General features: G+C 59.1%; 117 protein-coding genes and 2 tRNA genes (2 of these 119 running past the window's edge). 65 read left to right on the forward strand and 54 right to left on the reverse strand.

All coding sequences use genetic code 11. The annotated features are described in order from the left end of the window. The 3 genes from VWY75_RS09870 to VWY75_RS09880 all read left to right on the forward strand — a co-directional run. Positions 1–19, forward strand: partial view of an aspartate-semialdehyde dehydrogenase gene (locus VWY75_RS09870; RefSeq protein WP_340546442.1) — the 3' portion only. 1,004 nt of this gene lie to the left of the window's left edge; 19 of the gene's 1,023 nt are visible here — the last part of the coding sequence; its start codon lies beyond the left edge, outside the window; its stop codon occupies positions 17–19. A 130-nt stretch (positions 20–149) separates the two neighbouring features. Further along, a complete protein-coding gene (locus VWY75_RS09875) occupies positions 150–494 on the forward strand; it encodes a hypothetical protein (RefSeq protein WP_340546443.1) in 345 nt (114 codons plus the stop codon). A gap of 118 nt (positions 495–612) precedes the next feature. Next, entirely contained in the window at positions 613–2,286 is a 1,674-nt protein-coding gene (locus VWY75_RS09880) for a mucoidy inhibitor MuiA family protein (protein ID WP_416538287.1), read from the forward strand. Positions 2,287–2,310: 24 nt separating this feature from the next. Here VWY75_RS09880 and VWY75_RS09885 read toward each other — a convergent pair whose 3' ends face one another. From VWY75_RS09885 to VWY75_RS09915, 7 genes are all read right to left on the reverse strand, one after another. After that, positions 2,311–3,381: a branched-chain amino acid ABC transporter permease gene (locus VWY75_RS09885; protein WP_416538288.1), complete on the reverse strand. Its 1,071-nt coding sequence runs from the start codon at positions 3,379–3,381 to the stop codon at positions 2,311–2,313. Continuing rightward, complete coding sequence (locus VWY75_RS09890; protein ID WP_416534541.1) at positions 3,378–4,409, reverse strand: branched-chain amino acid ABC transporter permease; 1,032 nt, start codon at positions 4,407–4,409, stop codon at positions 3,378–3,380. The genes VWY75_RS09885 and VWY75_RS09890 overlap by 4 nt, the downstream gene beginning before the upstream one ends. A gap of 58 nt (positions 4,410–4,467) precedes the next feature. After that, a complete protein-coding gene (locus VWY75_RS09895) occupies positions 4,468–5,211 on the reverse strand; it encodes an ABC transporter ATP-binding protein (protein ID WP_416538289.1) in 744 nt (247 codons plus the stop codon). After that, positions 5,204–5,980: an ABC transporter ATP-binding protein gene (locus tag VWY75_RS09900; protein WP_416538290.1), complete on the reverse strand. Its 777-nt coding sequence runs from the start codon at positions 5,978–5,980 to the stop codon at positions 5,204–5,206. Before VWY75_RS09900 ends, VWY75_RS09895 begins: the two co-directional genes overlap by 8 nt. A gap of 114 nt (positions 5,981–6,094) precedes the next feature. Continuing rightward, entirely contained in the window at positions 6,095–7,279 is a 1,185-nt protein-coding gene (locus tag VWY75_RS09905; protein ID WP_340546449.1) for a substrate-binding domain-containing protein, read from the reverse strand. A gap of 142 nt (positions 7,280–7,421) precedes the next feature. Then, entirely contained in the window at positions 7,422–8,192 is a 771-nt protein-coding gene (locus VWY75_RS09910) for an aldolase/citrate lyase family protein (protein ID WP_416538291.1), read from the reverse strand. Positions 8,193–8,236: 44 nt separating this feature from the next. After that, positions 8,237–9,655 carry a pyridoxal phosphate-dependent decarboxylase family protein gene (locus tag VWY75_RS09915; protein ID WP_416538292.1) on the reverse strand — a complete coding sequence of 473 codons (1,419 nt, stop codon included), beginning with the start codon at positions 9,653–9,655 and terminating at the stop codon, positions 8,237–8,239. Positions 9,656–9,884: 229 nt separating this feature from the next. On the opposite strand from VWY75_RS09915, the gene hpaR reads away from it, so the two are divergent. After that, the gene (hpaR, locus tag VWY75_RS09920) at positions 9,885–10,319 is read left to right on the forward strand and encodes a homoprotocatechuate degradation operon regulator HpaR (RefSeq protein ID WP_340546452.1); all 435 of its coding nucleotides are present in this window, start codon (positions 9,885–9,887) and stop codon (positions 10,317–10,319) included. A gap of 15 nt (positions 10,320–10,334) precedes the next feature. Here hpaR and VWY75_RS09925 read toward each other — a convergent pair whose 3' ends face one another. Both VWY75_RS09925 and VWY75_RS09930 read right to left on the reverse strand, forming a co-directional pair. Next, positions 10,335–11,609: a glycerate kinase type-2 family protein gene (locus VWY75_RS09925; RefSeq protein WP_416538293.1), complete on the reverse strand. Its 1,275-nt coding sequence runs from the start codon at positions 11,607–11,609 to the stop codon at positions 10,335–10,337. Next, a complete protein-coding gene (locus VWY75_RS09930; RefSeq protein WP_416534536.1) occupies positions 11,602–13,179 on the reverse strand; it encodes a sulfatase-like hydrolase/transferase in 1,578 nt (525 codons plus the stop codon). Before VWY75_RS09930 ends, VWY75_RS09925 begins: the two co-directional genes overlap by 8 nt. Positions 13,180–13,365: 186 nt before the next feature. Here VWY75_RS09930 and VWY75_RS09935 point away from each other — a divergent pair, with 186 nt between their 5' ends. The 7 genes from VWY75_RS09935 (at position 13,366) to VWY75_RS09965 (ending at position 21,800) form a co-directional block, all read left to right on the forward strand. Next, entirely contained in the window at positions 13,366–14,193 is an 828-nt protein-coding gene (locus VWY75_RS09935) for a DeoR/GlpR family DNA-binding transcription regulator (protein ID WP_416538294.1), read from the forward strand. A 110-nt stretch (positions 14,194–14,303) separates the two neighbouring features. Then, positions 14,304–15,980, forward strand: a complete 1,677-nt coding sequence (locus tag VWY75_RS09940) for a Na/Pi cotransporter family protein (protein WP_340546456.1) — start codon at positions 14,304–14,306, stop codon at positions 15,978–15,980. Between the two features lie 38 nt (positions 15,981–16,018). Then, entirely contained in the window at positions 16,019–16,858 is an 840-nt protein-coding gene (locus tag VWY75_RS09945; protein ID WP_416534534.1) for a hypothetical protein, read from the forward strand. A gap of 305 nt (positions 16,859–17,163) precedes the next feature. After that, on the forward strand, positions 17,164–18,288 hold the full coding sequence (locus VWY75_RS09950; protein WP_340546458.1) for an extracellular solute-binding protein: 1,125 nt from the start codon (positions 17,164–17,166) through the stop codon (positions 18,286–18,288). A gap of 152 nt (positions 18,289–18,440) precedes the next feature. Continuing rightward, positions 18,441–19,553 carry an ABC transporter ATP-binding protein gene (locus VWY75_RS09955; RefSeq protein ID WP_340546459.1) on the forward strand — a complete coding sequence of 371 codons (1,113 nt, stop codon included), beginning with the start codon at positions 18,441–18,443 and terminating at the stop codon, positions 19,551–19,553. Between the two features lie 13 nt (positions 19,554–19,566). Then, positions 19,567–20,487 carry an ABC transporter permease gene (locus tag VWY75_RS09960; RefSeq protein ID WP_340546460.1) on the forward strand — a complete coding sequence of 307 codons (921 nt, stop codon included), beginning with the start codon at positions 19,567–19,569 and terminating at the stop codon, positions 20,485–20,487. Beyond that, positions 20,484–21,800 (forward strand): ABC transporter permease, encoded by a 1,317-nt coding sequence (locus tag VWY75_RS09965; protein WP_416538295.1) that lies wholly within the window; start codon positions 20,484–20,486, stop codon positions 21,798–21,800. The genes VWY75_RS09960 and VWY75_RS09965 overlap by 4 nt, the downstream gene beginning before the upstream one ends. A gap of 174 nt (positions 21,801–21,974) precedes the next feature. Here the strand turns inward: VWY75_RS09965 and VWY75_RS09970 are convergent, their stop codons facing one another. Next, positions 21,975–25,385, reverse strand: coding sequence for a glycosyltransferase (locus VWY75_RS09970; RefSeq protein WP_416538296.1), 3,411 nt, complete (start codon positions 25,383–25,385; stop codon positions 21,975–21,977). A gap of 329 nt (positions 25,386–25,714) precedes the next feature. Here VWY75_RS09970 and VWY75_RS09975 point away from each other — a divergent pair, with 329 nt between their 5' ends. Continuing rightward, complete coding sequence (locus tag VWY75_RS09975) at positions 25,715–28,108, forward strand: DUF3131 domain-containing protein (RefSeq protein ID WP_416538297.1); 2,394 nt, start codon at positions 25,715–25,717, stop codon at positions 28,106–28,108. A gap of 27 nt (positions 28,109–28,135) precedes the next feature. Here VWY75_RS09975 and VWY75_RS09980 read toward each other — a convergent pair whose 3' ends face one another. Together VWY75_RS09980 and VWY75_RS09985 are read right to left on the reverse strand one after the other, a co-directional pair. Next, a complete protein-coding gene (locus tag VWY75_RS09980; protein WP_416538298.1) occupies positions 28,136–28,756 on the reverse strand; it encodes a hypothetical protein in 621 nt (206 codons plus the stop codon). A 1,111-nt stretch (positions 28,757–29,867) separates the two neighbouring features. Continuing rightward, positions 29,868–29,942: transfer RNA gene (locus VWY75_RS09985), tRNA-Thr, on the reverse strand. A gap of 85 nt (positions 29,943–30,027) precedes the next feature. Between VWY75_RS09985 and VWY75_RS09990 the strand changes: the two genes are divergently transcribed. The 15 genes from VWY75_RS09990 (at position 30,028) to VWY75_RS10060 (ending at position 39,305) form a co-directional block, all read left to right on the forward strand. Then, positions 30,028–30,207, forward strand: coding sequence for a hypothetical protein (locus tag VWY75_RS09990; protein ID WP_340546465.1), 180 nt, complete (start codon positions 30,028–30,030; stop codon positions 30,205–30,207). A gap of 6 nt (positions 30,208–30,213) precedes the next feature. Next, positions 30,214–31,485, forward strand: a complete 1,272-nt coding sequence (murA, locus tag VWY75_RS09995; RefSeq protein WP_416538299.1) for a UDP-N-acetylglucosamine 1-carboxyvinyltransferase — start codon at positions 30,214–30,216, stop codon at positions 31,483–31,485. Further along, on the forward strand, positions 31,485–31,961 hold the full coding sequence (locus tag VWY75_RS10000; protein ID WP_416538300.1) for a DUF2948 family protein: 477 nt from the start codon (positions 31,485–31,487) through the stop codon (positions 31,959–31,961). Before murA ends, VWY75_RS10000 begins: the two co-directional genes overlap by 1 nt. Beyond that, positions 31,958–32,500 (forward strand): GNAT family N-acetyltransferase, encoded by a 543-nt coding sequence (locus VWY75_RS10005; protein WP_416538301.1) that lies wholly within the window; start codon positions 31,958–31,960, stop codon positions 32,498–32,500. Before VWY75_RS10000 ends, VWY75_RS10005 begins: the two co-directional genes overlap by 4 nt. A gap of 69 nt (positions 32,501–32,569) precedes the next feature. Next, entirely contained in the window at positions 32,570–33,871 is a 1,302-nt protein-coding gene (gene hisD, locus VWY75_RS10010; RefSeq protein WP_416538302.1) for a histidinol dehydrogenase, read from the forward strand. A gap of 158 nt (positions 33,872–34,029) precedes the next feature. Continuing rightward, complete coding sequence (locus tag VWY75_RS10015; RefSeq protein ID WP_340546470.1) at positions 34,030–34,509, forward strand: UPF0262 family protein; 480 nt, start codon at positions 34,030–34,032, stop codon at positions 34,507–34,509. Positions 34,510–34,512: 3 nt separating this feature from the next. Then, a complete protein-coding gene (locus VWY75_RS10020; RefSeq protein WP_340546471.1) occupies positions 34,513–34,971 on the forward strand; it encodes a low molecular weight phosphatase family protein in 459 nt (152 codons plus the stop codon). After that, positions 34,968–35,363 (forward strand): ketosteroid isomerase-related protein, encoded by a 396-nt coding sequence (locus VWY75_RS10025; RefSeq protein ID WP_340546472.1) that lies wholly within the window; start codon positions 34,968–34,970, stop codon positions 35,361–35,363. The genes VWY75_RS10020 and VWY75_RS10025 overlap by 4 nt, the downstream gene beginning before the upstream one ends. Beyond that, positions 35,363–35,953: a GNAT family N-acetyltransferase gene (locus tag VWY75_RS10030; protein WP_416538303.1), complete on the forward strand. Its 591-nt coding sequence runs from the start codon at positions 35,363–35,365 to the stop codon at positions 35,951–35,953. Before VWY75_RS10025 ends, VWY75_RS10030 begins: the two co-directional genes overlap by 1 nt. A gap of 59 nt (positions 35,954–36,012) precedes the next feature. Beyond that, a complete protein-coding gene (locus VWY75_RS10035) occupies positions 36,013–36,891 on the forward strand; it encodes a carbon-nitrogen hydrolase family protein (RefSeq protein ID WP_416538304.1) in 879 nt (292 codons plus the stop codon). Between the two features lie 84 nt (positions 36,892–36,975). Then, entirely contained in the window at positions 36,976–37,194 is a 219-nt protein-coding gene (gene infA / locus VWY75_RS10040) for a translation initiation factor IF-1 (protein ID WP_005978431.1), read from the forward strand. A 175-nt stretch (positions 37,195–37,369) separates the two neighbouring features. Then, on the forward strand, positions 37,370–37,951 hold the full coding sequence (locus VWY75_RS10045) for a Maf family protein (protein WP_416538305.1): 582 nt from the start codon (positions 37,370–37,372) through the stop codon (positions 37,949–37,951). Further along, on the forward strand, positions 37,948–38,970 hold the full coding sequence (locus VWY75_RS10050) for a ribonuclease E/G (protein ID WP_416534524.1): 1,023 nt from the start codon (positions 37,948–37,950) through the stop codon (positions 38,968–38,970). Before VWY75_RS10045 ends, VWY75_RS10050 begins: the two co-directional genes overlap by 4 nt. Continuing rightward, positions 38,967–39,149 (forward strand): DNA gyrase inhibitor YacG, encoded by a 183-nt coding sequence (locus tag VWY75_RS10055; RefSeq protein ID WP_340546477.1) that lies wholly within the window; start codon positions 38,967–38,969, stop codon positions 39,147–39,149. Before VWY75_RS10050 ends, VWY75_RS10055 begins: the two co-directional genes overlap by 4 nt. 81 nt (positions 39,150–39,230) lie before the next feature. Next, a tRNA-Phe gene (locus VWY75_RS10060) sits at positions 39,231–39,305 on the forward strand. 403 nt (positions 39,306–39,708) lie between these two features. Here VWY75_RS10060 and VWY75_RS10065 read toward each other — a convergent pair. The 13 genes from VWY75_RS10065 to hmgA form a co-directional block, all read right to left on the reverse strand. Continuing rightward, positions 39,709–43,092, reverse strand: a complete 3,384-nt coding sequence (locus tag VWY75_RS10065; protein WP_416538306.1) for an error-prone DNA polymerase — start codon at positions 43,090–43,092, stop codon at positions 39,709–39,711. Next, positions 43,089–44,567 carry a Y-family DNA polymerase gene (locus VWY75_RS10070; protein ID WP_416534680.1) on the reverse strand — a complete coding sequence of 493 codons (1,479 nt, stop codon included), beginning with the start codon at positions 44,565–44,567 and terminating at the stop codon, positions 43,089–43,091. Before VWY75_RS10070 ends, VWY75_RS10065 begins: the two co-directional genes overlap by 4 nt. Continuing rightward, a complete protein-coding gene (locus VWY75_RS10075) occupies positions 44,509–45,063 on the reverse strand; it encodes an ImuA family protein (RefSeq protein ID WP_416538307.1) in 555 nt (184 codons plus the stop codon). The genes VWY75_RS10070 and VWY75_RS10075 overlap by 59 nt, the downstream gene beginning before the upstream one ends. Before the next feature lie 172 nt (positions 45,064–45,235). Then, a complete protein-coding gene (locus VWY75_RS10080) occupies positions 45,236–46,786 on the reverse strand; it encodes a cryptochrome/photolyase family protein (RefSeq protein WP_416538308.1) in 1,551 nt (516 codons plus the stop codon). Positions 46,787–46,932: 146 nt separating this feature from the next. Next, positions 46,933–48,288, reverse strand: coding sequence for an oxygen-independent coproporphyrinogen III oxidase (gene hemN, locus VWY75_RS10085; RefSeq protein ID WP_416534677.1), 1,356 nt, complete (start codon positions 48,286–48,288; stop codon positions 46,933–46,935). Positions 48,289–48,340: 52 nt separating this feature from the next. After that, on the reverse strand, positions 48,341–49,036 hold the full coding sequence (locus tag VWY75_RS10090) for an NnrU family protein (protein ID WP_416538309.1): 696 nt from the start codon (positions 49,034–49,036) through the stop codon (positions 48,341–48,343). 44 nt (positions 49,037–49,080) lie between these two features. Then, positions 49,081–49,767 (reverse strand): maleylacetoacetate isomerase, encoded by a 687-nt coding sequence (gene maiA / locus VWY75_RS10095; RefSeq protein ID WP_416538310.1) that lies wholly within the window; start codon positions 49,765–49,767, stop codon positions 49,081–49,083. Positions 49,768–49,825: 58 nt separating this feature from the next. After that, complete coding sequence (locus tag VWY75_RS10100) at positions 49,826–50,368, reverse strand: VOC family protein (RefSeq protein WP_416538311.1); 543 nt, start codon at positions 50,366–50,368, stop codon at positions 49,826–49,828. Beyond that, the gene (locus tag VWY75_RS10105; RefSeq protein ID WP_271907643.1) at positions 50,365–50,580 is read right to left on the reverse strand and encodes a DUF2783 domain-containing protein; all 216 of its coding nucleotides are present in this window, start codon (positions 50,578–50,580) and stop codon (positions 50,365–50,367) included. Before VWY75_RS10105 ends, VWY75_RS10100 begins: the two co-directional genes overlap by 4 nt. A gap of 5 nt (positions 50,581–50,585) precedes the next feature. Continuing rightward, positions 50,586–52,196, reverse strand: a complete 1,611-nt coding sequence (locus tag VWY75_RS10110) for an FAD-dependent oxidoreductase (protein WP_416538312.1) — start codon at positions 52,194–52,196, stop codon at positions 50,586–50,588. Between the two features lie 150 nt (positions 52,197–52,346). Next, positions 52,347–53,297, reverse strand: coding sequence for an MBL fold metallo-hydrolase (locus VWY75_RS10115; protein ID WP_416534672.1), 951 nt, complete (start codon positions 53,295–53,297; stop codon positions 52,347–52,349). A gap of 11 nt (positions 53,298–53,308) precedes the next feature. After that, positions 53,309–54,565 carry a fumarylacetoacetase gene (fahA, locus tag VWY75_RS10120; protein WP_416538313.1) on the reverse strand — a complete coding sequence of 419 codons (1,257 nt, stop codon included), beginning with the start codon at positions 54,563–54,565 and terminating at the stop codon, positions 53,309–53,311. Between the two features lie 106 nt (positions 54,566–54,671). After that, positions 54,672–56,027 (reverse strand): homogentisate 1,2-dioxygenase, encoded by a 1,356-nt coding sequence (gene hmgA, locus VWY75_RS10125; protein WP_416538314.1) that lies wholly within the window; start codon positions 56,025–56,027, stop codon positions 54,672–54,674. Positions 56,028–56,100: 73 nt separating this feature from the next. Here hmgA and VWY75_RS10130 point away from each other — a divergent pair, with 73 nt between their 5' ends. From VWY75_RS10130 to VWY75_RS10140, 3 genes are all read left to right on the forward strand, one after another. After that, complete coding sequence (locus VWY75_RS10130; protein WP_340546491.1) at positions 56,101–56,541, forward strand: MarR family winged helix-turn-helix transcriptional regulator; 441 nt, start codon at positions 56,101–56,103, stop codon at positions 56,539–56,541. Positions 56,542–56,598: 57 nt separating this feature from the next. After that, on the forward strand, positions 56,599–57,858 hold the full coding sequence (locus VWY75_RS10135; protein WP_416538315.1) for an adenylate/guanylate cyclase domain-containing protein: 1,260 nt from the start codon (positions 56,599–56,601) through the stop codon (positions 57,856–57,858). Positions 57,859–57,997: 139 nt separating this feature from the next. Next, a complete protein-coding gene (locus tag VWY75_RS10140) occupies positions 57,998–58,291 on the forward strand; it encodes a VPEID-CTERM sorting domain-containing protein (RefSeq protein WP_340546493.1) in 294 nt (97 codons plus the stop codon). A 44-nt stretch (positions 58,292–58,335) separates the two neighbouring features. On the opposite strand, the gene xrtE is transcribed toward VWY75_RS10140, so the two are convergent. The 5 genes from xrtE to trmD form a co-directional block, all read right to left on the reverse strand. Next, positions 58,336–59,967 carry an exosortase E/protease, VPEID-CTERM system gene (gene xrtE / locus VWY75_RS10145; protein ID WP_416538317.1) on the reverse strand — a complete coding sequence of 544 codons (1,632 nt, stop codon included), beginning with the start codon at positions 59,965–59,967 and terminating at the stop codon, positions 58,336–58,338. Further along, positions 59,954–60,763 carry a division plane positioning ATPase MipZ gene (locus VWY75_RS10150; protein ID WP_340546495.1) on the reverse strand — a complete coding sequence of 270 codons (810 nt, stop codon included), beginning with the start codon at positions 60,761–60,763 and terminating at the stop codon, positions 59,954–59,956. Before VWY75_RS10150 ends, xrtE begins: the two co-directional genes overlap by 14 nt. A 225-nt stretch (positions 60,764–60,988) precedes the next feature. Continuing rightward, positions 60,989–61,210: a 50S ribosomal protein L31 gene (gene rpmE, locus VWY75_RS10155; RefSeq protein WP_340546496.1), complete on the reverse strand. Its 222-nt coding sequence runs from the start codon at positions 61,208–61,210 to the stop codon at positions 60,989–60,991. Positions 61,211–61,221: 11 nt separating this feature from the next. Next, a complete protein-coding gene (gene rplS / locus VWY75_RS10160) occupies positions 61,222–61,593 on the reverse strand; it encodes a 50S ribosomal protein L19 (RefSeq protein WP_014876109.1) in 372 nt (123 codons plus the stop codon). A gap of 298 nt (positions 61,594–61,891) precedes the next feature. Continuing rightward, a complete protein-coding gene (gene trmD / locus VWY75_RS10165) occupies positions 61,892–62,692 on the reverse strand; it encodes a tRNA (guanosine(37)-N1)-methyltransferase TrmD (RefSeq protein ID WP_416538318.1) in 801 nt (266 codons plus the stop codon). On the opposite strand from trmD, the gene VWY75_RS10170 reads away from it, so the two are divergent. After that, the gene (locus VWY75_RS10170; RefSeq protein WP_416538319.1) at positions 62,676–63,788 is read left to right on the forward strand and encodes a phosphotransferase family protein; all 1,113 of its coding nucleotides are present in this window, start codon (positions 62,676–62,678) and stop codon (positions 63,786–63,788) included. The two genes, trmD and VWY75_RS10170, sit on opposite strands and share 17 nt — an antisense overlap. A 5-nt stretch (positions 63,789–63,793) precedes the next feature. Here VWY75_RS10170 and rimM read toward each other — a convergent pair whose 3' ends face one another. The 8 genes from rimM to ffh all read right to left on the reverse strand — a co-directional run bounded on the left by rimM (position 63,794) and on the right by ffh (position 69,365). Further along, positions 63,794–64,297, reverse strand: coding sequence for a ribosome maturation factor RimM (gene rimM / locus VWY75_RS10175; RefSeq protein WP_416538320.1), 504 nt, complete (start codon positions 64,295–64,297; stop codon positions 63,794–63,796). A gap of 150 nt (positions 64,298–64,447) precedes the next feature. After that, positions 64,448–65,089 (reverse strand): 5,6-dimethylbenzimidazole synthase, encoded by a 642-nt coding sequence (gene bluB, locus VWY75_RS10180; protein ID WP_416538321.1) that lies wholly within the window; start codon positions 65,087–65,089, stop codon positions 64,448–64,450. Positions 65,090–65,093: 4 nt separating this feature from the next. After that, a complete protein-coding gene (gene rpsP / locus VWY75_RS10185; RefSeq protein WP_340546501.1) occupies positions 65,094–65,453 on the reverse strand; it encodes a 30S ribosomal protein S16 in 360 nt (119 codons plus the stop codon). 41 nt (positions 65,454–65,494) lie between these two features. Further along, positions 65,495–65,803 carry a chorismate mutase gene (locus tag VWY75_RS10190; RefSeq protein WP_416534663.1) on the reverse strand — a complete coding sequence of 103 codons (309 nt, stop codon included), beginning with the start codon at positions 65,801–65,803 and terminating at the stop codon, positions 65,495–65,497. Positions 65,804–65,860: 57 nt separating this feature from the next. Further along, positions 65,861–66,463: a GNAT family N-acetyltransferase gene (locus VWY75_RS10195; RefSeq protein ID WP_340546503.1), complete on the reverse strand. Its 603-nt coding sequence runs from the start codon at positions 66,461–66,463 to the stop codon at positions 65,861–65,863. 37 nt (positions 66,464–66,500) lie between these two features. Next, on the reverse strand, positions 66,501–67,247 hold the full coding sequence (locus VWY75_RS10200; RefSeq protein WP_340546504.1) for a GNAT family N-acetyltransferase: 747 nt from the start codon (positions 67,245–67,247) through the stop codon (positions 66,501–66,503). Positions 67,248–67,314: 67 nt separating this feature from the next. Beyond that, a complete protein-coding gene (locus VWY75_RS10205; RefSeq protein ID WP_416538322.1) occupies positions 67,315–67,830 on the reverse strand; it encodes a GNAT family N-acetyltransferase in 516 nt (171 codons plus the stop codon). Between the two features lie 5 nt (positions 67,831–67,835). Continuing rightward, positions 67,836–69,365, reverse strand: coding sequence for a signal recognition particle protein (gene ffh, locus VWY75_RS10210; protein WP_416538323.1), 1,530 nt, complete (start codon positions 69,363–69,365; stop codon positions 67,836–67,838). Between the two features lie 463 nt (positions 69,366–69,828). On the opposite strand from ffh, the gene VWY75_RS10215 reads away from it, so the two are divergent. From VWY75_RS10215 to VWY75_RS10230, 4 genes are all read left to right on the forward strand, one after another. Beyond that, positions 69,829–71,799, forward strand: a complete 1,971-nt coding sequence (locus VWY75_RS10215; protein ID WP_416538324.1) for an elongation factor G — start codon at positions 69,829–69,831, stop codon at positions 71,797–71,799. Between the two features lie 134 nt (positions 71,800–71,933). Next, the gene (locus tag VWY75_RS10220) at positions 71,934–72,461 is read left to right on the forward strand and encodes a prolyl-tRNA synthetase associated domain-containing protein (RefSeq protein WP_340546508.1); all 528 of its coding nucleotides are present in this window, start codon (positions 71,934–71,936) and stop codon (positions 72,459–72,461) included. Between the two features lie 107 nt (positions 72,462–72,568). Continuing rightward, on the forward strand, positions 72,569–73,447 hold the full coding sequence (locus tag VWY75_RS10225; protein WP_416538325.1) for a LysR family transcriptional regulator: 879 nt from the start codon (positions 72,569–72,571) through the stop codon (positions 73,445–73,447). Continuing rightward, positions 73,444–74,370, forward strand: coding sequence for a DMT family transporter (locus tag VWY75_RS10230; RefSeq protein ID WP_340546510.1), 927 nt, complete (start codon positions 73,444–73,446; stop codon positions 74,368–74,370). The genes VWY75_RS10225 and VWY75_RS10230 overlap by 4 nt, the downstream gene beginning before the upstream one ends. Here VWY75_RS10230 and VWY75_RS10235 read toward each other — a convergent pair. Next, positions 74,359–74,706, reverse strand: a complete 348-nt coding sequence (locus VWY75_RS10235; protein ID WP_340546511.1) for an ArsR/SmtB family transcription factor — start codon at positions 74,704–74,706, stop codon at positions 74,359–74,361. The genes VWY75_RS10230 and VWY75_RS10235 overlap by 12 nt on opposite strands. Positions 74,707–74,802: 96 nt before the next feature. On the opposite strand from VWY75_RS10235, the gene VWY75_RS10240 reads away from it, so the two are divergent. The 7 genes from VWY75_RS10240 to VWY75_RS10270 all read left to right on the forward strand — a co-directional run bounded on the left by VWY75_RS10240 (position 74,803) and on the right by VWY75_RS10270 (position 79,492). Next, entirely contained in the window at positions 74,803–75,696 is an 894-nt protein-coding gene (locus VWY75_RS10240) for a DMT family transporter (protein ID WP_416538326.1), read from the forward strand. A gap of 197 nt (positions 75,697–75,893) precedes the next feature. Next, the gene (locus tag VWY75_RS10245) at positions 75,894–76,238 is read left to right on the forward strand and encodes an AtpZ/AtpI family protein (RefSeq protein ID WP_416538351.1); all 345 of its coding nucleotides are present in this window, start codon (positions 75,894–75,896) and stop codon (positions 76,236–76,238) included. Between the two features lie 27 nt (positions 76,239–76,265). Further along, the gene (locus VWY75_RS10250; protein ID WP_340546514.1) at positions 76,266–77,069 is read left to right on the forward strand and encodes a F0F1 ATP synthase subunit A; all 804 of its coding nucleotides are present in this window, start codon (positions 76,266–76,268) and stop codon (positions 77,067–77,069) included. 57 nt (positions 77,070–77,126) lie between these two features. After that, positions 77,127–77,351 (forward strand): F0F1 ATP synthase subunit C, encoded by a 225-nt coding sequence (locus VWY75_RS10255; protein ID WP_008562443.1) that lies wholly within the window; start codon positions 77,127–77,129, stop codon positions 77,349–77,351. An 86-nt stretch (positions 77,352–77,437) separates the two neighbouring features. Then, positions 77,438–77,983 (forward strand): F0F1 ATP synthase subunit B', encoded by a 546-nt coding sequence (locus VWY75_RS10260; RefSeq protein WP_260112726.1) that lies wholly within the window; start codon positions 77,438–77,440, stop codon positions 77,981–77,983. 4 nt (positions 77,984–77,987) lie between these two features. Further along, a complete protein-coding gene (locus tag VWY75_RS10265; RefSeq protein WP_260082157.1) occupies positions 77,988–78,548 on the forward strand; it encodes a F0F1 ATP synthase subunit B in 561 nt (186 codons plus the stop codon). Positions 78,549–78,742: 194 nt separating this feature from the next. Then, positions 78,743–79,492: an N-acetyltransferase gene (locus VWY75_RS10270; protein WP_416538327.1), complete on the forward strand. Its 750-nt coding sequence runs from the start codon at positions 78,743–78,745 to the stop codon at positions 79,490–79,492. A gap of 33 nt (positions 79,493–79,525) precedes the next feature. On the opposite strand, the gene VWY75_RS10275 is transcribed toward VWY75_RS10270, so the two are convergent. Beyond that, a complete protein-coding gene (locus VWY75_RS10275) occupies positions 79,526–80,296 on the reverse strand; it encodes a FadR/GntR family transcriptional regulator (RefSeq protein WP_340546517.1) in 771 nt (256 codons plus the stop codon). A 159-nt stretch (positions 80,297–80,455) separates the two neighbouring features. Here VWY75_RS10275 and VWY75_RS10280 point away from each other — a divergent pair, with 159 nt between their 5' ends. The 4 genes from VWY75_RS10280 to VWY75_RS10295 all read left to right on the forward strand — a co-directional run bounded on the left by VWY75_RS10280 (position 80,456) and on the right by VWY75_RS10295 (position 85,345). Further along, the gene (locus VWY75_RS10280; protein ID WP_416538328.1) at positions 80,456–80,782 is read left to right on the forward strand and encodes a hypothetical protein; all 327 of its coding nucleotides are present in this window, start codon (positions 80,456–80,458) and stop codon (positions 80,780–80,782) included. A gap of 134 nt (positions 80,783–80,916) precedes the next feature. After that, entirely contained in the window at positions 80,917–84,372 is a 3,456-nt protein-coding gene (locus VWY75_RS10285) for a chromosome segregation SMC family protein (protein ID WP_416538329.1), read from the forward strand. A gap of 58 nt (positions 84,373–84,430) precedes the next feature. After that, on the forward strand, positions 84,431–84,898 hold the full coding sequence (locus VWY75_RS10290) for a YbjN domain-containing protein (RefSeq protein WP_416534658.1): 468 nt from the start codon (positions 84,431–84,433) through the stop codon (positions 84,896–84,898). Between the two features lie 75 nt (positions 84,899–84,973). After that, entirely contained in the window at positions 84,974–85,345 is a 372-nt protein-coding gene (locus tag VWY75_RS10295) for a hypothetical protein (RefSeq protein ID WP_340546520.1), read from the forward strand. Positions 85,346–85,370: 25 nt separating this feature from the next. On the opposite strand, the gene VWY75_RS10300 is transcribed toward VWY75_RS10295, so the two are convergent. From VWY75_RS10300 to VWY75_RS10315, 4 genes are all read right to left on the reverse strand, one after another. Then, positions 85,371–86,543, reverse strand: a complete 1,173-nt coding sequence (locus VWY75_RS10300) for a lytic murein transglycosylase (protein ID WP_340546521.1) — start codon at positions 86,541–86,543, stop codon at positions 85,371–85,373. Positions 86,544–86,582: 39 nt separating this feature from the next. Then, positions 86,583–87,494, reverse strand: coding sequence for an adenosylcobinamide-phosphate synthase CbiB (cbiB, locus tag VWY75_RS10305; protein WP_416538330.1), 912 nt, complete (start codon positions 87,492–87,494; stop codon positions 86,583–86,585). Beyond that, positions 87,491–88,444, reverse strand: coding sequence for a threonine-phosphate decarboxylase (locus tag VWY75_RS10310; RefSeq protein ID WP_416538331.1), 954 nt, complete (start codon positions 88,442–88,444; stop codon positions 87,491–87,493). Before VWY75_RS10310 ends, cbiB begins: the two co-directional genes overlap by 4 nt. A gap of 408 nt (positions 88,445–88,852) precedes the next feature. Next, complete coding sequence (locus VWY75_RS10315) at positions 88,853–89,827, reverse strand: glutathione S-transferase family protein (protein ID WP_416534655.1); 975 nt, start codon at positions 89,825–89,827, stop codon at positions 88,853–88,855. A gap of 311 nt (positions 89,828–90,138) precedes the next feature. On the opposite strand from VWY75_RS10315, the gene VWY75_RS10320 reads away from it, so the two are divergent. Further along, positions 90,139–90,501 carry a hypothetical protein gene (locus tag VWY75_RS10320; protein WP_340546525.1) on the forward strand — a complete coding sequence of 121 codons (363 nt, stop codon included), beginning with the start codon at positions 90,139–90,141 and terminating at the stop codon, positions 90,499–90,501. 119 nt (positions 90,502–90,620) lie between these two features. Here VWY75_RS10320 and VWY75_RS10325 read toward each other — a convergent pair whose 3' ends face one another. Next, a complete protein-coding gene (locus VWY75_RS10325; RefSeq protein ID WP_416538332.1) occupies positions 90,621–91,793 on the reverse strand; it encodes a MalY/PatB family protein in 1,173 nt (390 codons plus the stop codon). Positions 91,794–91,890: 97 nt separating this feature from the next. Between VWY75_RS10325 and def (VWY75_RS10330) the strand changes: the two genes are divergently transcribed. From def (VWY75_RS10330) to VWY75_RS10350, 5 genes are all read left to right on the forward strand, one after another. Then, on the forward strand, positions 91,891–92,412 hold the full coding sequence (gene def / locus VWY75_RS10330) for a peptide deformylase (RefSeq protein ID WP_416534653.1): 522 nt from the start codon (positions 91,891–91,893) through the stop codon (positions 92,410–92,412). 72 nt (positions 92,413–92,484) lie between these two features. Continuing rightward, entirely contained in the window at positions 92,485–92,994 is a 510-nt protein-coding gene (gene def, locus VWY75_RS10335) for a peptide deformylase (RefSeq protein WP_416538333.1), read from the forward strand. Beyond that, the gene (gene def / locus VWY75_RS10340) at positions 92,991–93,488 is read left to right on the forward strand and encodes a peptide deformylase (RefSeq protein WP_340546529.1); all 498 of its coding nucleotides are present in this window, start codon (positions 92,991–92,993) and stop codon (positions 93,486–93,488) included. The genes def (VWY75_RS10335) and def (VWY75_RS10340) overlap by 4 nt, the downstream gene beginning before the upstream one ends. Positions 93,489–93,559: 71 nt before the next feature. Further along, complete coding sequence (gene fmt, locus VWY75_RS10345; protein ID WP_416538334.1) at positions 93,560–94,465, forward strand: methionyl-tRNA formyltransferase; 906 nt, start codon at positions 93,560–93,562, stop codon at positions 94,463–94,465. An 11-nt stretch (positions 94,466–94,476) separates the two neighbouring features. Beyond that, entirely contained in the window at positions 94,477–94,713 is a 237-nt protein-coding gene (locus tag VWY75_RS10350) for a hypothetical protein (RefSeq protein ID WP_416534650.1), read from the forward strand. A 20-nt stretch (positions 94,714–94,733) separates the two neighbouring features. Here VWY75_RS10350 and VWY75_RS10355 read toward each other — a convergent pair whose 3' ends face one another. The 7 genes from VWY75_RS10355 to VWY75_RS10385 all read right to left on the reverse strand — a co-directional run bounded on the left by VWY75_RS10355 (position 94,734) and on the right by VWY75_RS10385 (position 99,316). Further along, a complete protein-coding gene (locus VWY75_RS10355) occupies positions 94,734–95,357 on the reverse strand; it encodes a trimeric intracellular cation channel family protein (RefSeq protein WP_340546532.1) in 624 nt (207 codons plus the stop codon). Beyond that, the gene (rnhA, locus tag VWY75_RS10360; protein WP_340546533.1) at positions 95,354–95,821 is read right to left on the reverse strand and encodes a ribonuclease HI; all 468 of its coding nucleotides are present in this window, start codon (positions 95,819–95,821) and stop codon (positions 95,354–95,356) included. The genes VWY75_RS10355 and rnhA overlap by 4 nt, the downstream gene beginning before the upstream one ends. Continuing rightward, positions 95,814–96,413, reverse strand: coding sequence for a class I SAM-dependent methyltransferase (locus VWY75_RS10365; protein WP_416538335.1), 600 nt, complete (start codon positions 96,411–96,413; stop codon positions 95,814–95,816). The genes rnhA and VWY75_RS10365 overlap by 8 nt, the downstream gene beginning before the upstream one ends. After that, a complete protein-coding gene (locus tag VWY75_RS10370) occupies positions 96,410–96,862 on the reverse strand; it encodes a DUF3429 domain-containing protein (protein ID WP_340546535.1) in 453 nt (150 codons plus the stop codon). The genes VWY75_RS10365 and VWY75_RS10370 overlap by 4 nt, the downstream gene beginning before the upstream one ends. Continuing rightward, positions 96,859–97,476 (reverse strand): LysE family translocator, encoded by a 618-nt coding sequence (locus VWY75_RS10375; protein WP_416538336.1) that lies wholly within the window; start codon positions 97,474–97,476, stop codon positions 96,859–96,861. The genes VWY75_RS10370 and VWY75_RS10375 overlap by 4 nt, the downstream gene beginning before the upstream one ends. Before the next feature lie 131 nt (positions 97,477–97,607). Further along, the gene (gene ispH / locus VWY75_RS10380; protein WP_340546537.1) at positions 97,608–98,558 is read right to left on the reverse strand and encodes a 4-hydroxy-3-methylbut-2-enyl diphosphate reductase; all 951 of its coding nucleotides are present in this window, start codon (positions 98,556–98,558) and stop codon (positions 97,608–97,610) included. A 188-nt stretch (positions 98,559–98,746) separates the two neighbouring features. Continuing rightward, the gene (locus VWY75_RS10385; RefSeq protein ID WP_340546538.1) at positions 98,747–99,316 is read right to left on the reverse strand and encodes an NYN domain-containing protein; all 570 of its coding nucleotides are present in this window, start codon (positions 99,314–99,316) and stop codon (positions 98,747–98,749) included. A gap of 139 nt (positions 99,317–99,455) precedes the next feature. Between VWY75_RS10385 and folK the strand changes: the two genes are divergently transcribed. The 11 genes from folK to recO all read left to right on the forward strand — a co-directional run bounded on the left by folK (position 99,456) and on the right by recO (position 108,233). Further along, complete coding sequence (gene folK, locus VWY75_RS10390) at positions 99,456–100,025, forward strand: 2-amino-4-hydroxy-6-hydroxymethyldihydropteridine diphosphokinase (protein WP_416538337.1); 570 nt, start codon at positions 99,456–99,458, stop codon at positions 100,023–100,025. A 93-nt stretch (positions 100,026–100,118) separates the two neighbouring features. Continuing rightward, a complete protein-coding gene (gene rpoZ, locus VWY75_RS10395) occupies positions 100,119–100,472 on the forward strand; it encodes a DNA-directed RNA polymerase subunit omega (RefSeq protein WP_061049565.1) in 354 nt (117 codons plus the stop codon). A gap of 40 nt (positions 100,473–100,512) precedes the next feature. Then, positions 100,513–102,645: a RelA/SpoT family protein gene (locus VWY75_RS10400; RefSeq protein ID WP_340546540.1), complete on the forward strand. Its 2,133-nt coding sequence runs from the start codon at positions 100,513–100,515 to the stop codon at positions 102,643–102,645. 33 nt (positions 102,646–102,678) lie between these two features. Next, positions 102,679–103,332 (forward strand): DUF2062 domain-containing protein, encoded by a 654-nt coding sequence (locus tag VWY75_RS10405; RefSeq protein WP_340546541.1) that lies wholly within the window; start codon positions 102,679–102,681, stop codon positions 103,330–103,332. A gap of 99 nt (positions 103,333–103,431) precedes the next feature. Beyond that, on the forward strand, positions 103,432–104,193 hold the full coding sequence (locus VWY75_RS10410; RefSeq protein ID WP_416538338.1) for a pyridoxine 5'-phosphate synthase: 762 nt from the start codon (positions 103,432–103,434) through the stop codon (positions 104,191–104,193). A gap of 59 nt (positions 104,194–104,252) precedes the next feature. Continuing rightward, positions 104,253–104,684, forward strand: a complete 432-nt coding sequence (gene acpS, locus VWY75_RS10415; protein WP_340546543.1) for a holo-ACP synthase — start codon at positions 104,253–104,255, stop codon at positions 104,682–104,684. A 63-nt stretch (positions 104,685–104,747) separates the two neighbouring features. Next, entirely contained in the window at positions 104,748–105,584 is an 837-nt protein-coding gene (gene lepB / locus VWY75_RS10420; protein WP_416534641.1) for a signal peptidase I, read from the forward strand. After that, positions 105,581–106,267 carry a ribonuclease III gene (gene rnc, locus VWY75_RS10425; protein ID WP_340546545.1) on the forward strand — a complete coding sequence of 229 codons (687 nt, stop codon included), beginning with the start codon at positions 105,581–105,583 and terminating at the stop codon, positions 106,265–106,267. The genes lepB and rnc overlap by 4 nt, the downstream gene beginning before the upstream one ends. Further along, positions 106,264–107,169, forward strand: a complete 906-nt coding sequence (gene era, locus VWY75_RS10430; protein ID WP_340546546.1) for a GTPase Era — start codon at positions 106,264–106,266, stop codon at positions 107,167–107,169. The genes rnc and era overlap by 4 nt, the downstream gene beginning before the upstream one ends. Positions 107,170–107,175: 6 nt before the next feature. After that, entirely contained in the window at positions 107,176–107,505 is a 330-nt protein-coding gene (locus tag VWY75_RS10435; RefSeq protein WP_416534640.1) for a DUF1491 family protein, read from the forward strand. Between the two features lie 2 nt (positions 107,506–107,507). Continuing rightward, positions 107,508–108,233, forward strand: coding sequence for a DNA repair protein RecO (gene recO / locus VWY75_RS10440; RefSeq protein ID WP_416538339.1), 726 nt, complete (start codon positions 107,508–107,510; stop codon positions 108,231–108,233). On the opposite strand, the gene VWY75_RS10445 is transcribed toward recO, so the two are convergent. Next, entirely contained in the window at positions 108,217–108,621 is a 405-nt protein-coding gene (locus VWY75_RS10445; protein WP_416538340.1) for an META domain-containing protein, read from the reverse strand. The two genes, recO and VWY75_RS10445, sit on opposite strands and share 17 nt — an antisense overlap. Before the next feature lie 119 nt (positions 108,622–108,740). Then, positions 108,741–110,426: an acyl-CoA dehydrogenase family protein gene (locus VWY75_RS10450; protein ID WP_416538341.1), complete on the reverse strand. Its 1,686-nt coding sequence runs from the start codon at positions 110,424–110,426 to the stop codon at positions 108,741–108,743. A 146-nt stretch (positions 110,427–110,572) separates the two neighbouring features. On the opposite strand from VWY75_RS10450, the gene VWY75_RS10455 reads away from it, so the two are divergent. Both VWY75_RS10455 and VWY75_RS10460 read left to right on the forward strand, forming a co-directional pair. Next, positions 110,573–111,361: a sulfite exporter TauE/SafE family protein gene (locus VWY75_RS10455; protein WP_416538342.1), complete on the forward strand. Its 789-nt coding sequence runs from the start codon at positions 110,573–110,575 to the stop codon at positions 111,359–111,361. Positions 111,362–111,418: 57 nt separating this feature from the next. After that, on the forward strand, positions 111,419–112,209 hold the 5' portion of the coding sequence (locus tag VWY75_RS10460; RefSeq protein WP_416538343.1) for a cation diffusion facilitator family transporter. The gene runs 109 nt beyond the window's last position; the window shows 791 of its 900 coding nt (coding positions 1–791); its start codon is at positions 111,419–111,421; the stop codon falls past the right edge of the window.

The following is a 112,209-nucleotide window of genomic DNA, read 5'->3' on the forward strand; positions in this document are numbered from 1 at the left end:
AGTTCTGAAAAAAGGTTAAAAACCTATCCATTCAGAGAGGGGGCTGTCTCGAAAGAGACGGCCCCTTTACCGTTTGTACAACTGTTCTTGCCAGCCTTTATTCCACTAGTCTGATGGGAGTTGGATGAAGGTAACTTGGGGGTAAGACCATGATGGGAAAAACGCCGACGCAGGCGCAGACACATGAGACTGTAATCAGCTCGGGGGAAACGGCTTGGGCCACCGCACGCAACGGTTCGCGCCTAGATGCCGAAATGGCGGCGCAGCTGCGGATGGTTCTGAGCGAGAGCTTTCGCACAGCAAAGAACTGGCTGGATCTGATCCGAGCTCTGCGCAGCAAGGGATTTTATCTGGAGCGCAGTGACGGGCGGACCCGTCTTCGCGATGCGCATAGCCACGTCGAAATCTGTACCTGCCGGTTTCTTGGGTTTCCTGGGAAAGAGTTGGAGGCGCGATTTGGGGCTCCATTGCCGGACAACATAAGCCAAGCCTGAGCAAGCACTGGCAGTTTGCGTCATGATGGGATGCAACGGCTGGTAACATCTCGCAACGATACGTAGATTTGATCACAGGCGGGCCGCTTGTCCGCGATTTGATCAATCGAGAGATATCATGCGACCTGTTCATTCAGTTTTTGCCATTCTTGCGGCTACCACCGGCACAATCAGCATTGCCAAATCCGCAGTTGCGGAGGTGTTCCCTGTTTCTAGCCAGGTTTCCGCGGTAACGCTTTATCCGGGGCTTGCCCAAATCACCCGCACTGCGGCGGTGGACCTGCCTGCCGGGCGGCACCAGCTGATCCTGCAAAACGTGCCACAAAGCGCGCAGACCGCCAGCCTGCAGGTGCAGATCGCGGGCGGGCGCCGTATCAGCACCCTAATGCGAGAGGAGTCCGTGCCCCCTCAGGACGTGGCGACACCTGAGATTGACGCTGCTGAGGCACGTATCCGTCAGATCGAAGAACAGATCGCAGCCGTGACGGATGAAGCGGAACGTGCCCGAGCCACGGGCCGAGCCGCGCAGAGTTCAATCCAATTCCTTGAACAACTTGGCGGTAATGATGGTCTGGCGGGGGCGGATGCCTCAGCGCTGGCGGATATCGCGGTGATGATCTCAAACCGGGCTACTGCAAGCCATCGTGAGATTATTGATGCAGAGGCCGAGGCCCGCGCCAAGGAACAAGCTCTGACAGCACTCCAGGACGAATTGAAGGAGGCCCACGCAGCACTCGCCGCCATCGCGCTGGAGGATGAGGACCGGCTCTTCATTGAGGTGGAAGTCGACGTTGCGGAGGCTGGGGGTGCCGAGGTTACACTCACCTATCTGACAGCTGGAGCGGGACATATAGGGTGGTCTCCCCATTATGAGCTGCATCTTGCGACAGGTGATGTGGCGGAGCTGACTCTGGCGCGCAGCGTGATGCTGGCGCAGGATACGGGCGAGAGCTGGCAGGACATTGCGCTGACGCTGTCGACGGCGGAACCGCTGGGGCAATCAGCGCCATCGCGCCTGTTCCCACAGCTGCGTCGGATCGAGAAACCGATGCCTGTCCCAACGCCTAAGCAGCGGCTGTCATCTGATATGGAATTGCAGCTTGCCAACGAACCGATAATCGAAGCGGCTGTGTTGGTTGATGAGCTACTTCCGCAATGGAGCGTCGACACGGGCGGCGTTGCGGCTGTCTATGGGTTTGGTGAGCCGGTCTCCATTGCCTCGGGTGTGGATGCGTTGCGGCTAGAAATGGACAGTGTCACCGCAAGCGCCGAGTTGAGAGCACAGGCGGTGCCACTGCGCAATGAGGTCGCTTATCGCGTGGTGCGTTTCGCAAACGAATTTGGCGAGCAGTTGCTGCCTGCAACGGAGGCTGCGCATTTCGTGGACGGGAAGCTGGTCGCCGTTGCAGAGTTTCCGGGCCTGGCACCTGGGGCAGAGGCAGACATCGGGTTTGGGCCGATCAAGGGGCTAACCCTGCGCCGCGATGTTCTGGATCAGAGCGAAGGTGAACAGGGGCTGATTTCGCGCAATGCGGAACAGTTTAGCCGGGTTGAGATCGAGATCGAGAACCTGACTGACCAGCCCTGGCCTTTGCGGGTTCTTGACCGTGTTCCATACTCCCAGCAGGACGACCTTAAGATACGCTGGTCTGCGCGCCCTGCGCCGACGGAAGAAAACGTCGAGAAACAGCGCGGGATATTGGCCTGGGACATGGAGATCGCTCAGGGCGCGCGTGAAATGATCCAGATCGAGACTGATCTGAGCTGGCCTGAAGATCAAATTCTGCGCTAGCCCTGCCGCCTGCCGGTCTCGGCGCTAGCGTTGCCCGCGCAGGCGGCCCACCACGCCGCTAGGGAAGAAGTAGACGCTAAGAATGAAAAGGACACCCAGCCACAATAGCCACCTGTCCGGGCTCAGGAGTTCGGGCAGCAACGGCAACCCCTCGGTCATGCCGGAAAGCACGCCCATCAGGTTTTGCAGGTAATTCTGCGCAAGTACAAAAACGGTCGCACCAACCACCGCACCGTAGATCGTTCCCATACCACCGATGACGACCATCAGCAGGATATCAATCATGATGGTCATCGACAGGGTGGTGTCTGGTCCCACGTAACGTAGCCAGATCGCATAGAGAGAGCCGGACAGCGCGGCAATCGCCGCCGAGAGACAGGTGGCCGTAACGCGGTAGTAAACAACGCGGTAGCCGATCGCCTCCGCCCGGAAATCGTTCTCGCGGACGGCCTGCAAAACGCGACCGAACGGTGAGTTCACAATGCGCAGCAGGGCCAGAAACAGCAGCGCGCTGCCTGCGAAAATCAGGTAGTAGGTGAGCAGTCTTCCGTTGAGTTTGACGCCGAACAGTTCACCGCCAAACAGCTCCGTGCCAAATTTGAACGCAGGTCCCAACTCGCGCGGGGTCTTGAACGTCAGACCGTCTTCGCCGCCGGTCAGACCAGAGAGCTGGCTGACAAGGACGGCAACGGCGGAGGCAACCGCAAGCGTGATCATCGCAAAAAAGATGGCCCGCACCCGCAATGAAAACAGGCCAATCAACAGCGCCAGCCCAGCGGCGAGACCAGCACCGGTGAGAGAGCCGACCAGAAGCGCATCGAATCCGCGCCCCATGTGGGTGGAGGCCAGTGCCACACCATAGGCGCCCATGCCAAAGAACATCGTGTGGGCAAAGCTGACGATGCCGCCGTAGCCCAGCAGCAGATCATAGCTCGCCACCAGCACCACGAATATGCAGATGCGTGCAGCCGTATCCACTGTCCGCACGCCCGGAAACAGGAAGGGTGCGAAGGCAAGGCAAATCAGAATGACAGCCAGCAACAGGGCCAGAATGCGGGAGCGGGGCAGGTCGCCAGACAGAAGGATGTGCATCATTTTGCCTTTACCACCGGGATCATGCCCATCGGGCGCCACATCAGGATTGCGACCATCAGGGCGATATTGGAAACAAGGGCCAGTTTCGGCTCTACGAAGGCGACATAGTTCTGCAACAGCCCGACCAGCAGCGCACCGATGAAGCAGCCTTCAACCGATCCGAGACCGCCGATGATCACCACAATGAAGATCAGGATCATCGCCTGATTGCCCATATGGGCGGTGATAACTTCCTGATAGAGGCCCCACATCACACCTCCCAGGCCCGCAAGGGCTGAACCTGCGATGAACACGCCGACGAAGACGAGGCGCAGGCGATATCCGAGCGCGGCGACCATCTCGCCGTTCTGTACGCCTGCGCGGACGATCAACCCGATCTTGGTCCGGCGCAGCACGAAGCGCATGGCAGCAAAGACCGCAAGGCCGACGGCGACGGTAACAAGACGGTACTTCTCGATAGCGGCGTCGCCGAGGGTCAGCGCCCCCTTCAGCGCCTCGGGACGTGTGAAGTAGATTTCTTCCGGCCCCCAAAGGACGATGATCAGCTGTTCGGCAATGATCAGGCCACCCATGGTGACCAGGATCTGGCTCAGATGATTGCCATAGACGGGTTTGACGATCACCCGTTCGAATGCCCAGCCCATGAGGGCGGTCGCCGCCATTGCGGCAAGAACGGCGGCGAGAATGGCCAGCAGGTTCAATGCCAGCGACGGCGCATTGGTCAGCTGGCCCAGTGTCAGCAAAACCGAAATTCCGATGAAGGCTCCAACAGAAACGAAGGCGCCATGGCCGAAGTTGATGACATCCATCAGCCCGAAAACAAGCGTCAGCCCGGAGGCCATGAGGAAGATCATCATTCCCATGGCCAGCCCGGAAACCGTCAGGGTCATCCAGCTTGCAGGGTTCTGCACGGCGATAAAACCGGCGATAGCCAACAGTGGAACCAGCAGCAGCGGTGCGTAGGGGGCCAGTCGGTCGCGGAGCGACGATTGAGCCATCGTTGGCGCGTGTTCGGGGGCAGCGGTCATCTGTTGATCTCCTGCCGGATAAGGCAATGGCGGGGTCTGTCTTGAACATCGGGCATGTTCAATGCGCCTCCATGCTGAGGCCCATCAGCCGCTCCTGCAAAGCGGTGTCGCCTGCCAATTCAGCCATTGCGCCTGACCAGATGACACGGCCGTCGTCCATAACGCTGGCGGTGTCGCCAAGCGCCTTGGCGACTGCAAAATTCTGTTCGACCATCAGGATCGATGCACCCTGATCTTTCAGGTCCTTGATCGCGCGTGCCATGGTGGAGATGATCGCCGGGGCCAGGCCTTTTGTCGGTTCGTCGATCAGGTATAGCTTGCGTTCTTCGATCATGGCGCGGGCAATTGACAGCATCTGTTTTTGCCCGCCGGAGAGATTTCCGGCTTCGGATTTCCAAAAGGTCTTCAGCGGCGGAAAGGCCTGAAAGATCCAGTCGAGCCGCGCCGTATCAATCGGGCCGGAAACCGCGGCGAGGACCATGTTTTCTTCAACAGTCAGATCGGCAAAGATCCCCATATCCTCGGGGACGAAGCCGATGCCCGCGCGTGCAATGCTGGCGGTGGGCGTCTGGGTGATGTCGGCTCCATCGAACAGGATGCGGCCACGATGGGTTCGCCAATGGCCGATAATGCTGCGTAGGGTCGTTGTTTTGCCGACACCGTTGCGCCCCAGCAGCATGGTGACACCGCCGCGCGGAACATCGAGGTCGACCCCCTGAAGAATATGGTACTGGGCGATCTTGGTATGGATCTCCTCAATCCGCAGAAGAGGAGGGGGGGCGGTCCGGTCGAAGTCAGACATGATCCAGGATCCCCTCTAGCCCACGGCCCATATAGGCCTCCTGCACCACGTCGGAGGCCATCACCTCCGTCGGCAGGCCATCGGCAGCCAGCGCGCCATTGTGCAGAACGATAATGCGGTCGGCTAGGGTTCGGATCACATCCATCTTATGCTCGACCAACAAGATGGTGCGGTCGGTCTGGCTTTTCAGATCCGCGATGAGATCCAGCACGACCGGCGCTTCGTCCACGCTCATCCCGGCTGTCGGCTCGTCAAACATATAGACAAGAGGATCGAGCGCGATCAGCAGAGCGACTTCCAGCTTGCGCTGATTGCCATGGGACAGCTCCGAAACCATCTGCTGACGCTCGTCCAGCAGGCGGACCTGGGCGAGAATGCTTTCGGCCTGATCAATCAGATCGGTGTGGCCTGTGACCATCGACCAAAGATTGAAGCCGCGCGCAGCCTTGGCCTGCACCACCAGCCGGACGTTTTCCAGCACAGTAAGGTCGGGAAACAGATTGGTCATCTGGAATGCGCGACCGATGCCTGCTTTGGTGCGGGCTGATACGGACTGCGTGCTGATATCCCGCCCCATCAGCGTGACGCGACCGGCGCTGGCGGGAATCTGTCCTGAAATCAGGTTGAAATAAGTGGTCTTCCCGGCGCCATTGGGGCCGACAATGGCCGTGAGTTCGCCCGGATGAAAGTCACAAGTCACAGCATCGACGGCCACATGTCCGCCAAAGCGTACGGTGAGATCGCTGGTGGACAGTAGAGGGGCGGGCATGGGTGCATCCATCTGAAACGGGGGCGGTGGCCGGGTGATCGTGGCGGGCCGCGCAATCCTGTGCGACGTGCCGGGCCCGGTGGCGGTCGCCCCGGACCCGGTCGCGTTGTGTGATCAGTTGCGGATCGGAATCGGCAGATCGTCGATGCTCAGCTCGCGAACCAGTTCCGGGATCGCCCATTCGACATCGTCGTCGACACGTAGTTTGAAGTGATACATGGATTGCAGCGCCTGATGATCCTCGGCCCGGAATTTCATGGTGCCCTTCGGGGTTTGCCATTCCATGCCTTCCATCGCCGCAATCAACGCCTCGGTGTCGGTGGATCCGGCCTTCTTGATCGCTTCCACCGCAGCGATGCCAGCGGCCATTCCGCCCGCGGTGAAGAAATCGGGCGGGCTGTCGAACCGTTCAAAATGGGTCTTCACCAGCCAGTCGTTCACCGGATTGTCAGGCAGTTCGTAGTAGTAATACGTGCCACCTTCCATACCTGCGAAATCCTTGAACCCTTTCAGGGCGGCGAGGATGTTTCCAACGCCGGCAAATTCGATCCCGAAGCGACCGGGATCCATTGCGTTGATCTTGGCCCATGGATTGCCACCACCGGCCCAGATGATGAAAAGCTTCTTCTCGCCCTCGAGATCTTTCATCGCGTTGAAAATGCGCTCGCCCGCAGCGGTAAAGTCGGTGGTGTCGGTTGGGGCGAATTCCTCATGGACAATTTGGTGGCCCTGAGCGGCCAGGGCTTCGCGGAAGGCTGCGATGCCGTCGCGGCCAAAGGCATAGTCCTGTGCCAGCGTCGCGATATGCACATTTTCACCGGCTAGGGCGATGGCGCTGGCCACCGCATCCTGCGAGGAATTGCGCGAGGTGCGGAAAATGTAACGGTTCCAATTCGCGCCCGTGATGGAATCGGCAACCGCCGGCTCCACGATCAGCAGTTTTTCGTATTCTTCGGCAACCGGCAGCATCGCCAGCGCAACGCCGGAGCTGACCGGCCCGATGGCCAAATCCACCTCGTCGTCGCCGTAGGCTTCTTCCAGAAGTGCCTTGCCATTCTCAGGCTTGAGCTGGGTGTCCTTTTCGATCACGACGATCTTTTCGCCGTTGATTTCCATAGTGCCGCCGGTGGCATATTCCAGACCCAGCATCAGCCCGTCATGGGATTGTTTGGCATAGGCCTCGAACGGGCCAGTCTTGCCGTAGACATGGGCGATTTTGATATCTGCAAAGGCGGCGGTGGCCAGCGCAGAGGTCAGCGTCAGTGCGGAGACCATCCCCGCAGCAAATGTGCGTTTCATCCTGTAGCTCCCTCGTGGCGCGCCAAGATGTTTGGCGCGGTCTCGCTCCTGTGGTGGCAGGCTAGCGGCGGGGTGTCAAACCGGTCAATTGCGCGGAAATACGTATTTTTTGGTCTCATTTTGTGAACGTGGCGTTCGGCGTCTATTTCGCAGACCATTCAGTGGCGAGGGCGCGGGCGTTATTGGCCAAGACCATCACGTCAATCCCAACTGCAAGGAACTGCGCGCCCATATCCAGATAGGCCTGTGTCGCCTCGGGGGCAGTGCCCAGAATGCCAGGCGCCCTTCCGGCAGCCTTGATCCGGGTCATGGCATCGGCGATCACTGCTCTGACCTCCGGGTGGGCGGAGTTGCCCTGATGTCCCATGTCAGTGGACAGTTCGGCAGGTCCTATGAAAATCCCGTCGACACCTTCGACCTCCAGAATGTCGTCGAGATTTTCGATGCCTTTACGGTTTTCGACCTGCAACAGGAGGCAGATTTCCTGATCGGCGGTTCGAGTATAGTCGCTGACAGAGCCGAACATCGACGCCCGCGCCGCAGTTGCGCCCACGCCACGGGTGCCGGTGGGCGGATAGTGGCAGGCTCGGACCAGCTCTCTGGCCTGTTCGGCAGTTTCGACGATAGGTATCAGGACCGTTTGCGCACCGGCGTCTAGAACCTGTTTGATAATCCATGTCTCTCCAACCGGAACGCGCACGACGGGATGACTCTTGGAGGCAGCCAGAGCCATCAGCTGATCACGAATGGACCGGATGTCGTTTGGCGCATGTTCACCGTCGATCACCAGCCAATCGAAGCCACAGGTTCCCATTACTTCGGCTACGGCACCCTCACCAAAGCTCATCCAGCACCCAATCTGGCGATCGCCCCGCGATAGAGCCTGTTTGAAGGTGTTTTTGGTGGCGGGCATTGGCAAATCTCCTGTTTGGGTCGGGTGGCGCGGGTTTGTTCTGGTCACCGGGCTTTCAGGGCGCGCGCAATCTCGGTGATAACCTCATGGGCGAGCATAACATCAGCTTCGGTTGTCTCAAACTGGCCGGCCTGGAACCGGATAACCAGCCTACCGTCGACGCGGGTCTGGGTCAGATAGATACGGCCATCGTCATTGATCGCGTTCACCAGTTGTAGATTGAGTTCATCCAGATCGTTAGCGCCCTGCGGGGCATAGCGGAACGACCAAAGCGACCACATTGGTGGTGTCACAATCTCGAAATCAGGCTCTAACTTGAGCTTATCGTGCAGCTGGTTGGACCAAATGATGTGGTTGCGCAGGCGCTGGCGCAGACCCTCCAGCCCGTAGGTGCGGATCAGGAACCAGATTTTCAGGGCCCGGAACCGGCGGCCCAGCGGCACCGACCATTCGGAATAGTTGATGATGCCGTCATGGCCGTGGGTCTTGAGGTATTCCGGGCTGATGGCGAGGGTTTGCACCAGATCGTCCGGGTTCCTCACAAAATGGGCGGAGCAGTCGAACTGCACGCCCAGCCATTTGTGCGGGTTGAAGACGATGCTGTCGGCGCGTTCGACGCCGGGCCAGTAGTGGCGGTATTCCGGGCAGATCATGGCGGAGCCGGCCCACGCGGCGTCCACATGGGTGTAGAGGCCGTATTTTTCGGCGACGTTCAGCACCTGATCCACCGGATCGGTGGCGCCAACGCCGGTGCCGCCCACGCAGAGAATGACGCCCGCTGGCTGGTGACCCGCGGCGAGGTCGGATTGGATCGCCGCCTCCAGCGCGTCCGGGTCCATCCCGCGCCAGTCGCCCTTGATGGGGATGCGGATCAGGTTCTGCTGGCCGATGCCCGCGACCCAGATGGCGCGGTCGATGGAGGTGTGGACTTCAGATGAACAGTAAATCCGGAGTGGCTTTTGGGCGAACAGGCCCTGCTGGTTGCCCTGCCATTTCAGCGCCTTTTCCCGCATGGTCAGCACGGCGGCGAGGGTGGCGGAGGAGGCCGAGTCCTGAATGACGCCCTGGAACTGGTCCGGCAGGTCCAGCGCCTGGCGCAGCCAGTCCATCATCCGCGTTTCCATCTCAGTTGCCGCCGGCGAGGTCTGCCACAGCATGCATTGCGGAGCGATGGCGGAGGCGAGGAACTCCGCCAGCACCGAGGGCGCGGCGGCGTTGGAGGTGAAATAGGCAAAGAAGCGCGGGTGCTGCCAATGAGTGATGCCGGGCATCACGATGTCTTCGAAATCGCGGAAGATCACCTCCATCCCCTCGCCATCCTCGGGCGGGGTTTGGGGCAGGGCGCTCAGCACCTCGCCGGGAGCCGTCTGCGCTCGCACCGGGCGGTCGCCGACGGTCAGGTGATAGTCCTGTGCCCAGTCCGCAACCTTGCGGCCCCAGTGAGAAAAATCATTCCAGTTCATCGTGTCGTCCTTGGGCTTGGCATCCGGCTACCTTAGATGAGCATATAATTAACATGTGCATTAATACCTGTCCACATGCTCGATCGTATCCGATGTCAGAGATCCGCTCAGCGTCATTCCGCCAATACAGGTATAGACCCGGTCGATTTAGATTGCCCAGCAGCGTAAGTGCTAGTCACTCCGGGTACTGAGGATTTGCCTTTGCGCCCCTAGACAGCGATAATCTGGCATGACCAAGCAGTTACCAAGCACAGACCGATCCTTGCCCATTGCCCTGCTGCGCGCGCGTGAGCGCGTGATGGGCCCTATTCGCGCGTTGCTGAGCGACGCGGGGCTGACCGAACAGCAATGGCGCGTGTTGCGGGTCGTTCAGGAAACAGGTGACATTGATCCGACGCAAATTTCCGAGCGCGCGTGCCTGCTGCTTCCCAGCTTGACCCGCATCCTGCAGAAGCTGGAGGATAAGGGGCTGATCCAACGGGCAAAGGATCAGATGGATCGCCGCCGCCAGATTGTCAGTATTACCGAAGCGGGCGAACAGGTGATTGACGACAACTTGCAGGCCAGTCTCGCCGTGATCGAACGGACCCGCGCGCAGATGGGGAATGAGCGTTACGAGGCGCTTCTGGATCTGCTGAACGAACTGCACCAGCTGGAAGAGTAGCCGCAACAGGTGTCCCTAACGGGCGGGCAGAAGCATGATCTGAATATCCGCCACATTGGTGCCGGTTCCGCTGGTTACAAACAGATCATCCGCAACTCTGAGCGCCCGGTTGCTGTCGTTGTTCCTGAGCAAGGCCATCGGGTCGCCCCCCTTGTCCAGAATGCGCTGCCACGTGCCCCCATCGACAATGCCTCCTGCCGCATCCGTCGGACCGTCCCGCCCATCGGTGCCCGCTGACAGGAAAGCCCAGCTTCCGCTCAGCGTTTGGCGGCCTAAGCGCGCCACATGGAGCGCCAGTTCCTGATTGCGTCCACCGCGGCCTGTTCCGGTCAGATTTACCGTTGTTTCCCCGCCGAAGATCAGCGCGACCGGGTGGTTTGAAACCCGTGCCTGGGTTGCGGAGATAATCCGTGCCGCGGCGGCCTCCACATCTCCGGTCAGGGCATAATCAACGATATCGGTAGACCAGCCCTTGCGTGCGGCCAGTTCCTTCATGGCGATCAGGCTGTGACGGTTAGACCCGATCAGATGTGCAATGACGGACCCTGTATCAAGGAGGGTTTGTGCAGGGTCATCCTGTGCGGACAAATGGGCATGAACAGCGCCCGGAAGCGAGGCCCAAAGGTCATGCGCTACAAGACAGTCGCGCGCCATGGTGCGCGATCCCAGCGGTGCCACCGTCGGACCCGAGGCTATCGCGCGCAGATCATCACCGATCACATCCGACAGAATATAGCTGCAGACCGGTGCGGGGTAGGCGGAGCGCAGGAGGCCACCTCCCTTCAGCTCAGAGAGTTGCTGACGGATCAGATTCATCTGCATGATGTCCAGTCCGGCTCCCAAAAGGAGATCGGTGACTGCGGTTTTATGGGCAAGTGTAAGCCCTGCAGCCGGCGCCACGGCGAGGGCAGAACCACCACCGGAAATCAGCGCCACCACACTGTCATTGGCAGTCAGGTCGCCGACGGCCTGACGCAGGACGGCGCCAGCCGCGAGGCTCATGTCATTGGGCACCGGATGGTCACCGGCCAGGACACTGGCTCCGGGGATCTCGGCAAGGTTCTCCGGGTTGGTGACGGCGACCGCCCTGTCGGATGGCGGGAGCATCCGCATGGCCTGTCGCATCATGGGAACGGCGGCCTTCCCCAGTGCGATAAGGATCAGGCGTCCGCCGGGGCGCGGCAGGGGTGGGGGATGCTGTCGCAAGCTTTCCGCCAAGGCCATTGCAGGGTCGGCTCGGGCGATGGCGGCGGCAAACAGATCGCCGAGGGTGCTTCGCAGGTCAGCCATGCTGGACACCGGGGGTATTCGTTGGCCTGTGGCGGGCCTGCCTGCGCGGCCCATGCGGCGTAATGGTGTCGAGAGACAGGGTGTGGTCCATGTTGCGCATCCGGTGCCGCAGCATTTGGCGGGTGAGACGGGCCAGATCGCCCTGGTGCTCGGGGTGTTCCGCGACATTGACCCTTTCGCCCTCGGCGGTGTGGTCAAACAGCAGTGGCGGCAGGTCAGCGGCAAATTCAACCAATGTAAACCGCGCGTCCCGTAGAATAGCGAGGCAGGAATTGCTAGCATCGGTTCCCAGATGGTGTTGCCAGATACTGGGGCGTTCTGGCTCGCCAAAGTCCAGTTCCGAATAGCTGTAGCTGCGCCAGTCGTCTGGTGTTTCCCCGGAAACCAGTGGGAGCAAAGACCGCCCATCCATTGAGTTGGGGACCGCCTGACCGACCCAGTCGAGAATAGTCGGGGCCAGGTCGATCGACTCCGTGATGTCTTGCACGACCGCTCCGGCGCGTATGGCGTTGCCCGGTTGGCGAATGATCAACGGGGTATGATAGGCGGCATCATAGACAGAGAATTTGCCCCAGCTGTGCCGGTCACCCAGCATTTCCCCATGATCGGCGCTGAGCACGACAAGTGTATTCTCCAATTGGTCGCTGTCCTGCAGATATTGCATGACCCGGCCAATATGAGCGTCGACCTCGCTGGCGAGGCCTAGGTAGATCGCCCGCAGCGTCTGGATTACCGGGTCGCTGGGGTCCAGATCCGGAAAACCCTCGACAAAGGAGGCGGGAGACGCAGCGCGGGTGGTCGGGTCGAAAAACGGATGGACCGCGCGTTCGTCCTCTACAGTGGCGAGGCGCTGCGGCAGCGGCAGGCTGGCGGGATCGTACATCCGGTTGTAAGGCGCAGGCGCGACCAGCGGCGGATGCGGGCGGATATAGGTGAGATGTGCGAACCAGCTCTGATCGCGGTAGCCAGGCATTGTCGCCAGAAACCGATCGGTGAGAAAGGCGGTATCGCTATCCTCGGCCCGGTACACAGCGGGGTCGTTCAGTCTAGGAGCGCCCCCGGTTGGCGATACCGGTTTGTAGATGTCCCAGTAGCGATCGAAGGTATAGCCCTTGTTCAGCAGATGCGCGCGCCATGGATGCGACATCTCCATCCGCATTTCCAGCATCTCGTGGAAACCGGCCATCGGGTATTCGTAGGTCTGCATCGCGGGGTCGCCGGGGTGGTAGATGCGCGGGTCGTGCGAGGTGTCGGTATAGCCAAACAGCATCGGCAGATAACCCGCCTTGCGCATCTCAGACGCGAGGTTTGGTGTGTCATGCCGGAGCGGTGTCCCGTTGCGAACGGATCGGTGGTTCATCGCATACTGGCCAGTCAGGATCGAGGCCCGAGACGGTCCGCAGGGATTCACGACCGTATAGTTTCTCTGGAAGGTAACGGCATCCGCCATTAAGGCGCGCAGGTTTGGCAGCGCAACGTGCTCGGCCAGGGCTCCAAACAGGCAATCCGCCCGCATCTGATCGATCAGGATAAACAGGACATTCCTGCGCTGGTCTGAAGCTTGGCTCATGTGGAATTTCCTTGCCGCAATTGCGGCCAGATAAGCCTGAAATCACGAGTATGGCAAAGGGTTTCCCTGCCATCACATTGTTGAATTTGACCGTTTGTGTGGAATTTTGTGTTTTTATGTTTGATTTTTTCGGCATCCCTGTGGTTCACTCTCCAGCGAAATCTCACTCCTTACCAAGGCTGCCTATTGCCCGAAGACCAGAAAATCTCGCACCGCGAATTGGAGCTGCTGGAGGCCTTGCGCCGTCTGGGCGGATCGGCACGCAGCGGCGAGATGGCCAAGGTTCTGAAGGTGTCGGAGGAAACCGTGCGTCGGACCATCAAGGCGCTCGCGAAACAGGGACTGGTGCAGCGAGTGCACGGAGGCGCCTACCTGGCGGGACCAGATGCGGCGGATAGTTTCTTCCGGCGGATCTCGAAATATACGGCGGAAAAGCAAAGAATCGCTGCCAGGGCACTGGACCACGTTACCGACGGGATGGCGGTTTTTCTCGATGTCGGCTCCACCACCGCTTTTGTCGCCAAGGCGCTGCGTAGTCGCGCCGGTCTGACGGTGGTCACGAATTCCATTGGTGTGGCGCAGACGCTGGCCAATCATAACGGCAACAGGGTGCATTTCCTCGGCGGCGAAATACAGAGCAACGAACGCGGTACATTTGGACATGTCGCTGAACAGCAGGTCCAGGAGTTCGCGCTGGATGTGGCGGTGTTGTCGGCAGATGCGTTTTCTGCCAAACACGGCGCGCTTTACCAAAGTGCTACAGAAGCACAGCTGGCAGCTGTGGTGGCGCAGGTTGCCGAATGGACCATGCTGGTGGTCGCGCACCCGAAATTCGAAGGCACTGCGCCGCATCGCGGTCCGCAACCGGAACTGCTGGATCTGTTGTTGACCGATATCATGCCTGCCCGCAAATACCGCCGTGCATTGGAACTCTGGGAGATTGACCTTGAACTGGCGCCTGGTTCGAACAGCCCGGAAACAGAAGGGGGCGAGAGCAAGATCAGGAAGGGATAACCTGATTGGCGGAAGCGCCCGGAGGGCTGCGCAGCTGGGGTTTCCCATCGCGCCAAGAAAAGAGCGGTAACGTCACGACGCTGCCCAACAAAAGGACAAGACATAACTCTATGGCCATATTGAGCTTTCTGACCAGCCTTGCCGGTGCCGTCATGTTGCTGCTGTTTGCGGTACGGATGGTGCGGACCGGTATTGAACGCAGCTACGGCGCGACGTTCCAGCGGCTATTGACCGGGCAGCGCAGCCTTGTGCAGGCCAGCTTCGTGGGGATTGGCATGGCCATCGTCCTGCAAAGCTCTGCCGCGGTTGCCCTGCTGACCTCGGGATTTGCGGCAAGCGGTTTGCTGTCCTTTGCCTCTGGTCTGGCGATTGTTTTGGGTGGCGACCTTGGATCGGCGCTTATCATTCAGCTCTTGTCGTTCCAGCTCGACTGGCTGGTGCCCGTGCTGCTGGCTGTCGGTGGCTATCTTTTCGTCAAGGTCGAGGCGAAGAAGGCCCGGCAAATGGGGCGCATTCTGATGGGGATCGCCTTTATTCTGATTTCGCTGCGGTTCCTGCGCGAGGCTATGGACCCCATCCGGGAGAGCGCGTTCCTACCGGCAATCGCGGAATACCTCGCCCGGGATTACATCACGGCGTTTCTCGTGGGCGCTGCGCTGGCGTTTGTCATGCATTCTTCGGTGGCGGCCATCCTCATGTGCGTCACCCTCGTTCAGATCGATGCGATCCCTTTCGCGGCCGGGTTGTCCCTGGTCCTGGGGGCCAATTTCGGCTCGGCCTTCATTCCGGTCTGGCTGAGCCGAGGGATGCCTGCGCCAGGGCGGCGTGTGCCGCTTGCGAATTTGGGACTGCGTGGAACCTGGGCAGTGATCTGCGTCTTTGGCGCCAATATCGCTTTGCGGGCGGGTGTTCTGGGCGCACCTGAGGGCGGCCAGATGCTGGTCTATGCGCATCTTCTGTTCAACACATCGCTGTTGATCCTGGCGCTGCCGTTCTGCGGAATGCTGCATGGTGTCATGACCAGCCTGATACCAAACCCGACCCCTCTGCAGGGCAACACGCACGGGCTGCCGGTGAGCGTATTGAACACAGATGATTACCGGCAACCCAATCAGGCGATCAGCAGCCTGAAACGCGAACTGCTGCGGATGTCGGATCTGGTCGGTGCGATGTTCCGACCAATTCCCGATCTTTATCAGCACGGCGACCGTGCCCAGATCAAGGCGGTGCAGGCTCTGGATCGGGAAGTGAACAGCTGCCTGTCGGGTATCCGAAGCTACGTGGCTGGCATGCCAAGCGAAGGGTTCGGCAAAGAAAATGCCAAGGTTGCCCGAGATCTGGTTGAATATGCCATCCGGCTGGAGACGGCCGGCGACGTGGTGGATGAACGGCTCGCCGTCCTAGCTGCGTCCATGCACAAGAAGGGGGTGCGGTTCTCAAAAGAAGGCTGGGCAGAAATCACCCGTATGCACGAGGTGATCGTCGCCAATATGCAGCTTGCATCGAATGTGCTGATCTCGGACGATCTGGAAAGCGCACGCTTGCTGAGCCTTGAGAAAACCGAGGTCAAGCGGATGGAACGTGACAGCCGTAAGCGCCATCTGCGCCGATTGCAGCGCGGCGCTGCGGAAAGTTTCGAGAGCTCGGATATCCATCTCGAGACATTGCGCGCGCTGCGGGAATTCAACAGCCATATCGCCGCCATCGCCTATCCGATCCTATACCGCAACGGGCAGCTGCTGGAGACCCGTTTGATCCAGGATATGCCTGCGGACGAAATGGACTGATGTGTGTTCTGGAAGCCCGCTAGCTGTGAAAGCCTGATATGACGCCATTTGTGATTGCCATCATTCTGTCGGCCGCGTTGCTGCACGCGATCTGGAATGCCATTGTAAAGACGGCGATCGACAGGACCACGACGCTGGGTCTGGTGGCTTTGGGGCACGTCATCCCCGGGGCGGTCATGGTGGCCACGCTACCTTTGCCGGATGTGGCAAGCCTGCCCTACATCGGCGTGTCGACGGTGGTGCATTTTGGGTATTTCTACATGCTCGGTCGCGCGTATCATCACGGCGACCTGAGCGTGGTCTATCCCATTGCGCGCGGCATTGTCCCAGCGTTGGTTTCGCTCTGGGCGATGATCTTTGTCGGGGAAATCCTGCCGGTGCAGGCCTGGGTGGGAATCGCGCTCATTGCTGGGGGGATTCAGCTCAGCAGTTGGAAGGCGCTGCGATCAGGGGTCGGGCAGAGCGCTTTGTGGTACGCGCTGGGCACCGGTTTTTTCATCTCACTATATTCGCTGGTTGACGGCATTGGCGTGCGTCTGTCTGGCAACACGGTCAGCTACTGGGCTTGGGGCGCGTTTCTCCATGTCTTTGTCGCGGCGTTTGTTCTTCTGCGGAAACGTGCAACACTGCCCGATGTGCCTGTCGGGGTCTGGGCTTTGGGGATCGCCGGCGGTCTGGTATCTATGTGCGCCTACGGGTTGGTTCTCTTTGCCAAGAACTTTGCGCCGCTGGGGGCTGTATCTGCCCTGCGGGAAACGTCGGTTATCTTTGCCGCGCTGATCGGGTTTCTGATCCTGAAAGAGGGCAACTGGAAACGGCGTCTTGGGGCGGCTGTGCTCATGGCGGCGGGGGTAGCGCTCATCGGCATGGCGGTTTGAGGGTTTCGGCGATTTTGTGAACACTTCCACAGTGTTGCATCGTTGACGTGAGAGGCGCCAAAGGCGCAGACTGACTGCGGTGGAACCATGTGGGAGTCGGCGTCTTCGCTGACAAACGCGCATAAGTTTCGTTCCGAATGTCTAGGGATGGAACTGAAACTGGCACCATAAATACGCCTGTAGGGCCTCTTCTGGCCTTATCGAATTCTGAATCTGTCACTGTAGCAATCGGAGTGTGTTTCGCAGAGTTCCACTACCAAAAAAGAAAAACAAAAGACCAACAGATCCATAGGGAGAAAAAGAATATGACTGCAAAGTCCAATGTAACCCGCCGCTCGATTCTGAAGAGCGCTGGTGCGGCAGCCCTGGCAGCGCCGCTCTATTCCAAGAGCGCACTGGCCTCCTCCGGCGAGATCAACATTCTGATGTGGTCCGACTATCTGCCACCTGAGTTCATCGCCGGGTTCGAGGGTAAGACCGGGATCAAGGTGAACTACACAGGTATCGGGTCGAACGAAGAAATCATCAACAAGATGAAAGCCACGAAGGGGCAAGGCTTCGACATCGTTTCGCCAACCAACAACCGCTCCTTGCAATGGGGGCCACTGGAACTTCTGAAGCCGTTTGATCTCAATAAGGTAAATGTTGACGCGGTGAACCCGGCGATGGCGAAGATTGGTACAGATGCCTGGAACTTTGGCGACAATGGCGCCCATTGGCTGCCGCATATCTGGGGCACTGAGGGAATTGCCTACCGGACTGACAAGTGGCTGCCATCCGGCGATGCGCCGTCTTACGGCGATGTCTGGAGTGAAGAAAACGCAGGCAAGACCATGGGCCGTGCCCATTCCATGATGCTGGGTGCGGGGCTCTACATGGAGGCCGCCGGCGAAATGGAACCTGGCTCGATCTGGGCGGCATATGAAGATGAAGACACCATGCGCAAGGTCTGGGGGCAGGTCACCGACTGGTGTGTGGCGCGCAAAAACCGGATCAAGCTGATCTGGAACGATGCGGATACCCAGAAAAACGGCCTGCTGAACGAAGGTGTCGTTGTCGGGCAGACCTGGGATGGACCGCCGCTTGCGCTGAAATCCGCAGGTGAGCCTGTTCATTATCAGGCACCGGTCGAGGGGGCGATGGCCTGGGTTGATGGCATGTCGATGCCAGTCGGCGCCCAGAACGAAGAGCAGGTCTATGCCTTTATCGACTATGCTTACCAGCAGGAACCTGCGGGCAAGGCAATCGACAGCCATGGGTACAATTCGCCCGTGCTGAAAGCGGATGATTACTCCGGCGATGTCTATAAGAAGAACTTTGCCGAAGCCTATCCCGGCAACAGCCTTGCCAATCTCAACCCATGGCCGGCTGAAGCCCCCTGGTACGCAGACGTACGGACCGAATTCGTCAACAAGTTCAAGAGCGCCTGATCACCTGATCGGGCAAGTACATCTGGCTCCCGTTTCGGCGGGGGCCAGCCACACGCCTGAGGGCGTAAATTCAACATATCATCAACCGGATGCTATCTGCATCGGCCGGGGGTTCGCCTCCGAACGGACGGTTGCACCGAGGGAGAGGCCACATGAGTGCTGGGGTAGGCGTAGATCTTGAAAACCTCTGGATCCGCTTTGGAGATTTCGTCGCCGTGCGCGACGCAAATGTCAAAATCAACGGAGGCGATTTCTTTTCGTTCCTGGGCCCGTCTGGCTGTGGCAAGACGACAATCTTGCGCGCGGTTTCCGGTTTCCTGGAGCCAAGCGAAGGGAACGTCTTGATTGGCGGCAACAACATGCGCGGGATTGGCCCGAACAAGCGCCCGACCGCGCTGATCTTTCAGAACCTTGCGCTGTTCCCGCTGATGAAGGTTTGGGAAAACATCACCTTCTCCATGGAGATCAACGGCGCGTCGGCAAAGGATCGGCGCAAGCGCGCGGATGAGCTTCTGGACATGATTGCACTGCCGGGGCAGGGGGACAAACTGCCGTCGGAACTGTCTGGCGGTCAGCGTCAGCGGGTTGCCATCGCGCGCGCGCTCTGCGCTGAGCCGGATGTGCTCCTGCTGGATGAACCGCTGTCGGCACTTGATCTGAAGTTGCGTCAGCACATGCGGACCGAGCTGCGCGAAATTCAGCAGCGGGTCGGCATTACGTTTATCTATATCACCCACGATCAGGGCGAGGCGCTGACCATGTCCGACAATATCGCCGTCATGCGCGCCGGCGTGATCGACCAGATCGGCAACGGCAAGGCGGTCTATAACGATCCTGCAACGGCCTTTGCCGCATCCTTTGTCGGGGAGAACAACGTGTTCCGCGGCAAGGTGAAGCGGGTAATGGGGAATGAAGCGCTCATAGCGACGAACCGGTCCGGTAATCTTGTCGCGCGGATATCTTCTGCCAATCAGGGGAAGATGAAAGAGGGCGATGATGCGATGATGTTTATTCGCCCCGAAGCTTTTGCCTTGGCGCCGCAAGGGGCCACCGGTGATCATTTTGTGACCGCCAAGGTCAACCACGAGGAATTTGAAGGCAATGCCTTCAACATCTTCATGGAGGGAGACGGCGGTAAGGAGCTGAAGGTTTCCATCCCGAACCTTGGTCAGTCATTCGACGATCACACAGGTCAAAACATCACCCTGGAATACGAGACGAAGAATGCCGTCGTCGTGCCCGCGGGTGAGCTGGCCGCAGAATAAGGAGGGCCAGATCATGCCAAGATTCCTAAGGGAATTCTTTAATCGCAACGGCTACGGACTGGGTTCGTTGATGCTTGGTCTCGTCCTGTTTTGGACTATCGGCCTCATCATTCTGCCGCAGCTGTCGATGCTCGACTTTTCATTCCGACCGAACCTGCCTCCACCAGAGATCGGCGGGCCGAAGGACGTCTATACGCTGGAGAACTACAAATATCTGGTCTTTGGCCCCGAGGGCGGTAGCCAAGACTACAATGCAGTTGATCTGCGGGTATTCTTCCGCACGCTCGTCGCTGCGGTCTGTGTCACGGTGTTCAACCTGATCCTTTGCTATCCGATCGCCTATTATCTCGCGCAGACCAAGGGCAATCACATCCGTATTTTTGCCCTGATGCTGATCATCCCCTATTGGATCAATGAAATCCTGCGGGCCTTTGCCCTGCGCATCATTTTCGGGGAAAGCGGTGTTCTGAACACGGCCCTCGTCGGGATGGGGGTTTTCGATACGCCGTTTGATTTCATTCGCAATGATATCGCGCTCTATGCAGGGCTTGGCTATGCCTACATCCTGTTGATGATCTTTCCGATCTATAACGTGATCGAAAGCCTGGATCGCAACCAGATCGAGGCCGCTCGAGACATGGGGGCCAGCTGGGCCAAGATCCACCAACGCGTTGTAATCCCCTATGCCAAACCAGGTATCAGCTCGGGGTGCACCATGGTGTTCATGCTCTCGGCGGGCGCTCTGGCGGCGCCGCAGATCCTGGGTGGCCCCTCGTCCTTGTGGTTCACGCAGTTGATCTACCAGCAGTTCAATGACAACTCCGACTGGCCGCAGGGTGCTGCCTATGCGGTGGTACTGCTTGTGACCTGTATCCTGTTGGTTCTGGCCGTCATGCGCCTGTTCAAGGTGAATATGGGAGATATCGGCAAATGAAGAATTTCTCCTTTCTGCGCCTGAGCGTCTGGTTCTATCTGGCGATATTCTTCGCCTATCTTCTGGGGCCGCTGGTGATCATGTCGGTCACCGCCTTCAACTCGCCGGGCTTTCCGCAAGCCACGCCATGGGAGTGCCTGACATTCGAATGGTTCTCTGCCCTGTTCCAGGACGAGCGCATTCTGAATGGCATCTGGAATTCTATTCTGGTGGGCGCGGGCACGGTGGTGCTGTCGGTGGCAATGGGTCTGGCGGGCGCTTTGATGCTAACGCAGATCTGGCCGAAGCTCCGGGCGACCTATTACACCGTCATCATCGCACCGATCCTGATACCGGGCGTGGTGATCGGTATTTCGACGCTGGTGTTCTGGGATCGTATCAACCGTATGGTTGGTCTGGGGGCGGATAGTTTCCTGTCCAATGGGCTGTTCTTGACCATCATCGGCCAATCCACCTTCATCGCCAGCTATTGTATGCTGGTGCTGGTGGCGCGTCTGCAGCGTTACGACATCGCGCTGACTGAGGCGGCGCTTGACCTCGGGGCGACCCATGCGCAGGCGTTCCGCAAGGTTCTGTTGCCATTCATGAAACCGGCAATTGCGTCGGCGGCGGTTCTTGCCTTCCTTGCTAGTTTTGAGAACTACAACACCACTACTTTCACCTTCGGCGAATACCCGACCCTGACAATCGAACTGGCGCAAAAGGTGCGCTACGGTATCACTCCGGCGATCTCTGCTCTGGCATTTATCATCGTTGTGCTGACGGTTTTTGCGGCGCTGTTCAACGAGGCAACAATCCGTCGGCGTGAGTTGGTCGCGGCGGCCCGCAAGGACGCGACGGTAGAAGAGCTGGAAAGTGGCCGACTTCGGCTGCCGGGGTTCCTCAGTTCGAACTGGGCGGCTGTTGGGCTAGTTGGGGTTGCCTGCTTCACCATTGTGATTGTCGGCACGGCGACTGTTTACAGCCCAGCCCAATGTATCGCCGAAGTGAAGGAGCAGAAACGGCTGGAAACCGAGCTGCGTATTCAGCAATTGCGTCAGCGCCGTGCCGAAGACGCTGCTCGCCGAGCAGCTGAAGAAGCCGAAAACGGGAGCTCTGATGCCGGAGACCCAACATCTGAGCCATCTGGCAGCGGTGGTAATAGCTCTGGGTTTGGCGGGGTATTTGACCCCAATGCTCTGGGTGGCGGAGACAGCGCTGCCCCTGAAGGCGAAGACGAAAGCTCGGCACCGGCAAGCGGCGGAAACTCCGCCTTCGGTGGCGCGTTCGATCCCAATGCGCTCTCGGGTGAAAGCACGTCTGACGGCAACTGAGCAACTCTGCGTGTAAAACGACAAAGCCCTGCCCAAGGTTCTCTCTTGGGCAGGGCTTATTTCATGCCAGACCAGTCCAGGCTGGTGACAGATCAATCTGGTTCCTCGAGCCCGTGAGCGGGGTAGGCCGCGATTTGCCCGATCCCGCAGGCCGGTTGTCATGCGGTCCGCAGGTCAGCTGAGATGCGCCCGGGCTGCAACTGTTGGCCGGACCGGCGCCTGAACGGATCCAAATCGACGTAGTTTGTGCCACCCCGTCAACCGCCCTGTCAGGATCCGCCACAGCGAGCGATAGACATTGATGATCAGCAATTGGCGATAAATGAAGCGGTTCAACAGCAACAGCAGCACCATGGCACGCGGGGTCGATGGCTCGGACCGTACGGCATAATCAGCCATGATCATTTCAAGCAGCGGTAGCGCAAGGAAAATGGCGAGCACGGCATAATCACGAACGGTGAAGGCGTCAAAGTTGGTGCCGTCAAAGCTGGACACGAACCGCACCAACATGAGCACCAGCAACAGGTCGATGATCGGGCCAAGAAGCGGCATGATCACTCCGAAGACAACCAGATCCGTAAGCCCGACCAAGCCGACAGCATGGCCCTGACGGATGGTGCCGCGATGTTTCCATGCGGATTGCAGGATCCCGATCGACCAGCGCATCCGCTGTTTCATCAGCGTTCCGACGGATGCGGGCGCCTCGGTGTAGGCATATGCACGCTCCGCGGCACGGACCTCATACCCCTTTTCGAGGAGTGAGATGGTCAGATCGGTGTCTTCTGCCAGCGTCTGGCTGCTGTAGTAGCCACATTTGCGCACAGCGTCGGTTCGCCAGGCGCCAAATGCACCGGGTACAACCATGATCGCATTGATCGTTTCATAGGCGCGGCGGTCGATGTTCTGGGCGACCGTATACTCAAGCTTTTCCAGCTTTGTCAGAAGGTTGTTAGAGTTGCCGACCATGATTTTGCCAGCCACTGCACCAACGTTGGGGTTGCGCAAGGGCTGCATCAGACGGCGGATAGCATCCGGCGCGACGATGGTATCGGCATCAATCGCAACGACAAAGTCGGTGGTGACATGCGAGAAGGCGAGATTGGATGCTTTCCACTTGCCGCCATTGGGCTGACGCAGGATCTGTACCTTCGGGTTGCCTTTGTAAGTCTTTGTCACCAGCTCATAGGTGGAGTCCGTCGACCCGTCATCCACCACCAGCACTGATAGGTTGGGGTAGTCTGACTCCAGCACGCTGTAGATCGTCTTCAGGATGCTATTCTCTTCGTTATAGGCTGGGATCACCACCGTCACCGGGGCGGAAAAATCACCTGTCCGGTGGCGTAGATCCGTGCGGTCCGCACGGCGGGACCGGATCGCCATTATAAACAGGACAAGAGCGCGGATGACCCCGAGAAGCACTGCAAATGGAACCACAAATGCCACCCACGTGGCGCTGTTGCCCACACCTGTAAAGGCCAGCGCTTCGAAGGGTTCAAGGCTGGCGACCTGCCGCGTCTCGTAGGGGCTTCCAAACCCGGCCATTGCCTGTTCTAGCGTCAGAAACTGATAGCCGCGCGCTTTCAGCTCGGGCAGCAACAGGCGTAGGGCGCTGATGGTACTGCTGCGCGGACCTCCGCCATCGTGCATGAGCAGCACCTGACCGCTGCCGTCCAAGGCTCCCAGAGTGTAGTCTACCAGTTGCTTCGGGCTCAGGCTGCGCCAATCCGGTGGCACGATATCGGCACCCAGGAGGTGATAACGTTGATCGATAATGGTCTTCAGCCGCCTCGCCAGATCGCCCTCCAGCGGTCCGGGACCACGCATATAGGGCGCGCGGAAAACAACTGGTGTGCGGCCGGTCAGCCAGGAAAAGATCCTTGACTGCAAAGCCAGTTCAACCTGCACCCGCGCAGGGGAGGCGCGATTGAGCTGCGGGTGAGAGAAGGTGTGCAGCCCGAAGTCGAATTCGGCTTCGGCGAGTGCGTTGACGACGTTCTTTTGCTCAAACATCTGATTGCCGACCATGAAGAACGTCGCAGGGACGTTGGCGGCATTCAGGATATCGAGGATCTCCTGCGTGTGGTCCTGCGACGGCCCGTCATCAAAGGTCAGGAGAATGGATTTGTCTGGCAAGACCCCGTAGCGGTCCGCGATGACCGGCAAGGGCAGCGGATCGGTGATCGCATCGGTGACCATGAGCGTTTCGGAATCGCGGGTCACGTGGCGACGGCCGACGACTTCGGTTTCGCTGAACCGCAGAAATGGGCCGGTGCCACGATACGAGACAAAGCTGTTCAGATCGATATCACGCAATGTGGCAAAGGCTTCGTCCGACAGGATATCTTCCTGGGCGAGCAGAGGCCAAATGGAGGGATCCTCTTGCCCCAGCCCCCAGATCGCAACACCGTCGATGCCAGCTTCTGCGACACTCAGCAACTGGCTGTAGTGGCTTACGGCATCCAGATACCAGATCATGTTTCGCTCGCCACCAGCGTCCATATAGGAGATCAGCCCATGACCTTTTTCGGGTGCATAGCCCGCGAAGGCGCCATATTGGTCGGCCTGGGACATTGCATCTGCATAGCTGATAAACTCCGGCGCACTCGTGCCAGTGGTCCAGTGCACACCACCAGCCGCGAGACCAATCACCAGTTTATCCTGAGGGATAGTGGTGCGCGCACGTTCGAGAACGGACTGGAACCAATCAAGCGGAGCTGGCGATTCTTCGTAGATCCCGAGACGGTAGCTGTTCTGAATGGCGGGCAGGATCACCCGCTCGGGCAATGCGCTGCCATAGCCAAGGGTTTCGATCTGGTCTGGCGCGATAACTGCACAGGTTTCCAAGTTTGCTGCCGCGAAGTCCCCTTTCACACCATCGAGATGGATTAGAGCCTTTTGCAGGTTTTGCACCTCAAGCCGGCGCATATCAAAACACAGACCGGACCATCCCTGCCGCGCCGCAAGCGCTGCGGTATTAGACCAGTGACCAGACGCCTCGCTGCTGAGCGCGCTGGCCTGCACATGGATCAGCGGCTGGATCGGACTATCGCCAAAAGGGTTGGTCCGCACGACATAGGGCGTACTAAAATCCTGATTGCCGGACTGCAACCAGTCGACACCTTTGTCGCTGATGATCAGCCATTCGGGGACAAACACATTGATCGTGTTGCAGGTCCGCTGGACGGAGTTGGAAACGTCTTCGAGGTCCGCCGTGACAAAAGCGTATACTTTCGAGGGGTTATTGCTCGCACTGCGTGCCGTGCCTGTTTGGGTTTCGCAGGAACTGCCGCCCGCAATATCCGCGCTGGCGTAATCGCGGTCGAGCTGATCATTGCCCCCATCGCCTTCCAGATTGTCACTCTGCGGCAGGAAACGGCGCCAATCTTGGCTGATGTTATCCGCAGGCGCGCTGTTCTGAAACAATGGTCGCGCCAATTTGAACTCGGTGATCACATTCTGTGTCACGGCAATGATCATCGCCGCCGCCAGGGCGAGCGCAATCACAAACAACAGGACCGCCAGAAACGGCCGGGTTGCGTTGCCAGCTTTGAAGATCTGCTTCTCCGCGTCGGTCGAGAGAGCCATCTCGGCCGGCAGAATCTCAGTCGGAAATGTCTTGTGACGACGCGTTGAAGCAGCAGGAGCCTTAGCTCTGCTTTTCTTTGGCCCTGGCGTCGGCCGATTATCAGTCGTCGTGTACATCACATGCCAACCCGTTCAAATAACGTGTTACTTTTTCAATTACTCGTTTGGGGGGCAGGCGATTTTCGCCAGTCGTGCTTTCGCGCGAACCATTTCGATTCCGCGTCCGCTAATTAAGTTTTTAACAAAGTCCTAACGATAATTCAAGATGGGCATCGCGGCTCGTTCAAGTTATGGTAAACAGCGCCGAAACCAGAAAGTTGGACAGGGTAATGCGGTGGAAACGTCGGGAGTTTCTGGGGTTGGCCTCAGGTGGCCTGATAGGTGCAGCATGGCCGGCTGAAGCGCAGACAGATCACGCAGAGGGAATTCGGGCGTTTTCCATACTGCTGACAGGTGTGCATCCATCCCTGCCCGAGAACGCACTTGGCTCGCTGATCTTTGCGTTCCTGTCGCAAGGCGTTGCTTTGGCGGTTGAAGTTGAGTTCGATGACTTCGCCAGACACAGCCCGGATGCCGTTCATCCGGTCTTGTCGATGCTGAGTGACACGGCATCCAAAAACCGGACATTCGTCGAGATTGTCCCTGCCACGCGCGATCTCATGCAGAAGACGGGATATTTCAAGGCACGAGCACTCTGGAGCCTGCGATCACAGATTGATCGGCTTTTGCCGGGGTCGATGGCGGCGGCGGCCCAGCCTGCGCATTTTTCGACCGTATCCACAAATGGCATGGAGGGCGACCTGAGGCAGGATGGCTTGCGGACCGGAGGGTGCACGACCGTGATATACGATGCGGTTGCTGATGCCGAACGCGAGGCGCTGCTTGGGCCGGCCGCAGTTCTGATGTTACCGCTCAAGGCGCGTCTTGATCTGAGATCAGCCCAGCAGAAGATGACATCCGGGCTTTTCTCCCAATTGGGGGACGGGACGGTGCTGGCCATTGATGTGGCGGAACTGCCGATTGATCCGGCACGCGCTTATGAGGTCGGTCAACGTATCGCCGCGAGTGTCAATCGCGCGCGTCTTTCAGGGTATCTTCTGTCGGTCCTGCCGCGAGAACTCTACAAACGGTGTTGTGCTTTCCTGCCAAACCACTCCCGGCACTATGTCATTCTGCCCGAGTTCCCTGAGAGTGGGGCAGGCTATGACGCGTTACTGGGCCAGGCGCGGGCACGTCTCGGCGTCGACTGTGTGACTCTGGTGCGCGGCGGGGAGCGTCGCGCGGATGGTGCTTTGTTGTTGGAGACCCGTGACGGGGAGCAGCGTCGTCTGGGAGCGCCGGGCCTGGGGCCTGACGGCGAACCGGTGGAAGGCCCGCTCTTCCTTGCCGATGAGGTTGCGCCGCAGCGGGGAGACGTGCGGCATCCGGATGCTGTCTTCGTTCATAAGGTTGACGCTGTTGGCAAGCTCGCCGCCAAGATTCCGGCCGCGAATGGGATCTGCCTTAATTATCCTACAGGAATTGTTGACCCGGCGCATGAGTTGCTGCTGGAGGCGCGAGAGGCACTGCGCAGTACTGATTTGGCGCCGGAGTCGCCTGTGTTTGATGAGGCCATGATGGCCGACGCCCAACTGGCCTACAGCTATCTGGAACAGGCAGAGATGAGCGCCACCGGGTTGGCGCTGACTGTCAGGAAGCAGATTAACGGTAAGTCTTTCAACAACTATGAAATCACGATGTGGGATGTCGGCAGCCTGATACTGGGGCTGCTCGCCGCAATTGATCTGGATCTGGCGCCCGCTGACAAGATCTATCGCCGCATCAAGAAGATCATGGCGTCCCTGCCGGTGATCACTGACGGGGACATGGCCTATCCGCCTACGCTGATCAATGTGCGGGATGCGTCTATCGAACGCCGCGGCTTTGATGCCTGTGATTTTGCACGCCTGAGCAGTGCGGTGACCCGGGCCGCGAAACATGCGGCGCTTGCGGAGGCGTCGTCTCAGCTAATGAAGAAATGGGAAATTGCGGGCCTTATGCAGGGTGGTGTGCTGAAGAATATTCTGAAGACACGCATCCAGTCGTCGTATCTGTCGCATTGCGCCCACTATCAGACGCGTATTCTGCCGTTGCTGGGTCAGCCTGATACGCGATCTCCTTATCGGGAGGCCTTCGTCGGGGATACCGTCGCCGACAGAACGGTCAGTCTACTCTATACGGTGGATCAGATTGGTATTCTGCCCACCGAACCGCTGCTGCTGGAATATGTCGAGTTGGGACCCTCGGCGGAATGCGCGGTCCTCACCGATATCTTCCTTGGGGCGATGAAGCATCACTATGATCAGACCGGGCAACTGCTGGCGCCATCAGAGACCCCAATCGATACAGCGCCCTGGTTTGTCTATCAGGGGTTCGATCTTGGCCATGAAACGCGATGGAATGTCAGTTATCGAAAGGGGCGCGATGTGCTCTTTGAGCCTGTGGCGACCAGCCCCTACGGGATCTTTTCAACCAAAGCGGCTTATCTGTGGTATGCGGTGCGGCCATGCGCGTTCAGCCTGAAGATGCTGGAAACCGCACAGAGCCGCGCCCGAATTGATGGTTTTGGCATGAGCAGTGGCCTGTTTCTTGACGGCTATGGGCAAATGGCAAACCATGCTGACCTTAACACCAATGGTATCGTCCTGCAGGCGCTTGCGCATCTGAAGCGCCGCGCCCGCTAGGGGTTAGCGAATTGGATCGCGACCAAGTTAACTCACCGGGCCAAAGACCTGACAGCCGCTGGCCGAGATTTCGCCCTGTGCAACCGGATAGCCGCGCCGTGGGTTGAGGCGGATGGGCTGCATCCCTGTCAATCGGTTCATGCAGCGTTCGGTGTCGCGGACAGAGTTTCGCTTGCCCCCGATGTAAATGTCGAGCCAGGGGCGGCCATTCTTGCCGGTATGGCAGGGACCATTTTGTGGCTGGTGCCCGTCGCCACATACATCTTCTACGATTGCGTATTTGCGCAGGCGCTCGATGTAAAACCGTGTGCCTGCCGGGAAGTCCAACGTCTGGCGCCCGCGCCGAATGGCATGTCCCACCGCGATGGTAATTGGGTCATTATAAGTGCCGGTTCCGCCGGCCTGGCGCCGCAGGACCGGGCGCGCAATGGCGGCACTGCCGGGGGGAGTGTTATCCCAATAGCTGTAGCCGGTAAGATACCCTTCGAATCTCACCTCGGTGCCACGTTTGACGAATTCGTCCAGCTGACTCTTGATATTGTTGTTGATGCTTTGCGCCGGGAGCATTCCGGCAGAAACGCTCATCATGGTCAGTGTAGCGGCAGCCACTGCAGTTTTTCGAATAATAGAGTTCCAGATCGTCGACATGACGTGTTCCTTGTCGAGGGCAGCCTCGTGCTATCGCGGCTGATAGGTAGATCAGCACGCTGGTTTTGGGACAGCTCACCCGGCGCACCGACTGCATGTCGATGCGTTCCAGGCGGCCGGGTTCGGTATTGCCCTGTCGGCAGTTATTGGTGTCGTGTGGTGGCCCGCGAACTGGCGTTCCCAGCAGGGGTGCAAAACGATGACGCGTCCATTTCGTTGGTCCCGTTCCGCAGCGCCTCACGACTGAAGCAAAGCGGATACACCAGATACGGTGTCGTACTCAAAGTGAGCCCACCGGTTTTGGCGGGAACCTTCCAATGGATAAGCGGATTTCAGGCAGTATCGATTTTGGCGGCCACTTGATTTTTTTATGAGTTTGGAGTCGCGGCGCGGCACCATCGTCGTTTCCAGCGCGGCCTGAGGCAGAGCGCCAACGTCGGCTCGGCTAGATGCGATAGATCGCTCAAGCTGTGTCTCAACGAAAACACGCTGTCTCTGCACGCGCTGACTGTGGGGAGGACCCGGGAAAGTTGGACGCTTGCCTGTATGATCTGCCCTGCGAGCTGTCGGTTGAAAAACCGTAGCCTTGGCCCGCATTTTTCACTTTGGTCCAAACAGACTGGATCGACCCCATACCGCTTGGCACCAGCCGGCACGATGCCCGGCCTTGTCCTGGTCGGCGGGCGGTCGTGTTGCACTTGATTTGTCATTCAACCCTCCTGTTCCGGGTGCTGCTGCGGTGCCGCGCCCCGCTTAGCTCGCGGGATTGCGGTCCTTGGCAATGAGAATGACGGCTGAAAATTAAAATCAGCCTTAACCAGAGTGATTCGCGCATCGCAATCTGTAGACAATTTGATTCAACGGCGGTTAACCGCTGACAGTCTCAAGCAGCGGTCGGCGTTGTTGCTGCAATGGCAACGAATCGGAGTTCGAATGCTCAGGATCGATTCGGTCTCGAGGGACGTTGTGCTCGACCGGTGGGCTATCGGCGGACAATCTGTGGGAGAAGCTCTGCAATCGCGAAAGATCCCTGCATACGGAGGGGGTAGCGGCCGAGAATGGCGGCTTCAGATATGCTGTTAAGCATATAAAATTGCGATGTTCTGGAAACTGGTGCTGCTGGAGAGAATTGAACTCTCGACCTCTCCCTTACCAAGGGAGTGCTCTACCTCTGAGCTACAGCAGCGCCGGTGAGGGGGCTTTTAGGCATAAACGAAGTGGGGTGCAAGAGCATTCTGGACGGTTTTTTCACACTCCGGTACAGAAGATCTATGGCAGAGAAGAAAACAGTAAAAAGCGGCGGGTCAGCGCCCACACGCGAAGATCGGTTGAAGGCCGCATTGAAGGCGAATATGGGCCGTCGGAAGGCTCAGGCCAAGGCGCGTGCGGTGAAAGACGACAGTATCGAACGCAGGGCCGACGACCTCTCAACAGGCAGTTCCAAGGAGTAAGGGCAGATGGATTCGATTTTGGTGACTGGGAATGGCCCGCTCAAGGGGCAGATTCCCATCGCGGGTGCAAAAAACGCCTGTCTCACGCTGATGCCGGCAACCATGCTGAGCGAGGAGCCGCTGACGCTGACAAATGCGCCGCGACTTTCGGATATTCGCACCATGACGACCTTGTTGCAGTCGCTGGGAGCCGAGGTGTCGACGCTGCAGGATGGCCAAGTGCTGGCAATGTCCAGCCATGACATCGACAATCATACCGCAGACTACGATATCGTGCGTAAAATGCGGGCGTCGATTCTGGTTCTGGGGCCAATGTTGGCACGCGATGGTCATGCGGTTGTCTCGCTGCCTGGTGGCTGTGCCATTGGGGCGCGTCCGGTAGATCTGCACCTGAAAGCGCTGGAAGCGCTGGGGGCAGAGCTGGAACTGAAAGACGGTTACGTCCATGCCAAGGCGCCGATGGGCGGCTTGAAAGGTGGCACTATCGATTTCCCCTTGGTTTCAGTCGGCGCGACCGAAAATGCCCTGATGGCCGCGACTTTGGCCAAAGGCACCACCGTGATCAACAACGCGGCGCGGGAGCCTGAAATCGTCGACCTGGCGCAGTGCTTGCGCAAGATGGGTGCTCAGATCGAAGGTGAAGGCACCTCGACGATCACAATTCAGGGCGTGGATCGTCTGCACGGCGCCACCCATCCGGTTGTTACCGACCGGATTGAGCTGGGCACCTACATGCTGGCGCCAGCGATCTGCGGTGGTGAGGTTGAGCTGCTCGGCGGAAAACGGTCCTTGATCGAGGCGTTCTGTGATAAGTTGGAGGCCGCCGGCGTCGAGATCACCGAGAATGAGAACAGCCTGACCGTGCGCCGCGGCAGTAACCGCGTTCAGGCCGTGGATGTCGTGACCGAACCGTTCCCCGGTTTTCCGACCGATCTTCAGGCGCAGATGATGGCCCTGATGTGCACGGCCGAGGGAACCAGCGTTCTGGAAGAGAAGATCTTTGAGAACAGGTTTATGCATGCGCCGGAGCTGATGCGCATGGGCGCGAAGATCGACGTGCATGGTGGCCATGCTACCGTGACCGGCGTCGAAAAACTGAAAGGAGCACCGGTGATGGCCACCGATCTGCGTGCCTCGGTTTCCCTGATCCTTGCCGGCCTCGCGGCAGAGGGTGAAACCAAGGTTAGTCGGGTCTATCATCTGGACCGCGGCTACGAGCATGTGGTGCGGAAGTTGTCGTCGGTCGGTGCCAAGATCGAACGGATCCAGGAGCAGTGATGTCAGATGCCAGTTTCGACGATGGGCGCGAAGCGCCGCTGAATCTTGGTGCCCTGGGTCCCGACGATCTGCAGGTCATCGCCTCGCTCGCACAGGATGCGGTGTTTCCGGTGACGGAAATCAGCTGGCGCCCGACCGAACGGCGTTTTGCCCTGCTGCTGAACCGGTTCCGCTGGGAGGACAAGGACGCCGCTGAAAGGCGCGGACGCCCTTATGAACGGGTGCAGAGTGTACTGGTGGTCGATCAGGTGCTGTCTGTAGCGTCGCAACGGGTGGATCGCAAAGAGCGCGATCTTATCCTGTCTCTCCTATCGCTGAGTTTTGAGCCCGGTACCGACGGTGACGGGCATATTGTCCTGACGCTTGCCGGTGATGGGGCCATCCGTCTGGCTGTCGAGGCGATTGAGGTGACCTTGCGCGATGTGACGCGTCCCTATCAGGCACCATCGGGTCGGGCACCGCAGCACGAGACATGATGTTGCGCCGACTGGTCAAGGCTGATCTTGCGGATCTTCGTGCCCTGTGGCGCGAGGGGCTGACAGAGTTTCCTGCGTCATTTCTGATGACCGTGGAAGAAGCCGACAGCATTCCGGATGCGGCTCTGATCAGCGGCTTCGAGAGCGGCGCCTATTGGGGCGCGTTTGCCGAGGAACGGTTGGTGGGTTTTGCCGTGCTACGGCAGGGGGGATTGTCACGCATTTCCCATACCGCCGATCTGGGGCCTTTCTATATCTCACGTGCCTATCAAGGTCAGGGGATGGCCCGAGCCCTATTGACGCAAGTTCTGGGTCACGCGCGCGAGATTGGATTGACCCAGGTCGAGCTTTGCGTGGATCAGGAAAACAAGAAAGCGCAAAGGCTCTATCAGCAGGCCGGTTTTCGCCCATTCGGTCTTCGCCCCCGTTCGGTGATGTTGGGAAGTGAGCCCCGACATGATGTGCTGATGCTATGTCCGCTGGATGATACTCTGCCGCCGGACATGATATCGCAACTGGCGCGGCGGGTGCTGCGCTGACATCAACGCAAGCAATCATCTTGAGACTGAGGGCTGGGGGCTATATTGCAGGCGCAAAGGAGAGCCATGATGCCCGTTTTTCTAAACGCGTCCGACGCTGATTTCGAAAAGGCCTTTACCGCGCTTCTGGGCGCGAAACGTGAAGACAGTCCCGATGTGGATGCTGTGGTTGCCGATATTATCGCAGATGTCCGCGCCCGTGGCGATGCCGCGCTGATTGAGCTGACCGCAAAATTCGACCGGTTGCAGCTGACAGCCGATCAGCTGCGAATCTCTGACGCCGAAATTGACGCGGCTGTGCAGGCGGTCTCTGGCGAGGAACGTGCAGCGCTTGAGCTGGCGGTCGATCGAATTCGCGCCTATCACGCACGGCAGATGCCTGCGGATGATGCGTGGCAGGATGATACTGGCGCGTCATTGGGGTGGCGCTGGTCGGCGGTATCGGCCGCAGGTCTTTATGTGCCGGGGGGGCTGGCGAGTTATCCGTCCTCTGTGCTGATGAATGCGGTTCCGGCGAAGGTTGCCGGTGTTGAACGGCTCGCGGTTGTGGTTCCGACGCCGGATGGGCAGATCAACCCGTTGGTTCTGCTGGCGGCGCGGTTGGCGGGCGTCGATGAAATATACCGTATCGGTGGTGCGCAGGCGATTGCGGCCCTTGCCTATGGAACCGAGAGCATCGCCCCTGTCGACAAAATCACCGGCCCCGGAAACGCATTTGTTGCTGCGGCAAAACGGCGTGTTTTCGGGAAGGTAGGCATCGACATGATTGCAGGGCCGTCCGAGATCCTAGTGATTGCGGACAAGGACAACGACCCAGACTGGATCGCGCTGGATCTGCTGAGTCAGGCTGAGCATGACGAAAGTGCGCAGTCGATCCTGATCACCGATGATGAAGGATTTGGGCGGGCCGTGGCGGAAGCGGTCGAGCAACGATTGAAGACGTTGGAGCGTGCCGCCATCGCTGGCCCCAGCTGGCGCGACTATGGTGCCGTGATTACCGTGCCGGATCTTGCAGAGGCAGCGCGGCTTTCGAACCGCATCGCGCCCGAGCATCTTGAACTCTGTGTTGCTGATCCGCGCGCGCTCAGCGAAAAGACCATTCATGCCGGGGCGATCTTCCTTGGCCAATATACGCCCGAAGCCATCGGTGATTATATCGGCGGACCGAACCACGTGTTGCCAACGGCGCGATCTGCACGGTTCTCATCTGGCCTGTCAGTCATGGATTTCCTGAAGCGCACGACGCTGAGTGAGATCACGCCTGAGGCGCTGCGGGCTATCGGACCTGCGGCCGAGACACTTGCGAAAAGCGAAAGCCTGCAGGCCCATGGTCTGTCTATCCGCGCCCGGCTGGATCGGTTGAATCGGTAATGCAACGGAGAAGGCCGTGACGAATTGCGGGGCGGCCTTCAGATGCGAGACTGTCCCAAGAGACACATCCTTGCGGCACATCGTGCCCCGCGGATTGCCGTTGCAGCGGCCATCGGCTAGTCAGTTATCTGTATGACCCGCGCACAGAGATCTGACCCATGAGCCGCATCAGCCAAATTGACCTTGATGACAGTAACTTGCCGCCACCGACGCCCGAGATTGAGCAGGAGCGCCGGGTCGCCATTTTCGACCTGATCGAGGACAACAGCTTTGCCCTACCTGCTCGCGGCGAGCGCGAGGTGCCAGAAGGTCCCTATCATCTAGGTCTTGCGATCCGGGATAAGCGGTTGGTGTTTGATGTGGCGTCCGAAGCCGGGGAGAAAGCGGCGGAATTCCATCTGTCACTGTCGCCGTTCCGTCAGGTCGTCAAAGACTACTATCAGATCTGCGAGAGCTATTTCACAGCTGTTAAGACCCTGCCGCCCAGTCAGATCGAGACGATCGACATGGCCCGCCGAGGTATCCATAACGAAGGCAGCCGCGTTCTTCAGGAACGTCTGGAAGGGAAGGCCGAGATTGATACGGATACGGCGCGCCGCCTCTTCACGCTGATTTGCGTTCTGCATTTTGGGGGCTGAAGCGTGAGCGAGTTGCCACAGTCGATTTTGTTCTGCTGTGACCACAACGCGGTCCGTTCCCCTATGGCCGAGGGGATCATGAAGCAATTTTATGGCTCTGGCACCTATGTGCAGTCGGTCGGTGTCAAGAATGATATGGAAATCGACGGTTTCTGCATCGCGGTCTGCCAGGAGATCGGCGTTGAATTGTCGCGTCATCGCTCGCGGTCGTTTGACGAAATGGAGCAATGGGGCGACGACCTGTCGTCTTTTGATCTGGTCGTGGCTTTGTCGCCTGCCAGCCAGAGACGGGCCCTGGAACTCACCCGGTTTTTTCACCTCGATGTCGAATATTGGCCAATTATGGACCCAACTGGACTGGGGGAAACCCGGGATGCCAAGCTAGATAGCTACAGGCAAACCCGATCCCAGATCATCCAGCGCCTGACTGAGCGCTGGGGCAACCCGTTGGAGACAAAATGAACCGCACCGTCACCCGATATTTTGAAGCATTCAACGCCAAAGATACCGAAGCCATGCTGTCGTGTCTTTCCGATGACGTGGCCCACCACGTGAACGAAGGCAAAATCCGCACCGGTAAGGCGTTGTTTGCCGAGTTTTGCGCCCATATGAGCCGCTGCTACGACGAAAACCTCACCGATATGGTGATTTTCGATAATGAAGACGGTACCCGGGCGGCTGCCGAATACATCGTGAACGGCGTCTACCTCGAAACCGATGCAGGTCTGCCCGAAGCGCATCGGCAAAGCTACCGCCTTCCCGCCGGGTCGTTCTTCGATCTGAAGGACGGCAAGATCATCCGCGTGACGACATATTACAACCTGGCGGATTGGACGGCGCAGGTCTCTGGCTGATGGACCTTCAATTGGAGGTTTTGCGTGGCGCGGCCTTGGCTGAAGCGATTGATGACATCGCCCGCCTTCGCATAGCTGTCTTTCGCGATTGGCCTTATCTCTATGATGGCGATTTGGCCTACGAACGCAGTTATCTGCAAAGCTATCTGGACAGCGACCGGTCTATCGTAATTGGGGCATGGGATGGCGGGGCGCTTGTTGGTGCTTCGACCGGCGCACCTCTCGCGGATCACGCAGAGGATTTTGCCGCTGCGTTCGACGGAACCGGCTTGGCGCTGACGGATGTTTTCTACTGCGCCGAATCCGTGCTGTTGCCACAGTATCGCGGGCGCGGGCTTGGGCACAGTTTCTTTGATGTGCGGGAGGCCCATGCCCGAAATCTCGGCTTTTGCGTATCCGCGTTTTGCAGCGTTCAACGTCCGGGCGACCATCCCGCCAGGCCCGAGGTGTACCATGATCTACACAGTTTCTGGCACAAACGGGGTTACTCCCCCATGCCGGGTGTGATGGCTCGTTTTTCGTGGCGTGACGTGGGAGATGTGGAGGAAACCCGAAAACCGCTTCAATTCTGGTCACGCAGCTTGACCTGAGCGGTCTCGTGCAGCTCAGCTCTTCTCAGCCGTTCGATGTCAAACGACAGGAAAATCTCATGAAAATCGCCACTGCTGCCTATCGGCTCGATTGGTTTGATGACTGGTCCGAATATGATGCCAAAATCACCCATTGGGTAGAAGAAGCGGCTGAACAGGGAGCAGAGCTGCTGGTGTTTCCCGAATATGGCGCGATGGAGCTGTCCACGCTCGATGGTGCCGAGGTTGCCGGAAATCTGGAACAATCCCTACATGCGGTTTCCAGCCGGATGCCTGAAGTCGATGCCTTGCACCTGCGTCTCGCCGCGCAATTCGGAGTGCATATTCTTGGGGCATCGGCGCCCGTATTTGATGGCCGGGATCGTCCGGTTAATCGTGCGACCCTATATGCCCCGAACGGCAGGAAGGGCGTTCAAGACAAGCAGATCATGACCATGTTTGAGCGTGATCCATGGGAGGTGGTCGGTGGCGGCCCACTCAAAGTGTTTGACACCGAACTGGGCAAGATCGGCATCCTCATCTGCTACGATAGTGAATTTCCGCTTTTGGGACGGGCGCTTGCAGATGTGGATCTATTGTTGGTGCCGTCCTGCACGGAGGCACTGGCGGGCTATTGGCGGGTCCGCATCGGCGCCATGGCCCGCGCGCTCGAAAATCAGTGCGTCTCGGTGATGTCGTCTATCGTAGGCCCTGCGGAATGGTCAGAGGCCGTGGATCAGAATACCGGAACGGGTGGCATATTTGGACCGCCTGATACCGGCTTCCCCGCGACTGGTGTCTTGGCCGAGGGGATATTGAACAAGCCGGGCTGGACCTATGCCGACATTGATCTTGAGGCGATTGCCCATGTGCGCCGCAATGGCGTTGTACGCAACCGCACGCATTGGGACGAAAGGGCAGAACCTGAGAAATCGGTCACAATATGTCAGCTGCGGTGATTGCGCCCTTGAAAATCTGGGAAAAAGCGCTCATTTAAGCGCACGTCCCGCAGACTCGCGGGATACCGCAATTATGGAGATAACATGGCCAAGGAAGATACGCTCGAATTTCCCGGTGTCGTGAAGGAACTCCTGCCCAATGCGACGTTTCGGGTCGAGCTGGAAAACGGCCATGAGATCATCGCACATACGGCAGGCAAGATGCGCAAGAACCGCATCCGTGTTCTGGCTGGCGACAAGGTACAGGTTGAAATGACCCCATACGACCTGACCAAGGGACGGATCAACTACCGCTTCAAGTAAGCGTGGCGATCCCTCATATGAACAAAGCCCGGCCTTCGAGCCGGGCTTTTGTTTTGGGTGCAGCTCGCAGCGTGCTGGGTTGGGCTTTCCCCGGTCCGGCAGAGCCAGTAAGACAAGTCTGAAATGCCTGGCGGCTTTCGCCCGCGGGTGACAAACACGAACAAGAGGTCCGGACATGGCATTCATTCTGGGATCAGGCAGCCCGCGTCGATTGGAACTGCTGGCTCAGCTGGGAATCACCCCGGATGCGGTCTGCCCACCCGATATTGATGAGACTCCCAAGAAGGGAGAATTGCCGCGTCTTTATTGCGCGCGTATTGCCCGGCAGAAAGCCGAGGCGATCGTTGCCAATCCAGAGGATGTGGTTCTCTGTGCGGACACCACAGTAGCGTTGGGGCGCAGGATCATGGGAAAACCGTCCGACGCCGGGGAAGCTGCGGAATTTCTTCTGGCGCTTTCTGGACGCCGTCATCAGGTGATTACCTCGGTTGCGGTGCGCCGCGGCGATCGCATTTGGGCGCGTGATGTTGTCAGTGCCGTGAAGATGAAACGCCTCTCGGATGAGGATCTGAATGCCTATCTTGCGACCGGTGATTGGGAGGGCAAGGCGGGCGCCTATGCAATTCAAGGCCCAGCAGGAGCGTTGATCCCTTGGATCAACGGATCCTTCACTGGAATCGTCGGTCTGCCATTGGCCGAAACCGCCGCCCTGTTGCGCGGCGCAGGCTGGACACAGAGTAAGGAGACAGCAGCATGAAGGGACGGACAATTGTGCTCGACCATATCGATGGTCGCGAGGCCGCGGCGCTCATGGTGGATGGCCAGCTTGAGGATCTGCTGATTGACAGCGACGCACCGACACCGGGCACGATTTACCGGGCCCGAGCAGATCGCCCCGTCAAGGGGCAGGGCGGAATGTTCCTGACCACACCGGACGGGCCTGCTTTTTTGCGTCAGGTCAAGGGGTTGGCGCCCGGTCAGGAGTTGCTGGTGCAGCTGACAGGATACGCCGAAGCTGGCAAGGCCTTGCCAGTCTCCCAAAAGCTCCTGTTCAAGAGCCGCTACGCGATCGTCACGCCTGAGGCTCCTGGCCTTAATATTTCCCGCTCGATCCGCGACGAGGATGAGCGGGACCGCCTTTTGGAAATCGCCCACGATGCAATGGGGGATCACGGCTATGGCCTGATCCTGCGTTCCGCCTGTCATGGCGCTGACGGGGAGGAGATTGAAGAAGATGTCCTCGCCATGGTGGCGCTGGCCTCCCAGGTCATGGAGGATTCCGGTAGCGGACCAGAAGTATTGGCGGAGGGGGACACCCCGCATCTTCTTGCATGGCGTGACTGGACCGATCCGGCAGATATCGAGCGCGATCCCGGTGGATTTGAACGTCTTGGCGTATTGGATGCACTGGAAACGGTTCAGGGCATTCGCGAACCTCTCAGCGGGGGTGCCTTTCTTTTTATCGAACAGACCCGCGCGCTAATCGCTGTCGACGTAAACACTGGCAGCGACACATCGCTTGCAGCTGGCGTGAAAGCCAATATGGCCTGCGCAAAATCCCTGGCCCGGGCGCTGCGGTTGCGCGGTCTCGGCGGGCAGATCGTTATTGATCCGGCTCCTATGCCCAAGAAAGATCGTCGCGCTTTTGAAACCGCGTTGCGGGCCAGTTTTCGCAATGACAGCGAAGACACCGTTCTGGTTGGCTGGACCACGCTTGGCCACTTTGAACTGCAACGTAAGCGAGGCCGTATTCCGCTGGCGGAGGTGCTTGCATGAGCTGTCCGATCTGTGACGGAGAAACCTCCAGCGATTATCGTCCCTTCTGTTCACGCCGCTGCGCGGATATTGACCTTGCGAAGTGGTTCAACGGCGCCTATGCGACCCCCAGCGCGGACCCGGAAGATATTGAAAACGCTTTGGAAGAAGTCGAAAAACACCGAGAAACCAAACATTAGCGATTTTCTTTGAAAAAGCCTCTGGACACGGTCACGCCCACGTCATAGAAGGCCCACACCCAAGGCGATAAGCCTTCCCGTGCCCGGGTAGCTCAGGGGTAGAGCAGTGGATTGAAAATCCTCGTGTCGGTGGTTCGATTCCGCCCCCGGGCACCATTGTATAAGTATAAATCAATGATTTAAGTTGAGATGCGCTACGCTCCTACCAATCTGCTGGCTAGCTGGGTGCCAACTGCCGCTCCTGCATCTTCTTGATCGTCGTTAGTCGTGCGCACGCCTCGCAAGCAAAATCAATCCGAGTCACTCTCCTTCTTGAATAGCTTCTCTAGCGCTTGGATGTCATCGTCACTGAACTCCGTGAAAAGCGACAAAGACATCGCGCTCGTTACTTTCGCTTGCACGGCGTCCCAATCGTCAGATGGGCCATGCTCGATGTACTTCGAGATACCTTTTGTACTTCGATGCGCACTGACGTCGATAGCTCTCAGCTGGTCGCAAAGTAATAGGGTGTTGGAAAGCCGAAACGCATCAGTTGTGGTAGAAAAGGCGATACTGCGGTTCAATGAAAGTCCCGGCTTGGAAAGAGCCTCTTGGCTTGATCCCTTGGATGCATTGCGCGGGCTGGATATCGGGTGCGTTTCGGGGTGTCGTCCGCACGTGGCCCCTCGGATTGAATTGCACTGTCTAGCGGGTGGCCTAGCTCCGATAGCCTCGCAGATTCGTCCTCGATATTCTGGGCGATGACATGCACCACAGCACCTTCTCGTTGAAGGTAGCCTGTTACGCGCAACAATCTCCCCCCCATGACAGTGCGGCGAAAACGTTCGTATATCCTGTTCCAAACCACCACATTGCAAACGCCGGTCTCATCCTCAAGGGTCAGAAATATCACGCCTGAAGCGGTGCCCGGTCGTTGCCTCGTAATGACCAGGCCGCATACGCAGACTGGCTGTAATGGCGCGGTTATCAGCTGGTCGTGGCAGATCAGGCCGGGTAGAGCCGGACGCAGAAGTTCCATCGGATGCGCGCGTAAGCTCAGGCGCATTGAGACATAGTCTTCGACGACTTCTTCCCCCAGATGCATCCGCGGCAGCATGACGTCCGGCTCGGTGATGGCTTCTCCGTCGAACTGATCGTTGAACAGCGGAAGCTGTGCAGGAGTTCGGATTGATTTTACTTGCCAGAGCGCCTCTCGGCGCGGGACCCCCATAGACGAGAAGGCATCCGCCTCAGCCAGACGCTCCAGGGCTGCAGGGGCAAGCCCCGCGCGCAGCCAGAGGTGCTCAGGATCTATATACCCGTTTCCGCGCGCAGCAATGATCCAGCCTGCGTCGTCTTCCTTGAAACCTTTGATCTGACGAAACCCTAGACGCAGGGCCAATGTTCCATCCGGGCGGCGTTCAAGCGTGTTGTCCCATTCGGAGCAGTTTACACAGATCGGCCGGACTTCGATACCATGATCACGTAGATCCCGGATGATCTGTGCTGGAGCATAAAAGCCCATCGGCTGAGAATTGAGCAAGGCACAGGCAAAAATTGCCGGGTGGTGACATTTCAGCCAAGCTGAGACATAGGCCAGCATGGCAAAGGCTGCAGCGTGGCTTTCGGGAAATCCATAGTCCGCAAAGCCTTCTATCTGTCCGAAGCACCGTTCGGCAATGTCTTGGCTATAGCCGTTCCTCAGCATTCCAGCGATGAATTTGTCGCGATACTTTCCAATTGTTCCCATGCGCCTAAAGGAGGCAAGAGAACGGCGCAGGTGGTCAGCTTCTTCTGCGGAAAAACCCGCACCGACAACAGCGATCTGCAAAGCCTGCTCCTGAAACAGAGGCACGCCCATTGTGCGCTTGGTTACCTGTTCCAGAGCAGGTCCGAAGGGATCCGGGTTTTCCAAACCGTTTCGCCTGCGAATATAAGGTTTCACCATATCTCCCTGTATCGGACCCGGGCGGACGATCGCGACTTCGATAACCAGATCGTAGAATTTGCGGGGCCGCATCCGGGGCAGGAAATTCATCTGTGCCCGGCTTTCTACCTGAAAGACCCCCACCGCATCTGCGGCACAGAGCATATCGTAGGTCGCCTCATCTTTTTGGGGGACGGTTGCGATGCTGTGCGTTATGTTCTCGTGTTGCTGCATCAAGGCAAAGGCTTTTTTAATGCAGGTTAGCATACCCAATCCCAGCACATCTACTTTCAGAATGCGCAGGGCATCAATATCATCCTTGTCCCAGCAGATGACGGTACGATCTTCCATTGCGGCATTCTCAATCGGGGCAAGTTCGTCCAGCCGTCCACTGGTGATGACAAACCCGCCCACATGTTGAGAAAGATGACGTGGAAAGCCGATGATCTCGCCGATCCGTTGTATCGTCTGTATCAGGCGGCGGTCTTCTAGATTGAGCCCAAGTTCACGAATGCGATCCAGATCCACATTGCCATTGCTCATGCCCCATATCTGTCCGGACAGGCCTGCAGTTACATCCTGGCTGAGGCCCATAACCTTGCCGACCTCGCGAATGGCAGCGCGCGTGCGAAAGTGGATGACGGTTGCGCAAAGCCCAGCACGATGGCGACCGTATTTCTGATAAATCCACTGGATGATTTCTTCACGCCGTTCGTGTTCGAAATCAACGTCGATATCCGGTGGCTCTCCCCGATGCTTTGACACGAAACGCTCAAAAACCATCGCAATCATATCGGGGCTGACATCCGTAATGCCCAAGAGATAGCAAAGGATTGAATTGGCGGCAGACCCGCGTCCCTGGCAGAGGATCCCCTTGGATTTGGCAAATTGCACGATGTCATGAACGGTCAGAAAATAGGCTGAAAACTCCAGTTCGTTGACAACAGAAAGCTCTTTCTCCATCAGCTGAATTGCCCTGTCCGGAGGACCATCTGGGTAGCGACGTTTCAAGCCTTCCTGAACCAGGCGTTCCAAACGGGCCTGTGCTGTTTCACCGTCCGCCTCTTCATGTGGGTATTCATAGGAGAGTTCACCCAGATCAAAATTACATCTATTGGCAATCTCCAACGTGCGGCGGAGCGCTGCAGGGTGATCACGAAATATACGTGCCATATCGGCGCCCGCTTTGAGCCGACGTTCTCCATTTGGCAAGGCGCGGGTGCCGATATCATCGATGGTGATATTCTCGCGCATGCAGGTCAAAACATCAGCAAGCTGCCTGCGATTGGCACGGTGCATCAGGACATCTCCGATCGCCACCATTGGAGCGCATGTTTTTTGCGCTGTCTGGGCGCAGGCCGCGAGATAAGCCTGATCGCTTCCATCATAGCGCGGCGCGGCCCCCAAGAAGACATGGTGCGGAAACTGCCGCCCCATTCGTTGAATATCCAGGACAGCATCGTTCAATGATCCCTTTGGCAAGGCGATCAGGATCATGGCTTGGCAGGCATTGATGACGTCTTCAGTGTAGAGAATACATTTACCTTTTTCCGCACGCCGTTTCCCGAGGGTGAGCAATCTTGCCAACTTACTATAGGCGGTTCGGTTGCATGGTAGGGCCAGCCAATCCACTGCGCTGTCCTGCAAGATGAGACGGCATCCCACAATCAACTTGGGAAGGACCGGTGCTATCGGCTTGGGAATGGCAGATGCGTGGCCTACCTCTTGCCGAGAGGAGGAATCGATCCGCTGGTGGGACCGGATTTTCAAGGCATCCTGCGTTTCCCGTGTCAGCTCCTTTAACGCACTCCAGGCCCGGACAACCCCCGCAAGCGAGTTGTGATCTGTTATTGCCAGCGCTGACAGTCCCAATTCGGCAGCTCGCGCAACCAGTTCTTCGGGATGGGAGGCCCCGGTCAGGAAGGTGAAATTTGTGGTGACACACAGTTCGGCATAATCTTGCTTTTGCAGTCGTCGATCCGGCAGATCTTTCTGATACACCTCAACCTGCCGATGCTTGTGGTTGACCTCAATCATGCGAATTCCCCCTGCACGTACCAGCCGGGGTTCTGAGGCGTATAAAACAGCCAGAGCCGTCGCCCCTGCGTGGTTTCCACCCGCCAATAATCACGCAAGCCAGACCGCCAGTTGTCGTCATCAAACCACCATTCGGGGGTGATGCGCTCCGGTCCGGTGGCCCTGCCTGTGGTCAATGACATGCGTCGCCAGCGGAAATGGGTCGGCGGATAAGATCCGCCCCCTGCAATCGGTTCTGGGTGAAACAGGCAGAGTGGGCGTGGGTTCCTGCAAACCCAACCGCTGGCGGCGGTTGAATAGGCCGCAGGTGATGTAATGAAGCTACGTTCCGGAATATGGCTGTCGGCGGGAAGAAAACGCTGAATGTTTTCAAGACCGATCCGTGTCCCGAGCCGCGTAATCAGATCGTCCAGCCGGTCGTCGCTGTCAGTGGCAACGTGAGTCATCTGCTGCGCGGGCAGAGCCTCGGTCTGTGTCGCTTCGAGACGCAGCTGATCTATGCCAAAGCCAGCGTCAATTTCAGACAGTCCCTTTTCGAACAGGGGGAGAATCCGGAGTGGATCGCGCAAGGGGCGGGCCAGACGCAATTCCACTTCTTGGTGTCCCTGATCCACTCGCCGCAGTGTTACGACAAACACACGGGCGCCCATCTCATGGGTTTTCAAGGTTGCACAGAGTCTTGTCAGCAGTCTTTTCGTGCCAGCCATGACATCATCTATCAGGCCGATAGGCTCTGGCAATGTCATGCGGACACCGTAATGGGGCGGTGCGGCCAAAGGTGTGATTTCTTCAACTTGCTGCCCTAAGGCCTGATCCAGCCTCATCACTACGTTTGGTCCAAAACGGCGTGTCAGCGGGGCACGGGGCGTTGTCGCAAGATCCCCGATTTTGCGCAGCCCCAATCTGATCAGAGCGGTTGTTGTCTTCTCATCCAGCCGCAGAGCGGCAACGGGAAGGTCCTTAAGGGCTGGCAACATAGCCCCTGGTGCAGCCTGTCCCTCGCCGAAATGTGCCAGCGCCCAGGCTGCTCCGCGTGTGTCGGCCAGTCCGATCTGTGCCGATAGGCCCGCCCGTGTCAGACCTGTGCGGATATCACTCAACATATTGTCCTCTCCTCCAAAAAGGTGAGAAGAGCCACTGATATCAAGAACCAGGCCGTCCCGGCCTTCTAACCCTACCCAAGGGCAATACCGGGTGGCCCATCGGCGCAGGGTCAGCAAGAATTGCTGATCCCGGTAGAGATCCGCAGGGGCTGTTTGTAGTTTTGGACAAAATGCGCGGGCGTCTGAGTGGGGCATACCCTGGTGCAAGCCTTGCTGCGCGGCTTCAGTATTGAGGCAATACAGCCGATTTGCATTGCTGTGTTTGATGGTCAGCGCAAAAGGGCCGGACAGCGGGTACTGCCGAAGAAACCGGTCACTCGCTAACCGGTGAAACCATATCGACACGACGCGACGTGCGATTCCATCGAACATGCCAAGATCCAATCGTTCCCGATTTGTTCTTAATAAGACTCCAGTGAAAATGAGTCGAGTCCTGTGCATGAAATAGAGGTCGACAGCGCCAGCGGCTTTCGGCGGCATTGCTGCCCATCCCTTCAGGGATAAGGCAAAGCCCGGTGCTGTTTCCTGTCTTCGCCGCGAGTTGCAGACGCCGCCCGGCAGTAAGGCTGAGAGGTTTGCTGATGTCGATCGCGACCAATGCGACAGCGCGCTCCCGCAACGCCTCCTCGGCACTGGCAAGCCCATCGGTCTGATGCGTCACATTTGCAACCAGCATCTGAGAGGGATCTGCAAATTCACCTAGCCCCATAGGGTTGATATATTCTGGACGGTGGCTTTCACGTATCCAAAGCGTGGGTCCGCAGGTCTGGGCCATCAAAGCTGCAAGAAACCCAAAACTGCCAGGACCGCAGACTTCATGTACGCGTCCGCGCTTGAGTGGAAAATATGGGAGCGTTGAAGTGGTCATGATCGATTTATACCGTGTCACATCGCCCTGCAAAAGTGGCTGCCCTGACAACAGCACAGACCGCACAACAAACCAGTCGAGGGCAAAGCGCCAATTCTGACGGACATGTTTGGTGAAAGGAGCGTGATCCTGAATCGGGTTAATATTCGGCCAAATCCCCGAAAATGCCTATTTAGAGACTGTTCAGAACCTTTCTTGCACTGCTGAGATAGGCCTCCTGTTTGTCTGAAGACATTCTGTCCCAGGTCCGATAGGGCTGCATCAAACGCGGGTTTCTTGACAGTTTTTCACGGTTTCGGATCAGAAAATCCCAGTACAGCGGTGTAAACGGGCAAGCCTTGGGCCCTGTTTTTTGTTTCACGTCATAGGCGCAATTCGCACAGTAATCCGACATCTTGTTGATGTAATTTCCACTGGCGGCATAGGGCTTGGACCCTAGGAAACCGCCATCTGCAAACTGGCTCATGCCGATGACATTTGGCGCTTCAACCCATTCATAGGCATCTGCGTAGACCGCCAGATACCATTCGTGGACCTGGTGCGGGCCCACTCCAGCCAGCATGGCGAAATTGCCGGTGACCATCAGCCGCTGAATATGATGTGCATAGGCCTCGTCACGGGTCTGACTGATGGCTGCGGCCATACAGGCCATGTCGGTTCGGCCACTCCAGTAGAACTCTGGCAGGTCCCGTGTTGCCCCCAGGAAATTCATTGAGGTGTAGCCCGGCATGTTCAGCCAGTAGATACCGCGCATATACTCGCGCCAGCCGATAATCTGACGAATAAACCCTTCGACCGCATTGAGAGGAGCGCGCCCCTCATAATAGGCACGTTCGGCGCGGAGGCAGACTTCTAAAGGGCCAAGCAGGCCAATATTGATGTATTGCGCCAGAACGGAGTGGTAGAGAAACGGCTCTCCTGTCAGCATGGCATCCTGATAATCGCCAAATAGTGGCAGCGCCTCATCTACAAAATGATCTAGCGCCGCCAGGGCTTCCTTGCGGGTGACTGCGAACCAGAAGGGGGTTAGCTGTCCGAAATTGCTGGAAAACCGCTGCTCCACCAGCGCGAGTACGCCTTGCGTGATTTTGTCCGGATCGGTGTGAACAGGCTTGGGCATGAACATGTCGTTCTGGGCCGGTTTGCGGTTCTCAGAATCATAGTTCCATTTGCCACCCTCAGGGTCGTCACCCTGCATCAATAAGCCGGTTTTGCGACGCATTTCGCGATAGAAATACTCCATGCGGAGTTGTTTGCGCCCCTCCGCCCAGTTGCGGAACATCTCATGACTGGCGAGAAAGCGGCTGTCCTCAAGCATGGTCAGCTTTGCCGGTCCAGACCAGTTGGTCAGCGCCTCTTTGAGGCGATATTCTCCCGGCTCGGTGATGAGAACCTCTGTTGCCGGGGTCTGCTCCAATGCACGCTCCAGCTCTCCAATCAAGCTGCCTGAATTGTCGGGATCCTCAAGTCGTATGTACCGCAGGGCCCAACCGTCGGCGGACAGCTCATCCGCGAAGTGCCGCATGGCGGAAAAGACAAAGGCGAGTTTCTTTTTGTGGTGCGGGACATAACTGGCTTCCTCCGTAACTTCAGCCATCAGGAGGCGGTCTTTCTGTCGGTCACCCTGCTGCAGAGACGAAAGATCATGCGACAGCTGATCACCCAGGATCAGAATAATCCTGCCGCGGTCATTGCTGTCCTGAGGTGTCACATTATTGGTCATGTCCCGGTACTCCGCTGGTCTGGCAGCAGATAGCGTGACCGTGAAAGCTGGCAACGGGGAAAGCTGGCAACGGCAGGGTGGTCCCGCGCAGAAAGGCGCGACAGATAAGCCAATATTCGAGACTGATCTATGTCATTTTCAAAGCGTCAAGAGGCCTGGCTGTAGCGGACACCCTCCGGTTTATGCGCGTCGAATGCGCTGGCGATGATCCGGGTCAGCGCGCGCCCTTCGGGTTTGACACGGAGGGCGTCGTCCGCCCAGGTCACCAGTTCACCGTAGGTCGCGGTGACCTCCTCCAGATCCGCAGTCAGCTGCTGGCATATGGGCCCGTACCGCTGGCGCAGTTCCGTGAGATCCAGCAGGAAATCACACATCAGCATTTCAATCGCCCGAGCCCGCACCTTGTCGATCTGGGTAAGTTGATGGCCGCGTGCGCCGGCAAGCTCGCCGGCTTCAATCCTCTGAACATAGGCGGCCGTAGCAGCTGCATTCTGCACATAGCCGCCTTCAAAGCGCGAGATCGAAGAAGCGCCAACACCGATCAGCGTCGGGCAGCGGTCATCCGTGTAACCCTGGAAGTTTCGCCGCAAGCCGCCATTTTCGCTGGCCAGGTTCAAGCGGTCCTGAGGGCGCGCAAAATGATCTATGCCGATGTTGGCAAATCCGGCAGATCGAAATGCCTCTGCGGCCAGCTCAGCCAGATGGTAGCGGGCTTCATCGCCTGGCAGCGCGGTATCATCAATCAGCTTCTGCCGTTTTGCCACCCATGGGACATGGGCATAACCAAACAGGGCGACACGATCTGGCGCCAGTGTCAGCACCTTGTCAACCGTATCCGCGATGCGTGTCGCGTCCTGATGGGGCAATCCATAGACGAGATCGGTATTCAGAGATCGAATGCCAGCCGCACGCAGCTCAGCGACACAGGCGGCAGTGACGTCATAGGGCTGGATACGACCGATTGCTGCCTGCACCTCGGGATCAAAATCCTGAATGCCGATGCTGGCGCGGTTCATGCCTTCCTCTGCCAGAGCCGCAATCTTGTCGCCGTCTACCATTGTCGGGTCGATCTCGACTGAAAACTCGCAATCATCTGTCGGCGGTATGGCAGATTTCACCGCTTGCGCCAGCCGGTGTATCAGCGCTGGCGGCAGAATGGTCGGAGTGCCGCCTCCCCAATGCAGGCGGCCCATCTGCAACCCTTTGGGAAGTCGCTCGGCGAGAAGGGACAGTTCTTTTTCGACGGTGGCGATATAGCTTTCGACCGGGCTGAGTGTCTGAGTGCCCTGGGTTCGGCACGCACAAAACCAGCACAAGCGTTCGCAGAAGGGCACGTGTATATAGACTGACACAGGTTCCGCCGGGTCCAGCGCCGACAGTGCATGGCTCTGGAAAGCGCTATCGACGGCTGCGCTGAATACCGGCGCTGTGGGGTAGGAGGTATAGCGGGGAACGCGGCTGTCAAAAAGTCCCAGCTCGCGAAGGCGATCAATCTGTTTCATATTGCCAGATATGACCGATTTCTGAATGCAGGACTTTGCGCGAAATCAAATTTTAGACTGGCAAGGGTGAAACGCCGATCACGCGCTCATGCAAATGTAACGCGGCCGCCCAGAGCAACAGGCCAAGCGCGGCCCGTATGGCCAGATCCCGCAGGTGCTGTTGCCGCCAGCCTGAGTTGAGGATCGGGCGTAGCGAGAACAAGGCGGTAGTTGCGAAATAAGCCGCTGCGTCCGCACCAAGCGTTGCGCGTGCCTTAAGGTCAAAGAGCAGGATTGCAGCACCGGCCAGGAGAAAGGATCCGCCAAACACAATGGCATGAGCCAAATCGCCGTTGGCCAGCAGATGTGACAGCGACCAGAGTGCCAGCGCCAAGAGGATCGGATGGCGGCTGAACGCGGCGCGCCCGGGATCATCCCGCGTCGGATCGGAACTGCGCCGTCCTCCAAGCGTAAAGGGGGTTTCCACGCCCAAACCGCAGCTTGTCAGCACAAAGACCAAGGGCATTGTCAGCATCGGGGCCCATCGCAACCAATCAGATGGCGGCCAGAGTTCGACATAAGGCGCATCAGCCGCGGCTACGATGACCCAGCCGAACACTCCGAGTGACAAAAGCCCGTAGGCCGAGAAATAGGCGCGGCGACCAAGGGTTGCGATCAGTCGCCCGCGCAGATCTGCGAGGCGTGGCAGGAAATGGCTGACGATAAACACTGTCATGGCAAGGGTGAAACCCGTCCAATCGGTTGACATCAATGATCCCCTCGTCTGGCAGGAGCCGTACCGCTGGAAGCGGATTATCCTATCTGTTTGTCCGTTGTAGTGGCGGAATGAACTGCATCCGGATGCGCCATCGCGAAGGCCTGATTGCTTGCACATGTGGCTTCAATCTCACCAAGACGGGACAGGTCGTTGAAATCCACCCCCCAGCGTCGTGCGTTGTAGAGTTGTGGCATCAGGCAGAGATCTGCGAGCCCCGGACGGTCTCCGGTGCAATATGGCGCAGGGGGATATCTTTCCAGAAGCGCATGAAAAGCAATGAGACCCGGACGAATGAAGTGGCGCATCCAGCCTGCGGGCATGTCGAGAGAGTGTTCAGCATCTTGCGGCTGTGCCTCTGCACAAAGGCTGGTGGCGTAGCGGGCGACCTTCAGATTGCAGACAGGGTGCAGATCAACCGCGATGGAGTGGGCAAGGGCCTGAACCCCCGCACGCTCTGCCGGGGTGCCAGGCAGCAGGCCAAGGTTTCGGGTCTGGTCCAGGTAGTCGAGGATTGCCAGCGATTGCGTCAGGCGCAGCCCGTCGATTTCCAGCACCGGCACGAACCCTTGCGGGTTGCGGGCCAGATGCTCGGGGCCGGTTTGCTCGCCGTTGACCAGATCCACGGTTTGGCTCCGGTAGGCGATACCCGCGAGATTGAGGGCAATGCGAACACGATAGCTGGCCGATGATCGCCAGTAGTCGTAGAGTATGACATCAGACATTCCGGTCTCCCTGCATGGCCTGAGCGATCGATGGAAACACCGCCCCGCGGCCCGATCACTAAAGCTCGCTCAATTCCTTGGCGTGCAGCCATTCGGCATGTTTCGGCGCCTTCTTGGTCTTGGACCATTCTTCCAGCATTTCCCATTTCACGGAGTCCAGCTTTTGCAGCAGTGCCTGTTCCTCCGGGTCGGGGCAGGCCAGCTCCACCCGGTGGCCGTTCGGATCGAAGAAATAGATCGAGTGGAAGATCGAATGATCGGTGACGCCCAGCACCTCAACGCCGTTGGCCTCCAGATGCTCCTTGAACTGGATCAGGGTCGAGCGGTCCTTCACCTTGAAGGCGATGTGCTGCACCCAGACCGGCGTGTTGCGGTCGCGGTCCATCTCCGGCTTGGTCGGCAGCTCAAAAAAGGCCAGGACGTTGCCGTTGCCTGCATCCATGAAGATATGCATGTACGGGTCGGGTTCATGCGTCGACGGCACATGGTCCTCGGCAATGGCCAAAACAAAATCCATGTTCAGCATTTTGTTGTACCACAGGACTGTCTCCTTTGCGTCCTTGCAGCGGTAGGCGACGTGGTGGATTTGTTCGATTTTCAAGCGGAGTCCTCCCCGGTTTTCAGCGCGGCAGCAGCCAGCGCCTGTTTCAGGATCGCGCGTTTCCCGATGTGATTTGCCAGCACCAGCACCAGCCGTGCATTCAGCGCATCGCTTTCGGCCTTGCTCAAATCCTCATGTGCGGCAAGCAGATCGGCATAGAAATCGTCGGCGCGTTCGAGGTTGGCGGCCAGGATCAGTTGGTCTTCGGTCATGGTGATCACTCCTTGCCGATGGCCCGGCGGATCGCATGCCGGAACAGGTTGTCGTCATAGCTGGGGCGGCGGGCGGCGACATGCTGGTCTGGGCGGATCAGGTAGACACCGCTTTCATGCTTGCCCAGGTAGCGGTCCTTCAGCGCCAGTGTCTTGTCGTCCTTGCTGGAGAGCGCCAATCGGGTGACCGTGATGCCGGATTCCTCAATCTCATCAGGCGCGTCGGCGTCGATGGTCAGCAGGGTGAATTTGTCGCCCAGCTTGCCAAGCAGAAACCCGTCGACCAGCGGCACATCGGGGCAGGGTGAGCCGGGCCGGGTGCGTTCCGGCCCGTTGAGCGCGTCTGCCGAATTCAGCGGTGAGCCCTCATAGGTGCAGGGCACCGACAGCCGGCCGGAGTTCACCAAAGGACGCGCGAATTCATACTGTTCGGACAGGTCCAGAACCGCATCACGCAGGACCCGGCTGACTTCCGACTTGGGGGTGATGAAATCGGTGGAGCGCGAGGAGTTCCGGATATTCTCGTCAGCGCCGTGGACGCGTTCAATGTCATAGCTGTCCAGCAGGCTTTCCGGCGCTTTGCCGTCCATCACCAGCTTGAGTTTCCAGCACAGATTGTCGGTATCTTGCAGGCCGGAGTTGGCACCGCGGGCTCCGAACGGCGACACCTGATGTGCGGCATCGCCGGCGAAGATCACCCGGCCATGGCGGAACTTCTCCATGCGGCGGCACTGGAAGGTGTAGATCGAGACCCACTCAAGTTCGAATTTCACATCTTCGCCCAGCATCGCCTTGAGTCGCGGGATCACGTTTTCGGGGCGCTTCTCACGCTCCTTGTCGATGTCCCAGCCCAGCTGAAGGTCAATGCGCCAGACCCCGTCGGGCTGCTTGTGCAGCAGTGCCGACTGCCCCTTGTTGAAGGGAGGGTCGAACCAGAACCAGCGTTCCGTCGGGAAATCCGCGTCCATGATCACATCAGCAATCAGGAAGTTGTCTTCGAACACCCGTCCGACGAAATCCAGCCCCAGCATCTGCCGGGTGGGGGAGCCGGCACCGTCGCAGGCAATCAGCCAGTCGGCTTCCAGGTTGTAGGAACCTTCTGGCGAGTCAATTTCCAGCACGGCATGGCTGGGGTGAGTGCCGATGGCAGAGACCTTGTTGCGGCCGCGGATTTCGATCGGCGCGCCTTGCTCCTGCAGCTCTCGGACCCGGTTCACCAGGTATTCCTCGAAATAATACTGCTGCAGATTGATAAATGCGGGCCGCTTGTGGCCCTCCTCAGGCAGGAGATTGAAATCGTACACCTTGCGGTCGTCGAAAAAGACTTTGCCGAGGTTCCATTGAACGCCTTTGGCGACCATCGGATCCCCGAGGCCAAGCCGATCGGCGATTTCCAGTGTCCGTTTCGAGAAGCAGATGGCGCGAGAGCCAAAACTGACCTTGTCGTTGTCGTCCAGCACAACCACGCCAATGCCCTGCTGGGCCAGGTCAATTGCGGCAGCAAGACCAACCGGCCCCGCACCGATCACGACGACGGGATGACGCACCGGCGAGGGCGCATCCTGATCGTCACTGCGTTGATAAGAATACAAGGGAACTTCAAAGATCTTGTTCATCTGGCCTCCTCCCAAATCCGGGTGCCGTCAGGCACGGCTCAACTAGCCCCCGGTCGCGGCTACGCCGAGGTTCTGGTCAAACATTTCATAGGTATTGCTGGGGCGATACGATCTGGATCAAACCGCCCCGAGTATAAATTTGCCTGGGCCTCACCCCTGCAGGGCTTCCCACATCTCCAGATCGCGCTGAGCGGTCCAGATCCGGGGGGTGTCGATGCCGCGTGCCTCGTCATAGGCACGGGCCACGTTGAAGGGCAGGCAATGCTCATAGATGGCATAATCTGCAAACTTCGGATCGCATTCTGCGCGCACCGCGTCCCAGGCTTCTTTCAGCGTGCCGTTGCGGGCTGCAACTTTCGCTGCCGGGCGGTAGGTGCTTTCAACGAAATCGCGGGTGCTTTCGACGGCGCGTTCCACCGCGTCCTTGCCCACCAGCGCGTCTCCACGACCGGGGGCAATGGCGTCGACATCATAAGCTTTGATATTGTCCAGCGTCCTGCCCCAGTCACCGAAATGCCCGTCGCCGCAGTAGCAGGCTGAGTGGTCTTCGACGATATCGCCGGTGAACATCACGTTCTGATCCGGCACGTGGATCACCGCGTCACCCGCGGTATGGGCGCGACCCAGATGCTTGATGTCGATCCGGCGATTGCCGAGGTAAACGGTCATCGAATCGCTGAAGGTGGTGGAGGGCCAGGTCAGTCCGGGGATGCTCTCATGGCCTTCGAAAAGGCGCGGGAAGCGCTGGAATTCGCTGTCCCAGTCCTCCTGCCCGCGTTCGACCACCATCGAACGGGCCTTGTCCGACATGATGATGTTCTGCGCGCCAAATGCGGAAGCACCCAGTACGCGAACAGCGTGGTAATGTGTCAGCACCACATGGGTGATCGGCTTGTCGGTGACAGAGCGAACGCAGTCGATCACCTTGTTCGCAAGCCGTGGGGTCGCCTGCGCTTCGACGATCATCACAGAGTCATCGCCGATGATCACGCCGGAGTTCGGGTCGCCCTCGGCGGTAAAAGCATAAAGCCCCTCGCCGATCTCATCAAAGGTGATCTTCTTTTCGGTCATGTCCCCTTGGGACGCAAAAGCTTTTGCCATTGTGGTCTTCCTTATCTTGCGTAGGGGTCTTCAAGCGCGGGCAGCACGGTACCGGTGCAGTCGCCGAAACCGATGGTGTAGCCGTCGCCTTTGGCCGCGCCTTTCAGGGTCAGCGTGTCACCGTCGGCGATGAAGGAGCGCTCCTCGCCAGTGTCCAGCGTTAGCGGCTCCTTACCGCCCCAGCTGAGTTCCAGGAGCGAGCCGCGGCTTTCCTTGGTGGGGCCGGAGATGGTGCCGGAGCCCAGAAGATCGCCCGCGTTCATCGGGCAGCCCGAGGTGGTGTGATGCGCCAGCTGCTGTGCGGCGGAGTAATACATTTCCTTGTAGTTGGTCCGCGCGATGGTTGTGGCCTCTTTGCCTTCCGGCGCCATGGTGACCTCAAGGTCGATATCATAGAGCATCGGGCCGCAATCCTTCAGGTGGTCCAGCAGTTCCACCTCACGCCCGGGCGTGTCGCAGCGGAACGGCTCCAGCGCCGTTTTGGTCACGATCCAAGGAGAGATCGTGTTGGCAGTGGCCTTGGCCTGGAACGGTCCCAAGGGCTGGTATTCCCAGGCCTGGATATCGCGCGCGGACCAGTCGTTCAGCAGTACATAGCCAAAGATATGGTCATCCGCTTCCTGCACGGTGATCGGGCCATCGGAGGGGGTGCCGACAATGGCGCCCATCTCCAGCTCGATATCGAAGCGCGCGCAGGGCGCCCACCGCGGCGTCTCGTCATTTGGACCTTTCAGCTGACCCCAGGGTCGGCGCACGTCGGTACCGGACACCACAACGGAGGAGGCCCGCCCGTTATAGCCGATCGGGATATGCAGCCAGTTCGGCGGCAGCGCATTTTCCGGACCGCGGAACATGGTGCCGACGTTAAAGGCGTGGTTCTTGCCCGCATAGAAGTCGGTGTATTCGCTGACGGCAAAGGGCATGTGCAGCTCGGCGTCCGTAGCCGGAACCAGCAAAGGTTCGACCTTACCCTGCTCGGCAGAGCCTTCGGACAGCAGCGCTGTCAAACGGTTGCGAAGCGCAGTCCAAACGGCCGGACCTTCTTCCATAAGGTCGTTCCAATACGGAACGTCGAACAGTGGCGCATCGCTCAACTGGACCAAGCCGGTTTCCTCGGCGGCCTGCATATCGAGGATCATGTCCCCGATGGCCACGCCGCAGCGCGGATCGTCGCCATCAACAGAAAACACGCCATAAGGCAGGTTATTCAGTGGGAACGGATGGGTCGCGCTGTTGGCGGAGGTGACCCAGGATTTTATCAAAGGCATACGTGGTCCTTTTCGTTTGAGAGCAGCTGCTCTCGTCATCTTTCCCGAAATACTCCGGGGGTGAATGCGGCCTTCAGGCCGCAGAGGGGGCAGCGCCCCCGTTGGATTACTTCTTGCCTGGTGTGCCGTCGAATTTCTTCTCGATATCGGCCCAGCAGTCGATGTAGTCATCCTGCAGCGGTGCTTCGTTCGCGGCAAAGCCTGTCAGATGCTGCGGGAAACGGGTCTCGAACATGAAGGACATCGTGTTCTCGAGCTTCTCGGGGCCGAGGTTGGAGTTCGACGCACCCTCGAACGCATTCTTGTCCGGCCCGTGCGGCAGCATCATGTTGTGTAAGGACATGCCACCCGGCACGAACCCTTGCGGTTTGGCATCATACTGGCCGTAGATATTGCCCATTAGCTCCGACATGATGTTCTTGTGATACCACGGCGGGCGGAAGGTGTTCTCAGCCACCATCCAGCGCTCGCGGAACAGCACAAAGTCGATGTTGGCTGTGCCCGGCACCCCCGACGGTGCCGTCAGCACGGTAAAGATCGACGGGTCCGGGTGGTCGAACAGGATCGCGCCGACCGGGCAATAGGTGGTCAGGTCGTATTTGTAAGGCGCGTAGTTTCCGTGCCAGGCGACCACGTCCAGCGGCGAGTGGCCGATCCTGGTCTCATGGAACTGGCCGCACCATTTGATGGTCACGGTGGAGGGCGTCTCGCGATCCTCGAACGCCGCCACCGGCGCCTTGAAGTCGCGCGGGTTGGCCATGCAGTTGGCGCCGATGGGCCCGCGGCCGGGCAACTCGAATTTCTGGCCGTAGTTCTCGCAGACAAAGCCGCGGCAGGGGCCTTCCAGCACCTCCACCCGGTACACCAGACCGCGCGGGATGATGGCGATTTCCTGCGGTGCGAGGTCGATGATACCCAGCTCAGTGGCAAAGCGCAGGCGTCCTTCCTGTGGCACCACCAAGAGTTCGGAATCGGCGGAGAAGAAGTAGCTGTCCACCATCGATTCGGTGACCAAATAGATGTGGCTGGCCATGCCGACCTGGGTGTTCACATCGCCTGCGGTGGTCATCGTGCGCATGCCGGTGAGCCAGGTCAGGCCTTCATCCGAATGCGGCACCGGATCCCAGCGGTACTGGCCCAGCGAGATCACGTCCGGATCGACGCAGGGGGCAGACTTCCAATGCGGCAGGTCGATCTTCTGATAGCGGTGCGAATGCTTGACGGACGGGCGGATGCGGTAGCACCAGGTCCGCTCCGGCACATCGGCGGTAAAAGCGGTGCCGCTCAGCTGTTCGCCGTAAAGACCATAGTTGCACTTTTGCGGGCTGTTCATGCCTTGCGGCAGCGCACCGGGCAGCGCCTCGGTTTCAAAATCATTGGCAAAGCCCGGCATATAGCCCTCGTGTGGCCCGGTAAGGGACGGGGCCTGGATCATTTCGTGGGCATCGACTTTGCGATTCATGGCGCGCTCCTTTTCTTAACTCTCTGTTTCGGTAATAGTTGATTTTGTAACTAACAAGGCATAGGTCACCCTCATGACCGAAAAAGATGACTTCGCGCTGCAGGATTTCTTACCCTATCTCCTCAATCGCGCCGCAGAAGAGAGCTCGCTTGAGTTTCAACAACACTACAAGAATCGCTACGGGATGCTCCGTACCGAATGGCGGGTCCTGTTCCATCTGGGCAGCTACGGGCGCATGACCGCAAAGGAAATTGGCCAGCGCGCCAAAATCCATAAGACCAAGATCAGCCGTGCCGTTGCGAAGCTCGCCGAGCGTCGGTTTGTATTGCGTCACCGGGATGAACGAGACCGACGATCAGAGCATCTGGAACTGACCCCGCAGGGGCAGGCCGCCTATCGCGATCTTCGGGAGCAGGCCGCCATCTATGATGGGCAGCTTGCATCCCGACTCAGCGAAGGTGAAAGCGAGGCGCTGCGCCACATGCTGCGCAAACTGGCCGGAATTGAACCATAGACATCCGTTGATTGAGGCTTCAGATTGGGCCGGAACCACAATGTGAGGCCGTGCACAATGACGGATGCTGCTCTGCGCGCCACGCCGATAATCGACTGGCTGACTGCTGAAGGACTAAGAGGGGCAAGCCGTCAGGAGATGCTGCAAGGCTTTTGCCAGAGGCTTGCTGACGACGGCGTGCCGCTCCTGCGGTTTCATCTGGCGCAGCGTGCCTATCACCCAAAATACGGTGGTATCGGCTTTAGCTGGACCCGCGCGGACGGCTTGTCGCATGAATTTTATGAACACAGCGATACACCGCGGGATGAGTGGCTCTACAGCACCTTCTATTATATGTTGGAACGCCAAGTGCCTGAGTTTCGCACCAAACTGACCGGGCATGTGCTGGAGCGGTTTCCTGCACTAGCGCAGTTCAAACAGCGCGGGGCCACGGATTACTTTGCGCTGGCAATGCGCTTTGGTGATTTTGCCGATGCCCCTTTTGATCCTAAGCGGCCGGGAGAGGGCATCCTGTCATCCTGGTCAACCGATCATCCCGACGGTTTCTCAGATGCTGATCTCACGTTGATCCGTTTTATCTACCCGCATCTGGCGCTGGCGCTGCGGGCGGCCTCTGCCCAGCAGATGGCCAAGGATCTGCTTCAGGTCTATCTCGGTCGCGATGCTGGTCAGCGGGTTCTGTCAGGAGAAATACAGCGGGGCTCGTCACGCCAGATTGATGCGGTGATCTGCTATTTCGATCTGAAAGGCTTTACCCAACTGGCTGAGCAAATTCCGGGCGCCGAATTGATCGACATGATTAACGACTACTTTGGTCTGGCGGTCGAGACCATTCAGACCCATGCAGGGAATATCCTCAAATTCATGGGTGATGGCATATTGGCGATGTTTGACCTTGGCAGTATCGGCGAAGATGCAACAGCAGCGCTCGCGGCGGCCAGTGGCTTGCAGAGCAAGATACGCAATCGCAATGTCGAGCGTGCGCAGCAGGGTAACCCGGTTGCTGATTTCACGCTGGCCCTGCATGCCGGCGAAATCCTCTATGGTAATATAGGATCTGAGAACCGGTTGGATTTCACGGTGATCGGACCAACCGTCAACCTGACGGCACGGCTGTCAGGTATGCACGCCTCTGTTGGTCGCAGCATCATTGTCTCGGAACAGGTTCAACGGGCAGCCCAGCCGACCAGTCACGATCTGGTGTCGCTGGGTCGCTATATGCTGCGCGGTGTTGCCGAGCCGGTTGAGCTCTTCACGATTTACGAAGGCAGCGGAGCGGGCCTTTCTGATCGGGTGTCAGAACAACGTTCAGCCTGAACAAAGGTAAAAATTGCCATAATTTACGCATTTTTTCCGCGTAGAGCAGAGCTGGGACAGATTATGGCCAACGAGATTCGTGCAAGAAATCTTGAACTGCCATGCCTGACTTTATTGAGAGAGCAGCGAGGAAAGTGTGATGAAACTGGCAGTGCGCATACATGACCTGATAACCGTTGCGGCCGTTTTGTGTGCAACTGCCCCCATGGCATTTGCGGCTGGTGAATGGCCTGACGCGGGCGGACCGGGCAATGGGAACGGCAATGGCAATGGTTGGGGCAATGGTTGGGGCAACGGCGGGGGCAATGGGAACGGCAACGGCAATGGCCAGACCGTGCCTGAGATCGACGTCAGCGCAGGTATGCTCGCCGTGGCTGCGGTCGCCGCTGCTTTGCTTCTGAGCTGGGAGTTGCGCCGGCGCCGGTCTGTCTAGAACCAATGGCTGCCAGGGCGTCGCTTGAGTCAACCATTCTGGACCTAGATAAGTGTCCAGTTCCCGGTCGCAAAGGCAACATACGCGATCAGGGCATTTGCCACCATATGGGCCAATATGGCGGCCGGTAACCCGCCGCCACGCAAATATAGGGCGCCAAAGATTGCACCAGCGGCCATACCAAGCGCGAAGCGGTCATGCATCAGACCGAACATAAGGCTGCTGACGACCAAGGCGATAACCGCCCGTAGAACCTGACCCTGCCCGGCCATGCGGCGCAGCAGATACCCGCGAAAGAACAGCTCTTCGATGATGGGCACCAGAATTATGGTCCCGAGCAGGCGTGTCGCAATCCATAGGGTATCCCGGTGCTCTGTAATGTTGCCACGGCTGATGTCGGGTGTGGCCATCACGATCCAGACGGCTGCAATTGCGGCCCCGGCGGTGATATCCATAGGGCGTGGCCTGTAGGCCAGCGCCCTAAGGGCAGGCCAGAACAACAGCAATGTGGCTGCCATCATTGCGGTACGCAGCGGATATCCGTCGGCAGGTTCTGCCCAGATTGCAGAAACCAATACGCCGCTCAGCATCATCACGACAAAAGGCACTATGCTCGCGATCAGCATATCGGCGCGCAGCGGTGGCAGGTCGGCGGTTGCGGCGGCCACCCTAGCGGGGTTGCTCTGCAACCAGCGAGAGCGATGGGCAATCGCCAGGATCAGCAGCGCAAGACAGGTGAACATCAGCCAGCCTGCATAGCTGTGAAATCCGTTGACCGCATGTTCCGGTGCAATCCAGGCGCCGATCAGGATCAGTATAGCGATACGCGCGACATTGAAGCCCCAGCTGAGCAGCAGAGCGGCGGGAAACAGGAACAGCCAATATCGTGTCTGCCTGAGATCGCGGCCCATCAACAGCGCATAAAGCCCCATAAAGGTCGTGACGAGGGCAAACCCTTCGACGCCTGAGCAGGGTTCGCCGATCTCCACCAGAAAACCGTCGACACGGATCAGATGCAATGCCGGATCGGACCAGACTGTGGCACCTGAGCTTTCCAGAACCCATGTCACGAGGAGGAACGTCACCGACGTCAGCGCTTCTATGTTCCAGATCGGCTCCATCAGGCGAGTGATATCGGGCATGACCAGTGCCACAAGGAGCGCCAGGATCAGAGGCAGGCCGCAGCCGTGCAGCCAGACAACCCAATCTCGAAGTGGCATCAGGGCCAGCAGACCGCCTAGCCCGGCGATGCCGCCGCCTAGGCAGACCAGAATAAGGGTCGGCGAAATCCATGCGTTGATGCCGCTGGGTCCAAACAGGGCCAGCGGGACCAGCGCGATCAGAAGACCGACGAGGTTCAGGATAACTGCCGATGGGCGTTGCGAGGCGCGCCCGACAAATGCGGCCAGCGCAGTATAGGCGCTGCGCACCAGCACAAGATAAAGGCTGAGCACAGTCAACAACGCCAGCAAACGCCCGGCGAGCGACCGTACGGTGGTACAGGCCAGATCCGCGCCGGTGAATTTGCAATGCACATTGGCCAGCAGCTGGTAGGCGACCATGACAAGCAACAGCTCGGCAATCGCCAACCCGAGGATCAGGAATAACCGTCGGCTGCCCTTGCCCAACACCGGGTCGATAGGGCGCGACGCCTGTGGCTGATCAGATATCGACATCCACGCCTGGCAGATTCAGCGATTTCATCATGTCGCGCAGTTCCTGCCGTGCCGCGATGTTGGAGATATTCAGCTGTTTGACGCCAATATCCTTGAGGTCCAGCAGGGTCAGCCCGCGCGGAAACAACTCCCGGAACACCACCCGTTCCGAAAATCCGGGGGCAACGCGAAATCCGATCCGTTTCGACAGCATGGAAATCGCGCGTTCCATTTTTTCCTTGTTCACCATGCGCTGAGTGCCAACTCGATTTCGGATCACAATCCAGTCAATTGGTTTCAGGCCAGCCTGCGCGCGCAACTGTCGCGCGTTCCAGACCATCTCGGAATAAACGGACGGCCCGGTGATCTTTTCACCCTTTTGGTCAGTATGCGCCAGGAGGTCGAAATCGACAAAACTGTCGTTCAGTGGCGTGATCAGCGTGTCGGCCAGGGAATGGGCGACCTGACTGAGCCGGGTGTGCGAACCCGGGCAGTCGATCAGGATAAAGTCGTTGTTGGGTTCCAGCTCGGAGACCGCCGCAGACAGCCGATGGTCATAGATGTTCTCGCCGGGTTGCAGGCTTTCGGGATCGATTTCGGGCAGCTCATGCAGTTCCACCAGTGGCAGGTCCAGCGCGGCCTTTTCCATGAACGCCTTGCGGTTTTCCAGATAGCGCCCCAGTGAACGTTGACGCAAGTCGAGGTCCAGGGCTGCAATCTTGTATCCCAATCGGGCCAGGGTGGTTGCCACATGCATGGAAACGGTGGATTTGCCCGCGCCCCCTTTTTCGTTGCCGACGACAATAATATGCGCCACGTTCGCTTCCCCCAATCACTGCGCAAAATACCGCGCATTTTGGGATGAGTATACTGCCCGCGCGAATCGATGGAAAGCGGGATATCCGCACGTTAGGCCCTGTTTTAGGGTCTAGGGTTCATCCCGCGTTAACCGGAGAGGGCGCTGCGCGGGCAGGCGTGGCACCAATAAAAAAACGCCGCCCAAAATGAGCGGCGTTTTCCGAAAGAACAAGACCGGATCGGCTTAGAAGCCCAGGCCTTCGTATTTTTTCTTGAACTTGGATACGCGACCACCGGCGTCCATCAGGCGGGTCGAACCACCGGTCCATGCGGGGTGCACGGTGGGGTCGATGTCCAGCGAGAGAGTGTCACCCTCTTTGCCCCAGGTGGAGCGCATCTTGAGGATGGTGCCATCAGTCATTTTGACGTCGATGAAGTGGTATTCGGGATGGGTGTCGGCTTTCATGATACCACTCCTTACGCTTTGGCTTTGTAGTTTGTATCTTCTGCAATCCGTGCGGATTTACCGCGACGGGCGCGCAGATAGTACAGTTTCGCACGGCGAACACGGCCGCGGCGCACAACAGTGATGCTGTCGATGTTGGTCGAGTGCAGCGGGAAAACACGCTCCACACCTTCGCCAAACGAAATCTTGCGAACGGTGAACGAACCGGCGATGCCGGAGCCATTCTTGCGGCTGATGCAGACACCTTCGTAGTTCTGCACGCGCGAGCGGCTGCCTTCGGTCACTTTGTAGCCGACGCGGATGGTGTCACCGGCTTTGAAATCGGGGATCTCTTTCCCCAGGGCGGCAACTTGTTCCGCCTCCAACTGTGCGATCAGATCCATCGCAGGTCTCCTATGGTTGCTCGTGGTTATGTCCACGAAGTTTTGCGCGGTTGCGAGAGCTCTTGGTCTTCATCGGGTCCCGCCATTTGCAGCCCGCCAGAGATCGTTCCGTTCTTTCCTGAGAGCGAGCTGACATCCCCCCGGATTGCCGAAGAAGGCGGGTCGGGGGTTTCATGATGCAACAGCACACCGGTCCATAGACGCAAAAGCGAATCCAGACAGGGCCTTCTATGCCTGTTTTGCTGGCGGATCAAGAGCCCAGGTTCAGTCTGGGACCGGCCTGTCCACTCGCGGGCGCTCACTCGGCCTTTTTGCGGTTCAGAAAGGCCTGCCAAAGGTCAGGGCGCCGCGCCTGCGTGATCTCTTCGCTCATTTTCTGGCGCCATTCAGCGATCTTGCCGTGATGGCCGGACATCAGAACATCAGGTATGGGGTGACCCTTCCAGTCTGCCGGACGGGTGTATTGCGGGTGCTCGAGCAAGCCTGAGGAGAAGCTCTCTTCCTCGGCAGAGGCTTGGTTGCCCAAGACGCCTGGGATCAGCCGAACGGTGGCATCAATCATGGCTTGGGCGGCAATCTCGCCGCCGGTCATCACAAAATCTCCAAGGGAGACTTCCTGAATGCCATAGTGCTGCAAGACGCGCTCGTCGACACCCTCGAATCTCCCGCAGAGCAAGGTGACCCCGTCGCAGCGTGCGAGGTTCTGCATCAACGCCTGATCCATCCGGCGACCGCGCGGAGACAGATAGATCAGGGGCCAGTTACCGGAGGTGCCTGCCATGGTGTGTTCAATAGCGTTGCCAAGAACGTCGGCCCGCAGGACCATGCCGGCGCCGCCACCTGCCGGAGTGTCATCGACATTGCGATGCTTACCGATGCCGAATTGGCGCAGGTCAATGGTTTCCAGCTGCCATAACCCTTCCTGCAACGCCTTTCCGGTCAGGCTTTCGCCAAGTATGCCGGGGAAGGCATTCGGGAACAGCGTCATGATCTTGGCCTTCCAGACGCCGACCAGATCCGGCGTCGGCGTCATCAGCTCGCGCGGTTTAAATGAGGGGCGAATGGCTTTGCGGCCATGAGATTTGTTTTGTGCACTCATGTGGTGCTGTTTAATCCAGTTAGAACGACACGCAATAAAAAGCTTTGGTGTTTGGATGAATTCGGAAATGGCCCTTATTGTTACCGACCGCGAGTATCAGGCCGCAATCGACGATGTGCAGGCGCGCGCAAAAGCGTTCTGGCCACGTATTGCGTCGGATCTAGGTCTGCCGCCCGATGGGGTCAGTTTTCGCAGACTACAGGTGCATAGTCGGCGCCAACACTGTCGCAGTGTGCTCGAGGTCAAAACGGCCAGTGGGCAAAGCTATGTCTTGAGGGCGGTTTTTGACGAAGCCAGCGCCGCGCGGCAGATCAGGTTTCTTGACCGGCATCAGCAAGCGGCGCTTGGCCTGCAATCGGTCTGCGGTGTGTCATCGCCTGACGTGCTGTGGCGAGATCAAGATAGTGCTGTAGTTTTGATGGACTTTGTCCAAGGGGATACCGCCTACCGCGAGCTGGCTATGACCGAATACGGGTTCGGTGACCGGGCAGAGGTTCTTCGACGGATTGGACATGCGGTCGCTGAATTGCACAGGGTTTCGGATGCCGGAGATATGCAATTCTGGCCAAAACCGTTTCTGAAACAGGTCTCAGCGCGGGCGGAGGCGGTACGTGCCGGGGAGTTCCAGGTCTTGAAGCCCAAGAGGTATCTGGGCCTCTGCGCGCTGCTTCACCGGGAGGCACGGCGCGCCCGTGCACAGACATTTCGTGGTGCATTGGAGCATGGAGATCTTCATCTACGCAATATCTTGATGTGCGATGTTGAGGTGTCATTCATTGACTATTCAAACCACGACGGAACATTCCCGCAGCGCGATATTGCCGATATCTGGTTGTCCAACTGCCCCGACCACCTGGCTGCAGAAGGGCGCGCGCCTGGTTTCGGAGGTGTTGCCAAAGCCGATTGGGCAGCATTTGAGGACGGCTATGGTGCAGAACTGACGACGGATCCGATCTTTAGGTTCTTCTTTACTTGGCGCTTGTTCAAGCTGTGGTCAGCGCTGGGCGACAAACTATCGGAGCCGCGACAGAGAACAAAGGATCTCGGGGTCGCTGTTGAACATGTGCTGGAGCAGCTGTTGGCAGCTGAAGGCTGACGGGCTCAGAACACGCCGTCCGGCGGGTCTGCGATGATGTGTCCGCTGGCAAGATCGACCGTCGGCACCGCAGCCAGCGTAAAGGGCAGCAATACTGTTTTGCTGTCTGCCGGGATGGCGATTTCCAGCAGATCACTGGCGCCGTGGTTCTGCACCGATTTCACGGTCCCCAGCAGGGCCCCGCCGGTGTCGTACACCTCCAGCCCCATCAGATCGGTGTGGTAGTATTCATCATCCGGCAGGCTCGGCAGACGGTTACGCGGCGCAAACAGGCGGACCCCCTTTAGAGCATCGGCCTGCTCCTTGGTCTCGATTCCGCCGATACGGGCGGTAAACCCGTTCTTGATGGCGCGGACCAAGGTGATCGTATAGGTCTGGCTGCCGTCTTCGGTGCTGAGCGGGGAATAGTCTTCGATATCCTCGGCCATCGCACAAAAGCTCTTCAGCCGCACTTCGCCCCGTACTCCGTACGAGCCGGAAATAGCACCAACGCAAATCTGCTCAGTCATTCAGTCCATCCTTTGCAGAACCGCGCAGCAGTCCAAGTGCCGCCCGCGAGTCCGCAGCGTTCTGTTTGGTAATTGCGTTCATATAGAACGCCTGCGGTAAAGGCGATCAGAACAAAAACCGCAAGCCGTATCAATCGCCACATGGGCGGATTACCGAGTTTCGATCGGCAATGCGTTGCGCCGGGTTTCCCAACCCAGTTGTTCCAGTTCGGGCGTCTTGGACATCCGCTCCGGGTGACCAACACAGAAATAGCCGATCAGCTGCCAGTCCACTGGCACATCCAGATCCCTGTTCAACCGTTGTGGGTCAAGGATGGATACCCAGCCCAGCCCCAGCCCTTCGGCGCGCAAGGCCAGCCAGAACAGAGTCACGGCGGTGACCACCGAATAGCGACGCATCTCCGGCATGGTGCCGGCGCCCAACTTGTGACCTTTTGTGGTGGAATCGTCGCAGTAGATCGCCAACTGAACCGGTGCTTCGCGCATGCCGGAAAGCTTCAGCTTGGCGTAGCGTTCGGCCTTGGCTTCGGAGAAACCCGCTAGCGCTTCGGCGTTTGCGCTTTCAAAATTGGCAAGTGCGGCGGCCCGGGCTGCGTCACTTTCGACGCGAATGACCCGCCATGGTTCGCTGAGACCCACGGAGGGAGCCAGCTGAATGGTGTCGAGACAGCGCGTAAGCACTGTCTCGTCCACCGGATCAGAGCGGAACCGGCGCACATCGCGCCGGACACGCATCAACAGATCAAGTTGCATGCGGAAGTCTTCAGAGAATGAATTGTCCCGCATGTTCATCAACTTACTCCGCTTCTGCAGTCGCTTCAGCAGCTTTGGCTGCTTTCTCTTCAGCACGTTCCTGAGCTTTCTTGCCCGGGGTGCCTTTCTTAGGGTTGTTACGTTCAACCTTAGCGCGTACGCCAGCGGATTCCAACATGCGAGCGATACGATCTGTGGGCTGGGCGCCCTGGTCCAGCCAGTGCTGCACACGCTCCATGTCCATTTTCACGCGCTCTTCGCTGTCTTTCGGCAGCAACGGGTTGTAGGTGCCCAGCTTTTCGATGAAGCGACCATCGCGCGGCATGCGGCTGTCGGCAGCCACGATGCGGTAGAAGGGACGCTTTTTCGAGCCGCCGCGGGCCAGACGAATTTTCATTGCCATGGGTTCAGTCTCCTTTAATGGCGTTTGCAGGGAAGCCCCTGTTATTCCTGGTGTTTCTTGTGGTGTCGGATGACTTCCTGAATAATGAAATTCAGGAAAGCCTTGGCGAAATCGGGGTCCAGGTCGGCCTGTTTCGCCAGGTCTTCGAGCCGTGCGATCTGCGCTGTCTCACGCGTCGGATCGGACGGGGGAAGGTCGTGTTCTGCCTTGAGTCGGCCCACCGCCTGGGTGTGCTTGAACCGCTCGCCCAACGTGTAGACGAGGATCGCATCGAGGCGATCAATACTCTCGCGGTGGCCTTTCAGCAACGCCGCTGCGCGGGCGACGGGATCTTGAGGCTCTGTCGTCATTTCTGGCTCCACAAGGCAATGAAGGCATATCGCATCAGGCAGCGTTGGGTGAATAGATCAGTCAAGCGCCCAACCCTCCGGTTTGAACATGGGATCTGCGTAGTGGCTTATCTCCATCTCGATCCCATGGGACAACTGGCTGTTCTTGAGTGCTTCTGGTGCGGGATGCCTGTAGACGGCGTCGTTGCCATCAATGGTTGCGGCGTCCTGGTCCTTCTTGGCACCCAGCCGTTCGGCAAGACGGATCGAATCCAGGTTCTTGGGGTCAATATAGCTGACCGCCCCATCCCAGCCGAGCGTATTGTAATAGTAGTTCCGTGCCGCGTGGGTTGCTTCCAGCGCATAGCCTTTACCTGCGGCATCGGGCCAGATGATCCAGGCGATCTCACGCTCGGGCCAGCCAGCAGGCATCCAGCCACCGGCCATGCCGTAAGTTTCCTCGGTGGTCTTATCGTGGATCATCCACATGCCAAAGCCACGCACCTGCCAGTGGCCGATTTCGGCGGCATAGAGCATCCAGGCCTCATAGGGGTTCAGTGGACCGCCCATGAAACGCGCACGATAGGAACTGAACGTGGCTTTAAAGTCGGGATAATCCACGGCTTCCGGGCCACGCAGAATCAGGCGCTTGGTTTCGATTACGGGGATGGACGATGGCATCAGATGCCCCCCGCGCTGAAGTCGCAGTGGCAATAGATCATTGAAGGCGCCCTGTGATTGCAGGCCGGTCCAGCAGATGTTTGCGGGGCTGATGGCGCCAGGTGCGCATATTGTGTGCAGGTGCGAGGCGGAACGATACTAATTTTTCTGGGCGGGCGCCGATTCGCTGCGCCAGGGCAATGGAGGCTGCGTTGTCCTCGGGAATGAAGGAGGCGATACTGCTCCAGTTTTTCTCGCGGAACAGCCAGTCGAGAACGACCTCTGCGGCCTCGCTTGCGTAGCCTTTACCACGGGCATCCTCGGTCAGGTGCCACGAAAGCTCCGGCTCTGGCCAGCCCTTCGGGAACCAGGGGCCAATCATGCCGACCGGGCGCCCGGTATTGCGCTCGATGAGGGCGAACAATCCGTAACCACGCAGGTGCCAGTGGCCGATGATCGTCGCTATCGACCACCACAGCGCATCAGGATCGTCGACCGCGTCGATGAAGCGCGGCGCACCAATGCGCAGGAAGGCATCATGCGCGTCAAAACCGGCCTCCGCAGGGGAGACCAACAATAGCCTCTTCGTCATGAGGCTAGGGAAACGATTGTCTGTGTCTGGCATACCCACACTCGTTTCGGCCCCTGCCGCGCGCGCACCAGTGACCTGTTTCGGCATCAATGACGGCTCGATCATGCCAGATGCCGGGAAACAAGGGGTTAAGGCGCTGTTGCGCTGTGGCAAGGCGGCCACAGCGGAGCGGATGTGGGTAAAGACGCGTGTGGGAAGATGGGTGGCCATCATGCGTAGGCCTCCGGTCCGCGCAGGACCAAGTGTTCGGTTTCAAGCTGAAGGATAGCCGGGATCTGCATCATGCCAGTCCCCGCAGATCATGCACGATCACCACGTCGCCGACGCATTCGCCCTCTGCGTCGGGGTCGATAACACCGCCGAGACGCTGGCCCAGGGCGATTGATCGGTGGTTGTTCGGGTCGATAATATTGATCAGACTGTCCCAGCCGAAATTCTGTCGCGCCCAGGTCATGACAGCTTGCGCGGCCTCGGCAGCGATTCCCTTGCCTTCAGCTTCGGGGACGACGAACCAGCCCAGTTCCGGGCCGGGATAGCCGTCCGGTTGGTAAATCCCGACCTCGCCCGCATAGGCGCCGGTTTCTCGGATTTCGACACCGAAGGGGCCGTACCCACGAAGTGTCCAAAGTGCCACATCCCCGGCCCAGACTCTCCACGCTTCGCCGCGCGGCAGGATGCCACGCTCGTAGCGGGCGCGTTCGGACGCAAAGAACGCGGCCCAATGCTCAAAATCCTCAAGCTTGGGGGCGCGCAGCGTCAGGCGCTCGGTCTGAAGGGTAGGGATGGAGGCGATCATGCGGCTTATTTCTTCTTGCCGAAACCGGAGAGGCCGCCGGGCAGCCCCATGCCACCCCCGAGACCACCAAGCCCGCCGAGACCGCCGGGCAAACCGCCCTTGCCGCCCATCGCCTTGGCCGCCGCTTCTAGCGCTTTTGGGTCCATCTGGCTCGGATCCATGCCGGCCATTTCGGGCATGCCACCTTTGCCGAACATGCCTTTCATAGCCTGCTTCAGCATCTTGCCTTTGCCCATCTTACCCATTTTCTTCATGACGTCGGCCATCTGGCGATGCATTTTCATGAGCTTGTTGAGGTCAGAGACCTGCATGCCGGATCCTGCTGCAATCCGTTTCTTGCGAGACGCCTGGAGCAGGGCAGGATTGGCGCGTTCTTTCTTGGTCATAGACTGGATCATGGCGATCTGCTGACGCAGAACCTTGTCGTCGAACCCCGAATCCTCAACCTGCTTGGCCATCTTCGCCATGCCAGGCATCATCTGCATCATGCCCTGCATGCCGCCCATCTGGATCATCTGCTCAAGCTGCATCTTCAGGTCATTCATATTGAATTGACCCTTCATCATGCGCTTCATCATGCGCTCAGCCTGTTCGGCCTCGATGGTTTCTTGGGCCTTTTCGACCAGCGCAACGATGTCGCCCATGCCCAGGATCCGGCCCGCGATTCGATCCGGCTCGAAGGTTTCGATGGCGTCCATTTTCTCGCCGAGACCAACAAAGCGGATCGGCTTGCCGGTGACAGCGCGCATCGAAAGCGCCGCACCGCCACGGCCGTCGCCATCCATCCGGGTCAGGACCACACCGGAGATGCCAATTTTGGCATCGAATTCTTCGGCCACTTCAACGGCGACCTGACCTGTCAGCCCGTCAACAACAAGCAGGGTTTCGCGGGGGGAAACGACATCACGGACGTCTTCGACCTCCCGCATCAACACTTCGTCGATCTGCAACCGGCCCGCCGTGTCGAGCATATAGACGTCGTAACCACCAAGCGCCGCCTGCTGTTTGGCGCGTTTGGCGATATCGACGGGTTTCTGGCCTGGAACGATGGGCAGCGTGTCGACACCGATCTGTGTGCCCAGCACAGCCAGCTGGTCCATCGCGGCAGGGCGATAGACGTCAAGCGACGCCATCAGGACGCGCTTGCCTTCTTTATCTTTTAGACGCTTGGCAAGCTTGCCGGTGGTCGTGGTCTTACCTGACCCCTGCAAACCGACCATCAGGATCGGCGCGGGAGGATTATCGACCTTCAGCTGTCCGGGATCTTCGTCGCCGCGCAGCACGTCAACCAGTGCGTCATGGACGATCTTTACAACCTGCTGGCCGGGGGTGACCGATTTGGTCACGGCTTGGCCCGTTGCCTGCTCCTGTACGCGCTTCACAAAATCGCGGGCGACCGGCAGGGAAACATCTGCCTCGAGCAGCGCGACACGGACTTCGCGCAGGGCGGTCTTTACATCTTCTTCAGAGAGCGCGCCCTGTTTGGTCAACCGGTCGAAGACACCGGATAGGCGTTCGGATAGATTTTCAAACATGCCTGCGGCCTCCTATGCCGGTTTCGAAGTGGACGCCCCACATGTAGGGAGCAAATGATCCATGCACAATCGCCCCCACGGGCGTAACACGCTGGTGGGGGGCGATCCCTGACACGGGCAGGGACCGGAAGACTCATCATGGCTCCCGGATTTGCAGCATGCGTTACGCCTTTGTCCGGAGTGAGTCAACCCGGCGCGCCCAGACAGAGCGAGGGGGAGGCTGCCATGCGCTGGGTGCAACGGTTGACGCGAGCCACCTCCCTGAGGGAATATCGCAGGGAGACGGCACCTCGGCGACCACCTTCACGGGCGCTTATTCGGGTGTTCCCCCATATGACGAAACTACGGTGTCGAATAAGCGGCACCACGCGAGAGGCAGTTATTCTCAAGGCATCTGTTGCGGCAATCTAATGCCGCATTCCTTCATCGGGCGGCTTTGCAGCCATCAGAAGGATCATGACAGATGCGTGTATTTTCGATCATCGGCCCCTCCCAATCCGGTAAAACGGAGTTGGCAACGGCACTGGCGACACTTCAGGAGCCTGGGCAAAAACCACAGCACGCCACGGGCGTTGCAGATCTGCGAGCCTTCCAGTTCATGGAGGAAAACTGGGGGGTGATTGATATCGCCGGCGGGGTTGAAAACCTGGCCATCGCCGGGCCCGCTTTGGCCGCCAGTGATGCAACGGTGGTCTGCGTGCCTGCTGATCCCGCCGCCGGGGTCTTGGCCGCGCCCTATCTGCGTATGGTCGAAGAGGCGGGTGTTCCCGCCTTTCTTTTTATCAACCGTATGGATCTGGCTGCAGGGCGGGTGGCGGATATTGTTGCTGCGCTACAAACCTATTGTCGGCACAATATCGTACTGCGTCAGATCCCTATGCGGGCGGGTGGTGAGGTGATCGGGGCAGTAGACCTGATCTCCGAGCGGGCGTGGAAGTATCAGGAGGGGCAGCCCTCGGCCCTTGTGGCCTTCCCTGACAGTATCCATGCACGCGAGCGTCAGGCGCGCGGAGAGATGCTGGAGGCGCTGGCGGACTATGACGACGATCTGCTGGAGCAATTGATCGAGGATCGCAAGCCGCTGACCGAAGCGGTCTATGATGTCGCCACGCGGGTATTGCAGCACAATGACCTGATCCCTGCGTTGCTGGGGTCGGCGCTGCATCGCAACGGGATTGTCAGGCTTATGAAGTCCCTTCGGCATGAGGCCCCGGCAGTTGATGTTGCTGCGCAGCGGTTGGCGGGGGACGGAACGCCCCTTGCAGTGGGCTGCATCGGTGACCTCGTCAAACATCTTGGCAAGACAGTTGTGGTCCGCGCGCTCAGCGAACCTGTCGGGATCGGCGCACAGGTCGGTGGCGGCAACCTGGGGGCGATGACCCAACTGAACGGTGATGGCGGGCTTGCAAAGAACGGGGCAGGCGTCCAGACGCCTTCACGATCTGCGGGGAATGGCAGCAATGGTGCCTCATCTGATGCCGGTGAGTTGGCGCCAGGCGATATCGCGCAGGTGGTCAAGTCTGATCATCTCAGTCTTGGATATACCTATCTTAAAGACCACGCTGCGGAACTGCCGGACTGGGCGCAGCCACGCCCGGCAAGTTATCAACGGATCATCACCCCTTTACATGATCGCGATGATGTCCGCCTTACCTCTGCTCTGGAAAGAATTGCTGAGGTAGATCCGGGGCTGCGAGTTGATCAGGACGAAATGAGCGGTCATGCGCTGCTCCACCTCCAGGGGCCGTTACACCTGCGCCGGATTCTGTCGCTGCTAAAAGGGTCGTTTGGCATTGAGGTCAGTGACGAACCGGTGCCACCCGCCCTTCGGGAGACGATCACCCGTCCTGCCACAATCCATCATCGCCACCGCAAGCAGTCCGGGGGTGCGGGCCAGTTTGCGGATGTCGTGCTGAGCATCGCCCCCGCAGCGCGCGGATCAGGGTTTCAGTTTACAGATGAGGTCAAGGGTGGTGCCGTACCCAAAGGGTATATTCCTTCAGTCGAAGCCGGCGCGCGAGAGGCTCTGCAAGCGGGTGTCAACGGTCACCCTGTGGTCGACGTGAAGGTAACCCTGCTGGATGGCAAACACCACTCCGTCGACAGTTCCGATTTTGCTTTCCGCACCGCTGGCAAATCTGCGGTGCGTGAGGCATTGGCGCAGGCCGGGTCTGTGGTGCTGCAACCGATTATGCGCGTGGAAATTCACGTACCCTCCGTCTTTACCGGCGGGCTGGTCCCCGTGGTGAGCGGAATGCAGGGGCAGATCCTGGGCTTTGCCGCCCATCCAGATGCCGCCGGGTGGGATGTGTTTGAAACCCTACTGCCTGTCGCCGCGCAGGAGCAGCTGTGCAACAGCCTGGCCAGTGCGACCCGCGGTACGGCGTGGTTCTCAAGCGGTTTCGATCATTATGAGGAGGCACGGCGGGTGTAGCCGGTCTATGGCAGACTGACCAACCAACAGTGAAACGCCGACGAACTATGATGTTACCCCTTGCGTCCTCGTGGGTTTCTTATTGATCTGCTGACATCACGTGATCTGCAGAACGATAACAGCATGAGGCCGCAATGGATGCATCAACCGAGCTACAGGACAGCCTACCGGTTTCCTGCGATAAACTGCTGGCGCAGCTGGATGTCTGGGGCATCGGCTACCGGTTGCACCGCCATCCACCGCTGCGCACGGTTGAGGAGGCAAAAGCGGTCGAAGCGGAGTTCGTAGAGCCGGGGAAGACCGCATTGCGGTTGAAGAACCTCTATTTGCGGGACAAGAAGAAACGCAACCACCTGATCAGCTTGGAACAGGACCGCGACGTCGATCTGAAGCGTCTCGCCGCTGAGCTGGGGCTGGGGACGCTGTCGTTCGGCTCGGCAGAGCGGCTGTTTCAGACCCTCGGTGTGCGCCCAGGAGCGGTGACGCCGCTTGCGATGATCAATGGTGTCGAAAGAGATGTGCATTTCTACATGGACAAGGCTGCCCAGCAGGTCGACCTGATCTACATGCACCCGCTGGTTAATGATCGGACGGTCGCGCTGAGCCGTCCGGCCTTTCTCGATGTGATGCAGCGTTTGGGTGTGGCGATCACCTGGGTCTGAACTGCTCAAACTCTGGCTGACCTTTGCGCAATTGCGAACCTTTCTCTGGCCGTCCTTGGTGGAATGTGCATGTTTGCAGTAAGTGGGGCGCAAGTTGAGAGATAGCCATGGAGAACTGGGACGAGGTACGCACTGCCTATCAGGTCGCGCGCATGGGGACGGTCAGCGGCGCCGCCGAAGTTTTGGGGGTTCACCATGCCACGGTCATCCGCCACGTCGATGCTATTGAGGCGCGGTTGGGCGTGAAGCTGTTCCAACGCCATGCCCGTGGCTACACACCGACAGAGGCCGGGCAGGATCTGCTGCGCGTGGCGCAGGCCACAGATGATCAGTTTGGCCAGCTTGTCGGTCGGCTCAAGGGGCACGGCGATGCTGTCTCGGGCGAACTGGTCGTGACATCGCTGTCGTCGATGTCGGCGCTTCTGGTTCCTGCACTGACCGAGTTTCAGCGTCAGCATCCGGAGCTGGTGATCCGGTTCCTGACCGGCAGCCGCCTGTTTCGCCTGGAATACGGTGAGGCGCATGTGGCGATTCGTGCCGGATCTCCGCCTGAGCAGCCTGACAACGTGGTTCAGCCGTTTATGCGTCAGCAACATGGGCTTTACGCCAGCAGGTCCTATCTGGAGCGGCTCGGCCCCTTGAACGGGCTTGAGGATATGCCCAATCATCGCTTCATTTGTAACGATGATATCGACAGCCGCGCGCCTTACTCCCGCTGGCTGCGAGCGCATGCCCCCGAGAGCGCGCTGTCGTTCCGCTGCGTCAATGGGGCGTCGATACAGGACGCGCTCTTGGCCGGGGCGGGGATCGGCTTTCTGACCAAATGGGAAGCTGCGCGGCATCCCGAGCTGACACAGATCATGGAGCCGCTGCCCGAGTGGAGTGGCGATTTGTGGCTGGTCACCCATGTGGATCTGCACCGCACCACCAAGGTTCAGAGCTTCCTCAGCTTTCTGAAAGCAGAAGCCAAGGCCTGGGCTGAATGACACCGGCTCATCGTGGCCATCTGGCTATGCTGCTCTTCTCGGCGTTGGTGGCCGGATCGTTTTCGCTTGGCTCCATGGTCGCCAACGACATCGCTCCGATGGCCCTGAACGCGGCGCGGTTCATAATTGCTGCGGTTGTGATTGGCATTGCCGCCCAGGTGACTCATGGCTTGCGGCGACGGAATTTTCAGGCGCCCTGGCGCTTCATCCTTCTGGGCGGCTTCTTTGCGGTCTATTTTGTTCTGATGTTCTATGGCCTGCAAACGGCAGCGCCGGTCAGTGCGGCCGCCGTCTTTACGCTGACACCGGTTCTGAGCGGCATTTTCGGCTGGCTGCTGTTGCGCCAGGTTACGAGCTGGCGGATGGCGTTGGCTTTGGCGATCGGCGCGGCGGGCGCGATCTGGGTCATATTTCGTGGTGATCTGGCGGCGATCTGGGCGTTTGAGGTCGGTCGCGGAGAGGTGATCTATTTCTGGGGCTGCGTGGCTCATGCCGTCTATACGCCGATGGTGCGGCTGCTGAATCGCGGGGAACCTGCGGTGGTGTTTACCTTTGGTATGCTGGTTGCCGGGGCCATCATCCTGGTGGTGGTGGGTTGGGCTGATATCCGCGCGACGGATTGGGTCGGGCTGTCACCGCTTGTCTGGCTGGTTCTGCTTTATGTGGCGCTGATTGCCAGTGCCGCGACCTTTGTCTTGCTGCAATACGCGACGCTTCATCTGCCGTCCGCCAAGGTGATGGCCTATACCTATCTGACGCCGAGCTGGGTCATCCTGTGGGAAATCGCATTGGGTCGACCGGCTCCGGGCGGTATCGTGGCGCTGGGCGTGCTCTGCACGATCTGGGCGCTTTGGCTTCTGCTGCGGGAAGGTCGCCCACCGATGGCAGCGGCAGAGGCTGGCGGATCGGCGTCAATCCGATGACAGATCGTTCGCCGGGGTTCCGAGTTCGGTTTCCAGGAACCGCTCGAACGCATCCAGATTGACGGGCTCGTACTGACCAAACCCCTGCATCCAGACACTGGCGGACCGCATGGCATCCGGTTGTAGCTTGCACCATTTGACCCGGCCCCGTTTTTCCTGCGCGATCAAACCGGCGCGGCTCAGGATCGTCAGGTGTTTGGAGATTGCCGCCAGCGACATGTCAAAGGGATCCGCAACGTCTGTAACAGCCATATCATCCTCCAGCAGCATGGTCAGAATGCTGCGTCGTGTTGGATCCGCAAGCGCGGCAAAGACAATATCAAGGGGGTCGCTCATTCTGACACACCTAAACCGCAGAATGCGGGTCGACAATCCCAAGCTGTGAACCCCATAACTCCCGGGTCAGAGATTGCAGCACCGGAGAGATGTGACATGGCACTGAAATATTGGGCGGCGATCTTTGTGCTGGGCATCGGTTGGGGCATGTCCTTCATGTTCAACGCTGTGCTGCTGCGCGAATTGGGGCCGCTGTCGGTTTCGATGGGCCGTGTCGGCTTTGGGGCGCTTGGATGCTGGATCTATGTTTTGGCGGCCCGCAAACGGGTGCCGGAGCAACCGTCGCGCTGGTTGGCTTTGTTTGGCTTCGGCGTATTGAGCTACGCTGCGCCCTTTGCCTTTTACGCACTGGGTCAGCAGCATATTGCCAGCGGCGTGGCCGGGATTCTCAATGCCTTTACCCCGGCGCTAGCAGTTGTTGTGGCGCATTTCTGGCCGGGTGGAGAGCGGGCGACAGTGCTGAAATCAATGGGTGTGATGTTTGGGTTCCTCGGTATTCTGGTGCTGTCGTTGCCGCTTTTGCAAGGGGGGCGGCAGTCCGAGATATGGGCCGTGCTCGTGACGCTTTGTGCGCCGCTGTGCTACGCGTTCTCAGTCAATATTGCCCGGCAGTTTCGCGATATGGATCCGGTGGTCCTGGTTGCCATCGCCCTGACCGGAGCAACAGCCGCGATCGCGCCGCTTGCGATCTGGGCCGAAGGCGTGCCTGTCATCACACGGCTGGAGACCTGGGGTGCGCTGCTGGTGATTGGCTTCATTCTGACCTCCGCCGCCTTTATCCTGTTCTACTGGGTTCTGCCGCGGGTGGGGCCAACCAATATTACCCTGCCCACCTTGATTGCGCCGGTTTCGGCTTTGGTGATGGGGGCCTGGGTGCTTCAGGAACCTCTTAAAATGGAGCATCTGGCGGGCATGGCTGCGATCTTGCTCGGGCTGGTGATGATCGACGGCCGTTTGGTTGGCAAAATCCGGCGCAAACCCGCGCTCTGAGGAAAATCAACCTTTTGGTTGAATATGAGTTTTCAGGGTGAGTTTCACGGGGCCGCTACGAAAAGTCATCCGTGGCCAAGAGGGGCTGTCTTTAATATTTATTATTTTCAATATCTTGCGCGTCCTGCCGCAGTGCAATCTGCGTTGTTGACTCTGGACCTAGGACTCCTTAGCACCGCATCAGAATTCACGTGAGGATGGTGCCCGTGTCACAAGAGCCGGAAAAGCAGCGTTTGGCGCAGCTCGAGGCCAGACTGGCAGAGGCGCGTAAGGCCCATGAGCCCAAGCCGCGTGTGGACGAACATTATTCGACGGCAAGCGATGCCTGGAGAATGGTGATTGAATTGGTGGCCGGTCTGATGATCGGCTTTGGCATCGGGTACGGTTTGGATCTTCTTTTTGGGACCATACCGATCTTTCTGGTGCTGTTCACAATGCTGGGTTTGGCGGCCGGGGTAAAAACAATGATCCGCAGCGCGCAAGAGATCCAGGAAAAGAAACTGGCCGAAATGGCCGAACAAGATGCGCAAGACCGGGATTGATCCCCCGGCGACAGGAGAAACGGGACAATGGGCAAACTAATCTTTGGTGCAGCTTTTCTGCTGGTACTTGCGTCTGGGCTGTTCTTTGCGCCCGCTATTCCGGGGCTCCAGATTCACCCGACTGACCAGTTCCTGGTAAAGCCGCTGGGTGGCGCAGCAGAGCTGAACTTCTACACCCCGACCAACGTGACCCTGTGGATGGGGCTGGCGATTGTCGCAATCTTCGCTCTGATGGTACTGGGATCGTCCAAGCGCGCGATTGTTCCGTCGCGCATTCAGTCGGTTGCTGAACTTGCCTACGGGTTCATCTACAAGATGGTCGAAGACGTCACCGGTAAAGACGGTCTGAAGTTCTTCCCCTACATTATGACCCTGTTCATGTTCATCCTGACCGCGAACATGCTGGGCCTGATCCCCGGCAGCTTCACCACCACCTCGCATTTTGCCGTAACTGCGGTTCTGGCGATGCTGGTTTTTGTGACCGTGACCGTGACCGGCTTTGTGCTGCACGGCACCAAGTTCCTGGGCCTGTTCTGGGTCAGCTCCGCACCGCTGGCGCTGCGCCCGGTGCTCGCGATCATCGAACTGATTTCCTATTTCGTGCGCCCCGTCAGCCATTGCATTCGTCTTGCAGGTAACGTGATGGCTGGTCACGCGGTTTTGAAGGTATTCGCAGGTTTTGCAGGCGCATTGGGCCTGTTCAGCTTCCTGCCGATCTTTGCCATCACCGCGGTCTACGCACTCGAAGTTCTCGTGGCCTTCATTCAGGCATACGTGTTCACCATTCTGACCTGCGTGTACCTGAAGGACGCGCTTCATCCGTCGCATTAAGTCGCGGTTAGGTCTGAACAACAAGATCCTCAACTTCCAATCGTAAGGAGATACACAATGGAAGGCGAACTCGCACACATCGGCGCTGGCCTGGCTGGCATGGGTACTGGTATTGCTGCACTGGGTGTTGGCAATGTTGCTGCTAACTTCCTGGCAGGCGCTCTGCGCAACCCCTCCGCGGCTGCTTCCCAGACCGCAACCCTCTTCATCGGCATCGCATTTGCAGAAGCTCTGGGCATCTTCTCGTTCCTGGTCGCTCTGCTGCTGATGTTCGCCGTCTAAGACCCTTCGGAACCATTTTCCTTACGGCCGGGCGGTGTGGACGACTGCGCCGCCCGGTGTAACGGCAAGTTCCCTAGGAGGACGACATGGCAACTCAGACGCAGGACGCAGGTCACGGTGCCGCAGAGGCTGCCCACGGTTCGGGCGGCATGCCGCAGCTGGACTTCTCGACCTATGCGAACCAGATCTTCTGGCTCGTGGTCACGCTCGTCGTGATCTATTTTATCCTGTCGCGCATCGCGCTGCCCCGCATTGCGGCAGTGTTGGCCGAGCGTCAGGGAACCATTACCAACGACCTCGCCGCGGCTGAAGACCTGAAGGCCAAAGCCGTTGAGGCCGAAACCGCTTACAATCAAGCTCTGGCGGATGCCCGTGCCGAGGCTCAGCGCATCGCTGCTGAGACCCGTGCGGAAATCCAGGCAGATCTGGATGAGGCCATTGCCAAGGCAGACGCACAGATATCGGCCAAAGCAACGGAATCAGAAGCCGTCATCGCCGAGATCAAGGCCGGTGCCATCGCCAGCGTCGAAGCCGTCGCTGTAGATACCGCCGCCGAAATCGTCGCCGCATTTGGTGGCAAGGCAGACGAAAAAGCCGTCGCAGCCGCGGTTGCCGACCGGATGAAAGGATAAGAACATGCGCTCAGTATTGGCTCTTGCTCTGACCTTTGGTGCCACCAGCCCCGCGTTTGCGGCGTCTGGCCCGTTCCTGTCGATGAGCAACACCGACTTTGTCGTGACGCTCGCGTTCCTGCTGTTCGTCGGTATTCTGCTCTATGCCAAGGTGCCCGGTCTGCTGGGGGGTCAGCTTGACGCCCGTGCGGAAGGCATCAAGAAGGACCTCGAAGAGGCCCGTGCCCTGCGTGAAGAAGCCCAGACCATTCTGGCGTCTTACGAACGTAAGCAGCAGGAAGTTCAGGCGCAGGCTGACCGGATCGTTGCTTCGGCACGTGAAGATGCTGCCAAGGCGGCTGAGCAGGCCAAGGCGGATCTGGAAGTCTCGATCGCCCGTCGTATGACGGCTGCCGAGGAGCAGATCAAGGCAGCGCAGGATTCTGCGGTGAAAGAAGTACGCGATCAGGCCATCCTCGTTGCTATCGCGGCGGCGGATGCTGTGATTTCGAAGCAGATGACAGCGACAGAAGCCAACAAGCTGATCGACGCTGCTATCGCTGACGTGGACGCCAAGCTGCACTAACCTGCACTTGTTATCGGCGCGTATTAAAAAACCCGGCTCATGTGGCCGGGTTTTTTGTTCGCCCAGCTGTGGGCTTGGCCATTGGAGTGGGGCGGTTGCTGACCTAAATGGTGGATCGGACACGGGCCGAACGATAGAAGTGAGCCAAGATCCCGAGCCGGAGCTCGGGCCTCCAAGTCCCGAAGGAGACTCACATGCGCGCCCACCCGACGGCCATTGTCAGCCCCAATGCCAAGATTCACCCAAGCGTGGAAATCGGTCCGTTCTCGATCATCCATGACAATGTCGAGATCGGTGAGGGCACAAGCATAGGAAGCAATTGCGAACTCGGCGTTGAAACCCGGCTTGGGGATGGGACGCCGCTGCGGATCTCGGCACGCTCCAACATACGTTCACACAGTGTTTTCTATGAAAGCTCGACTTTTGGAGAGGGGCTGGTGACCGGTCATCGTGTCACCGTCCGTGAACTGACCTCGGCCGGACGCGGTTTCCAGATAGGCACTCTGGGCGATATCCAGGGTCATTGCACCGTTGGTGATTACGTCCGGCTGCACAGCAATGTCCATATCGGCCAAAAGAGCGTCATCGACGATTATGTCTGGATCTTTCCCTATGTTGTGCTGACCAATGACCCCCATCCGCCCAGCGAGGTATTGCTTGGCGCTCGGATCAAGTCATTTGCTGTGATTGCCACGATGACCACTGTCCTCCCCGGGGTGACTGTCGGCGAGGGTGCCCTGGTTGGAGCCTGTAGCGCAGTCACGAGAGATGTTGCAGATCATCGGATCGCGGTTGGGAACCCGGCGGTCGACAGGGGGGATGCGAATAAGGTCCGGCTGAAAGACGGCACCGATCGGCCAGCCTACCCGTGGAAGTCGCATTTCCACCGAGGATACCCCGAAGAGGTCGTGGCCGAATGGCTCGCGTCCTTGCCCGAAGCCTGACCCCGGCCGTGCTGAATGGGGTCGGCGCCTGGCTCAGGATTTGCTGATTTCGTGCTCAAGCCTCTGCTTGGCGATTTCCGCGTTGCGCAGGGTGCGCTGATGGTCGCTGAGCGCCTGTTTCACGTAATCCAGATGGGTTTCGACCGCCGCCCGCGCTGCATCCGGGTCGCGCGCCTGCAAAGCGGCGTTGATGGCGCTGTGCTGCGCGAGCAGGGCCTCGCGCGTGGTGTGCTGTTGGAACATGATCTGGCGGTTGTAGAAGACCCCCTCCCGCAGCAGGTCGAACATCGACCGCATCATATGCAGCATGACGACATTGTGGCTCGCATCCATGATCGCGGAATGGAACTGCGCGTCCAGAGCTGCCGCTTCCTCTGAAGTGGCAGGATCACCGGCCTGTTCCATCTTTTCAAAGATGGTCTGAATGACCTGAAGATCATAGTCGGAGCCGTATTTGGCCGCGCGCTCCGCCGCGAGGCCTTCCATGTCCCGGCGAAAGCTGAGGTAGTCGAAGACGGCCTCATCATGGCTGGCAAAGAGCTGCACCAGGGCAGGCGAAAAGGCTGAGCCGAGCACATCGGCAACAAAAACACCGGCACCGGCCCGCGACGTGAGCAGGCCTCGGCTCTGCAATTCTGCCAGTGCGTCCCGTAGGGATGGCCGCGATACGCCCAGACGCTCCGCCAGTTCGCGTTCCGCAGGCAACCGCTCGCCCGGTGTCAGGATGCCTCGCAGAATGAACTGTTCGATCTGGCGCACCACTGAAGCAGAGAGTTTTTCGGGCTGAACTTTTTGAAAGGGCATGATGATTGCCTTCTGAGGTGCGTTATTGGTCAAAACATATGACCACGCGGCAGGTGCGGCTGCAAGAGGGCGGCATCCATTCGGCAGACAACCTGCGCGTTCCATGCTAGCTGTGAGAGCAAGACCGAAGAATTTGTCACAACCGTCACGGTGATACGCATGTTCGACCCGGCCAGATCCACGGTTCTATTCCGCTCGATTTTTACATTCCTCCTTGTCGTATTACTTGCCGCCTGCGATACCGCAAGCCCGCATTTTCGGGGCCAGACCGTGCAGAGGATTGCCGTGGACGGCAGCGTTTTTGATGTCAGGATGCGCGGTCGGTTGGCAGAAGCCGTTCGCGTCAACCCACAGTATGCGCCGCGGCTTGGACCGATCAGAGGTCGGGCGGCCCGTGCCATGGAATTGGCCAGTGGGTGTAGCGTGGGCTATGTACTGGGCGATCAGGCCGTGCTGGTCGGGCGATTGGACTGCGTAGCCGGTTAAGCGGGAAATAGAAAGTTATCCACAATATATGGTGGCGATATCGCGCTGAGCTAGCGGATTTGGGGGGCGGCCACATTGACAGTGGTGTAACAAACCCATGACACTTGGACCCCAATGAATCACAGGATATCGGCTTGCGCTTCTCGAAACTCAGACTGAATGGCTTCAAGAGCTTTGTGGACCCAACGGATCTGCTGATCGCGGATGGCCTGACTGGGGTTGTCGGACCAAATGGCTGCGGCAAATCGAACCTGCTCGAGGCGCTGCGTTGGGTGATGGGCGAAAACCGCCCGAAGGCCATGCGCGGCGGTGGCATGGAGGACGTGATCTTTGCGGGGACAAGTTCCCGGCCTGCGCGTAACTTTGCTGAGGTCAGCCTGCAAATTGACAATAGCGAGCGGCTTGCGCCGTCCGGGTTCAACGAAAGTGACAATCTGGAAATTCTGCGCCGCATCACCCGTGATGTTGGCAGTGCCTACAAGACCAATGGCAAGGATGTGCGCGCCCGCGACGTGCAGATGCTGTTTGCTGATGCCTCGACCGGCGCACATTCGCCAGCGTTGGTTCGACAGGGACAGATTGCCGAACTGATCAATGCCAAACCGAAGGCCCGGCGGCGTATTCTGGAGGAGGCTGCAGGTATTTCGGGACTCTACCAGAGGCGGCATGAGGCTGAACTGAAGCTCAAGAACACCGAACAGAACCTGCTGCGCGTGGATGACGTGATCGAGCAACTGGCTGCTCAGCTTTCGCAACTGGCCCGTCAGGCCCGACAGGCGCAGCGCTATCGTGATATCGGTGAGCAGCTGCGCCGGGCGGAGGGGATGTTGCTGTATCGCCGCTGGCGCGAGGCCGATGACGCGCGGCTTGAGGCAGAAGATGTCCTACGCGCGCGTGAGACGCAGGCCGCCAAGGCCGAGGCGCTGGCCCGTGTCGCAGATGGGAAGCGACTAGAAGCAGAGGGCGCATTGCCGCCTCTGCGCGAGGAAGAAGCGATCGCAGCGGCGGTCCTGCAACGTCTGTTCGTGCAGCGCGATGCGCTGAGCGATCAAGAGTCACAGGCACGCCAGACAATCGAGACGCTGACCAACCGTGTGGCGCAGTTGGGCCTTGATATCGAACGTGAAAGCGGGCTGAACCGGGATGCCGGCGAGACAATCGAGCGGCTGGACTGGGAACAGCGCGAATTGGCGCGGGCGGCCATTGGCCATGATGACCGCATGGCCGAAGCCGTTGAGCGATCCCGCGAGGCCGGATCTGTTCTTCAGGCGCGCGAAGAGCATCTGACGAGTTTGACCGAAGATGTGGCACGGCTAGCCGCGCGCCACCAGTCCGCGCAGCGCCAGGTTGAGGATTGCCGTCGCGCACTGAGTCGTGCGGAAGAGGAAGGCGGCAGTTCCCGCGAGGCGATGGCGGTCGCCCGCGAAACACTGGCCGAAGCCGAGGCCGCATTTGAAGCGGCAGTCGACGCTGAAGAAGAGGCGCGCGCAGCTGCTGAACTGGCAGATGAAACCCTCGCGGCGGCGGATGAAGCCCGCAATGACACCCAATCGCGAGAAGCAGAGGCCCGTGCTCGCCGCTCCGAAGCCGAAGGAGAGCTGGGTGCGCTGCGTGCTGAGGTGACGGCCCTTGCGAAGCTGGTGGAACGTGACACTGCCGAGGGCGGGCATGTTCTGGATGAAATGCGTGTCGCCGCCGGTTATGAAAAGGCACTCGGGGCGGCGCTGGCAGATGATCTGCGTGCGCCTCTTGCAGAGATCGACGGGCCAAGTGGATGGGTTACCCTGCCGCCTTATGACGGCGATGCGGCTCTGCCTGCGGGCGCTGTGCCGCTGTCTCTGCATGTCAGCTGCCCGGCAGCGCTGCAGCGTCGGATTTCGCAGGTTGGTCTGGTCGACAGTGATGCCGCAAGAGACCTGCATTCTCGCTTGTTGCCGGGGCAGCGTCTTGTGACATTGGAGGGGGATCTGTGGCGCTGGGACGGGTTCCGCGCCTGGGCGGAGGATGCACCCAGTGCTGCAGCGCTGCGTTTGGAGCAGATGAACCGTCTCGAGACGCTGAAACAGGACATGGAGCATGTAGGAGCGCGTGCCGATGGCGCCAGGGCGGCACATGAGGTCCTGATGCGAAAGCTTGAGGAGGTGACCGCCGCTGATCAGGCCGCCCGTCAGGCGCGCCGGGTCGCGGATCAGCGCGTCGCCGATGCCGCGCGTGCGCTGAGCAGGGCCGAAAGCCACCGCAACCTCTCCGAAGGCAAACTTGAAACTCTCAGCATTGCAGTGACCCGCCATGACGAGGATGCAGCGGCGGCAAAGGCGCAGCTGGCTGAGGCTGAGACTGCGGTGGAGGGCCTTGAAGACCTCTCCGAAGCGCGCGCCAAGGTCGAGGATGTAAAGCAAGCGGTCGAAGCCGCGCGGATCACTATGCTGACACATCGGTCAACGCAGGATGAATTGCGTCGCGAAGGCGAGGCTCGGACCGCACGCGGACAGCAGGTGACCAAAGAGCTCTCCGGCTGGCGTCATCGTCTGGACAGCGCCGAGAGGCGCATTGCCGAGCTGACCGAGCGTCGCGCGGCGACAGAAGAAGAGCTGGAAGAGGCCCATGCGGTTCCAGCTGAAATTGCGGAGAGACATGACGAACTGAATGCCGCGATTGAAGAGGCAGAGGCGCGCAAGGCTGCTGCGTCGGACGCGCTGATCGGCGCTGAAACCGTGTTGCGCGATGCTGTACAGGCCGAGCGCGAGTGCGCGCGCCTTGCGTCAGAGGCACGCGAAGCACGAGCCCGCTCCGAAGCGCGTTGCGATGCCGCCCGTGAGGCGGTGGGACATGCGGAGGCGCGGATCCGTGAGGAACAGCAGACCGTGCCGGACGACCTGTTGGCCCGCCTTGATGCCACGCCTGAAGACATGCCCAATGCAGAGGAGCTGGAAGCGGAGGTCAACCGTCACAAGCGCCAGCGCGATGCGCTGGGAGCCGTCAATCTGCGCGCCGAAGAAGACGCCCGTGTGGTGCAGGAAGAGCATGACCAGCTGGTCACCGAGAAAGCCGATCTGGAAGAGGCGGTGAAGACGTTGCGCGCAGGGATCGCCAGCCTCAATCGTGAGGGACGTGAACGGCTTCTGACCGCCTTTGAGGAGGTGAACGCCAGCTTTACCATGCTGTTCACCCATCTGTTCGGCGGCGGCGAGGCCAATCTGGTTATGGTCGAAAGTGACGACCCGCTGGACGCCGGGCTTGAGATCATGTGCCAGCCACCGGGTAAGAAGCTGTCAACGCTCTCACTGTTGTCCGGCGGAGAACAGACTCTGACCGCTATGGCCTTGATTTTTGCGGTGTTTCTGTCGAACCCGGCACCGATCTGTGTGTTGGACGAAGTCGACGCACCTCTGGATGATGCCAATGTCACCCGTTTCTGTGATCTTCTGGATGAGATGTGCCGACAGACCGACACCCGTTTTCTGATCATCACGCACCACGCGGTGACCATGGCGCGGATGGATCGGTTGTTTGGCGTGACCATGCAGGAGAAAGGCGTGAGCCAGCTGGTATCTGTCGATCTCAAGAAGGCCGAATCTCTGGTCGCCTGAACCCTTGTTCAACAAGGCCGCTGGTTCTATCGTCGTCGCGACAATGACAGGATTTGCAATGAAATTTCTTTCTCTACTGACAGCCGCAGCCCTGGTCGCCATTCCTGGTCTGGGGCACGCTGAAAATATCCTTGCGAAGGATGCAACCACGCTTGCAAATTTTTTTGAGACTGAAGGGGTCGATTTTGAGGTCACAACTGACGATGTGGGCGACCCCAAGCTAAAGGTCGACTATTACGGCAATGACTTCTCAATCTATTTCTATGGCTGCGAGAACAATAGGAACTGCGATGCGATACAGTTCTTTTCGGGCTACCAGACGGATGGCGGCGTGCGTGTGGCGAAGATCAACGAATGGAACACGGAGAACCGCTTTGGCCGTGCTTATATCTCGGACGAGGGATCCGCTCGGGTTGAGCTGGACGTCTATCTTGGCAAAAGCGGGATGAACCCGGACGATTTCGCCGAGCTCTTGAGCTACTGGTCCAGGATCATACAGGAATTCGAAGAATTCATTGATTGGTGACCCAGAAGGTTTCGTCACCGAAACGTGACAGATCAGACTCTGAAATACCGCTAGGCTGGCTGCATGAGATACCCCATGTTGCTGGCCTTTTATGTTTTCCTTGCTGCAGTTGCCGGCTTCGGTACCGTGTCGGCCCAAGACGGTGCGATGCGCAGCGGAGATCGACCTTTTGATGCCGAGGCCTTGGCGGCGCTGCCCGGACGTTCCTTTGTCTTTTACGATGATGGCGAGGCGCTGTTCGGCTCGGATGGGGCCTACGCCTACACATATTCTGCGAAGAATGGCGGAGGTACGGCCTGGGGCAGCTACAGCGTCAAGCCGGACGGCCTCATATGCGTAACCTTTGTCAACGGCGCCTCACGCTGCGATCAATATGTGACAAACCGTGACCGCACGGTGGTAATCACCTCCGACGGTCAGAGGTTCCCGGTGCGCTCGATCCGGTGAATATCAGGGGTGCTGCACCAGCTGATCAGAGACGCGACAGCAGCGTTTCGGTCGGCCAGGCGTCGGCTGGTAAGCCCAGGCGCTCCTGCTCTTTTTGCACCGCGATCCGTGTCTTGGCGCCAAGGATGCCATCCACATTGCCGACGTCATGGCCCCGCGCGATGAGTTTGCGCTGAAGCTGTTCCATCTGCTTGGCCACAAGACCTGTATCAGGTGCGCCCGCATCATAGGGGGCGGCTCCTGACAGGCGGGTGGCGAAATATGCCGCCGTCAGCACATAGGTAAAGCTCTGGTTCCACTCGAAATAGACGTCGAAGTTCGGATAGGCCAAGAAAGCAGGCCCTTTGTGACCCTGTGGCAGAATGAGTGCAGCCTTGGTGCCGGTGGCTGCCAGCCGACCGGACCGGGACCGCACGCCCAAAGCCCGCCAATCGCCGACTGTCTGCTTGTGATGAACACCACTCAGGCGGAGGTCCAGATCTTCGGGGATTGTCACCTGCTGCAACCAGGGTTCGCCGGGCCGCCAGCCCAAATGCGACAACATCTTCGCCCCGGACATCAGCGCATCGGGAGCGGAGGTCTTGAGGCTGACGAGGCCGTCACCATCCGCATCGACCCCGTTTTCGAGGATATCGCCGGGCAGCATCTGCACCATTCCGATTTCGCCCGCCCAGGCGCCGGTGGTGCGGCGTGGATCAAAGTTGCCCTGACGAAACAGTTCCAGCGCCGCAAACACCTGCGGGCGGAACAGCTCCGGTCGGCGGCAGTCATGGGATAGGGTTACAAGGGCGTTCAGCGTGTTGAAATCCCCTTGAACGGCGCCATAGTCGGTTTCGAAGGCCCAGAACGCAAGCAGCACGCTGCGATCTATGCCATAGGTCGTCTCGATCCGGCGGAAGGTCGTATCATATTTGCGCGCCATCGCCAGACCCCGGTCCAGCCGGTTTTTGGAAATCAGGCGCCGCGAAAATTCGATGAACGGTTTTTGGAATACACCCTGCGCGCGGTCCGCTTTCAGGACCGACTGATCCTGCCGAACACCTTCGAAGAACCGGTTCACCGTAGCGCTATCATATCCGCCGGTCAGCGCTTCTTCTTTCATCAACTGGACGAAATTGCGAAATCCGCCGCCACATTGTGCTTGGGCCTGAAGAGGGAGCAGGAATGAGACGAGGGCGAGAAGGCTGGGGCGCAACACGGTTGGCGTGTCCTTTTTGAGAGTGCTGCCCCTTGTTAGCTACAATAGCGCGGCAATGGCAACCGTTAGCGCAAGCCCCAGCGCCCAAGACATCCAAAGCAGGCGAACGCAACGGGTGATACTATGGGCACTGGCGCTTTTGGAGCCGACAGCATTGACCCAAGGAAAATCCTGCATTTTTCCATCGTAGGAGCGGGGCCCGGCCAGCGCGACCTGAAGCGCGCGTGCCATCGCAGCCTCGGGCCAGCCTGCATTCGGGGAGCGATGGCGGCCTGCGTCCTGTGCAATTTCGGGCCAGCTTGGCAGCACGCGACCAACGGCTGCGATCATCAACGCTGACAGTCGCGCCGGTATCAGGTTCAGCGCGTCATCCAGCCGTGCAGCTGCCCAACCAAAATTTCTGTGGCGCGGTGTTTTATAGCCAATCATGCTGTCGGCTGTATTGGTGATCTTGTAGATCATCAGCCCGGGCAGGCCACCGACAAGAAACCAGAATGCGGGGGCGATCACCCCGTCGGAGAAATTTTCGGCACCGCTTTCGATGGCTGACCGCGCGATCTGCGGGGTTGTCATGCCGGTGGTATCGCGGCTGACGATCAAAGAAACCGCCGTACGACCCTCTGCGAGATCGTGGCGCAGGCCGTGGGCAACAGCTTCGACGTGTTCGCAAAGCGATCGTTGTGCCAGCAGAACCGCAGCTACCAGAAACTGCATGACCGGCCCAAACAGCGACAGAACCCAGCCAAGCCAGCCTGCCCCAAGAACCAGAAGGACGATGGCCAGAACACCTTTGGCCTTGCGTTGTTTGCCGGTGTTGAGCGACCGGTCGGTAAGCTCAACCGCACGCCCCATCAAAACCGCAGGGTGCGGCAGCCGCGTCCAGAGCCAGCGTGGTTCGCCAAAAACAGCATCCAGCAGCAAGGCCGGTATCAGCAGTTCCGCAGTTGTCACAGAGCCGCCTCAAGCCTCGCCCAGCCATCCCCTGTGGGCAGGCCGAGACGCAGATAGTTTTTTGAATAGGGGAAAATACGCGTCCAGATATGTGCGCGTGCAAGCTGGGTCTGCCAGGCCGCAGCGTCGTCCACATCATATAGGCGGAACAAATCGGTGCCACCGACAATCTGGGCACCCTTGGCGATGAGCATCTGATCCAGGCGCTCGGCATCCTGCCGCAGCCTCAGCCGTGTGGTGGTGGCCCAGTCCTCGTCCCGCAAGGCCTGCGCGCCGATGCGCAAGGCCGGACCAGAGACCGCCCAGGGGCCTTGCCAAGCTGCCAGACCGTCGAGCAGGCAGGGGTCGCCGATAGCAAAGCCAAGCCGCAGGCCCGCGAGGCCCCAGAATTTGCCGAAACTCTTTAGGATGATAACGCCCGGGCGATCTGCAAGATGAATAAGGCTGTCCTCAGGGCAGACATCGCAAAAACTCTCATCAATCACGACCAGCGGGGCCTGTGCATCCTCAGCACTCCACCGGCGTCCGTCGGGATTGTTTGGATGGACCAGAACCCGCGCCTCTGCCGGGCCCCCGGTGACGGTCTGCCACCCGTGAGTGGTAAAGGCAGCGGCATGTTCGTTATAGGTCGGTGGCGTGATCTGCACCCACCGTGGGTCAGCCAAGGCCGGAATGGCGGCAATCAGCGCCGAGGCGCCTGGGGCAGCGAGGATTTTTGCATCTTTCGGCACCTTCCAGAAGGCGCGCGCTGCGGCAACCAGATCGGCCTGTGCTGCCTGGTCGGGCAGGGCACCCCAATCCGCAGATGTCAGGCCAGTGATCGGATATGGCACGGGGTTGATCCCGGTCGAAATATCGACCCAATCTCTGGCTACACCACCATATTCCGAAATAGCGGCACTAAGGTTGCCGCCGTGGTCCCGCTGAGGGACCTCTGTCAGATCCAGCATGCCTGTCATCTTGGGCCTTAACAAATGAACCAGAACCGAGGGCCAAGAAAACCGCTGACCCAATACCGCCGTATGGAGCAGCAATGACGAGAAAGCAACCATAGCCCCATGCAATCAACAATTCGCTAATCTCGGGGAGATTGCGGCGCGGAAAATCTGGCTATGGGTGTGCTTGGCGAATACCCGACAATAGGGACGTAATATCTCGTTTGCCGGAAACCGGCTGTCCGGGAGCAACTGCCGATTCCCGCATCGACGGTTGTGATCGCCGATCACAGCGGCAAGGAACATCCATGGGCGACAATCCGTGAACCACGTGAGGATTGTAGCCCGCGCATTCGGCGTACCACGAATGCGCGGTTGCAGGCAGGCACGGCAGCAACCATGCGACAGTGGCAGGCTGACAGGTCAGTCGCGGCCGTGAGGCGCCATCCAGTCGATCTGCGGGTTGATCGGGATGATCCGATGCGGGTTGATGGTCTCATGGCTGTAATGATAGTGGCGCACGATGTGATCCATTCCGACGGTGCCAGCCACGCCCGGCCATTGATACAGCGCGCGAGTATAGGCCCAGAGATTCGGATAATCGATCAGCCGCCGCCGATTGCATTTGAAATGCAGGTGATAGACCGGATCAAAACGGACAAGGGTGGTGAACAGCCGCCAGTCTGCCTCGGTCAACACGTCGCCAAGCAGGAAACGATGTTCGGACAGGATGTCTTCCAGCCAGTCGAGGGTCTCGAACAGCGGCTCAACAGCGGCGTCATAGGCCTCCTGCGTGGTGGCAAACCCGCATTTGTAAACCCCATTGTTCAGGGTGGAATAGACCCGATTGTTCACGGCTTCGATCGGTTCGCGCAGTTCTTCGGGCCAGTAGTCATCATCATTGTGGCTGATGCCGTCGAAGGCGCTGTTGAACATGCGGATGATGTCGGCGCTTTCATTGGAAACGATGGTATTTTGCGTTTTGTCCCAGAGGATTGGCACGGTGACCCGACCGGAATACTGTGGGTCGGCGCGGGTGTATATCTGGTGGAGATGATCATTCCCGAACAGCGTGTCACCCGTCGCGCCATGGTCGTCCTTGGCAAAACTCCACCCTGAGTTCAGCATATCCGGGTGTACGACCGAAACGCTGATATGATCTGCCAGCCCTTTGAGTTGGCGGAAGATGAGCGCGCGATGCGCCCATGGGCAGGCCAGCGAGACATAGAGATGATAACGCCCGCTCTCCGCGGCAAAGCCTCCTTTGCCGGTTGGCCCGGCCAGACCATCTTTGGTGATCCAGTTTCGAAATTGCGCCTGCGAGCGTTTGAACGCGCCACCGGTTGATGCTGTGTCGTACCATTGGTCGTGCCAGACGCCATCAATCAAGAGGCCCATCACCGTCTCCTGTATGCTGTGAATACATATGTCGAGAGGTAACCTAGGTTGAGCGGGGGCGCGCGCCCATCGCAGTTTACGCGCATCATCCCTGCGCCAGTGCACAGCTGCGACAAGGGGCGTATCCAGCCTGCAACGCGCAGATCAAAAGTGGTGCTGCGCGCAAGATGTGGAAATGACTCAAAAAGTTCACTTGATTTTATCCTTTCCAAGTTCACACTTGTGGTGAACCGGGCAAAACGCCCGCTCGCGCTGGAACAATTATCGCCATGCGATGACGCCAGCGTTTGCCAGATCGAAAGGTCACTGCGATGACGACATTTGTTCCGAAGTCTGTGCTGGACGCGCTGGATGCCGCGCGGCTGGATGGAATGAAACGCAAGAGCCGCCTGCGCGTGGCTGTAGACGATCACATGTTTCCGGTCTTGCGCATGTGGAAAGACGGCTTTTCGATCGAGGCAGCAGATGCACCGCAGCTGCGGGGCCTGGTTGATCTGTTTGACGGCAGTCGGCATCTGTCCCAATGCCTGATCGTTGCCTCTGATGAGGAGGGCGGCGAAATGCGGTATGAGTTCAAACGCGCAACACCGGCCTCGGACAAGGCACCATTGGATTTCTACCGTGCTCCGGACGCGCCGGTGGGGCTGATTGCACAGGATGACCTGCGGCTCTGAGCCGGGCGAATTTGCTTGGGTATATTGATATTTGATTGGAAAACGGGGGCCTTAAATAGAGCCCCCGTTTTTTCTCCTCGGTCTCGCGTATCTGAGCGAGACCGATTTTCCACCCGGAATTATTGAAGGTCGGCGAATGCCCTGCGCAGACGCTCGCAGGCCTCTTCGACCCGTGCGCGCTGGGTGCCTAGGTTGAACCGCAGGAAGCTGCCGCCACCAGTTCCAAAACTGGGCCCGTGGTTGGCCGCAATCTTCGCGTCGTTTTCAACCCGTGTGGTGAACTCCTCGCGGCTCATGCCAGTGCCGGAGAAATCGACCCAGGCCAGATAGGTCGCTTCCAGCCGGGTTGAATGTAGACCGGGGATCTCGTTCACGGCGGCATCGAAGATCTGCCGGTTGCGGTCCAGATAGGGCACCAGTTCATCCACCCAGGCGGCGCCTTCCGGAGAGTAGGCGGCAGCCGTTGCCCATTGGCCGGGAGAGTTCGGCGACAACGCCAGCGCCAGCATCCGGCGGGAGAATTTTGCGCGCAGATCGGGATCGGGAATGATGACCTGACCGGTGTGCATACCGGCGAAGTTGAACGTCTTGGACGGCGCGGTCAGCATCAACAGGCGATCGGTGATATCCGGTGCCGCGTTTTGCATCGGGATATGAGTTGCACCGTCGAATACCAGATCGTGATGAATTTCATCGGAGAGCAGGATCAGATCGTGCCGCTTGGCAAAATCGGCAACGCCGCGCAGTTCATCCTGGGTCCAGACACGGCCGACCGGGTTATGGGGAGAGCAGAGGATGACCATCTTTTCCGAACCGGTCATCTGCGCATCATAGGCCGCAAAATCCATTTCGTAGCGCCCATCGTTGACGGCAAGTTCGCATTCGACCACCTCACGTCCGGCGTTGCGAATAACCTTGGCGAAGGCGTGATAGACCGGCGTGAACAGCACAATGCCGTCACCCGTTTGCGTATAGGTATCCAGACACATACCGACGCCGTTCACTAGACCGGTTGTCGTGAAAATCGCGTCGGGGTCGACCGACCAACCATGACGGTTCTGCATCCACCAGCAGATTGCGGACCGGTAGGGGCTGTCGCAGTTCACATAGCCATAGACACCATGGTCGGCCATTTCCCGCATCTTGTCGGTCACGACCGATGGCACTGCGAAATCCATATCGGCAACCCACATCGACAGACCTTTGTCTCGTGGCACGCCATAGAGATCCTCCATCATGTCCCATTTGATGCAATGTGTATTCCGGCGGTCAATGATCTTGTCAAAATCCATGTCTGAACTCCCGTTGTTCAGGGGCGAAGCTAACGGCAATCCAGCGACACGCAAGGGGGCCGTTGCAGGGCGGGCGTCAATGGCCTAAATCAGCGGCATGAAACGACCGATCCTGATCCATCCTGATCCCCGCCTCAAGAAGGTATGTGCAGCTGTTCCCGACCTTTCGGACGCATTGCGCACGCTGGCCGACGACATGCTGGAAACCATGTATGCTGCGCCGGGTATCGGCCTTGCAGCGCCGCAGATCGGCGTGCTGGACCGCCTTATCGTGCTGGATTGTGTCAAGGAAGAGGATGGCCCGGCCCGCCCTCTGGTCATGTTCAACCCAGAAGTGGTTGCAGCATCGGATGACATCAATGTCTATGAGGAAGGCTGCCTGTCCATTCCCGATCAATACGCCGAGGTGACACGCCCCAAGGTGGTTGACGTCGAATGGATCGATCGCAACGGCAATCCCCAGCGGGAAACCTTTGATGGTCTTTGGGCGACCTGCGTCCAGCATGAGATCGACCATTTGAACGGCAAGCTGTTCATTGATTACCTGAAACCGCTGAAACGGCAGATGATCACACGGAAAATGCAGAAACTGAAGCGCGAGCGCGGACGCGGTAGCTGACGTTGGGCGGGTGGCTCCGTCTGTGGACAAGATGGCGTACGTCGGCTGCTTTGACCCGGAAAGGTGGACAAGATGACGGTTCTCCAGATCAGGGCTTGGCCCGACCCGGTGCTGAGTAGCCCAGCTACGCCGGTGACTGACCCGTCAGAGGTTGCGGATCTGGTGCGCGATATGCTCGACACCATGTATGCCGCGCCGGGTCGTGGACTGGCCGCGCCCCAGGTCGGTGTTTTGGCACGGGTATTTGTTATGGATACGACCTGGAAGGAAGGCATGCGCGACCCGCTGGTCTGCCTGAACCCAGAGATCATCGCCCTTTCCGTTGAGATGGCGACACGCACCGAGGGGTGCCTGTCGATCAGGGGCCTCAGTCTCGATGTGACGCGCCCAGCCTGGGTAGATCTCGGTTGGACCGACATGGAGGGCGTGCGCCATCAGCGCCGGTTTGACGGGTTTGCTGCGGCTTGCGTGCAGCATGAATACGATCATCTTGATGGTCGTGTCACTTTTGACCGGGTGGACCCAGAGGCGCGCGCTGCGGCCCTTGCCACCTATGAAACTAATCTGGAGACACCCCGATGACCGTGCGCCCCTGCCTGCCCTGGCCCGACAAGCATCTGCGCAGCCGCGCCGAGGACGTGAGCGAAATCACCGAGGATACGCTGACCCTCTGGCAGGATATGATCGACACGATGGAGGCAATGCCCGGTGTTGGCTTGGCCGCAAACCAGATCGGCGTCCTGCAGCGACTGGCAGTTGTCGACGGCTCCAGCGAACGAGGGCGCGCTGTCCGGCTGGCGAATCCCGAAATCCTGCATGCTTCGGTAGCGCTGCGGGAACATGAGGAAGCCAGTCCCAACCTCCCCGGCGTCTCGGCCAAAATCAAACGACCACGCGCGGTGACCGTGCGATATATGGATGAAACCGGCGCGGTGGTCGAACGGGATTTCGTCGGGATCGAGGCCACCAGCGTGCAACATCAGATCGATCACCTGAATGGCCGTATGTATTTTGACCGGCTGTCGAAGGTGAAACGCGATATGCTGATCCGCAAGGCGAAGAAGCTGAATGGCTGAGACACGTGCGGGGACAAACCCGCGGTTCGGGGCCTGTTTCAGGCGAATGGATTGAGAGTAAGGGGCAGCGGATGCGTATTGTTTTCATGGGGACGCCGGAGTTTTCGGTTCCGGTGCTGGATGCCCTGGTTGACGCGGGTCATGAGATTGCTGCGGTCTACTGCCAACCGCCCCGTCCGGCCGGGCGCGGCAAGAAGGATCGACCAACGCCCGTTCATGCCCGCGCGATTGAACTGGGTCTTGATGTCCGTCACCCGGTCAGCCTCAAAGGGGCCGAGCAGCAGGCCGAATTCGCGGATCTACGGGCGGATGTCGCGGTGGTCGTGGCCTATGGTTTGATCCTGCCACAGGCGGTGCTGGATGCCCCCAGACACGGCTGCCTCAATATCCATGCGAGCCTGCTGCCGCGTTGGCGCGGAGCGGCACCCATTCACCGCGCCATCATGGCGGGCGACAGTCAAACTGGCGTCTGCATCATGCAGATGGAGGCGGGGCTTGACACAGGCCCGGTCCTGCTGCGCGAAGCGACCGAGATTGGCCCGGAGGAAACCACCGCCAAGCTCCATGATCGGCTGTCGGAAATGGGGGCAGACCTGATCGTCCGTGCCCTGGACCGGCTGTCTGACCTGACACCTGAGGTGCAGCCGGACGCGGGCGTGACCTATGCCCATAAGATCGACAAGGCCGAAGCCCGCATCGACTGGCAACGCTCCGCGGTGGAGGTTGATCGGACGATCCGCGGGTTGTCTCCGTTTCCCGGTGCCTGGTGCGAGATCGAGGGTCAGCGCGTAAAGCTGTTGGCATCCCGCGTTGTCGACGGGGCCGGCGCGGCGGGAATCGTTCTGGACGATGCGCTGCGGGTTGCCTGTGGTGAGGGCGCGGTTGAGCTGTTGCGATTGCAGCGGGCAGGCAAGGGAGCACAGGAACGCGAGATTTTCCTGCGTGGCTTTCCCGTAGCGCGCGGCACACAGCTTTAAGGGAGGCGGAAATGTTTCTGGCCCTGTTCGGCAGCGTGGTTATTGCCGGGATCGTCGGCTACCTGGCGGAGCGCACCGGTTTTACCCACAATGGGTATCTCTCGTCGATCATCATCTGCGTTGGCGGCGCGTTCCTGTTCCATTTTGTGGTGATCATGTTTGGCGTCGGCTTTCGCGCACCGGGTTGGAACGCCATTGCCGCATCCGTCGGCGCGTTGATCATCGTGCCGTTTCACTGGCGCCGCTGAACCTGCCTGCCGACTATTGCTCAGCTGCGCGGCGGTCGTGAACGATAAACTGGCAGATGCCAGCCAAATGCGATTGAGCCCGCCCGCAAAACCCAGCAGACCACCGCGCAGGCCACAAGCGCCCAGCGGGTCGGCAGGCCAAATGCCATGCTGACCACCGCCGTAATCGCGCCTGCCATGGCGCATGAGATATAGAGCTCGCCCTGTTTCAGCACCAGCGGCACTTCATTGCAGACCACATCACGCATCAACCCGCCCAGGGTGCCTGTTGCCATGCCCATCAGCACAACGATCACCGGCGTCTGGCCGGTTAGCAAGGCAGCGCCGGTGCCCGCCGAAACTGCGATTGCCAGTGCAAAACTGTCGAGCCAGACAATCCAGCGCAGCCGACTTTCCACCAAATGGGCGGTGAAGAAGACAATCACCGCAGTCACCGCCGCCAACAGGATTATCGTAGAATCGCCGATCCAGAACACTGGGTTGCGATCCAGCAAAAGATCCCGCACCGTCCCTCCGCCGACGGCGGTCAGGCAGGCCACGAAAGCAAAGCCGACAATGTCGAGCTGTGCCCGGCTGGCCACCAGGGCGCCGGAGGCCGCAAAGACCAAAACGGACGCATAGTCCAGAAGGGTAAGGATGGTCATGCCTTTGCTTTGCCAGTCTTGAACGGGGCCATGCCTGCACGCGCAAGTTCATCGGCGCGTTCGTTCTCGGGATGGCCTGCGTGGCCTTTGACCCATTCCCACGTGACCGTGTGACGGCGCTGCGCCTCGTCCAGACGTTGCCACAGCTCAACGTTTTTCACGGGTTTCTTTGACGCGGTCTTCCAGCCATTTCGTTTCCAGCCGTGGATCCAGCCGGTGACACCGTTTTTGACGTAGGCTGAATCGGTCACCACGGTGAGGGTAGAGGGGCGCGCCAGGCTTTCCAGGGCATTGATCGCTGCCAGCAGTTCCATCCGGTTGTTGGTGGTCTCGGCTTCGCCGCCCTGCAGTTCCTTTTCCTTGACAACAGTGTCGCCGTCCATTGCGCGAAGCAAAACCCCCCAGCCACCCGGGCCAGGATTGCCGGAGCAGGCGCCATCCGTGTAGGCGAAGAGATCAGCCATGACAGGCCACCGAAATCCAGCGCGCCATGGCGCCGTCCAGCCCTGCGTTTTCGCCGGTGGTGCGGTTGTCCGGTGTGAACCCAGCAGTGCGCAATAGATCGATCAATTCGTCTTCCTCGTAGTAGGTATAATATCGCCCAAGGGCATCGCGGGCCTCGCCCTTACCGAGCTTTAGCGCGATGTAAAAGGGCCGACCTGACCGCAGCGCCTGCCGGATGGCCCTCAGGTGACGCGGAAAATCGGCACGCGGCGCATGTAGCAGACTGAAATTGGCCCAGATGCCATCATAGATGTCGCACCCCGACAGCTCATCAAAACTGGCGAGACACGTCTCAACACCCGGCATATGTTCCGCCAGTGCGATCATTTCCACGGAAGCATCCATCGCCACAGGGCGCAACCCGGCTGCGGCCATAACCGCGCTGGAGGTGCCGGGACCGCAGCCCAGATCCAGCACCCGTGCGTTCGGCGGGCAGGCAGCAATGAACTCGTGCAGGCGTGGGTCTTCTCGAAGGTGTGCCTGGTTCCGGTCAGCATAATCCGCCGCCTTGTTGTTGTAGATCTCCAGTGTCTCGCGGTCAGGCCCGCTCACAGGTATACACCGACGGCGAGGCTGGCGACCACAATGCCGGTCAGCAGCAGGCGCAGCTGCATCCACCATGATGGGGTCAGACGCCAAACGTAAAAGGCATAATCCAGCAGCAACAGGCCGGCAAAGCCGTAGATCAGGTTTATGCCCGCGCTGGTCGGTCCACCGCCGGTCATGAAAAATGCCCAAAGCGCTGGCAGCACGGACAGGGCATAACCAGTTGCCGCCTGCATACCCGATGTCTTGGTCGCAAATCCCCAGAGCACGCCGGACATGAAGCTGAGGATCACAGAGCCGTAGAACAGCTGCACATAGGGGCCGACAAACCGCGCCCCAAGATGGCTGGCACCCCAGACCTGCAACGCCGGGATCTGCGTGGTGAGTGCTCCCCAGACGAATGGGATCAGCCCGGCCAGCCCCAAGACCAGCGGTGCCGGTGGTATCCTGCTCATGCCCGTTCCATCGCCAATCGGGCCGCCAGCGCGGCAAACAGCGCAGCAAAGCTGCGATTCAGCCATTTGATCACGGTGTCCGACCCCAGGATCAAGCTTCGCGCCTGCGCTGCAAAGAGCCCGTAGAACACAAAGACACCAAAAGTCATGGCCATGAAAATCAAGCCAAGCACGACCATCTCCTGTGTCGCTGTTGCGGCCGCGCCTGACAGGAACGGCGGGAGAAGCGCCAGAAAAAACACCGAAAGTTTCGGGTTCAGGATGTTGATCAGGGCGCCGCGCTTGGCGATCCTTAGACCATGATCCGGAGCAGCAGGCGCGCCGGACAATGACAGCGCGCCGTCAGTTTTCAGCATTTGCCAGGCCAGATACAGAAGATACAGAACGCCCGCAATCTTCACCGCCTGAAACAGCACCGCCGAGGTGTGCAGAACCGCAGCCAGCCCCAGTGTCGCAGCCACAAGATGGGGCACGATGCCAAAGGTGCAGCCGACCGCTGCCCAAATCGCTGCACGCCGCCCCTGACCAAGACCAAGCGCCAGCGTGTAGAGCACACCGGTCCCTGGCGCGAGGACGACGACAAATGCGGTGACCAGAAATTGCAGTGAAATCAATTGACCAGCTCCTTATGATAGACAAGGTGGTTCAGGCCAAGGGTAATCGGCTGCCGGCCAGTTGCAAGACAAAGAAATCCGCAGACCGGCAAAGCGGCTGCATCATTATCGTTTGCAGGGGACAAGCCGCCTCAGGCTGTTTCCCGCAGAACCCGGGGAACTTTGAACTCAACCCGTTCAATCGCGGTTTCCACCAGCTCGACTGTTACCTCGAACCGCTCGCGGAAGGCATCGATGACTTCGTTCACCAAGAGCTCGGGCGCAGAGGCTCCAGCAGTGATCGCGACCGAGGAAATTCCCTCAAGCGCGCGCCAATCAATGTTTTCGGCCCGTTGTACCAGCTGTGCATATTGGCATCCCGCCTTGGCGCCAACTTCGACCAACCGTCGTGAGTTCGATGAATTGGGAGCGCCGACAACCAATAGGGCATCTGCCTTCGGGGCGACTTCCTTGACAGCCTCCTGGCGGTTGGTGGTGGCATAGCAGATGTCTTCCTTGTGAGGGCCGACAATATTCGGAAACCGAGCCTGAAGTGCTGCAACAATATCCTTGGTGTCATCGACCGACAGGGTTGTCTGGGTGACATATGCGAGATTGTCAGGATCGCGAACCGTCACCGTGGTGACATCATCCGGGGTTTCCACCAGCAGCACTTCTCCTTCGGGCAGCTGTCCCATGGTGCCGATGGTTTCAGGATGCCCCTTGTGACCGATCATGATCATCTGGAGCCCGTTTTCCGCATGGCGCTGCGCCTCGATATGGACCTTCGACACCAGCGGGCATGTGGCATCGACATAGATCATCTCGCGCCGGTCTGCCTCGGCCGGGATCGACTTCGGGACGCCATGCGCTGAAAAGATCACCGGCCGATCATCGGGGCATTCATCCAGCTCTTCAACGAAGACGGCCCCTTTGTCGCGCAGCCCGTCGACCACATATTTGTTGTGCACGATCTCGTGGCGCACATAGACAGGCGCCCCCCATTTCTCGAGCGCCATTTCGACGATCTTGATCGCCCGGTCGACACCGGCACAAAAGCCGCGCGGCGCGGCGAGATATAGCGTGAGGGGGGGCTTGGTCATCGCGGTCTCCTTATCGCTCAGAGCTAGGGCTTTCTGTCGGCGAGGTCCAGCCCCGTGGCAATTGATTAAGCGGCGGTCCCGGGGACAAGGAAACCAAAAACAGCGCAAGCAAAAGCCCGCAAACAGTGAAGGTACTGCTGCGGGCCATGTCTGGGTAGTGGTGGCCTCCGGCAGGCCAGAGATCTGTATCAGCCGGTGGCGGCTGATACGGAGCGCGGGTCACTTTGTTCGCGGGGAGGGCGGCCGATCACGTCCTTCAACTCTTCCAGCTCGATGAAATTATCGGCCTGTCGGCGCAGCTCGTCCGAGATCATTGGCGGCTGGCTGCGGATGGTGGAGACCACGGAGACGCGCACACCCTGCCGCTGCAGGCTGGCGATCAACGGGCGGAAATCACCATCACCGGAGAACAGCACGATATGGTCCACGCGGGGAGCAAGTTCCATGGCATCGACCGTCAGCTCGATATCCATATTCCCCTTCACCTTACGCCGACCCATGCTGTCGGTATATTCCTTGGCTGGTTTGGTCACCATGGTGAAACCGTTGTAATGCAACCAGTCAACCAATGGCCGGATCGGAGAGTACTCATCATTTTCCAGCAGAGCTGTGTAGTAAAACGCGCGCAACAACTTGCCCCGGCGCATGAATTCCTGCCTGAGCAACTTGTAATCGATGTCAAACCCAAGCGCCTTTGCTGCCGCATATAGGTTCGATCCATCGATGAACAGCGCGAGCCGTTCGTCCTTGTAAAACATCAAATATGTCCTTCCGGTAGGTCCGTCCCAGCAGTGAGGTTCCGTGAGTGAATGCTGAAATACGCTAAAACGGGTGGACTTAATGTAGGTTATTTGACATTTGCCGCAAGTGTATCGGGATTAAGAAACGAGGGCAAAAATGACCGAATTCCGGTCAGAGGCGCTTATCGCCATGGGGGGAAACCTGCCTATCGGCGAACAGTCGGTTGAGCATACCCTCATAGGGGCTGTTGGGCAGTTGTCCGAATCAGACATCAGGCTAAGGGCAATCTCGCGCTTCTATCAAACGCCTTGCTTCCCGGCGGGCTCGGGTCCTGACTATGTGAACGCAGCGATTGCGATCGGCACAAACCTACCCCCGCGGGAACTGTTGGATCTGTTGCATGAGGTGGAGGCGGATTTTGCCCGCCGACGTGTGCAGCGCTGGGGCATGCGGACACTGGATCTGGATCTGGTCGCTTATGACGATCTGGTCTGTCCGGATGTGGCGACCTTCGAACGGTGGAGGGATCTGCCACTGGATCTGCAGATGAAAGAGGCGCCGGGCCAGTTGCTGTTGCCGCATCCCAGGCTTCAGGATCGTGGCTTTGTGCTGGTGCCTCTGCGCGATGTTGCACCTGATTGGCGCCATCCGATTCTGGGTCAGACCGTGCGTCAGCTCTGTGCGGCGCTGCCAATGTCCGATTTGACCGAGATTTCGCCGGTCTGAGCCGCCAATGCGCCCCATTCGGCGCTTGTCAAGAGAAAGCTTTGGTTTTAGAAGTCACCCTTCTGGACTTATTTTTGATTTGGAGAGTCGCCCATGGCCCGCGTGACGGTTGAAGACTGCGTAGACAAGGTTCCCAACCGCTTTGAGCTGGTGATGCTCGCAGCGCATCGCGCTCGTGAGATTGCCGCTGGTGCGCCGCTCACGGTTGAGCGTGACAACGACAAGAACCCCGTCGTGTCCCTGCGTGAGATCGCTGATGAAACGCAGAGCGCCGACTCCCTGCGTGAGCGTCTGATCGAAAGCAACCAGACCCAGATCGAGGTTGATGAGCCGGAGGATGACTCCATGGCCCTGCTGATGGGCGCGGAAAGCGACAAGCCTGCCACGGATGATATGTCGGAAGAGAAACTGCTGCGTGCGCTGATGGAGGCGCAAGGGCAGGGTTAAGACGTCGCAAGACATAATGAGCTGAGGCTGCGGACCGGAAATGATTTCACCAGAAGACCTGATTGCTCTGGTCCGCAACTACAATCCCAGGACCAATGCGGACAGGATCGCTGATGCTTATGCGTTCGGCGAACAGATGCACGACGGGCAGTTCCGCCATTCGGGTGAGGCCTATTTCACCCATCCCGTGGCGGTTGCTGCCATCCTGACAGAGCAGCGGCTGGATGACGCCACGATCATCACGGCGCTGCTGCACGACACCATCGAAGATACCAAGGCGTCTTACGACGAAATCGCCAGCCGCTTTGGCAAAGAGGTGGCGATGCTTGTTGATGGTGTCACCAAGCTGACCAATCTCCAGCTGTCCAGCCGCGAAACCAAACAGGCAGAAAATTTCCGCAAGCTGTTCATGGCAATGTCCAAGGACCTGCGGGTTATCCTCGTGAAGCTTGCCGACCGTCTGCACAACATGCGCACCATCAAAGCGATGCGCCCGGAGAAACAGGCCCAGAAAGCCCGTGAAACCATGGATATCTACGCGCCACTGGCTGGTCGCATGGGGATGCAATGGATGCGCGAGGAGCTGGAGGATCTGGCCTTTCGCGTGCTCAATCCAGAAGGTCGCCAGTCAATTATCCGCCGCTTTGTCACGCTACAGCGGGAAACCGGCGATGTGATCCATCGGATCACCGGCGACATGCGGGCCGAACTGGAAAAGACCGGGATCGAAGCCGAAGTTTTTGGCCGCGCCAAGAAACCCTATTCCATCTGGCGCAAGATGCAGGAAAAGGATCAGGGCTTTTCGCGACTGTCCGATATCTACGGGTTCCGCATTATCACAACGAGCGAGGAAGACTGTTACCGGGCCCTGGGCGCCATACATCAGCGTTGGCGTGCTGTCCCTGGGCGGTTCAAGGATTACATCAGCCAGCCAAAGTCCAACGGCTATCGGTCGATCCATGCAACCGTCTCCGGGCGCGACGGCAAGCGGGTAGAGGTGCAGATCCGCACCCGGCAGATGCACGATGTGGCAGAAACCGGTGTGGCGGCCCATTGGTCCTACCGCGATGGCGTGCGCTCTGAGAACCCCTTTGCGGTTGATCCGGCCAAATGGATTGCGTCCCTGACGGAGCAGTTTGATGCGGAGGAGGATCACGATGAATTCCTCGAAGCCGTCAAACTGGAGATGTATTCCGACCAAGTGTTCTGCTTCACTCCCAAAGGCGATGTGATCAAGCTCCCAAAGGGCGCGACTCCGATCGACTACGCCTATGCCATTCACACCCGCATCGGCCACGCCTGCGTCGGGGCCAAGGTGGATTCGATCCGCGTGCCGCTTTGGACACGCCTGCGCAATGGCCAGTCGGTTGAGATCATCACTGCTGAGGGCCAGACCCCGCAGGTAAGCTGGTTGGATATTGCAACCACCGGCAAGGCGCGTACTGCGATCCGCCGCGCCCTGCGCGAGGCTGACCGCGCCCGGTTCGTGAAACTGGGCCACGAGTTGGCGCGATCCGCGTTTGAACATGTCGGGCGCAAGGCCACTGACAAGGCGTTGGAGACGGCGGCCCGTGCGCTTCGCGTCAGTACGGTCGATGAATTGCTGGCCCGTTTGGGGGCTGCGGTACTCACCGCGCATGATGTGGTTCAGGCGGTCTATCCGGAACTGGCCGCTGACAACAGCGATGAGGTTTCGCCGCGTCGTGCGGTGATTGGTCTTGAGCCGGGGCAGAGCTTCGAGCGGGCCCCCTGCTGCCAGCCGCTGCCCGGCGAACGTATCATCGGCATCACCTATCGTGGCCGGGGCGTTGTGGTCCACGCTGCAGATTGCGACGCTTTGGGAGAGGTCGAGGATCAGCCCGAACGCTGGGTCGATCTGCACTGGCATAGTGGGACCCACCCCGCAGTCTACGGCGTGACGCTGGAGCTGACGATTGGCAATGACGCCGGTGTCCTGGGACGTATTTGCACATTGATCGGCGAAAAAAAGGCCAATATCTCCGACCTTGAATTTGTCGATCGGAAACCAGACTTTTACCGGCTGATGATTAATGTCGAACTGCGGGATGTAGAGCAGCTGCATTCGCTGATGTTGATGCTGGAAGCAGAGAGCGATGTCGCCGCCGTTGCACGGTACCGCGATGTGCCGGAAAGCCGCCCAAAGCTCGGGTAGCCGTTCAGTAGGATTTGGGAAGGACGCGAACCTTTGGTATTCAGGCGCCGTGATAGACGTCCGCCTCTGCGCGCGGTTGCCGATTTCCTGTGGCCGCGGGGCGGGTGGGGGCGCGCGTTTCACTATGTGAAGCATCGTGTGCGTCGTCTGCCCGATTCGCCGGAGCGGATCGCCCGCGGTGTCTGGGCGGGGGTATTCACCACCTTTACCCCATTCTACGGGATGCATTTCGTTGTGGCCGCGATTATCGCGCGGCTGATGAACGGCAATATCCTCGCCGCCCTCAGCGGCACGTTTTTTGGCAACCCGCTCACCTATGTGCCGATCGGCGTTGCCTCTCTGCAGACCGGCCACTGGATCCTTGGGACAGAGTTCGACGCCGATGTCGACAAGTCTCTGGTCGGGAAATTTCTGGCCGCCGGGAATGATCTTTTTGACAACCTGATCGCTTTGGTAACTGATCGACCGGCGGATTGGCAGGGGCTGACCCTGTTCTACCACGATGTGTTCTATCCTTATCTCGTCGGTGGCGTGATCCCCGGCCTCATCACCGCAACCGTCTGCTATGTGCTGAGTGTACCGGTCATCCGCGCCTATCAGCAGCGCCGCCGCACCAAGATCAAGGCTAAGTTCGACGTGATCAAGAAACGCGCCTCGCTGGACGCCGCAGACGACAGCAGCAGCTAAGCCGCTGCCAAACTGCGCGATTTGGCGGTTTCCGGGCTTGCCCTTGCCAGCGCAACCCCTAGTGTCAGGCAAAAGGCACTCAATTGGGAACTGCGATCCATGGCACAGACTTCCTCGCACAACACAGACCTGCGGCTTGGCGTGAACATTGACCACGTGGCCACCGTTCGCAATGCACGCGGCGGCCAGGTACCTGATCCGGTGCGCGCTGCCAAGCTGGCCGAGGAAGCCGGAGCCGACGGGATCACCGCCCATCTTCGCGAAGACCGCCGTCACATCACCGATCGCGATATCGACGGGCTGATGGAAGCGTTGAGCGTGCCTCTGAATTTTGAGATGGCCGCGACCGAAGAAATGCAGAAGATCGCCCTGCGCCACAAACCCCATGCGGTTTGTATCGTGCCGGAAAAGCGGGAAGAACGCACGACCGAGGGGGGGCTGGAAGTGGCCCGCGAGGAAAACAAACTCGCCCACTACATCGCGCCGTTGCGCGATGCCGGGTGCAGGGTGTCGATCTTCATTGCTGCTGACCAGCGGCAGATCGAGGCGGCACATCGCATCGGTGCTGAGGTGATCGAGCTGCATACGGGTGCCTATTGTGAGGCTCATGCCGAGGGCGATTTTGCCAAGCGCGATGCCGAGCTGGCAGCCCTGCGCGAAATGTCCAGCTTTGCCCATTCCCTGGGGCTGGAGGTTCACGCGGGCCATGGTCTGACCTATGATTGTGTGCAACCGATCGCGGCCTTTCCAGAGGTGCGCGAACTGAACATCGGCCATTTCCTGATCGGCGAGGCCATCTTCAGAGGGTTGACCCCGGCCATCGCCGAAATGCGCCGCCTGATGGATGAGGCGCGCGTCTAGGACAGCCACCGACGCCCACGGGTCTTGCCAGTTCCGGTCAGATCGCCTTTGATCGGGGCATGATATTGGGCGTTGGCACTGACTTGGCAAATATCGAGCGTATTCAGCGCACTTTGGACCGGTTTGGTGACCGGTTCAAAAACCGTGTTTTCACCGAAATCGAACAGCGCAAGGCCGAGCGGCGCATGGATGTCGCCGGAACCTATGCCAAACGCTGGGCTGCCAAGGAGGCCTGCTCCAAGGCACTCGGCACCGGGTTGCGGATGGGAATCGCCTGGAAAGACATGGCCGTTTCCAATCTGCGCAGCGGCCAGCCGGTCATGCATGTCACCGGCTGGGCCGCAGATCGGCTGGCAAAGATGACACCCCCGGGTCACGAGGCCATCATCCATGTCACATTGACTGATGATCATCCCTGGGCGCAGGCTTTTGTCGTCATCGAAGCGCGCCTAATCACCAGTGAACCGCTTGCGACGCCGGGCGATGCTTGACTTACCCGGAGCGGCCCCGCATGTAGCGCCGGACCCTTGTTTACAGTTAGACCGGAGAGCCTGATGACGGCCAAAGCAACAGTCGGAAGTTCGATCCTTGAGACGGTCAAGACAATTGTCTACGCCCTGCTGATCGCGGGTGTATTCCGCACCCTGTTCTTTCAGCCGTTCTGGATCCCTTCGGGCTCGATGAAGGAAACCCTGCTGATCGGCGACTTTCTGTTCGTGAACAAAATGGCTTACGGCTACTCTTCGGCGTCCTGCCCCAGCCTGAAATTCCCCAGCGTCGGCATCGACATCGACAGCAGTGATATCTGTGGCTTCCTTGACGGTGATAACTCGCGCATCTGGGCCGATGAACCCGAACGCGGCGATGTCGTTGTCTTTCGTCACCCGGTAAACCAGAACGATTTCATCAAGCGGCTGGTTGGCTTGCCGGGGGACAAGATCCAGGTCAAAAACGGCATCCTGCATATCAATGGCGCGGCTGTGGCCCTGCAGGATGCAGGCGAGTTCGAGGAGCTGATGGCGCCGCAGGGACCTGCCGGATCTTATCCTCTTTGTGAAAACGCCCCTGTGGGTGAAGGGGCAACCTGCACGAAATCCCGCCAGATCGAAACTCTGCCGGGCGGCAGTCAGCACGTTGTGCTCAACATCGGCAATCAGGGTATGGATCACACAGGCATTTATCAGGTGCCTGCTGGTCACTATTTCTTCATGGGTGACAATCGCGACAATTCCTCCGACAGCCGACTGCCGCAATCGGCCGGTGGTGTCGGCTATGTGCCTTTCGAAAATCTCATTGGTCGCGCAGATCGGATCATGTTCTCCTCGGCTGGCCGGTCGATGCTGTTTTTCTGGACCTGGCGCGCGGATCGCTTCTTCAAGGGGATCGAGTGAAACTCTCTAAAGAAATGCGAGCGTTTGAGACGCGGATCGGCTATCATTTCTCCCAGCCGGCACTCTTGGTGCGCGCACTCACACATGCCTCGGTCTCGTCTCCGAACCGGCAGGACAACCAGCGGCTTGAATTTCTGGGCGACCGGGTTCTGGGGTTGGTGATGGCGACGGCGTTGTTGGATACGGACAAGACCGCAACCGAGGGCCAGCTGGCGCCACGGTTCAACGCGTTGGTGCGCAAGGAAACCTGTGCCGATGTGGCACGGGAGATTGATCTGGGGGCCGTGCTGAAACTGGGCCGCTCCGAGACCATGTCAGGCGGTCGACGCAAACTGGCCTTGCTGGGGGATGCAATGGAGGCGGTCATCGCCGCAGTCTACAAGGACGGTGGTTTTGAGGCCGCGCAGCAGTTGATCCTGCGGCTCTGGGGCCATCGAATTGGCCGGGTCGAGGCGGATGCGCGCGATCCCAAGACCACATTGCAGGAATTTGCTCAGGCGCGCGGAGAGCAGCCGCCCACCTATGTACTGGTTGAGCGCAAGGGGCCCGACCACCAGCCGGAATTTACCATCTCCGTGCAGCTGCAGGACGGCACCGAAGGCCGCGCAACCGCCGGATCAAAACGTCAGGCCGAACAGGCCGCAGCCAAATCTCTGTTGGCTCGATTGGAGCAGGAAAAATGACCACACGCGCCGGCTTTGTTGCCCTGATTGGTGAGCCCAACGCGGGCAAATCCACCCTTCTCAACCGTATGGTTGGGGCAAAGGTGTCGATTGTAACCCATAAGGTGCAGACCACTCGCGCCCGCATCCGCGGTGTCGCCATGGAGGGGGAGAGCCAGATCGTCTTTGTCGACACGCCTGGTCTGTTCCAGCCGCGGCGGCGTCTGGACCGCGCGATGGTTGCTGCCGCCTGGGGTGGAGCTGCGGACGCTGATGTGGTTGTTCTGATGGTTGAGGCGCATCGTGGCATCACCGAAGGGGTAGAGCGCATCCTGGAAGGTTTGGAGAACATCGGCGAGGGGCGCAAGATTGCCCTCGCAATCAACAAGATCGACCGTGTTCAATCCGAAGTGCTTCTTGGCCTGACCAAGGAACTCAACGACCGCTACCCCTTTGCCGACACATTTATGATCTCAGCCGAGAAGGGCCACGGTGTCGACCATCTGCGCAGCTGGCTGGCGGAGCAGCTGCCAGAGGGGCCTTGGCTCTACCCTGAGGACCAGATCGCCGATCTGCCAATGCGGATGATCGCCGCAGAGATGACCCGCGAGAAACTGACCCTGCGCCTGCACCAGGAACTGCCCTACCAACTGACGGTCGAAACCGAAAACTGGGAAGAGCGCAAAGATGGCTCCGCCAAAATCGACCAGATCATCTATGTCGTGCGCGATGGTCACAAGGGCATCATTCTGGGCAAGCGTGGCGAGACCATCAAGGCTGTGAGCCAGGCGGCGCGCGCTGAGCTGGAAGAGTTCCTGGACCGCAAGGTGCATCTCTTCCTGCAGGTGAAGGTCCGCCCGAACTGGCTGGAAGAATCCGAGCGCTATTCCGAGATGGGCCTAGATTTCAAGGACGGGAACTGATCCCATATGGCGCGGCTGACCGCCAGTTTCTGGGTGCAGGCCTATCTCACCCGATTGCGGCTCGCCGATATCCCTGCCTTTGTGACCTCTCATGGTGATGACACAGCGGGGGCCGTATTGGTGAAGCTGAACACGCTGGACCGTCGGGCGCAGGCTCTGCACCGCTCCTATGACCTGATGAGCGGCTTGCGCAGCTGGGTCACTCTGGCCGAGGGGGATGAGGCGGATGTCGATGCCGCCATCGCCAAACAGCGCAGTTTCGACCCTGACCTCTGGGTAATCGAGGTCGAAGATCGCGATGGGCGGCATTTGCTGGACGAGCCGGGGCTGGATTGATCATGGAGTGGCGCGACGAAGGCATATTGCTGACGATGCGCCGCCATGGGGAAAGTGCTGCCATCGTGGATGCGTTTACCGTCGAACACGGGCGTCACTCCGGGATCGTCCGCGGTGGCGCGGGGCGCCGGATGGCGCCGGTGTTGCAGCCGGGTGCCCAACTGGACCTGACCTGGCGCGCGCGGCTCGAAGACCATCTTGGCAGCTATCAGGCTGAGCTGATCCGCAGCCGCGCCGCCACGGCAATGTCCAGCCGATTGGCGCTTGCCGGGCTGAACGCGGTGACGGCGCTGCTCGCCTTCTGCCTGCCTGAACGCGAACCGCACCCTGACCTGTATCTGCGCAGCGCGCAGCTTCTGGACCTTCTGGGGCGTGACGATATCTGGCCGCTGGCCTATCTGCGCTGGGAAGTTGCGCTGCTGGAGGAGATGGGCTTCGGCTTGGATCTCGATCACTGCGCCGTCACTGGCAGTCGACATGAGCTGATCTATGTCTCCCCCAAAAGCGGGCGAGCGGTGTCGCGCTCTGGGGCGGGGGAATGGGCCGACCGCATGTTGCCCTTGCCGGACGTGTTACTGGGACGTGGAGGGGCCGAGACGCAGGACATCGTGGCGGCTTTGTCCACCACGGGTTTCTTTCTGGAACACAGGCTTGCACCATCGCTGGGCAACATCCCGCTGCCAGAGGCGCGGGGGCGCTTTTTGGATTTGCTCAGTCGGCAGCCTTGAAAACCATCTCGCGCCCGGTTTCATTTGACAGGATCATGACGTCGCCCTTGATCTCCACGATCTGCATCTGCTGCAAGGCGTCGAGAACCGCCACCTCTTCTCCGAGAGCTGGACAGACACGGCGCGTGGTCGCCATCTGCGCCAGGTCAAACCACGGGTAGGGGACGTCCAGCCGTGCGGTGAAACGATTGCAGGGCAGGGCGCCGGACACGTTCTCCCCGCGATCAAAGGACAGGGTTGTGGCGTCTTTCACAATATGGCCGTCGATCTCCTGCAGCTGCCATAGCACGCCACGGCCGCCGTAGCCGCGGAGGGTTTCATCGCCGAAACAGCCCGTTAGGGGCAAAGCGCAAGTCAGGGTGACGAGAGAGAAAAACTTGGTCCGCATCGCCGCACGCTACTCGATGAGGGGGCGAGGTCAACCAACCAGGGAGGCGCAAAGATAAAAAAGACCCGGCGCGAAACGCACCGGGTCAGAGGAGTGTCCAGGGGAGTTAATGACTGAACTCAGGCCAAGAGGCGTCTCGCGATGACTTGCGCCTGAATTTCTGCAGCGCCTTCAAAGATGTTGAGAATGCGGGCATCGCAGAGCACGCGGCTGATTTTGTATTCCAAGGCAAACCCATTGCCTCCGTGGATCTGCAGGCCGTTGTCGGCAGCCGCCCAGGCAACACGTGCGCCAAGCAGTTTTGCCATGCCCGCCTCTAGGTCACAGCGATGGCCGTTGTCCTTTTCCCAGGCGGAGAAATAGGTTAGCTGACGCGCGATCATGATCTCTACCGCCATCATCGCCAGCTTCGATGCCACACGCGGGAAGGCGATCAGCGGCTTGCCGAACTGCTTGCGGTCCTGGGCATATTGCATAGCGATATCCAGAGCCGATTGCGCAACACCGATGGCGCGGGCTGCGGTCTGGATACGGGCGGATTCAAACGTTTCCATCAGCTGTTTGAAACCTTTGCCCTCTTCACCACCGAGGAGGTTCTCACGCTTCACGTGAAACCCGTCAAAGCCCAGCTCGTATTCCTTCATGCCGCGATAGCCCAGAACCTCGATCTCGCCACCGGTCATACCTTCGGTTGGGAACGGGTTTTCATCGGTGCCCGGTGTTTTTTCCGCAAGGAACATCGACAGGCCACGGTGATCTGTGCTGTCGGGGTCGGTCCGCGCGAGGAGGGTCATCACATGGGTCCGGGCGGCATGGGTGATCCATGTCTTGTTGCCGGTGATCTTGTAGTCGCCATTGTCATCCTTCACCGCGCGGGTGCGAAGAGATCCAAGATCAGAGCCTGTATTCGGCTCGGTGAATACCGCCGTCGGCAGGATTTCCGCGCTGGCAATCTTGGGCAGCCAATTGGCTTTCTGTTCTTCAGTGCCGCCTGCGATGATCAGCTCGGCGGCAATCTCGGAGCGGGTGCCAAGGCTGCCAACACCGATATAGCCGCGCGACAGCTCTTCGGAGACAACACACATCGACGCCTTGGAGAGACCAAAGCCGCCGTATTCTTCGGGAATGGTCAGACCAAAGACGCCCATCTCGGCCAGTTCCTCGATGATCTCCATCGGAATCAGCTCATCCTTCAGATGCCAGTCGTGGGCGTTTGGCTCGACCTTTTCGACCGCGTAGCGACGGAACTGGTCGCGGATCATCTCCAGTTCTTCGTCCAGACCCGAAGCGCCGAACATCACCGATCCGGCCTGTTCCTGCATCAGCTCAACCAGCCGGACGCGCGCAGCCTGCGTGTTGCCGCTGTCACAGAGCGTCATGACGGCAGGGGCCATCAGCATCCGCTGGCTCTCTTGCGACAGGCCCAGATCCTGCAAACGCAGGATTTCGCCCTGGTTCATCTGGATGCCGCCGTAGATCTGCCAGAGGTATTCGCCAAAACCGATTTGTAGCAGCAGGTGCTCCATCTCGCCAAACTTGCCATTTGAGTGCAGGTCGCTGGCCCAGCGGTGCATCTGGCGCAGGCTGTAGGCGTAGGTCGCGAGCCAGGCGAGGCCATGGGCGGCGGTCTGGTTGGCCTCGACCAGCGCGCCAGAGACCCGGCCGCCTTCGCTGACCTGATCGCGGACGGTGCTACGGGCCGCCTCCAGCAGCTGGTCAACCGGTTCCAGCGCAGCAGCGGTCAGCGCCAGCAAATCAGGAATAAGCGTTGGTTGCATTTGCGGGTCCTGTCCGTCGTGGGCCATGAATCACATCCTTTTCAGCTGGCTCAGTGGTAAATCATTTTGCAGTTGCAGCGCAACAAAAATACCCTGCGGCATTATGATTGGATCAAAAATTACGTAACGATTTTGTGCGCGCGGCGATGGAAACCTGTGCTAAGGGTTTGATCATGTCCGATAATTCGATCCTTACCGTTTTCCTCTCTGCGGGTCTTACCCCGGAAAACTTGATCTTTGCGTTTGCGATTGCAGCACTTGCCGGCACGGTCAAGGGGATGGTTGGTTTTGCAATGCCGATGATCCTTGTTTCAGGACTTAGCCTGTTCTTACCGCCCGATATCGCGCTTGCCGGATTGATTCTGCCCACGCTGGTGACCAATGGGATGCAGGCCCTGCGGCAAGGGGTAATGGCGGCCTGGGAGTCGATTCGGCGGTTCAGGATCTTTCTGCTTGTGGGTCTGATCTTTCTGCTGGGCAGTGCGCAGCTGGTCCGCGTATTGCCACAGGAAGTCATGCTGATCCTGATAGGTGGGCCGGTCACCCTGTTTGCTTTGTTGCAGCTGTTTGGGATTCCAATCCCCATTTCCAGCGCCACACCGCGTATTGAGGCAACGGTCGCTGCTGTCGCCGGCTTCATCGGTGGCTTCTCCGGTATCTGGGGGCCGCCCACGGTGGCCTATCTGACGGCGCTTGGAACCGAAAAGCGCGAGCAGATGCGGGTACAGGGAGTCATCTACGGGCTGGGCGCCGTGGCGCTGCTGGTGGCGCATATCGGGTCCGGCGTCATGAGAGCCGAGACCGCGCCCTTTTCAATGTTGCTGATCCCTCCGGCGATTCTGGGAATGTGGGTCGGCGGACGGTTGCAGGATCGGATCAATCAGGTCACCTTTCGGCGGGTAACTTTGGTTGTATTGCTGCTGGCGGGGGCAAATCTGCTGCGGCGGGGCCTCATCTCATAGGCTCTAACACCATCACTAGAGCCTGTATGATCCGAACGGGCAGACGAAGGACGGCATATGGTGAAGGGATTTGGCGCGGAACGGTTGGCCACTGCATCTATTGTCGTTGCGCTGCTGGTACTGGTGCTGAAGGCGCTGGCCTGGTGGATGACCGGATCAATTGCCCTGTTTTCCGATGCGATGGAGTCTCTGGTCAATATCGGTGGTGCTATCATGGCGTGGTTCGCGGTTCGCTACGCCAATCGCCCGCCTGATGCTGGTCACCCCTTTGGCCATCACAAGGCCGAGTATTTCTCGGCGGTGCTGGAAGGGATCATGATTATCGTCGCGGCCCTGCTGATCCTGCACGAGGCGATAGAGGCGCTGCGCACCCCGGCGCCATTGGTGTGGAGCCCGTTGGGGCTGCTGGTGAATGCCGTGGCGATGCTGGTCAATCTCTGGTGGGCGCGGGTTCTGATCGGGCGTGGTACGGCCTTGGCCTCGCCTGCCTTATCTGCCGGTGGGCGCCACCTGATGAGCGACGTCTGGACCTCTGCCGGGGTTCTTTGCGGCCTTGGTCTTGCGCTTGCGACAGGCTGGCCATGGCTAGATCCGCTTCTGGCGCTGCTTGTGGCAGTCAATATCCTGCGCGAAGGGTACCGCGTCGTAGCCAGTTCTGTTGGCGGGTTGATGGATCAGGCCGCGCCATCCCACGAACGCGAGGAGATTGCCGAGATCATACACCGGACCGCGCAGGGGGCCTTGCAGGTGCACGGTCTGAAAACCCGGCGCGCCGGGCAGGCGGTTTTTGTCGAGTTCCATATGGTTGTCGCAGGCGAGATGACCGTGCGGGCGTCGCACGCGATCTG

Origin of the sequence: Phaeobacter sp. JH20_08 (genome assembly GCF_048056635.1) — a bacterium.
Classification (GTDB): domain Bacteria; phylum Pseudomonadota; class Alphaproteobacteria; order Rhodobacterales; family Rhodobacteraceae; genus Phaeobacter; species Phaeobacter bryozoorum.

Coding starts and splice junctions, on each gene's coding strand:
- VWY75_RS09875 (WP_340546443.1), top strand. CDS start 150: ATGATGGGAAAAACGCCGACGCAGGCGCAGACACATGAGACTGTAATC.
- VWY75_RS09880 (WP_416538287.1), top strand. CDS start 613: ATGCGACCTGTTCATTCAGTTTTTGCCATTCTTGCGGCTACCACCGGC.
- VWY75_RS09885 (WP_416538288.1), bottom strand. CDS start 3,381: ATGATGCACATCCTTCTGTCTGGCGACCTGCCCCGCTCCCGCATTCTG.
- VWY75_RS09890 (WP_416534541.1), bottom strand. CDS start 4,409: ATGACCGCTGCCCCCGAACACGCGCCAACGATGGCTCAATCGTCGCTC.
- VWY75_RS09895 (WP_416538289.1), bottom strand. CDS start 5,211: ATGTCTGACTTCGACCGGACCGCCCCCCCTCCTCTTCTGCGGATTGAG.
- VWY75_RS09900 (WP_416538290.1), bottom strand. CDS start 5,980: ATGCCCGCCCCTCTACTGTCCACCAGCGATCTCACCGTACGCTTTGGC.
- VWY75_RS09905 (WP_340546449.1), bottom strand. CDS start 7,279: ATGAAACGCACATTTGCTGCGGGGATGGTCTCCGCACTGACGCTGACC.
- VWY75_RS09910 (WP_416538291.1), bottom strand. CDS start 8,192: ATGCCCGCCACCAAAAACACCTTCAAACAGGCTCTATCGCGGGGCGAT.
- VWY75_RS09915 (WP_416538292.1), bottom strand. CDS start 9,655: ATGAACTGGAATGATTTTTCTCACTGGGGCCGCAAGGTTGCGGACTGG.
- hpaR (WP_340546452.1), top strand. CDS start 9,885: ATGACCAAGCAGTTACCAAGCACAGACCGATCCTTGCCCATTGCCCTG.
- VWY75_RS09925 (WP_416538293.1), bottom strand. CDS start 11,609: ATGGCTGACCTGCGAAGCACCCTCGGCGATCTGTTTGCCGCCGCCATC.
- VWY75_RS09930 (WP_416534536.1), bottom strand. CDS start 13,179: ATGAGCCAAGCTTCAGACCAGCGCAGGAATGTCCTGTTTATCCTGATC.
- VWY75_RS09940 (WP_340546456.1), top strand. CDS start 14,304: ATGGCCATATTGAGCTTTCTGACCAGCCTTGCCGGTGCCGTCATGTTG.
- VWY75_RS09945 (WP_416534534.1), top strand. CDS start 16,019: ATGACGCCATTTGTGATTGCCATCATTCTGTCGGCCGCGTTGCTGCAC.
- VWY75_RS09950 (WP_340546458.1), top strand. CDS start 17,164: ATGACTGCAAAGTCCAATGTAACCCGCCGCTCGATTCTGAAGAGCGCT.
- VWY75_RS09955 (WP_340546459.1), top strand. CDS start 18,441: ATGAGTGCTGGGGTAGGCGTAGATCTTGAAAACCTCTGGATCCGCTTT.
- VWY75_RS09960 (WP_340546460.1), top strand. CDS start 19,567: ATGCCAAGATTCCTAAGGGAATTCTTTAATCGCAACGGCTACGGACTG.
- VWY75_RS09965 (WP_416538295.1), top strand. CDS start 20,484: ATGAAGAATTTCTCCTTTCTGCGCCTGAGCGTCTGGTTCTATCTGGCG.
- VWY75_RS09970 (WP_416538296.1), bottom strand. CDS start 25,385: ATGGCTCTCTCGACCGACGCGGAGAAGCAGATCTTCAAAGCTGGCAAC.
- VWY75_RS09975 (WP_416538297.1), top strand. CDS start 25,715: ATGCGGTGGAAACGTCGGGAGTTTCTGGGGTTGGCCTCAGGTGGCCTG.
- VWY75_RS09980 (WP_416538298.1), bottom strand. CDS start 28,756: ATGTCGACGATCTGGAACTCTATTATTCGAAAAACTGCAGTGGCTGCC.
- VWY75_RS09990 (WP_340546465.1), top strand. CDS start 30,028: ATGGCAGAGAAGAAAACAGTAAAAAGCGGCGGGTCAGCGCCCACACGC.
- murA (WP_416538299.1), top strand. CDS start 30,214: ATGGATTCGATTTTGGTGACTGGGAATGGCCCGCTCAAGGGGCAGATT.
- VWY75_RS10000 (WP_416538300.1), top strand. CDS start 31,485: ATGTCAGATGCCAGTTTCGACGATGGGCGCGAAGCGCCGCTGAATCTT.
- VWY75_RS10005 (WP_416538301.1), top strand. CDS start 31,958: ATGATGTTGCGCCGACTGGTCAAGGCTGATCTTGCGGATCTTCGTGCC.
- hisD (WP_416538302.1), top strand. CDS start 32,570: ATGCCCGTTTTTCTAAACGCGTCCGACGCTGATTTCGAAAAGGCCTTT.
- VWY75_RS10015 (WP_340546470.1), top strand. CDS start 34,030: ATGAGCCGCATCAGCCAAATTGACCTTGATGACAGTAACTTGCCGCCA.
- VWY75_RS10025 (WP_340546472.1), top strand. CDS start 34,968: ATGAACCGCACCGTCACCCGATATTTTGAAGCATTCAACGCCAAAGAT.
- VWY75_RS10030 (WP_416538303.1), top strand. CDS start 35,363: ATGGACCTTCAATTGGAGGTTTTGCGTGGCGCGGCCTTGGCTGAAGCG.
- VWY75_RS10035 (WP_416538304.1), top strand. CDS start 36,013: ATGAAAATCGCCACTGCTGCCTATCGGCTCGATTGGTTTGATGACTGG.
- infA (WP_005978431.1), top strand. CDS start 36,976: ATGGCCAAGGAAGATACGCTCGAATTTCCCGGTGTCGTGAAGGAACTC.
- VWY75_RS10045 (WP_416538305.1), top strand. CDS start 37,370: ATGGCATTCATTCTGGGATCAGGCAGCCCGCGTCGATTGGAACTGCTG.
- VWY75_RS10050 (WP_416534524.1), top strand. CDS start 37,948: ATGAAGGGACGGACAATTGTGCTCGACCATATCGATGGTCGCGAGGCC.
- VWY75_RS10055 (WP_340546477.1), top strand. CDS start 38,967: ATGAGCTGTCCGATCTGTGACGGAGAAACCTCCAGCGATTATCGTCCC.
- VWY75_RS10065 (WP_416538306.1), bottom strand. CDS start 43,092: ATGATTGAGGTCAACCACAAGCATCGGCAGGTTGAGGTGTATCAGAAA.
- VWY75_RS10070 (WP_416534680.1), bottom strand. CDS start 44,567: ATGTTCGATGGAATCGCACGTCGCGTCGTGTCGATATGGTTTCACCGG.
- VWY75_RS10075 (WP_416538307.1), bottom strand. CDS start 45,063: ATGACCACTTCAACGCTCCCATATTTTCCACTCAAGCGCGGACGCGTA.
- VWY75_RS10080 (WP_416538308.1), bottom strand. CDS start 46,786: ATGACCAATAATGTGACACCTCAGGACAGCAATGACCGCGGCAGGATT.
- hemN (WP_416534677.1), bottom strand. CDS start 48,288: ATGAAACAGATTGATCGCCTTCGCGAGCTGGGACTTTTTGACAGCCGC.
- VWY75_RS10090 (WP_416538309.1), bottom strand. CDS start 49,036: ATGTCAACCGATTGGACGGGTTTCACCCTTGCCATGACAGTGTTTATC.
- maiA (WP_416538310.1), bottom strand. CDS start 49,767: ATGTCTGATGTCATACTCTACGACTACTGGCGATCATCGGCCAGCTAT.
- VWY75_RS10105 (WP_271907643.1), bottom strand. CDS start 50,580: ATGACCGAAGACCAACTGATCCTGGCCGCCAACCTCGAACGCGCCGAC.
- VWY75_RS10110 (WP_416538312.1), bottom strand. CDS start 52,196: ATGAACAAGATCTTTGAAGTTCCCTTGTATTCTTATCAACGCAGTGAC.
- VWY75_RS10115 (WP_416534672.1), bottom strand. CDS start 53,297: ATGGCAAAAGCTTTTGCGTCCCAAGGGGACATGACCGAAAAGAAGATC.
- fahA (WP_416538313.1), bottom strand. CDS start 54,565: ATGCCTTTGATAAAATCCTGGGTCACCTCCGCCAACAGCGCGACCCAT.
- hmgA (WP_416538314.1), bottom strand. CDS start 56,027: ATGAATCGCAAAGTCGATGCCCACGAAATGATCCAGGCCCCGTCCCTT.
- VWY75_RS10130 (WP_340546491.1), top strand. CDS start 56,101: ATGACCGAAAAAGATGACTTCGCGCTGCAGGATTTCTTACCCTATCTC.
- VWY75_RS10135 (WP_416538315.1), top strand. CDS start 56,599: ATGACGGATGCTGCTCTGCGCGCCACGCCGATAATCGACTGGCTGACT.
- VWY75_RS10140 (WP_340546493.1), top strand. CDS start 57,998: ATGAAACTGGCAGTGCGCATACATGACCTGATAACCGTTGCGGCCGTT.
- xrtE (WP_416538317.1), bottom strand. CDS start 59,967: ATGTCGATATCTGATCAGCCACAGGCGTCGCGCCCTATCGACCCGGTG.
- rpmE (WP_340546496.1), bottom strand. CDS start 61,210: ATGAAAGCCGACACCCATCCCGAATACCACTTCATCGACGTCAAAATG.
- rplS (WP_014876109.1), bottom strand. CDS start 61,593: ATGGATCTGATCGCACAGTTGGAGGCGGAACAAGTTGCCGCCCTGGGG.
- trmD (WP_416538318.1), bottom strand. CDS start 62,692: ATGAGTGCACAAAACAAATCTCATGGCCGCAAAGCCATTCGCCCCTCA.
- rimM (WP_416538320.1), bottom strand. CDS start 64,297: ATGACTGAGCAGATTTGCGTTGGTGCTATTTCCGGCTCGTACGGAGTA.
- bluB (WP_416538321.1), bottom strand. CDS start 65,089: ATGAACATGCGGGACAATTCATTCTCTGAAGACTTCCGCATGCAACTT.
- rpsP (WP_340546501.1), bottom strand. CDS start 65,453: ATGGCAATGAAAATTCGTCTGGCCCGCGGCGGCTCGAAAAAGCGTCCC.
- VWY75_RS10190 (WP_416534663.1), bottom strand. CDS start 65,803: ATGACGACAGAGCCTCAAGATCCCGTCGCCCGCGCAGCGGCGTTGCTG.
- VWY75_RS10195 (WP_340546503.1), bottom strand. CDS start 66,463: ATGCCATCGTCCATCCCCGTAATCGAAACCAAGCGCCTGATTCTGCGT.
- VWY75_RS10200 (WP_340546504.1), bottom strand. CDS start 67,247: ATGATGGCCACCCATCTTCCCACACGCGTCTTTACCCACATCCGCTCC.
- VWY75_RS10205 (WP_416538322.1), bottom strand. CDS start 67,830: ATGATCGCCTCCATCCCTACCCTTCAGACCGAGCGCCTGACGCTGCGC.
- ffh (WP_416538323.1), bottom strand. CDS start 69,365: ATGTTTGAAAATCTATCCGAACGCCTATCCGGTGTCTTCGACCGGTTG.
- VWY75_RS10215 (WP_416538324.1), top strand. CDS start 69,829: ATGCGTGTATTTTCGATCATCGGCCCCTCCCAATCCGGTAAAACGGAG.
- VWY75_RS10220 (WP_340546508.1), top strand. CDS start 71,934: ATGGATGCATCAACCGAGCTACAGGACAGCCTACCGGTTTCCTGCGAT.
- VWY75_RS10225 (WP_416538325.1), top strand. CDS start 72,569: ATGGAGAACTGGGACGAGGTACGCACTGCCTATCAGGTCGCGCGCATG.
- VWY75_RS10230 (WP_340546510.1), top strand. CDS start 73,444: ATGACACCGGCTCATCGTGGCCATCTGGCTATGCTGCTCTTCTCGGCG.
- VWY75_RS10235 (WP_340546511.1), bottom strand. CDS start 74,706: ATGAGCGACCCCCTTGATATTGTCTTTGCCGCGCTTGCGGATCCAACA.
- VWY75_RS10240 (WP_416538326.1), top strand. CDS start 74,803: ATGGCACTGAAATATTGGGCGGCGATCTTTGTGCTGGGCATCGGTTGG.
- VWY75_RS10245 (WP_416538351.1), top strand. CDS start 75,894: ATGGTGCCCGTGTCACAAGAGCCGGAAAAGCAGCGTTTGGCGCAGCTC.
- VWY75_RS10250 (WP_340546514.1), top strand. CDS start 76,266: ATGGGCAAACTAATCTTTGGTGCAGCTTTTCTGCTGGTACTTGCGTCT.
- VWY75_RS10255 (WP_008562443.1), top strand. CDS start 77,127: ATGGAAGGCGAACTCGCACACATCGGCGCTGGCCTGGCTGGCATGGGT.
- VWY75_RS10260 (WP_260112726.1), top strand. CDS start 77,438: ATGGCAACTCAGACGCAGGACGCAGGTCACGGTGCCGCAGAGGCTGCC.
- VWY75_RS10265 (WP_260082157.1), top strand. CDS start 77,988: ATGCGCTCAGTATTGGCTCTTGCTCTGACCTTTGGTGCCACCAGCCCC.
- VWY75_RS10270 (WP_416538327.1), top strand. CDS start 78,743: ATGCGCGCCCACCCGACGGCCATTGTCAGCCCCAATGCCAAGATTCAC.
- VWY75_RS10275 (WP_340546517.1), bottom strand. CDS start 80,296: ATGCCCTTTCAAAAAGTTCAGCCCGAAAAACTCTCTGCTTCAGTGGTG.
- VWY75_RS10280 (WP_416538328.1), top strand. CDS start 80,456: ATGTTCGACCCGGCCAGATCCACGGTTCTATTCCGCTCGATTTTTACA.
- VWY75_RS10290 (WP_416534658.1), top strand. CDS start 84,431: ATGAAATTTCTTTCTCTACTGACAGCCGCAGCCCTGGTCGCCATTCCT.
- VWY75_RS10295 (WP_340546520.1), top strand. CDS start 84,974: ATGTTGCTGGCCTTTTATGTTTTCCTTGCTGCAGTTGCCGGCTTCGGT.
- VWY75_RS10310 (WP_416538331.1), bottom strand. CDS start 88,444: ATGCTGGATCTGACAGAGGTCCCTCAGCGGGACCACGGCGGCAACCTT.
- VWY75_RS10315 (WP_416534655.1), bottom strand. CDS start 89,827: ATGGGCCTCTTGATTGATGGCGTCTGGCACGACCAATGGTACGACACA.
- VWY75_RS10320 (WP_340546525.1), top strand. CDS start 90,139: ATGACGACATTTGTTCCGAAGTCTGTGCTGGACGCGCTGGATGCCGCG.
- VWY75_RS10325 (WP_416538332.1), bottom strand. CDS start 91,793: ATGGATTTTGACAAGATCATTGACCGCCGGAATACACATTGCATCAAA.
- def (WP_416534653.1), top strand. CDS start 91,891: ATGAAACGACCGATCCTGATCCATCCTGATCCCCGCCTCAAGAAGGTA.
- def (WP_416538333.1), top strand. CDS start 92,485: ATGACGGTTCTCCAGATCAGGGCTTGGCCCGACCCGGTGCTGAGTAGC.
- def (WP_340546529.1), top strand. CDS start 92,991: ATGACCGTGCGCCCCTGCCTGCCCTGGCCCGACAAGCATCTGCGCAGC.
- fmt (WP_416538334.1), top strand. CDS start 93,560: ATGCGTATTGTTTTCATGGGGACGCCGGAGTTTTCGGTTCCGGTGCTG.
- VWY75_RS10350 (WP_416534650.1), top strand. CDS start 94,477: ATGTTTCTGGCCCTGTTCGGCAGCGTGGTTATTGCCGGGATCGTCGGC.
- VWY75_RS10355 (WP_340546532.1), bottom strand. CDS start 95,357: ATGACCATCCTTACCCTTCTGGACTATGCGTCCGTTTTGGTCTTTGCG.
- rnhA (WP_340546533.1), bottom strand. CDS start 95,821: ATGGCTGATCTCTTCGCCTACACGGATGGCGCCTGCTCCGGCAATCCT.
- VWY75_RS10370 (WP_340546535.1), bottom strand. CDS start 96,862: ATGAGCAGGATACCACCGGCACCGCTGGTCTTGGGGCTGGCCGGGCTG.
- ispH (WP_340546537.1), bottom strand. CDS start 98,558: ATGACCAAGCCCCCCCTCACGCTATATCTCGCCGCGCCGCGCGGCTTT.
- VWY75_RS10385 (WP_340546538.1), bottom strand. CDS start 99,316: ATGTTTTACAAGGACGAACGGCTCGCGCTGTTCATCGATGGATCGAAC.
- folK (WP_416538337.1), top strand. CDS start 99,456: ATGACCGAATTCCGGTCAGAGGCGCTTATCGCCATGGGGGGAAACCTG.
- rpoZ (WP_061049565.1), top strand. CDS start 100,119: ATGGCCCGCGTGACGGTTGAAGACTGCGTAGACAAGGTTCCCAACCGC.
- VWY75_RS10400 (WP_340546540.1), top strand. CDS start 100,513: ATGATTTCACCAGAAGACCTGATTGCTCTGGTCCGCAACTACAATCCC.
- VWY75_RS10410 (WP_416538338.1), top strand. CDS start 103,432: ATGGCACAGACTTCCTCGCACAACACAGACCTGCGGCTTGGCGTGAAC.
- acpS (WP_340546543.1), top strand. CDS start 104,253: ATGATATTGGGCGTTGGCACTGACTTGGCAAATATCGAGCGTATTCAG.
- lepB (WP_416534641.1), top strand. CDS start 104,748: ATGACGGCCAAAGCAACAGTCGGAAGTTCGATCCTTGAGACGGTCAAG.
- era (WP_340546546.1), top strand. CDS start 106,264: ATGACCACACGCGCCGGCTTTGTTGCCCTGATTGGTGAGCCCAACGCG.
- VWY75_RS10435 (WP_416534640.1), top strand. CDS start 107,176: ATGGCGCGGCTGACCGCCAGTTTCTGGGTGCAGGCCTATCTCACCCGA.
- recO (WP_416538339.1), top strand. CDS start 107,508: ATGGAGTGGCGCGACGAAGGCATATTGCTGACGATGCGCCGCCATGGG.
- VWY75_RS10445 (WP_416538340.1), bottom strand. CDS start 108,621: ATGCGGACCAAGTTTTTCTCTCTCGTCACCCTGACTTGCGCTTTGCCC.
- VWY75_RS10450 (WP_416538341.1), bottom strand. CDS start 110,426: ATGGCCCACGACGGACAGGACCCGCAAATGCAACCAACGCTTATTCCT.
- VWY75_RS10455 (WP_416538342.1), top strand. CDS start 110,573: ATGTCCGATAATTCGATCCTTACCGTTTTCCTCTCTGCGGGTCTTACC.